At 58.5% G+C, this 99,520-nt stretch carries 90 protein-coding genes, 3 tRNA genes and 1 pseudogene; 63 read left to right on the top strand and 31 right to left on the bottom strand.

Going from position 1 to position 99,520, the window contains the following annotated elements:
- Positions 1–120, top strand: a pseudogene (locus QP934_RS05240) (IS30 family transposase); the annotation flags it as partial.
- A 315-nt stretch (positions 121–435) separates the two neighbouring features.
- Positions 436–912, top strand: a complete 477-nt coding sequence (locus tag QP934_RS05235; protein WP_419126973.1) for a molybdopterin-binding protein — start codon at positions 436–438, stop codon at positions 910–912.
- A 126-nt stretch (positions 913–1,038) separates the two neighbouring features.
- On the opposite strand, the gene mobA is transcribed toward QP934_RS05235, so the two are convergent.
- From mobA to QP934_RS05210, 5 genes are all read right to left on the bottom strand, one after another.
- A complete protein-coding gene (gene mobA / locus QP934_RS05230) occupies positions 1,039–1,626 on the bottom strand; it encodes a molybdenum cofactor guanylyltransferase (protein ID WP_419126972.1) in 588 nt (195 codons plus the stop codon).
- Positions 1,626–2,105: a cyclic pyranopterin monophosphate synthase MoaC gene (gene moaC, locus QP934_RS05225; protein ID WP_419126971.1), complete on the bottom strand. Its 480-nt coding sequence runs from the start codon at positions 2,103–2,105 to the stop codon at positions 1,626–1,628. Before moaC ends, mobA begins: the two co-directional genes overlap by 1 nt.
- Before the next feature lie 9 nt (positions 2,106–2,114).
- On the bottom strand, positions 2,115–3,314 hold the full coding sequence (locus QP934_RS05220) for a molybdopterin molybdotransferase MoeA (RefSeq protein WP_419126970.1): 1,200 nt from the start codon (positions 3,312–3,314) through the stop codon (positions 2,115–2,117).
- A 10-nt stretch (positions 3,315–3,324) separates the two neighbouring features.
- Positions 3,325–4,437, bottom strand: coding sequence for a GTP 3',8-cyclase MoaA (moaA, locus tag QP934_RS05215; protein ID WP_419126969.1), 1,113 nt, complete (start codon positions 4,435–4,437; stop codon positions 3,325–3,327).
- A gap of 66 nt (positions 4,438–4,503) precedes the next feature.
- Positions 4,504–6,285 (bottom strand): long-chain fatty-acid--CoA ligase, encoded by a 1,782-nt coding sequence (locus tag QP934_RS05210; RefSeq protein ID WP_269953380.1) that lies wholly within the window; start codon positions 6,283–6,285, stop codon positions 4,504–4,506.
- 355 nt (positions 6,286–6,640) lie between these two features.
- On the opposite strand from QP934_RS05210, the gene rho reads away from it, so the two are divergent.
- The 20 genes from rho to QP934_RS05110 all read left to right on the top strand — a co-directional run bounded on the left by rho (position 6,641) and on the right by QP934_RS05110 (position 23,664).
- The gene (rho, locus tag QP934_RS05205) at positions 6,641–8,470 is read left to right on the top strand and encodes a transcription termination factor Rho (protein WP_419126968.1); all 1,830 of its coding nucleotides are present in this window, start codon (positions 6,641–6,643) and stop codon (positions 8,468–8,470) included.
- On the top strand, positions 8,463–9,539 hold the full coding sequence (prfA, locus tag QP934_RS05200) for a peptide chain release factor 1 (protein ID WP_040425038.1): 1,077 nt from the start codon (positions 8,463–8,465) through the stop codon (positions 9,537–9,539). The genes rho and prfA overlap by 8 nt, the downstream gene beginning before the upstream one ends.
- Before the next feature lie 6 nt (positions 9,540–9,545).
- Entirely contained in the window at positions 9,546–10,382 is an 837-nt protein-coding gene (gene prmC, locus QP934_RS05195) for a peptide chain release factor N(5)-glutamine methyltransferase (RefSeq protein ID WP_419126967.1), read from the top strand.
- A 32-nt stretch (positions 10,383–10,414) separates the two neighbouring features.
- On the top strand, positions 10,415–11,083 hold the full coding sequence (locus tag QP934_RS05190) for an L-threonylcarbamoyladenylate synthase (RefSeq protein ID WP_419126966.1): 669 nt from the start codon (positions 10,415–10,417) through the stop codon (positions 11,081–11,083).
- Positions 11,084–11,095: 12 nt separating this feature from the next.
- On the top strand, positions 11,096–12,271 hold the full coding sequence (locus QP934_RS05185; protein ID WP_269953382.1) for an MraY family glycosyltransferase: 1,176 nt from the start codon (positions 11,096–11,098) through the stop codon (positions 12,269–12,271).
- Positions 12,272–12,344: 73 nt separating this feature from the next.
- The gene (locus QP934_RS05180; protein WP_269953440.1) at positions 12,345–12,722 is read left to right on the top strand and encodes a hypothetical protein; all 378 of its coding nucleotides are present in this window, start codon (positions 12,345–12,347) and stop codon (positions 12,720–12,722) included.
- Between the two features lie 458 nt (positions 12,723–13,180).
- Positions 13,181–13,993, top strand: coding sequence for a F0F1 ATP synthase subunit A (gene atpB / locus QP934_RS05175; RefSeq protein WP_049361382.1), 813 nt, complete (start codon positions 13,181–13,183; stop codon positions 13,991–13,993).
- A gap of 103 nt (positions 13,994–14,096) precedes the next feature.
- Positions 14,097–14,339: an ATP synthase F0 subunit C gene (locus tag QP934_RS05170; RefSeq protein ID WP_049361381.1), complete on the top strand. Its 243-nt coding sequence runs from the start codon at positions 14,097–14,099 to the stop codon at positions 14,337–14,339.
- A 44-nt stretch (positions 14,340–14,383) separates the two neighbouring features.
- Complete coding sequence (locus QP934_RS05165) at positions 14,384–14,956, top strand: F0F1 ATP synthase subunit B (RefSeq protein WP_049361380.1); 573 nt, start codon at positions 14,384–14,386, stop codon at positions 14,954–14,956.
- A 6-nt stretch (positions 14,957–14,962) separates the two neighbouring features.
- Positions 14,963–15,778, top strand: a complete 816-nt coding sequence (locus QP934_RS05160; RefSeq protein WP_337888522.1) for a F0F1 ATP synthase subunit delta — start codon at positions 14,963–14,965, stop codon at positions 15,776–15,778.
- 60 nt (positions 15,779–15,838) lie between these two features.
- Positions 15,839–17,479: a F0F1 ATP synthase subunit alpha gene (atpA, locus tag QP934_RS05155; RefSeq protein ID WP_023021750.1), complete on the top strand. Its 1,641-nt coding sequence runs from the start codon at positions 15,839–15,841 to the stop codon at positions 17,477–17,479.
- Positions 17,480–17,529: 50 nt separating this feature from the next.
- Positions 17,530–18,519, top strand: a complete 990-nt coding sequence (locus QP934_RS05150; RefSeq protein ID WP_419126965.1) for a F0F1 ATP synthase subunit gamma — start codon at positions 17,530–17,532, stop codon at positions 18,517–18,519.
- Positions 18,520–18,522: 3 nt separating this feature from the next.
- Positions 18,523–19,968, top strand: a complete 1,446-nt coding sequence (gene atpD, locus QP934_RS05145; RefSeq protein WP_005323378.1) for a F0F1 ATP synthase subunit beta — start codon at positions 18,523–18,525, stop codon at positions 19,966–19,968.
- 10 nt (positions 19,969–19,978) lie between these two features.
- On the top strand, positions 19,979–20,347 hold the full coding sequence (locus QP934_RS05140) for a F0F1 ATP synthase subunit epsilon (RefSeq protein WP_049378384.1): 369 nt from the start codon (positions 19,979–19,981) through the stop codon (positions 20,345–20,347).
- 185 nt (positions 20,348–20,532) lie between these two features.
- Positions 20,533–21,009: a DUF2550 domain-containing protein gene (locus QP934_RS05135; RefSeq protein ID WP_340419701.1), complete on the top strand. Its 477-nt coding sequence runs from the start codon at positions 20,533–20,535 to the stop codon at positions 21,007–21,009.
- A gap of 23 nt (positions 21,010–21,032) precedes the next feature.
- A complete protein-coding gene (gene nucS, locus QP934_RS05130) occupies positions 21,033–21,725 on the top strand; it encodes an endonuclease NucS (RefSeq protein ID WP_340419700.1) in 693 nt (230 codons plus the stop codon).
- Entirely contained in the window at positions 21,725–22,009 is a 285-nt protein-coding gene (locus QP934_RS05125; protein WP_419126964.1) for a hypothetical protein, read from the top strand. Before nucS ends, QP934_RS05125 begins: the two co-directional genes overlap by 1 nt.
- Before the next feature lie 10 nt (positions 22,010–22,019).
- Positions 22,020–22,328 (top strand): thiamine-binding protein, encoded by a 309-nt coding sequence (locus QP934_RS05120; protein WP_005323373.1) that lies wholly within the window; start codon positions 22,020–22,022, stop codon positions 22,326–22,328.
- Positions 22,329–23,255 (top strand): tetratricopeptide repeat protein, encoded by a 927-nt coding sequence (locus QP934_RS05115; protein ID WP_419126963.1) that lies wholly within the window; start codon positions 22,329–22,331, stop codon positions 23,253–23,255.
- Between the two features lie 16 nt (positions 23,256–23,271).
- Positions 23,272–23,664 carry a low molecular weight phosphatase family protein gene (locus QP934_RS05110; RefSeq protein WP_419126962.1) on the top strand — a complete coding sequence of 131 codons (393 nt, stop codon included), beginning with the start codon at positions 23,272–23,274 and terminating at the stop codon, positions 23,662–23,664.
- A gap of 4 nt (positions 23,665–23,668) precedes the next feature.
- Here the strand turns inward: QP934_RS05110 and glgB are convergent, their stop codons facing one another.
- Entirely contained in the window at positions 23,669–25,786 is a 2,118-nt protein-coding gene (gene glgB, locus QP934_RS05105; protein WP_419126961.1) for a 1,4-alpha-glucan branching protein GlgB, read from the bottom strand.
- Positions 25,787–25,830: 44 nt separating this feature from the next.
- Positions 25,831–27,840 carry a maltotransferase domain-containing protein gene (locus tag QP934_RS05100; RefSeq protein ID WP_284786675.1) on the bottom strand — a complete coding sequence of 670 codons (2,010 nt, stop codon included), beginning with the start codon at positions 27,838–27,840 and terminating at the stop codon, positions 25,831–25,833.
- Positions 27,841–27,898: 58 nt separating this feature from the next.
- On the opposite strand from QP934_RS05100, the gene QP934_RS05095 reads away from it, so the two are divergent.
- Genes QP934_RS05095 through QP934_RS05070 form a run of 6 tightly spaced genes read left to right on the top strand, consistent with a single transcriptional unit; the run spans position 27,899 to position 33,546 of the window.
- Complete coding sequence (locus QP934_RS05095; protein ID WP_419126960.1) at positions 27,899–28,720, top strand: ABC transporter ATP-binding protein; 822 nt, start codon at positions 27,899–27,901, stop codon at positions 28,718–28,720.
- Entirely contained in the window at positions 28,717–29,544 is an 828-nt protein-coding gene (locus QP934_RS05090) for an NUDIX hydrolase (RefSeq protein WP_419126959.1), read from the top strand. Before QP934_RS05095 ends, QP934_RS05090 begins: the two co-directional genes overlap by 4 nt.
- Positions 29,541–30,674, top strand: coding sequence for a THUMP-like domain-containing protein (locus QP934_RS05085; protein ID WP_419126958.1), 1,134 nt, complete (start codon positions 29,541–29,543; stop codon positions 30,672–30,674). Before QP934_RS05090 ends, QP934_RS05085 begins: the two co-directional genes overlap by 4 nt.
- Positions 30,675–30,698: 24 nt before the next feature.
- Positions 30,699–31,481: an electron transfer flavoprotein subunit beta/FixA family protein gene (locus tag QP934_RS05080; protein WP_337888529.1), complete on the top strand. Its 783-nt coding sequence runs from the start codon at positions 30,699–30,701 to the stop codon at positions 31,479–31,481.
- 8 nt (positions 31,482–31,489) lie between these two features.
- Positions 31,490–32,431, top strand: a complete 942-nt coding sequence (locus QP934_RS05075) for an electron transfer flavoprotein subunit alpha/FixB family protein (RefSeq protein WP_419126957.1) — start codon at positions 31,490–31,492, stop codon at positions 32,429–32,431.
- Entirely contained in the window at positions 32,431–33,546 is a 1,116-nt protein-coding gene (locus QP934_RS05070; RefSeq protein WP_284786680.1) for a cysteine desulfurase family protein, read from the top strand. The genes QP934_RS05075 and QP934_RS05070 overlap by 1 nt, the downstream gene beginning before the upstream one ends.
- Here the strand turns inward: QP934_RS05070 and QP934_RS05065 are convergent.
- Complete coding sequence (locus tag QP934_RS05065) at positions 33,543–34,739, bottom strand: HNH endonuclease signature motif containing protein (protein ID WP_419126956.1); 1,197 nt, start codon at positions 34,737–34,739, stop codon at positions 33,543–33,545. The genes QP934_RS05070 and QP934_RS05065 overlap by 4 nt on opposite strands.
- Positions 34,740–34,922: 183 nt before the next feature.
- Here QP934_RS05065 and QP934_RS05060 point away from each other — a divergent pair, with 183 nt between their 5' ends.
- Positions 34,923–36,083, top strand: a complete 1,161-nt coding sequence (locus QP934_RS05060) for a glycoside hydrolase family 25 protein (RefSeq protein WP_284786683.1) — start codon at positions 34,923–34,925, stop codon at positions 36,081–36,083.
- Here the strand turns inward: QP934_RS05060 and QP934_RS05055 are convergent.
- Positions 36,064–36,900: a spermidine synthase gene (locus tag QP934_RS05055; RefSeq protein WP_049378396.1), complete on the bottom strand. Its 837-nt coding sequence runs from the start codon at positions 36,898–36,900 to the stop codon at positions 36,064–36,066. The genes QP934_RS05060 and QP934_RS05055 overlap by 20 nt on opposite strands.
- Positions 36,901–36,994: 94 nt before the next feature.
- Between QP934_RS05055 and mnmA the strand changes: the two genes are divergently transcribed.
- Positions 36,995–38,080, top strand: coding sequence for a tRNA 2-thiouridine(34) synthase MnmA (mnmA, locus tag QP934_RS05050; protein WP_419126955.1), 1,086 nt, complete (start codon positions 36,995–36,997; stop codon positions 38,078–38,080).
- Here mnmA and QP934_RS05045 read toward each other — a convergent pair.
- Positions 38,073–38,441 (bottom strand): PH domain-containing protein, encoded by a 369-nt coding sequence (locus QP934_RS05045; RefSeq protein ID WP_086588761.1) that lies wholly within the window; start codon positions 38,439–38,441, stop codon positions 38,073–38,075. The genes mnmA and QP934_RS05045 overlap by 8 nt on opposite strands.
- A 77-nt stretch (positions 38,442–38,518) precedes the next feature.
- Between QP934_RS05045 and QP934_RS05040 the strand changes: the two genes are divergently transcribed.
- Entirely contained in the window at positions 38,519–39,433 is a 915-nt protein-coding gene (locus QP934_RS05040) for a methionine synthase (protein ID WP_337888533.1), read from the top strand.
- Here QP934_RS05040 and QP934_RS05035 read toward each other — a convergent pair.
- A complete protein-coding gene (locus tag QP934_RS05035; protein WP_299140437.1) occupies positions 39,430–40,551 on the bottom strand; it encodes an ATP-binding protein in 1,122 nt (373 codons plus the stop codon). The genes QP934_RS05040 and QP934_RS05035 overlap by 4 nt on opposite strands.
- A 69-nt stretch (positions 40,552–40,620) precedes the next feature.
- Entirely contained in the window at positions 40,621–41,292 is a 672-nt protein-coding gene (locus QP934_RS05030; RefSeq protein ID WP_337888534.1) for a 3'-5' exonuclease, read from the bottom strand.
- Positions 41,293–41,337: 45 nt separating this feature from the next.
- On the opposite strand from QP934_RS05030, the gene ligA reads away from it, so the two are divergent.
- Positions 41,338–43,407 (top strand): NAD-dependent DNA ligase LigA, encoded by a 2,070-nt coding sequence (gene ligA / locus QP934_RS05025; protein ID WP_419126954.1) that lies wholly within the window; start codon positions 41,338–41,340, stop codon positions 43,405–43,407.
- A 10-nt stretch (positions 43,408–43,417) separates the two neighbouring features.
- Here the strand turns inward: ligA and QP934_RS05020 are convergent, their stop codons facing one another.
- Positions 43,418–44,077 carry an amino acid-binding ACT domain protein gene (locus tag QP934_RS05020; RefSeq protein ID WP_049377149.1) on the bottom strand — a complete coding sequence of 220 codons (660 nt, stop codon included), beginning with the start codon at positions 44,075–44,077 and terminating at the stop codon, positions 43,418–43,420.
- A 204-nt stretch (positions 44,078–44,281) separates the two neighbouring features.
- Between QP934_RS05020 and gatC the strand changes: the two genes are divergently transcribed.
- The 3 genes from gatC to QP934_RS05005 all read left to right on the top strand — a co-directional run bounded on the left by gatC (position 44,282) and on the right by QP934_RS05005 (position 46,647).
- Positions 44,282–44,578 carry an Asp-tRNA(Asn)/Glu-tRNA(Gln) amidotransferase subunit GatC gene (gene gatC, locus QP934_RS05015; protein WP_005327681.1) on the top strand — a complete coding sequence of 99 codons (297 nt, stop codon included), beginning with the start codon at positions 44,282–44,284 and terminating at the stop codon, positions 44,576–44,578.
- Entirely contained in the window at positions 44,579–46,066 is a 1,488-nt protein-coding gene (gene gatA / locus QP934_RS05010; RefSeq protein ID WP_284786699.1) for an Asp-tRNA(Asn)/Glu-tRNA(Gln) amidotransferase subunit GatA, read from the top strand.
- 86 nt (positions 46,067–46,152) lie between these two features.
- Entirely contained in the window at positions 46,153–46,647 is a 495-nt protein-coding gene (locus tag QP934_RS05005) for an META domain-containing protein (RefSeq protein WP_284786701.1), read from the top strand.
- Positions 46,648–46,719: 72 nt separating this feature from the next.
- Here the strand turns inward: QP934_RS05005 and QP934_RS05000 are convergent, their stop codons facing one another.
- Entirely contained in the window at positions 46,720–47,043 is a 324-nt protein-coding gene (locus QP934_RS05000) for a hypothetical protein (protein ID WP_049377152.1), read from the bottom strand.
- 47 nt (positions 47,044–47,090) lie between these two features.
- Here QP934_RS05000 and QP934_RS04995 point away from each other — a divergent pair, with 47 nt between their 5' ends.
- The 3 genes from QP934_RS04995 to QP934_RS04985 all read left to right on the top strand — a co-directional run bounded on the left by QP934_RS04995 (position 47,091) and on the right by QP934_RS04985 (position 50,571).
- On the top strand, positions 47,091–48,467 hold the full coding sequence (locus QP934_RS04995; protein ID WP_284810501.1) for an MFS transporter: 1,377 nt from the start codon (positions 47,091–47,093) through the stop codon (positions 48,465–48,467).
- Positions 48,468–48,491: 24 nt separating this feature from the next.
- The gene (locus tag QP934_RS04990; RefSeq protein ID WP_049377154.1) at positions 48,492–49,523 is read left to right on the top strand and encodes an ATP-dependent 6-phosphofructokinase; all 1,032 of its coding nucleotides are present in this window, start codon (positions 48,492–48,494) and stop codon (positions 49,521–49,523) included.
- Positions 49,524–49,602: 79 nt separating this feature from the next.
- Entirely contained in the window at positions 49,603–50,571 is a 969-nt protein-coding gene (locus tag QP934_RS04985; RefSeq protein WP_419126976.1) for a bile acid:sodium symporter family protein, read from the top strand.
- 13 nt (positions 50,572–50,584) lie between these two features.
- On the opposite strand, the gene QP934_RS04980 is transcribed toward QP934_RS04985, so the two are convergent.
- A complete protein-coding gene (locus tag QP934_RS04980; RefSeq protein ID WP_284786704.1) occupies positions 50,585–51,370 on the bottom strand; it encodes a DUF4261 domain-containing protein in 786 nt (261 codons plus the stop codon).
- Between the two features lie 57 nt (positions 51,371–51,427).
- On the opposite strand from QP934_RS04980, the gene gatB reads away from it, so the two are divergent.
- The 4 genes from gatB to QP934_RS04960 all read left to right on the top strand — a co-directional run bounded on the left by gatB (position 51,428) and on the right by QP934_RS04960 (position 56,836).
- Positions 51,428–52,933 carry an Asp-tRNA(Asn)/Glu-tRNA(Gln) amidotransferase subunit GatB gene (gene gatB / locus QP934_RS04975; protein WP_284786705.1) on the top strand — a complete coding sequence of 502 codons (1,506 nt, stop codon included), beginning with the start codon at positions 51,428–51,430 and terminating at the stop codon, positions 52,931–52,933.
- 134 nt (positions 52,934–53,067) lie between these two features.
- Positions 53,068–54,120, top strand: coding sequence for an NAD(P)-dependent alcohol dehydrogenase (locus QP934_RS04970; RefSeq protein WP_419126953.1), 1,053 nt, complete (start codon positions 53,068–53,070; stop codon positions 54,118–54,120).
- A 201-nt stretch (positions 54,121–54,321) separates the two neighbouring features.
- Positions 54,322–55,749 (top strand): hypothetical protein, encoded by a 1,428-nt coding sequence (locus QP934_RS04965; protein WP_284786707.1) that lies wholly within the window; start codon positions 54,322–54,324, stop codon positions 55,747–55,749.
- Between the two features lie 16 nt (positions 55,750–55,765).
- Complete coding sequence (locus QP934_RS04960) at positions 55,766–56,836, top strand: aldo/keto reductase (RefSeq protein ID WP_284786710.1); 1,071 nt, start codon at positions 55,766–55,768, stop codon at positions 56,834–56,836.
- Positions 56,837–56,858: 22 nt separating this feature from the next.
- Here QP934_RS04960 and QP934_RS04955 read toward each other — a convergent pair whose 3' ends face one another.
- On the bottom strand, positions 56,859–57,551 hold the full coding sequence (locus QP934_RS04955; protein ID WP_284786711.1) for a LysE/ArgO family amino acid transporter: 693 nt from the start codon (positions 57,549–57,551) through the stop codon (positions 56,859–56,861).
- Between the two features lie 70 nt (positions 57,552–57,621).
- Between QP934_RS04955 and QP934_RS04950 the strand changes: the two genes are divergently transcribed.
- The 4 genes from QP934_RS04950 (at position 57,622) to QP934_RS04935 (ending at position 60,411) form a co-directional block, all read left to right on the top strand.
- A complete protein-coding gene (locus QP934_RS04950; RefSeq protein WP_284786713.1) occupies positions 57,622–58,494 on the top strand; it encodes a LysR family transcriptional regulator ArgP in 873 nt (290 codons plus the stop codon).
- 69 nt (positions 58,495–58,563) lie between these two features.
- Positions 58,564–59,514 (top strand): DoxX family protein, encoded by a 951-nt coding sequence (locus QP934_RS04945; RefSeq protein WP_337888538.1) that lies wholly within the window; start codon positions 58,564–58,566, stop codon positions 59,512–59,514.
- 83 nt (positions 59,515–59,597) lie between these two features.
- A complete protein-coding gene (locus QP934_RS04940) occupies positions 59,598–60,104 on the top strand; it encodes a hypothetical protein (RefSeq protein ID WP_284810494.1) in 507 nt (168 codons plus the stop codon).
- Positions 60,097–60,411, top strand: a complete 315-nt coding sequence (locus tag QP934_RS04935; RefSeq protein WP_419126952.1) for a transcriptional regulator — start codon at positions 60,097–60,099, stop codon at positions 60,409–60,411. Before QP934_RS04940 ends, QP934_RS04935 begins: the two co-directional genes overlap by 8 nt.
- Here the strand turns inward: QP934_RS04935 and QP934_RS04930 are convergent.
- From QP934_RS04930 to QP934_RS04920, 3 genes are all read right to left on the bottom strand, one after another.
- Positions 60,386–61,660: a glycosyltransferase family 87 protein gene (locus QP934_RS04930; RefSeq protein ID WP_284810492.1), complete on the bottom strand. Its 1,275-nt coding sequence runs from the start codon at positions 61,658–61,660 to the stop codon at positions 60,386–60,388. The two genes, QP934_RS04935 and QP934_RS04930, sit on opposite strands and share 26 nt — an antisense overlap.
- Positions 61,661–61,738: 78 nt before the next feature.
- The gene (gene ilvD / locus QP934_RS04925; RefSeq protein WP_340419672.1) at positions 61,739–63,592 is read right to left on the bottom strand and encodes a dihydroxy-acid dehydratase; all 1,854 of its coding nucleotides are present in this window, start codon (positions 63,590–63,592) and stop codon (positions 61,739–61,741) included.
- 51 nt (positions 63,593–63,643) lie between these two features.
- Positions 63,644–64,186, bottom strand: a complete 543-nt coding sequence (locus QP934_RS04920; protein WP_198492929.1) for a PH domain-containing protein — start codon at positions 64,184–64,186, stop codon at positions 63,644–63,646.
- 308 nt (positions 64,187–64,494) lie between these two features.
- On the opposite strand from QP934_RS04920, the gene QP934_RS04915 reads away from it, so the two are divergent.
- The 9 genes from QP934_RS04915 (at position 64,495) to QP934_RS04875 (ending at position 75,119) form a co-directional block, all read left to right on the top strand.
- Positions 64,495–66,345, top strand: a complete 1,851-nt coding sequence (locus QP934_RS04915; protein WP_419126951.1) for an acetolactate synthase large subunit — start codon at positions 64,495–64,497, stop codon at positions 66,343–66,345.
- Positions 66,346–66,347: 2 nt separating this feature from the next.
- Positions 66,348–66,866 carry an acetolactate synthase small subunit gene (gene ilvN / locus QP934_RS04910; protein ID WP_005327728.1) on the top strand — a complete coding sequence of 173 codons (519 nt, stop codon included), beginning with the start codon at positions 66,348–66,350 and terminating at the stop codon, positions 66,864–66,866.
- Positions 66,867–66,965: 99 nt separating this feature from the next.
- Positions 66,966–67,979, top strand: a complete 1,014-nt coding sequence (ilvC, locus tag QP934_RS04905) for a ketol-acid reductoisomerase (protein WP_419126950.1) — start codon at positions 66,966–66,968, stop codon at positions 67,977–67,979.
- 111 nt (positions 67,980–68,090) lie between these two features.
- Positions 68,091–69,881, top strand: coding sequence for a GmrSD restriction endonuclease domain-containing protein (locus QP934_RS04900; protein WP_340419670.1), 1,791 nt, complete (start codon positions 68,091–68,093; stop codon positions 69,879–69,881).
- Complete coding sequence (locus tag QP934_RS04895; protein WP_337888963.1) at positions 69,871–70,776, top strand: hypothetical protein; 906 nt, start codon at positions 69,871–69,873, stop codon at positions 70,774–70,776. Before QP934_RS04900 ends, QP934_RS04895 begins: the two co-directional genes overlap by 11 nt.
- 63 nt (positions 70,777–70,839) lie before the next feature.
- Positions 70,840–72,426 carry a phosphoglycerate dehydrogenase gene (gene serA / locus QP934_RS04890; protein WP_340419669.1) on the top strand — a complete coding sequence of 529 codons (1,587 nt, stop codon included), beginning with the start codon at positions 70,840–70,842 and terminating at the stop codon, positions 72,424–72,426.
- A gap of 117 nt (positions 72,427–72,543) precedes the next feature.
- The gene (locus QP934_RS04885) at positions 72,544–73,563 is read left to right on the top strand and encodes a 3-isopropylmalate dehydrogenase (protein ID WP_284791324.1); all 1,020 of its coding nucleotides are present in this window, start codon (positions 72,544–72,546) and stop codon (positions 73,561–73,563) included.
- Between the two features lie 178 nt (positions 73,564–73,741).
- Positions 73,742–74,551, top strand: a complete 810-nt coding sequence (locus QP934_RS04880; RefSeq protein WP_198492937.1) for a fumarylacetoacetate hydrolase family protein — start codon at positions 73,742–73,744, stop codon at positions 74,549–74,551.
- A gap of 46 nt (positions 74,552–74,597) precedes the next feature.
- Positions 74,598–75,119 carry a class I SAM-dependent methyltransferase gene (locus QP934_RS04875; RefSeq protein ID WP_419126975.1) on the top strand — a complete coding sequence of 174 codons (522 nt, stop codon included), beginning with the start codon at positions 74,598–74,600 and terminating at the stop codon, positions 75,117–75,119.
- Here the strand turns inward: QP934_RS04875 and QP934_RS04870 are convergent.
- Entirely contained in the window at positions 75,116–76,219 is a 1,104-nt protein-coding gene (locus QP934_RS04870) for an isochorismate synthase (protein ID WP_337888959.1), read from the bottom strand. The genes QP934_RS04875 and QP934_RS04870 overlap by 4 nt on opposite strands.
- Positions 76,220–76,319: 100 nt before the next feature.
- On the opposite strand from QP934_RS04870, the gene QP934_RS04865 reads away from it, so the two are divergent.
- Entirely contained in the window at positions 76,320–77,429 is a 1,110-nt protein-coding gene (locus tag QP934_RS04865) for an alpha/beta hydrolase family esterase (RefSeq protein WP_419126949.1), read from the top strand.
- 84 nt (positions 77,430–77,513) lie between these two features.
- Here QP934_RS04865 and QP934_RS04860 read toward each other — a convergent pair whose 3' ends face one another.
- The 7 genes from QP934_RS04860 to QP934_RS04830 are packed head-to-tail and all read right to left on the bottom strand — an operon-like array spanning position 77,514 to position 87,064.
- A complete protein-coding gene (locus tag QP934_RS04860; RefSeq protein WP_419126948.1) occupies positions 77,514–78,995 on the bottom strand; it encodes a choice-of-anchor M domain-containing protein in 1,482 nt (493 codons plus the stop codon).
- Positions 78,992–79,900 carry an anchored repeat-type ABC transporter permease subunit gene (locus QP934_RS04855; protein WP_419126947.1) on the bottom strand — a complete coding sequence of 303 codons (909 nt, stop codon included), beginning with the start codon at positions 79,898–79,900 and terminating at the stop codon, positions 78,992–78,994. Before QP934_RS04855 ends, QP934_RS04860 begins: the two co-directional genes overlap by 4 nt.
- Positions 79,897–80,625: an anchored repeat-type ABC transporter ATP-binding subunit gene (locus QP934_RS04850; RefSeq protein WP_419126946.1), complete on the bottom strand. Its 729-nt coding sequence runs from the start codon at positions 80,623–80,625 to the stop codon at positions 79,897–79,899. Before QP934_RS04850 ends, QP934_RS04855 begins: the two co-directional genes overlap by 4 nt.
- Complete coding sequence (locus QP934_RS04845) at positions 80,618–81,496, bottom strand: choice-of-anchor M domain-containing protein (RefSeq protein WP_419126945.1); 879 nt, start codon at positions 81,494–81,496, stop codon at positions 80,618–80,620. The genes QP934_RS04850 and QP934_RS04845 overlap by 8 nt, the downstream gene beginning before the upstream one ends.
- On the bottom strand, positions 81,489–82,997 hold the full coding sequence (locus tag QP934_RS04840) for an anchored repeat ABC transporter, substrate-binding protein (RefSeq protein WP_419126944.1): 1,509 nt from the start codon (positions 82,995–82,997) through the stop codon (positions 81,489–81,491). Before QP934_RS04840 ends, QP934_RS04845 begins: the two co-directional genes overlap by 8 nt.
- Positions 82,997–84,598 (bottom strand): choice-of-anchor M domain-containing protein, encoded by a 1,602-nt coding sequence (locus tag QP934_RS04835; protein WP_419126943.1) that lies wholly within the window; start codon positions 84,596–84,598, stop codon positions 82,997–82,999. The genes QP934_RS04840 and QP934_RS04835 overlap by 1 nt, the downstream gene beginning before the upstream one ends.
- 36 nt (positions 84,599–84,634) lie before the next feature.
- Positions 84,635–87,064 carry a choice-of-anchor M domain-containing protein gene (locus tag QP934_RS04830; RefSeq protein ID WP_419126942.1) on the bottom strand — a complete coding sequence of 810 codons (2,430 nt, stop codon included), beginning with the start codon at positions 87,062–87,064 and terminating at the stop codon, positions 84,635–84,637.
- A 232-nt stretch (positions 87,065–87,296) separates the two neighbouring features.
- Here QP934_RS04830 and gltX point away from each other — a divergent pair, with 232 nt between their 5' ends.
- The 4 genes from gltX to QP934_RS04810 all read left to right on the top strand — a co-directional run bounded on the left by gltX (position 87,297) and on the right by QP934_RS04810 (position 89,953).
- The gene (gene gltX / locus QP934_RS04825) at positions 87,297–88,790 is read left to right on the top strand and encodes a glutamate--tRNA ligase (protein ID WP_419126974.1); all 1,494 of its coding nucleotides are present in this window, start codon (positions 87,297–87,299) and stop codon (positions 88,788–88,790) included.
- A gap of 239 nt (positions 88,791–89,029) precedes the next feature.
- A tRNA-Gln gene (locus QP934_RS04820) sits at positions 89,030–89,101 on the top strand.
- A 39-nt stretch (positions 89,102–89,140) separates the two neighbouring features.
- A tRNA-Glu gene (locus tag QP934_RS04815) sits at positions 89,141–89,213 on the top strand.
- 664 nt (positions 89,214–89,877) lie between these two features.
- Positions 89,878–89,953, top strand: a tRNA-Glu gene (locus QP934_RS04810).
- Between the two features lie 426 nt (positions 89,954–90,379).
- On the opposite strand, the gene QP934_RS04805 is transcribed toward QP934_RS04810, so the two are convergent.
- The 4 genes from QP934_RS04805 to QP934_RS04790 all read right to left on the bottom strand — a co-directional run bounded on the left by QP934_RS04805 (position 90,380) and on the right by QP934_RS04790 (position 96,619).
- Positions 90,380–92,587, bottom strand: coding sequence for a YhgE/Pip family protein (locus QP934_RS04805; protein ID WP_419126941.1), 2,208 nt, complete (start codon positions 92,585–92,587; stop codon positions 90,380–90,382).
- A 3-nt stretch (positions 92,588–92,590) separates the two neighbouring features.
- A complete protein-coding gene (locus tag QP934_RS04800) occupies positions 92,591–95,242 on the bottom strand; it encodes a YhgE/Pip family protein (protein WP_419126940.1) in 2,652 nt (883 codons plus the stop codon).
- A 216-nt stretch (positions 95,243–95,458) separates the two neighbouring features.
- Complete coding sequence (locus tag QP934_RS04795) at positions 95,459–95,752, bottom strand: hypothetical protein (RefSeq protein WP_419126939.1); 294 nt, start codon at positions 95,750–95,752, stop codon at positions 95,459–95,461.
- Between the two features lie 183 nt (positions 95,753–95,935).
- Complete coding sequence (locus QP934_RS04790) at positions 95,936–96,619, bottom strand: IclR family transcriptional regulator (RefSeq protein WP_419126938.1); 684 nt, start codon at positions 96,617–96,619, stop codon at positions 95,936–95,938.
- Between the two features lie 52 nt (positions 96,620–96,671).
- Here QP934_RS04790 and leuC point away from each other — a divergent pair, with 52 nt between their 5' ends.
- From leuC to QP934_RS04775, 3 genes are all read left to right on the top strand, one after another.
- Positions 96,672–98,093 carry a 3-isopropylmalate dehydratase large subunit gene (gene leuC, locus QP934_RS04785; protein ID WP_419126937.1) on the top strand — a complete coding sequence of 474 codons (1,422 nt, stop codon included), beginning with the start codon at positions 96,672–96,674 and terminating at the stop codon, positions 98,091–98,093.
- Between the two features lie 21 nt (positions 98,094–98,114).
- The gene (gene leuD / locus QP934_RS04780) at positions 98,115–98,705 is read left to right on the top strand and encodes a 3-isopropylmalate dehydratase small subunit (RefSeq protein ID WP_225747031.1); all 591 of its coding nucleotides are present in this window, start codon (positions 98,115–98,117) and stop codon (positions 98,703–98,705) included.
- Positions 98,706–98,906: 201 nt separating this feature from the next.
- Entirely contained in the window at positions 98,907–99,428 is a 522-nt protein-coding gene (locus tag QP934_RS04775) for a hypothetical protein (protein WP_419126936.1), read from the top strand.
- The last annotated feature ends 92 nt before the right edge of the window (positions 99,429–99,520 follow it).

The raw sequence follows: 99,520 nt of genomic DNA, 5'->3' as shown, positions 1-99,520 counted from the left end.
CCCGAACATGTCGCGTGGGTGCAAAATGAGCTCAACGAAACACCCCGACAAATCCTCGGCGGCGCAACCCCACGTGAAATACTTAACGAACTATTCAAGCGTGGCGCATCCACCGCTTGATTCCGCCAGGCAATTTTGGAGTCCCAGTGCTCAGAATCTTCTGGATCCCAGCCCTGGATGACTTTGCCTGAGGTATCGAGAGTAGTCATGAGTTCCTCACAAGTCGTAGGTGTGTGACTCGTAATCTACCTGTGGCTAAGCTGTGGGGAGTAAAATAAACCGGAAAACGCCGTGCTTATTTAAGGCATATTGATGTTGCGTAATTCTGGTCCGAATTGTCATTGCAGGTTAGCCTGCCAAATAGTATTGGATTGCGTGCATGTCTAGGGTATGTGAAATCTGTCACCTTGAGATGGTGGGGAGAAGTAGACAGGTATGGAACGCACAAGCGTCAGCATAATTCTCAGTTCCGACCGCGTATTGTCCGGAGAAAAATCGGGCAAAGCGGGGGAACGGGCGCGAGAGATGTGTGAAGCGTATTCCGCTTCTGTACGGGCGGTTGAGATAGTTCCAGAAGGCGCAGAGCCTGTGGAATCCGCACTGAAGGAGGCTCTTCGCGCAGGCAACGACGTCATTGTCATCATTGGCGGCACGGGACTTGGCCGTACTAACTTCACCCCGGAAGTGACCCAGAAGTATATTTCGGCCCGTTTGTACGGTCTGGAGACGCAAGTACTTTTGCGCGGCCTGGAGTCATCCGCGAAGGCAGGGCTCTCGCGGGGAATTATCGGGATGACCCAACACGGGGGAGGCAGCCTTGTGGTCAATACCGCATCCTCAGTAGGGGCGGTTGAGGACGCCCTCGGGGTGGTTCTGCCTCTCTTGCCGGACATCTTCCGGTCTTGCCGATAGGTGTGGTTGATCCCGCCCTTCGCGCTCACCGGCGACCGTTCGTGGTCACATTTGGTGCCCACCGTGAGCGCGAAGGGCGGGGAGGCGGAGACTTCTCCCTTGGCGGTCACCGGCGGAAGTGGAGGACTAGCCGAGCGGCTGCCGGTGAGCGCGAAGGGCGGTGTGGGGAGTGAACGCAGGAAGCTCGCGCAGCTCCGAACGGGTGTCGTAGTCGCGTTCGGCGCCGGTGCCGGGAATCTCGATGAAGTTGGCGCCATGGATGAGGCGACGGACGGAGACGTTCCGAGCCGTAGGAAGGGAATCGAGCTGAGCTTGGAGCGCGGGAGCGCGCCAGAGGGAACACAGCGGCTGGAGGTAGCCGTCGGCGGCGCGGGTGAGTACGGCATCGGCCGTGGAGGAGACGAGGGCCGAGCGCAGACGGGGAAGCAGCTGCGGCGAATCGGGGGCATCCACGGCGAAGAGGGCGAGCTCGGAGCAGTGGGATAACGCCTGGGCGCCGGCCGCGATGCCGGCGACAGGACCACCGTAGAGCGGTGACTCGCACACCTGGGGCACGCCGAGGCGATGCGGGGAGACAGTTACGGTCGGGGTGCCGTAGGGAAGCTGGGCGAGCAGGCGGTCGATAAAGCGCGTGCCGTGGACAAAAAGGGAGGCCTTATCGGCGCCGCCCATGCGCCTGCCGTGACCGCCGGCGAGGATGACCGCGCCGAGCATTAGGACTCCGGGAGGGTGCGGGACCAGTCCCCGGAGCGGCCGCCGGATTTCGCCACGATTCCGCAGCGGCGGATATACGCGGAGCGGTCCACGCCCTTGACCATGTCGATGATGGCGAGCGCGGAAACGTTCACGGCCGTCAGAGCCTCCATTTCCACGCCGGTGCGGTCGGCGGTGCGGACGGTGGCGGAGATGGACACGTGGTCGTCGGCAAGCGTGAGCTCGACTGCGCAGCCGTGTACGCCGATGGTGTGTGCCAAAGGAAGTAGCTCGGGGACCTTCTTGGCGGCCGAAATGCCGGCGATGCGGGCAACGGCGAGGACATCGCCCTTGGGCACGGTGCCATCGCGCAAGGCGGTCATGACTTCCGGGGAACAGGCTACCTCGCCCTCAGCGGTGGCGGTGCGCACCGTGGGCTGCTTCTCGGTGACGTCGACCATGTAGGCGGCGCCGTCAGGGTTCAGGTGGGTAAATTCCATGGTTACTCCTTAATACAGATAAACGGTGATGTCCTCGCCCATGGCCGGCGGCTCGGAATCAATGAGGCAAAAGCCATTGGTGCCGGCCAGCGACACGATGCGGTGACTGCCGTGGGGCAGGTGCGAGGTGATGGCGGGCGCTGCCTGAAAGTCTACGGTGACGGGAACAATGGTCGGCCGTCCGCGGGAGGTGGGAAGGGGCGAATCCACCCGGGCGCGCAGGTTGACCCGCTGGCGTGGCGTGGGGTGTCCGGACAGTGCGGCGATAAGTGGCCGGGCATAGAGCTGGAAATCGACGAAGGCCGCTACGGGGTTGCCGGGCAAGCACAGCACCGGGGTGTCATTCCACAGGGAGTAGCCCTGCGGGGCACCCGGGCGCTGATCGACGTGTCCGAACCACGCGGAATCCGTGCGCCCGAGTACGGTGTGGACGACGTCGAAGGCGCCGGCGGATACTCCACCTGAAGTGATGATGAGGTCGTGGGAGGGGGCTAGCTCATCTAGCGCAGAGGCGAGGCCCGCAGGGGCATCACCCACGTGGACGTGTGCGTCTGCACCTGCAAGGGCAGCGAGCATCGGGCCATTGGAATCCGGTAGTTGGCCGGGGGCGAGCTGCGCGGGGGAAGAGACGAGTTCTTCGCCGGAAGAAATGACCGCGATGCGCGGGCGGCGGTAGGTCGAGACGGAATACACGCCGGCGGAGGTGAGCGCGGCAATGACGGCGGCATCGATAAGCGTGCCGACGGTGGCGACTGGCGCGCCGGGCTGGATGTCCTCGCCAGCGGGGCGGATATGCGACCTGGTGGGGGCCTCCGTGATGGTGACCTCGTCCGGAAGTGCTACCGGGCCGGCCGGGGTGGTGGTGTTTTCCACAGGAACGACGAGCATTCCTGCGGTATCGGCCACGGGGGCACCGGTCATGATGCGCACGGCGTGGCCGGTGGGTACATCGATGGGAGCCGCGCCGGCTGGTACATCGCCGGCGACGGGGAGGGTCCATGGCGCGGAGGAGGAAAGATCCGCGGCATGGACGAGGAAGCCATCCATCGCCGAATTGGCATGGGGCGGCACGGGGAAGCGCGCGGTGGCGTCGGCGGCGAGGACGCGGCCGATGAGGGAGGCGTCGACAGGCGCGGACTCGGCCGGTGGAGTCGAAGCCAGCGCGAGGACGGCATCGAGGTGCGCGGAGATGCTGCGGGGCGTGGACATAAGACTCAGGTTAGCCGCCAATGGCGGACATCGGACGGTCTGGTTGGAGGAAGCCCTCGTCATCAATGCCGTGACCGGGCTTTTTGGTCCACATTTCCCCGGCCCAAGCCTCCATGATCTCTGCATCGCTCGCGCCGGAGCGCAGCAGGTCCCGCAGCGGGGTTTCGGAATTGCCAAAGAGGCAATTGCGAATGGCGCCGTCGGTAGTAAGGCGGGTGCGGTCGCAATCGCCGCAGAAGGGGTGGGTGACCGAGGCAATGATGCCCAGCGTGCCGTGCGTGCCATCCGGAGCGCTGACCTCCCACAGGGCGGCGGGGGCGGAACCGCGTGGTTCGCGTGCCGGCGTCATGGAAAAGTGGGTGCGCAGTCGGGCGAGGATATCTTCGGCCGTGACCATGTCCTCGCGGCGCCACTGCTCGCGGGGCCCGAGCGGCATCTGCTCGATGAAGCGGAGCTGGGCGCTGTGGTGGACGGCATAGTCCGCCAGCGGAACGATGTCTTCTTCGTTGACCCCGGGCATGACCACGGCGTTGATCTTGATGGGGTGCAGGCCCGCGGCATCCGCGGCGGCGATGGCCTGCAACACGTGGTCGAGCCGGTCGCGGCGGGTGAGCGCGGCGTAGCGCTCGCGGTCGATGGTGTCGAGCGAGATATTGATGCGGTCGAGCCCGGCCGCGGCGAGGGCGCCGGCGCGCTTTTCTAGGCCAAGCCCGTTGGTGGTCAGCGCGGTGGAAGGGGCGCGACCCTGGTCGGTGCGCAGCTCCTTGGTCGCGGCAATAATCTTCTCCAGCGACTTGCGCAGCAGGGGCTCGCCGCCGGTAAACCGCACTTGGCGGATGCCCAGCTTGCCGACGCCTATGCGGATCAGCCGGATGGTTTCCTCGTCGTTCAAGGTTTGCTCTGTGGGCATCCACTCCAAACCTTCGGCCGGCATGCAATAGGTGCAACGCAGGTTGCAGCGATCCGTGAGGGAGACGCGCAGGTCACGGGCTTGGCGTCCATAGCGATCCAGCAGTGCGCGCGTGCCATCAGCGGCTGGTGCAGGTAGATCCGCCGGCGGTTTCGCTCGGCCTACGGTAGGCAGGGGCAAGGAAACCACGGGCTGCTGGGAGGAAGAGGTCATTGGTGCCAGTCTAAGAGAGGGGACGAGGTACACCAAGCTGCAACGGCGACTGACGCGAATTTATTCCTAGTTTTCCCGGCTTAAATCGGCGGCGCCGGTGACGTCGAGCCGCTGGGATTCACCCGGGCCCTTGAGCCGGATGATGTTGTACTCGCCCTCTGCCAGGTGGGCGCGCAAATCTTTCTTATCGAATTTGCCCACGGATGTCTTATCGATGGACTTCACAAAGGTCCAATACTCCGGCAGCATCCAGCTCGGCAGTTCCTTGCGCATGCTGGCGCGCAGGCGCTCCGCAGTCTCGATGGTGGGCGAGGCGCCCTCGGCCAATACGGTGACGGCGAGTGGGCGCTCGACCCATTGCTTATCGGGGTAGCCAATGACGGCGGCCTCGACGACAAGCTCGTCGGACATGATGAGGTTTTCTAGCTGCACGGAATAGATCCATTCGCCGCCGGAGCGAATGACATCGCGGGCGCGGTCCTCCACGGTAAGGAAGCCGTCCTTGGTAACAGAGCCGACGTCGCCAGTGCGCAGCCAGCCATCGGCGGTGAACTTATCCTCCGCGGCCTCGACTTGCTTGCCGCGGAATTCGGAGGCGATTTCGCCCGGCTCAGCGGTGGGCGAGTGGTAGTAGGAACCGGTGACCAGGTTACCGCGCACCTGCAGCTCGCCGGCATTGCGGTCGGTGCGAGCGACGACTTGCCCGTCGTTGACCACGCGGTATTCCAGTGAGGCGGGGATGCGGCCTTGGGATACGCGGTAGGCCCAGCGGGTATCGCCGGAGGCGCCCTGGGGCGGGCGGGCAACGCTGCCTACGGTGGAGGTTTCCACCATGCCCCACACGTGGACCACATCGACGCCGTAGCGCTCCTCCCACATCTTGATCAGCGTTGGCGGGACGGGGGAGCCGCCGGCGTAGATCTCGGTGAGCGTCATGCGCTCTGGTGGATGGTGCATGTAGTGGACAAAGAGCTGAATCCAGATGGTGGGCACGCCGTGTGCCACGCGCGGAGAAGTAGCGGCGATGGCTTTGGCTAGGGTGGGGGCGGACACATCGGCGTCGGGAAGCACCAGCGGGGTGCCCGTCATGAAACAGGTGAAGGGAACGCCCCAGCTGAGCACGTGGCAGATAGGAATGCAGCACAGGAAGGTCTCGCCGTGGGTAATGCACAGCGAGTCTGAGGAACGCAGCTGCATGGCCTCTAAATAGAGAGACCGGTGTGAATACAGCACTCCCTTGGGCGCGCCCGTGGTGCCCGTGGAATAGCACAACGCCGCGGCCGTGCGCTCATCTAGTTCGGGCCAGTCATAGACGGTAGAGCGGCCGTCGATAAGCGCCTCATAGGAATACACCTCAACCCCGCGGGGGAAAAGGTGAGCAAACTGCTGCGCTGGTTGGGCGCCGGTGATGATGACGCTTCCCACGGAGTCGGTGCCCACGAGCACCTTGCCCAGCTGCTGCGCCAAGCGGGGATCGCACACGATGGCGGAGATTTCCGCATGGTTAATAATGTGGCGGATCTGGTCATTCATCAGCTGCTTATTCAGCGGGGCAAAAATCGCGCCCTTGCAGGCGGTGCCGAACATTACCTCCAAGTGCTCGGCGCAATTCCACATAAAGCTGCCCACGCGCTCATCGCTGGTGATACCCAATTCATCGTGAATGGCGTGGGCGAACGCGGCGGCGCGGGCAGCGATATCGCGGAAGGTAACTTCCTCGGCCGGATCGAATTCTGAGCCGGTGCCCTCACCGTGCCAGGTGGTAACCGTGGTGTCCCCGTGTACCGAGGCACCGTATTCCAAAATGCGGGTCAGGGAGAGGGGGATATCCATCATCGTGGAAAGCATGCCTCTACTGTAGCGGTGTCATGGTGCGGGCGTTGCTCCCTATGCGTTATACTTGTTCGCGACTGGTAGGAAACCGGAAAGTTTTAGCTCCCCTTTCCTATGCATTCGGGCCCAGAGAAGTATTTTTGCCCGCAGTCGTTTCTTGATTTCTTCCGGTTCGTGCACTCGCTGTGCGAAGTCTCCACAAGGACACGGAAGAGGCCTCATACTTATTGCCCGGCAGGACGCGCATGCGCCTTGGCACGAGGGCGAGAAGTCCTAGAAAAATACACATTGGCTTCCAGTGCAACGCCGCGAGCATAGGCTGCGGCGGCTCCCGCATAATCGGACCTGGTCAAGCAACGAAAGGATATCCGTGAGCGAAACGGACAACACCGCAGCACAGGATCTTGCATCCCTGAAGCTGCCGGAATTGCGCAAAATGGCCGCAGAGCGCGGCCTACGTGGTGTCTCTGCCCTGCGCAAGGGGGATCTCATCACCGCCATCAAAACCGGAAAGGTTCCGCCTAAGGCCAAGGCCAAGGTGGAAAAGGCCGTTCAGGTAGAAAAGGCGGAGAAAGCAGATAAGCCGCGCAAAAAGGCGCAGGAAGATGCGCCGCAGAGGGCGGAAAAGCAGGAAGAATCCGGCGAGAAGCAGGATAACCGCCAGCAGAGCTCTGGCGAGGAGCAGCGCTATGAGTCGCGCTCCCAGGCCCGCCGCGCTCGCCGCAACCGCGCCCGCCGCCAAGAGCGTCAGGAGCGCCAAGAACAGCAAGAGCGCGAGGAGCGCAACCGCAACGAGGAGCAGGGCGGCGCTAAGGATAACCGCGACAATAACTCCCAGGATGGCTCCGATAATCAGGGCGAGAAGAATGACCGCGGCGATAATAAGCAGCGCGGCAACCGCCACGAGGACAACAATAACCACGAGCGCGGCAATCGCCGTGGGCGCCGCAACCGCCGCAACCGCCGCGGCCGCGGAAATAACAATGACAATAATGGCGGCAATGATTTGCAGGTCCGCGAGGGCGATGAGCTGCAGGCTGTCGGCGGCATCTTGGACGTCGTAGACAATAATGTCGCTTTCCTGCGCACCACGGGCTACCGCGCCGCGGCTTCCGACGTCTTTGTGAACAACGGCATCGTCCGCCGCCTAGGCCTGCGCTCTGGTGACGCCATTACCGGTCAGGTCAAGGTTTCCGGCCCGACGCATACGCACGGCAATGGCCGCAACCGCCGCAAGTACAACCAGCTGGTACAGGTCGATACCGTCAACGGCATTGATCCGGAAGGCGCAAAGCAGCGCCCGCACTTTAATAAGCTGACCCCGCTGTACCCGAATAAGCGCCTGCGTTTGGAAACGGATCCGAAGATCCTCACCACCCGCGTCATTGACCTCATCATGCCGATTGGTAAGGGCCAGCGCGCGCTTATCGTCTCCCCGCCAAAGGCCGGCAAGACGACGATTCTGCAGAATATCGCCAACGCGATTTCTACCAATAATCCGGAGTGCTACCTCATGGTCGTCCTCGTAGACGAGCGCCCTGAGGAAGTTACGGACATGCAGCGCTCCGTCAACGGTGAGGTTATTGCCTCCACCTTTGACCGCCCGCCATCAGAGCACACCTCCGTAGCGGAGCTGGCTATCGAGCGCGCCAAGCGCCTGGTGGAGCAGGGCAAGGACGTCGTGGTCCTGCTGGATTCCATTACCCGCCTCGGCCGCGCTTATAACAATTCCTCCCCGGCTTCTGGCCGCATTCTCTCCGGCGGTGTGGACTCCAATGCGCTCTACCCGCCAAAGCGTTTCCTGGGTGCCGCCCGCAATATCGAAGAGGGTGGTTCGCTGACGATTATCGCCACCGCCATGGTGGAGACCGGCTCTACCGGCGATACCGTCATCTTCGAGGAATTCAAGGGCACAGGCAACGCCGAGCTGAAGCTGGACCGTGGCATCTCTGAGCGCCGCGTCTTCCCGGCCGTGGACGTCAATCCGTCCGGCACCCGTAAGGACGAGCTGCTGCTCGTTCCAGAGGAGGCACGCATTATGACCAAGCTGCGTCGCATCCTCTCCGCCCTGGATTCCCACCAGGCCATTGACCTGCTCATTAAGCAGCTGAAGAAGACCCGCTCCAATGGCGAGTTCTTGATGCAGGTGGCCTCCTCGGCCCCGATGGCTGCGGATAAGGATGAAGAAGATTATGTCTAATCAGGTTTCGCTCGTTGATGACATCGTGTCCGAGTACCAGGGCATTGAGATGCAGATGGCCGATCCGGAAGTAGCCGGCGACCAGAAGCAATTCCGCAAGCTTTCCAAGCGCTACGCGGAGCTGCGCCCCATCATCATGGTCAATGATGAGCTGACCCAGGCGCGCGAGGATCTCGCTGATGCCAAGGAGATGGCCTATGAGGACCATGACTTTCAGGAGGAAGCGGACCGCCTAGAAAAGTCCGTGGAGAGCTTGGAAGAAAAGCTCGCTGACCTGCTCGCGCCGCGCGATGAGCAGGATTCCGAGGACATCATTATGGAAATCAAGGCCGGCGCGGGCGGCGAAGAAGCGGCCCTCTTTGCCGGCGACTTGGCCCGCATGTACGAGCGTTATGCGGACAAGACGGGCTTTAACTGGGAGGTCTTGGGCCTCAATGAGTCCGATTTGGGCGGTGTGAAGGATATGACCATTTCCTTCCGCTCCAAGTCCCCGTCGCGCGATGGTGCATGGTCCGTATTCAAGTTTGAGGGCGGCGTGCACCGCGTGCAGCGCGTTCCGGTTACCGAGTCCCAGGGTCGCATTCAGACCTCTGCCGCCGGCGTGCTGGTCTACCCGGAGCCGGAAGAGGTCGAGTCCGTCAATATCGATGACAAGGATATTCGCGTCGACGTCTACCGTTCTTCCGGTAAGGGCGGTCAGGGCGTGAACACCACCGACTCCGCGGTGCGTATTACCCACCTGCCTACTGGGCTTATCGTGACCTGCCAGAAGGAGCGTTCCCAGATTCAGAATAAGGCGCGTGCGCTGCAGGTTCTGCAGGCCCGTCTGGATCAAATGGAGCGCGAGGCGCGTGAGGCTGAGGCCGGCGAGCAGCGCGCCTCTCAGGTGCGCACCATGGACCGTTCCGAGCGCATCCGTACCTATAACTGGCCGGAAAACCGCATCACGGATCACCGCATTGGTTACAAGGCCAATAACTTGGACTCCGTGTTGAACGGTGACATGAATGACCTTATTAAGGCTCTGCAGGACCAAGAGCGCGCTGAGCGCCTCGAGGCCGAAGGGTAAACCAGCGTGGATAACACGTATGGACGGGCGCTGCGCCGCGGGGTGCAGCGCCTTCGTGCTGCCGGGGTGGCCAGCCCCGAATGGGATGCACGCACCATGGCCGCGCACCTAATCCACTGCGGCCACATGGATATCCCGCTCGATCAGTCTCCTATGCCCGGCTTCGACGTGGCCTTTGATGCACTGCTGCGCCGCCGAGAGGCCCGCGAGCCTTTGCAGTACGTACTAGGCAGCGCCTGGTTCGGACCGCTGGAGCTCAAGGTGGGCCCGGGCGTGTTTATCCCGCGGCCGGAAACAGAGGTTATGGCGGACTGGGCGGTGCGCAATGCCGAAGGCCCGCGGCTGGTTGATTTGTGCACCGGCACGGGCGCGTTGGCGCTCTACCTCCACCACTATCTGCCTGACGCGCAGGTGAAGGCAGTGGAGCTTGCCGACGCCGCCTTGGCCTACACTCAAGCCAATACCCATAACACCGGGGTAGAGGTTATCCAGGCCGACGCCACTGCCGGCGACACCTTGGCGGACTGGAATGGGACCGTGGACCTTCTCGTGACCAACCCGCCCTACGTGCCGGAGACCCCGGATCTTGAACCGGAGGTATATCACGACCCGCATAACGCGGTTTTTGCCGGAGCGGATGGGATGGGGGTCATTACCGGCCTTATCCCGACCATTGCGCGCCTTGTGCGCCCGGGCGGCAAGCTAGCTATCGAACATGACGACTCCGCGAGCGAGGCCGTACAAGCCGCATTGGCCAAACACGGCGGCTTTGAACAGATCGCCGCGCTGCAAGACCTGACAGGAACGCCCCGCTTTGTCACTGCGGTGCGCGGGGTAGACTAGGACACCATTGAGGGCAAGAAGGGGAAAAGATTATGCAAGGAAAGATTTTTAACTGCGCCGATGATGCCGAGCGTGAAGAGGGCATGAACATTGCGGTCAAGGCTGCGCAATCCGGTCGCCTTGTGGTCATGCCCACCGATACGCTCTATGGCCTCGGCTGCGATGCCTTTGATAACGATGCCGTAGCCAACCTCTTGGCCACCAAACAGCGTGGCCCAGATATGCCGGTGCCAGTATTGGTGGGTTCCTGGGATACCGTTCGCGGTCTGGTTGCTTCCTATACCGATACCGCGCGTGACTTGGTGGAGGCCTTCTGGCCTGGTGGTCTGTCCATTGTCGTTCCGCAAGCACCGTCCCTGCCGTGGAACCTCGGCGATACCCGCGGCACCGTGATGCTGCGCATGCCGTTGCACCCCATTGCCATCGAGCTGCTGCGCGAGGTTGGCCCCATGGCTGTCTCCTCTGCCAATATCTCTGGTCACCAGCCGCCGACCACGGCGCTTATGGCCAAGCAGCAGCTTGGTAAAGCCGTGACGGTTTACTTGGATGGGGGAGAGACGGCCGTTGGCAAGCCGTCGACCATCATGGATCTCTCTGGTGAGCGCCCGTACCTGCTACGCGAAGGAGCGCTCTCGGCCGAGGAAATCGGCGAGGTTATCGGCGTCGACGCGCAGACCCTGCGTACCCGCCCACAGGCTTAAGGGGGAATTCGCGTGAGCGGCAGTGGTGTCCCGCTGCGCGAGCTGGCCCTCGTCATCCTCGTCGCAGCAGCATTTACGTATCTCACCACCGGTGTGGTGCGCTCCTTTTTGGTGCGCACCGGCCGCGTGGCGGAGATTCGGCTGCGCGACGCCCACACACAGCCCACCCCGCGCATGGGTGGGGTGGCCATGTTTACTGGCTTCGTGGCGGCGATATTCCTCGCAGCCCAGCTTCCAGCCTTGACTCGGGGCTTTATGCCCGTTACTCCGGAGATGAATGCGGTGCTGTGGGCGGCCCTGGCGCTCGTGCTTGTCGGAGTGGTTGATGACTTGGTGGAACTGAGCGCGATAGTGAAGCTTTTTGGCCAGCTCTTTGCGGCCACCTTGATGAGCGGGCTGGGCCTTACCTGGACGCTGCTTTTCATCCCTTTTGGCGGCGGTACCACGGTAGTCCTCGACCAATTGCAAAGCACCCTGCTTACCGCATTTTTTACCGTTTTGCTCATCAATGCCATTAACTTTGTTGACGGCCTCGATGGCCTAGCGGCAGGCCTTGGCATGATTGCGGGCGGGGCAATTCTGGTGTTTTCTTTGACGGTTCTCCACGACCAAGGCGGTGCAGTCTCGGCCTACCCACCGGCCATCATCAGCGCTGCCCTAGTGGGAATGTGCGCTGGATTCTTGCCGCATAACTTCGAACCGTCTCGCATCTTCATGGGCGATTCTGGCTCGATGCTTATTGGACTCTTGCTCGCTGCGGCCTCGACTTCCGCGTCTGGCAAGATCAACATGTCGCTTTATGGCACGGTGGACATTGTCGCCTTGATGTCGCCCATCATTGTGGTGGTCGCAGCAGTGTTTATTCCAGTCCTGGACCTTGTCTGGGCGGTGATTCGCCGCCTGTCTCAAGGGCGCTCGCCGTTTGCTGCAGATAAGGCGCACATCCATCACCGCCTACTCTCGCTCGGCCATACCCACCGCCGGACTGTGCTGGTCCTTTACCTGTGGGTCTCCGCCGTGGCCTTCGGCGCGGTGTCCTTTTCCATCGTGCCCGCGCCGGTGGCCATCGGCGTCACCATCGTTGCCTTGGTCCTTGCGTTTGCGGCGACCCTGGTACCTTTGCGGCAAGGAAAGATTGGCCCCGCTGTTCGGGAGACTGTCGTGGTGAAGGAATCCGAGCCCACGTGAGGTAGGGTGTGTAGCCGTGAGTGAAGCACAAGCGACTACGCAACCCTCGGAATTTGATGACCACCGCCGTCCTATGCAAAGAGCGGTCAAGCTGGGTGGTCTTGCCCTGCTGGTTATCACGGTGGTCTCCTTAGCCGTCTGGGGCGGTATCAGTGGTCTCCCCGGTATTTGGGGAGTCCTAGTCGGTGCCGCTATCGGTGGCGGCTTCGTCTTATTTACCGCCTTGTCGGTCTTGCTGACTGCCAATACCACTCCCGCCAACACCATGGCCGTGGTGCTGGGCGGTTGGTTGCTCAAGGTCATCGTCTTGGTCATGGTGCTTCTCGTAATCCGAGATATGGATTTCTATGACAACGTGGCGCTGTTCGTGACCGTGATGCTGGCCCTTTTTGCCACTTTGGGCACGGAGGTATGGGCCGTCGTCACCTCGCGGGTCACCTACGTCTCGTAGCAGGCAAGTGGCCTTTGTACGGGCCCACCGCTTTTCCTTAAGGAAAGGCGGTGGGCCCTTTTGCGCTGTGTGCATGCAATCGTTTCTGTTGGGGTTACCCCCGTCAAGGTGGGGAAATACGCCAGTGTGATGAACTCCACGTAGCAGGATTTAGGCAGAATGTGGCCTTTTTGTTGTGAATTTGTGGCGGAATTGAGCCTGCAGCGGCGAAACTAGGGCCGTTAGTGGCCCCCCACGTGCGAAAACTCTTGATCTAACTGATACGCTTTTCTTCGGGTTACCGCGGGCTAGCGCAAAAGCTGGCTTTCGCAGCGGTGAATCCCTGTCTTATGCACGCTGATGTGCGACGGAGTCCGTGTGTGAGGCAGAGAGTTTGAGACGTCCATCGCACCACACGGCCTTCGACAAGCTGTGTGGCCCGAACACGGGAGAGAACGCTGAGCGTTACAACATTGGCCATGAAGGGTAGCTTCCATGCACCCGAACTGGACCCAGAATTTTTCCCGGGGCACGTAACCGATGATGGCGGAGTCGTTGACCTCTGGTTGAGCGATTTTGCCAACGGTTGGTTCGCTTTGGATCGCATCATGCTCGTTCGCCTTCTGATGGCGGCCGTGCTGGTGCTCCTATTTGTTGTCGCCTTCAGGAACCCCAAGCTGGTTCCTAAAGGAATTCAAAACGTAGGCGAGCATGCGATTGACTTCGTGCGAGTTCAGATCGCAGAAGACATCTTGGGCAAGAAGGAAGGACGTCGCTTCCTTCCACTTTTGGCCTCTATCTTCTTTGCAGTTTTGTTCTGGAACCTCACAACTATTGTGCCGGGTCTGAACATTTCTCCGAACGCCCGTATCGGTATGCCAATCGTCTTGGCAGCTGTTGCGTATATCGCCATGATTTACGCCGGCGCTAAGCGCTACGGCTTTGGCAAGTTCATCAAGTCCTCGGTGGTTATTCCTAACCTGCCGCCGGCCTTGCACATTCTTGTCGTGCCGATTGAGGCATTCTCTACGTTTGTTATGCGCCCAGTCACCCTGGCTCTTCGTCTTATGGCGAACTTCCTGGCTGGCCACCTCATTTTGGTCCTGTTGTACTCGGCTACGAACTTCTTCTTCTTCCAGTTCAACGCCTGGACCGCAGTGGGTGGCTTGACCCTGGTCGCAGCGGTTCTGTTCACGCTTTACGAGCTTATCGTCATCTTCCTGCAGGCATACATCTTTGCCCTGCTGACGGCGGTATACATCGAATTGTCGTTGCATGCAGATTCGCACTAACAACAACGCGAACCTCGCGGTTAACTAAATACCCCAAAATCAAACCAACACCGCCCCGCAGGACACTCCCGCGGGATATACATTGAAAGGGAACGACTTTCACATGAACGAGATCATCCTGGCTCAGGACGCAGCAACCACCTCCTTCGACGGCCTTCAGTCCCTCGGCTACGGCCTGGCCACCATCGGCCCGGGCCTGGGCATCGGCATCCTCGTTGGCAAGACCGTTGAAGGCATGGCACGCCAGCCTGAGATGGCCGGCCAGCTGCGTACCACCATGTTCCTGGGTATCGCCTTCGTTGAGGCACTTGCCCTCATCGGCCTCGTTGCAGGCTTCCTGTTCTAAAGAACGCTTTACACAAGTAAATCGAACTTTAAGAACGGAGACCCATGAACAACGTCATTTACTACCTTGCAGCAGAAGGAAGTGAGCACCTGCCGCTGGAGAGCGGCAACTCCATCCTCCTGCCCAAGATGTACGACTTAGTCTGGTCAATCATTCCGTTCGCCATCATCTTGCTGATTTTCGCGAAGTTCGTTCTTCCGAAGTACAGCCAGATGCTGCAGGAGCGTGAAGACCGGATCGAGGGCGGCTTGAAGCGTGCCAAGGCCCAGCAGGCCGAGGCTAAGGCTGCTCTGGAAAAGTACAATGCTCAGCTGGCCGATGCCCGTGCAGAGGCAGCCGAGATCCGCGAGCAGGCGCGCGAGCGCGGTAAGCAGATTGAGGCCGAGGCTAAGACCAACGCGGAAGAAGAGTCCCGCCGCATCGTCGCCAATGGCGAGAAGCAGCTGGAGGCTTCCCGCTCGCAGGTTGTTACTGAGCTGCGTTCCGAAATGGGCCAGAACTCCATCAACCTGGCGGAGAAGATTCTGGGCGGCGAGCTTTCCGACGCCTCTAAGAAGTCCTCCACCATTGATGGCTTCTTGTCCGAGCTCGACTCTGTGGCACCGGCCGGAAAGTAGGCAACTATGAAGGCAGCTAGCCGCGAAGCACTCGCAACCTCACAAACTCGCTTGGATGAGATCCTGGGAGGCGACAACAATGTCGCGACCGCCGCGCAGGCGGGCCTGGATATCTTCGAGGTTGTCGATGTCTTGGATGCAGACCGTGAATTGCGCGTCGTATTTACCGATATCGCCGCCCCGAGCGAGGCACGCAAGTCCCTGGCTGAGACCCTGTTTGGCTCCAAGATTTCCGATGGCGCATTGCGCATCATCCAGGAAGCTGCGGCCGCACAGTGGTCCACCCCGAAGGACTTTGTCAAGGGCTTGGTGTCCCTGGGCCGCCGCGCATTGCTGCGTGGTGCTGAGGCGCAGGGTCAGCTGGGCCAGGTAGAAGACGAGCTCTTCCGCCTGTCCCAGATCCTTGACCGTGAGGGCGAGCTCACCCAGCTGCTTTCCGACCGAACTGCTGATTCCGCCCGCAAGCGCGGATTGCTGGCAAACGTGCTCTACGGCAAGGTCACGATGTTTACTGAGGCCCTTGTGCTTCAGGCCATCTCCCGCCCAGAGCAGAACCCGATCGATGACGTAGCCGCACTGGCTGATTCTGCAGCTGACCTGCAGGACCGCACCATTGCGCGCGTTACCGCAGCGGGTGAACTAAACGAAGGCCAGCAAGCAGTACTCGCTGAGAAGCTGGGCAAAATTTATGGTCGTGCGATGTCCATTCACTCTGAGGTTGACACCAGCCTCCTCGGTGGCATGCGCATCCGCGTCGGCGATGAAGTCATTGATGGCTCCACGGCAGGCAAGATTGCCCGCCTGCGTGCCCAGATGGCGTAGCCGAAACGACAGAAACGATTTAAGTAAGTGCTGGAAGATACTACCGAGAGCAGGAAGAACATGGCGGAGCTGACGATCTCCTCCGACGAGATCCGTAGTGCGATTGCGAACTACACCTCGAGCTACTCCGCGGAGGCCTCCCGTGAGGAGGTCGGCGTGGTCATTTCGGCAGCTGACGGTATTGCGCAGGTTTCTGGCCTGCCGTCCGTTATGGCGAATGAGCTGCTCGAGTTCCCAGGCGGCGTGATTGGCGTCGCACAGAACCTTGACACTAACTCCATCGGTGTCGTGGTCCTGGGCAACTTCGAGTCCCTCAAGGAGGGCGACGAGGTTAAGAGGACCGGCGAGGTTCTCTCCATCCCAGTGGGCGAGGAATTCCTCGGCCGCGTAATTAACCCATTGGGTCAGCCGATCGATGGCATGGGCCCAATCAACGCTGAAGAGGAGCGCGTCCTCGAGCTGCAAGCACCATCCGTGCTGCAGCGCCAGCCGGTTGAAGAGCCAATGCAGACCGGCATCAAGGCTATCGACGCAATGACCCCGATCGGCCGCGGCCAGCGCCAGCTGGTCATCGGTGACCGTAAGACCGGTAAGACCGCGGTCTGCATCGATACCATTTTGAACCAGAAGGCTAACTGGGAGTCCGGCGACAAGGACAAGCAGGTACGCTGCATCTACGTCGCTATCGGCCAGAAGGGCTCGACCATCGCTGGCGTGCGCCGCACCCTTGAGGAGCACGGTGCACTGGATTACACCACCATCGTGGCCGCACCGGCTTCCGATTCCGCCGGCTTCAAGTGGCTAGCACCGTTCTCCGGTGCAGCGCTGGGGCAGCACTGGATGTACCAGGGCAACCACGTCCTGGTAATCTACGATGACTTGACCAAGCAGGCTGAGGCCTACCGTGCCATTTCCTTGCTGCTGCGCCGTCCGCCGGGACGCGAGGCATACCCAGGCGATGTGTTCTACCTGCACTCCCGCCTGCTGGAGCGTGCTGCAAAGCTTTCCGACGACATGGGTGCCGGCTCCATGACCGCCCTGCCGATCATCGAGACTAAGGCAAACGACGTCGGCGCCTTCATTCCGACCAACGTCATTTCCATTACTGACGGCCAGGTCTTCTTGGAGTCCGACCTGTTCAACCAGGGCGTTCGCCCGGCTATTAACGTCGGTGTTTCCGTCTCCCGTGTCGGTGGCGCTGCACAGACCAAGGGCATGAAGAAGGTCGCCGGTAACCTGCGTCTGGACCTGGCTTCCTACCGTGACCTGCAGGCCTTCGCGGCATTCGCATCTGACCTTGATGCTGCCTCCAAGGCTCAGTTGGAGCGCGGTTCCCGTCTGGTCGAGCTGCTGAAGCAGTCGGAGTCCTCCCCGCAGCCGGTGGAGTACCAGATGGTGTCCATCTACCTCGCCGAGGCTGGCATCTTCGACGTCGTTCCCGTTGAAGATGTCCGCCGCTTCGAGGACGAGGTGCACGAGTACCTCAATGCCAATACCCCAGAGGTCTTTGAGCAGATTTCCGGCGGCAAGCCGCTGACCGATGAGTCCAAGGACGCATTGGTTGCGGCAGCTAAGGACTTCCAGCCGACCTTCCGCACCTCCGAGGGCCACAACCTAGGCTCCGAGGCGCCGGTAGAGCCGTTGGATGAAAGCGACGTAAAGAACACCGAGCTCAACGTCTCCCGCAAGACGGCTAAGTAGAGTTCAGAACTCAAAACTAACCGTCTAGATTAAAGAAGGGAGGAGAAACGATGGCTAATCTTCGCGAACTACGTGACCGCATCCGGTCCGTCAATTCGACTAAGAAGATCACCAAGGCCCAGGAGCTCATTGCTACCTCGCGCATTACCAAGGCGCAGGCTAGGGTAGAGGCCTCACAGCCGTACGCGGCTGAGATGACCAGCATGATGAACAAGCTGGCTGCGGCTTCTACGTTGGAGCATGACATGCTGCGTGAGCGTGAAGACGGAAACGTCGCCGCCATCCTCGTGGTCACTTCTGACCGCGGTATGTGCGGTGGCTACAACAACAACGTCTTCAAGAAGGCGGCACAGCTGCAAGCTCTCCTGGAAAGCAAGGGCTACGAGGTAGTTCGCTACGTTACCGGTAATAAGGGCATCGGCCACTACAAGTTCCGCGAGGATGAGGTAGTTGGCAGCTGGGGCGGTTTCTCTCAGGATCCTACCTGGGAGACCACCCACGATGTGCGCCGTCACTTGATTGATGGCTTTATCGCTGGTTCTCATGGCACTACCAAGGGCCGCGACGGCCTGCATGCGCAGGGTGAGGGCGCCGGTGTACGTGGCTTTGACCAGGTACACGTTGTCTACACCGAGTTTGAGTCCATGCTGACCCAGACTGCGCGTGCTCAGCAGCTGTTGCCAGTTCAGCCGGTTATTCAGGATGAGGAGTATCACCTCGGTGAATCCGCTCTGACTGACTCCGAGTCTGCGGACGATATCGCCGCAGGATTCGAGTTTGAGCCAGACGCAGATACGCTGATGGAAGTGCTGCTTCCGCAGTACGTCTCGCGTATCCTGTTTGCTATGTTCTTGGAAGCTTCTGCTTCCGAGTCCGCTGCACGCCGTACAGCTATGAAGTCTGCTACTGACAACGCAACCGAGATGGTCGAGGACCTCTCTCGCGTGGCTAACCAGGCCCGTCAGGCACAGATTACCCAGGAAATTTCAGAGATCGTCGGTGGCGCTGGCGCGCTATCTGACAGCGCAGAAAGTGACTAGATTATGACTACAGCTCTGCAAGAGCAGAATGCACAGTCTTCGGCAGTCGCCGGTCGTGTCGTGCGCGTCATCGGTCCGGTTGTGGACGTGGAATTCCCACGTGAGGCACTGCCGGCCCTGTACAACGCACTGCACGTCGACATTAAGCTCGAAGCTGTTGCAAAGACCGTCACCCTCGAGGTCGCTCAGCACCTCGGTGACAACCTTGTCCGTACCGTGTCCATGGCACCGACCGACGGCCTCGTCCGCGGTGCCGAGGTTATCGACTCCGGAAAGCCAATTTCCGTGCCGGTCGGCGACGTCGTCAAGGGCCACGTCTTCAACGCCCTCGGTGACTGCCTCGACGAGCCGGGTCTCGGCCGCGATGGTGAGCAGTGGGGCATCCACCGCGAGCCGCCAGCGTTCGACCAGCTCGAGGGTAAGACCGAGATTCTGGAGACCGGCATTAAGGTCATTGACTTGCTGACCCCGTACGTTAAGGGCGGCAAGATTGGCCTCTTCGGCGGCGCAGGTGTGGGTAAGACCGTTCTCATTCAGGAGATGATTACCCGTATCGCCCGTGAGTTCTCTGGTACCTCCGTCTTCGCCGGCGTCGGCGAGCGTACCCGTGAGGGCACCGACCTCTTCCTGGAGATGGAAGAGATGGGCGTGCTGCAAGATACCGCACTTGTCTTCGGCCAGATGGATGAGCCGCCAGGAGTCCGTATGCGCGTGGCTCTGTCCGGCTTGACCATGGCGGAGTACTTCCGCGATGTGCAGAACCAGGACGTGCTGCTGTTCATCGACAACATCTTCCGTTTCACCCAGGCCGGCTCTGAGGTTTCGACCCTGCTGGGTCGTATGCCTTCCGCTGTGGGCTACCAGCCAACCCTGGCTGATGAGATGGGTGTCCTGCAGGAGCGCATTACCTCGACCAAGGGCCGTTCCATTACGTCCCTGCAGGCCGTTTACGTTCCTGCCGATGACTACACCGACCCGGCTCCGGCAACGACGTTCGCTCACTTGGACGCCACCACCGAGCTGGACCGTGCTATTGCTTCCAAGGGTATTTACCCAGCAGTGAACCCGCTGACCTCTACCTCTCGTATCCTTGAGCCGGGTATCGTTGGCGAGAAGCACTACGAGGTTGCACAGCGCGTCATCGGTATTCTGCAGAAGAACAAGGAACTCCAGGACATCATCGCCATCCTTGGTATGGACGAGCTGTCCGAGGAGGATAAGGTCACCGTTCAGCGTGCCCGCCGTATCGAGCGTTTCTTGGGCCAGAACTTCTTCGTCGCACAGAAGTTCACCGGCCTGCCGGGCTCTTACGTGCCGCTGTCTGAGACCATCGATGCCTTCGAGCGCATCTGCGATGGCGAGTTTGACCACTACCCAGAGCAGGCTTTCAACGGCTTGGGTGGCTTGGACGACGTCAAGGCTGCATACGAGAAGTTGAACGAGAAGTAGGGAGAGGCACATGGCTGACATCACCGCCGAATTGGTTTCCGTCGAGCGCCTGCTGTGGTCTGGACAGGCCTCCATGGTCACGGCTGAGACCACCGAGGGTGAGATCGGCGTGCTTCCCGGTCACGAGCCAATGATCGGTCAACTGATCGATAATGGCGTGGTGACCATCCACCCAGTGGACGGCGAGCGCCGCGTCGCCGCCGTGCAGGGTGGTTTCCTCTCCGTTACCCAGGACAAGATTACCGTCCTCGCTGATTGGGCCATCTGGTCCGATGAGGTGGATGAGGAGAAGGCTCAGAAGGATGTCGCTTCTGAGCACGAGCTCACCAAGTCCCGTGGCGAGGCCGCACAGCGTGCAGTTCGCCGCGCCAAGGCTTAATACCTTGGATTGGTAGGAGAGGGCAGCAATAGCCGCCCTTCCTGCTCTCTTAAGGCGCATCGGTTTATAGCCGGTGCGCCTTCTTCGTTTTTTCTTTGCCTTTTCTTATTGGCGTGTAGGCCCTTCAAAGAGCTACAATCCAAAGAATCAGTTTCTCCACAGAGCGAGGATGGCGTGAAAGGCCCATGAATTCAACGGTGGTTGCAGTGCTTCTGTGGGCCCTTGCAGTGGCCCTGCTGCTAGTTATTTTTCTGGCTGCGCTTCGCTTTTTCACTGTGCGATCGCGCGGTACTTCAGTCCTCCTGCGCCGAGTTCCGGCTAAGAATTCCCTTTCCTGGCGCCATGGTTCGTTGCGCTATGAAGGCGAATTTGTGGAGTATTTCAAGCTCCGTTCTGTCTCTCCGCGCTGTGATCTGCGCATCAACCGCCTCGACATCGAAGTAATGAGCACCCGCCCGCTTGATGATGACGAGGCTTCTTTTATGTCCGCTGCCACCGAGGTCGTTCACTTTCGGGCCAAGGGAAAAGAATATGAGTTGGCGTCCGACGCGCACGGCATCATGGCCTTCGGGGCGTGGGTAGAGGCTGCTCCATCAAAGCGCCAGCAGCGCTTTGACTTCCGGGAATTGCGCGAGCGTGCTACCCGTCAATCCAAGCGATAACTCCACCCGCTAGGGTAGAGAACATGCGTTTAGTAATCGCCCGATGCTCAGTAGATTACGTGGGCCGCTTGGATGCCCACCTGCCGATGGCAGACCGCCTGCTCATCGTCAAAGCGGACGGTTCCGTGTCCGTACATGCCGACGACCGCGCTTATAAGCCGCTTAACTGGATGACACCCCCGTGCACCCTGAAGGAGTCAGCGATTGAGGACCTCGACGGGGAAGACACCGGCGACGTTTTGTGGCTGGTGGAAAACCCGAAGGGCGAGCAGTTGCGTATCACCATTGCTGAGATTCATGAAGAAATCTCCTATGAGATGGGCGAGGATCCAGGCCTAGTCAAGGATGGCGTCGAAGCTCACTTACAAGAGCTCTTGGCGGACCAGATTGATACCTTGGGCGAGCGCTACACTTTGGTGCGCCGCGAATATCCCACGGCCATCGGTCCTGTGGATATTATGGCTAAGGATGAGAACAATAATAACGTCGCCATCGAGGTAAAGCGCCGCGGTGGCATTGATGGCGTAGAACAGCTGACACGGTATCTAGAGCTGCTTAACCGCGATGAGCTTCTCGCCCCTGTGTCCGGTGTATTTGCGGCCCAAGAAATCAAGCCGCAAGCTCGTACCTTGGCTGAGGACCGCGGCATTCGGTGCGTCGTACTGGATTACCAAGAGCTGCGTGGGCTTGAGTCTAATGAATTGCGGCTGTTCTAATGCCACGGCGGAATAGGCGTAAACCCCTAGAAGTTCGATCCCTGCCTAAGGACGGCTCAACCTTCCTGGGCTCGCAAACGGTCGAGGGGCCAAGCTGGACGCACGGCGAACTTTACGTCATGCGGCATATCGGTTCTGCTCGCGCTCAGAAGTACTACTCGTGCCCTGGCTGTAACCAGAACATTCCGCCCGGGGTGGCGCACATCGTCGCCTGGCCGCGGGACGTGGGCCGCCAGGGCGACGATCGCCGGCATTGGCACCGCCACTGCTGGGAGCGCAGGTAGACTAGCGGGCATGATTGTTGCATTTTCTGTAGCCCCTGCGGTGGTCAATAATGACTCCCAAGAAATGGCCGATGCCGTGTCCGAGGCTGTGCGCGTGGTCCGCGAATCCGGCCTGCCCAACGAGACTAATGCCATGTTCACCTTGCTAGAAGGCGAATGGGACGAGGTCTTTGACACGATTAAAAAGGCCACTGATGCAGTGCGTGCGGTTTCCCCACGCACTTCTTTGGTGGTTAAGGCCGATATTCGCGAAGGCGTAACTAATCAGCTAACGGACAAAGTAGATGCGGTTAACCGCCGCCTTGCAAAGGAGGACTAGATGACTTCACCAAATAATGCTTATGTAGGAGGAGCGCTCGACCTCAGCCAGGTCAAGGCGCGAGCCGAGGCCCGGCAGAAGGCGCAGGAATCGCCGCAGACAAGTGCCGGCGGCGTCCAGCCCTTCTTCACGGTGACCGAGGCCAATTTCGATCAAGATGTGGTTCGCCGGTCTACGGAAGTTCCGGTCGTGGTCCTCATCGGTACTGCTCGCTCTACCCAGTCGGAGCAGTTGAAGACTGACCTTGCGGATTTGGCCGCGCAAGGAAACTTGAGCTTCTTGGTTGCTTACGTGGATGCGGATGCTACTCCGCAGGTTGCGCAGGCCTTTGGTGTTAAGAATCTGCCGACAGTCGTGGCCCTGGGTGCTGGGCAGCCACTGACGAACTTTGAGGGTGCGCAACCCAAAGACGCCCTAAAGCAATGGGTCGATACCTTGGTGCAAAATGTTGGACCACAGCTGAAAGGCCTGCAAGGTAATGAGGCATCGGAACAGCCACAAGAGGAAGAAGAGGATCCGCGTCTTCAGGAAGCAGAAAGCTTCTTGGACGCCGGCGACTTTGATGGCGCTCTCAAAGTCTACAACTCCATCTTGGAATCCGAGCCCGATAATGTGCAGATCAAACAGGCGCGCGACACCACCGTATTGCTCCAGCGCCTCGATCCTGCCAACCAGACCGAGGACCCGATCGCGGCCGCGGAAGGGGATAAAGGGGACGTCGATAAGCAAATGCGAGCTGCCGACGCCGAAGTGGTTGCCGGCGCCCCAGAAAAGGCCTTTGATCGCCTCATCGAGACGATGAAGACAACGGCCGGCGATGAGAAGTCCCGCCTACGCGAGCGCCTGTTGGAGCTCTTTGGCCTTTTTGAGGGCAATGACCCGCGCGTGCTCGACGCCCGCACCAAGCTGGCAAGCGCCCTGTACTAGATGAAGGAACGAAAGCATGACCTCAGTGTTGTTCCTGTGTAATACAAATCGCGGAAAGTCGCAGATGGCTGCGGCGCTAGCCGCCAAGCATGCGCCTGAATGGGATATTTACTCGGCTGGGGTGCAAACTACCCCGGAGCATACCCAGCAGGGCATCAATCAAGAAGCCAAAGCTTCCCTCGCGAAGGTGGGCGCAGAAATGTCTGGTACCCCTGCTCTAGTGGATCCCCACCTGGCTGCCGCTGTCGACCACGTCATCGTAGTAGGTGATGCGAAATATGAGGGGCCAGCGCAGCGGTGGGACATCGAGGATCGTTCGCTGCGTGGTTTGGAGGGTGAAGAGCGCATGGACGCGTTGCGCGATGACATAGATGCTCGCGTAGCTGAGTTCGTGCGCGCCCAGCGATAACTCTCTATCCTTCCAGCACGTACCACTGCACGGAATTGGCCGGCAGATGCAGCGTCGTGGAGTTGTTCTCCACGCGGATGCGCTGGGGAAGTGGGTTCCCAGCGCCTTCGTAGACGGCGTCATCGGTGTTGAGCACCATCTGCCATTCGCCGTCCTGTGGAACCCAGAGGCCGTAGTTGGGAATGGAAGAACCCGAAAGGTTGCATACGGCGAGCAGAGCAGAGCCGTCTGCACCGTAGCGGACATAGCCTAGGACGTTATTGGTCGAGTCATCTGCCTTGACCCATTGGAAGCCATCCTGGTTGAAATCCTGGCTCCACAGTGCTGGGGTATCGCGGTAGACGAGGTTGATATCCCTTACGAGGCGCTTGATGCCCTGGTGCCATTCGCTACCCCAACCGTCGAGATTGCTCCAGTCCACGGAATACCCCTCGGCCCACTCGGTGGTTTGGCCAAATTCCTGGCCCATGAAGAGCAGGTTCTTGCCGGGGTGGGAGAACATGTAGCCATAGAGGGCGCGGAGGCCGGCGGCCTTATTCCAGTCGTCGCCAGGCATGCGCTCCCACAGCGAGCCTTTGCCGTGCACAACTTCGTCGTGGCTAAACGGCAACACGTAGCGCTCAGAATAGGCATAGACCATAGAGAAGGTGAGCTCGCCGTGGTGATAGGAACGGTGAATGGGCTCGTGCTTGAAGTACTCCAAGGTGTCATTCATCCAGCCCATATTCCATTTCAGGGAAAAGCCTAGGCCGTTTTCAGAGGTGGGGGCGGTAACGCCCGGCCAGGAAGTGGATTCCTCGGCAATGGTGAGTACGCCTGGATGCGTGCGGTTGAGGGTGGCGTTGGTTTCCTGCAGGAATTGCACGGCCTCCAGGTTCTCGCGGCCGCCATATTGGTTGGGCAGCCACTCATCGCGGGAGTAATCGAGGTAAAGCATGGAAGCCACGGCGTCTACGCGCAGGCCGTCGATGTGGAATTCTTCGGCCCAGTATAGGGCGTTGGCTACGAGGAAATTGCGGACCTCATTGCGGCCGAAGTCAAAGACATAGGTGCCCCAATCGGCCTGCTCGCCGCGGCGGGGATCGGGGTGCTCGTAGAGAGCCTGGCCGTCAAAGCGACCCAGCGCCCAATCATCCTTGGGGAAGTGTGCTGGCACCCAGTCCACGATGACGCCGATGCCATTCTCGTGCAGGGCATTGACCAGCTCTCGGAATTCATCCGGCGAGCCCCAACGCGCAGACGGCGAGTAGTAGCCAGAGACTTGGTATCCCCAGGACCCGCCGAAAGGATGCTCGGCCACGGGCAAGAGCTCGACGTGGGTGAAACCGTGCTCCTTAAGGTATGGGATGAGATCCTCGCGCAAGCGGTTGTAGTTGGCGCCGATCTTCCACGAGCCGACGTGCACCTCATAGATGCTCATGGGCACATCGAGGTTGCCGGTACGCTTGTCCATCCAGGCGGAATCGGACCAGGCGAAGCTGGTGGAATCCACGATAGAGTCCGTCTCCGGCGGGCAGGCGGTGCGCTTGGCTAGGGGATCGGCCTTGTCCTTGCGGCCCTCGTGGCTAAAGATGGCGAACTTATAGTGCTCGCCAGCACCGATACCGGGAACAAAGACCTCCCACACGCCGGTAGAGCCGAGTGAACGCATCGGATAGTGGGTTGGGTTCCAGCCACAGAAATCGCCTACTACGGCAACGCCCTGGGCATTGGGCGCCCACACGGCAAAGGAGACGCCGGAAACGGTACCCATTTCGGTGTCATAAGAATGCAGGTTGGCGCCGAGGACATCCCAGAGGCGCTCGTGGCGGCCTTCCCCAATCAGGTGCAGATCCAGCGAGCCCACCGTGGGAAGGAAGTGATAGCCGTCTGCCACGGTGCGGGTAGGTGCTTCTGGATAGGAGATTTCTAAGCGGTAATCGCAGTTATCGCCAATTTCTGCCTCCCAGATGTCGTCGCCGACCAATTCCATGGACACGGATTGTGCGGGGGTATGAAGCTGTATCGCGGTGGCACCAGGCTGGCGGGTGCGGACGGTACCTTCATGCCAGCCGTAGAAACCGTGCGGGTCATGGTGGCGGCAGTCATTGAGGCGGGCGAGGTCAGCGGCCGGGATAGTCATACAATCAGAGTACCTAGTTCGAGTGCGGTCCGGTGGGCGATTATTTACGGGCGGTAGTCGGTGACCTCGCGCCAGGTGAGCTGTTCCTGGAGGGCGTGGTCGGCAGGGGGAAGGACGAAGACATGGGCGACGTCGCGAAGCGGCTCTAAGCGTACAAAGTTGCGCTCGGACCAGTGGTAGGCAGAGCCGGTAATCGTGTCCTGGACGGTATAGGACTCGCCAGGGTGGCGGCCGATAGCCTGCATATCTACCGTGACGGTGGCTTCCTGTGCATTGCGCGGATCCAGGTTGACCACAACGAGGACTACATTGCCGGAGGCTGGATCCGCCTTCGAATAGGCAATGATGGCCTCATTGTCGGTGTCATGGAACCGCAGGGTGCGCAGTTGCTGCAATGCAGGATTATCGCGGCGAATCTGGTTGAGCAGCCGGATATAGGACTCGAGGGAATCTCCTGACGCAGCCGCCGCCGCAAAATCGCGCGGGCGCAGTTCGTACTTCTCAGAGTCGAGATATTCCTCGGAGCCTGGAGCTACCGGGGTGTGCTCGTAGAGTTCAAAGCCGGAGTACACGCCCCATAGAGGCGACATGGTGGCGGCTAGGACAGCGCGAATGGCGAACATGGCACGCCCGCCGGTCTGCAGGGACTCGTGCAGGATATCCGGAGTATTAACAAAGAGGTTGGGGCGGCAGATATCTGCTTGGTCGACGTGCATCCGGCCAAACTGGGTGAGTTCTTGTTTAGAGGTCTGCCAGGTGAAGTAGGTATAGGACTGGGAGAAACCCGCCTTCGCTAGACCGAAGAGACGAGGCGCGCGGGTAAAGGCCTCCGCCAAGAAGATGACATCCGGATGGGTGGCATGTACGCGGGTAATCAGCCAGTTCCAAAAGTTTGCCGGCTTGGTGTGCGGGTTATCCACACGGAATGTACTCACACCGGCTTCCACCCAAATCATCAAGGACTCATAGATCTCGTGGTAGATGGCTTCAGGAGCGTTATCGAAGTTAAGCGGATAAATATCCTGATACTTCTTCGGCGGGTTCTCGGCGTAGGCGATGGAGCCATCCGGAAGAACGGTGAAAAATTCTGGGTGGCTGCTAGCCCATGGATGATCGGGCGATGCCTGAAGCGCGAAATCAAGCGCTACCTCCAGGCCGAGTTCCTGGGCGCGGGAGACGAGTTTTTGGAAATCCTCCATCGTGCCCAGGTCCGGATGGGTGGTGGAGTGGTCCTGGATGGCCCAGGGGCTTCCCACATCGCCGGGCTCGGCCACGACCGAATTATTCTTTCCCTTGCGGTGTACCTTGCCGATGGGATGGATGGGCGGAAAGTACACCGTATCGAAGCCCATATCGGCCACCCGCTCCAGTGCCTTGGCAGTGGTGTCAAAAGTGCCGTGAACTGGATTTCCCTCTTTATCCCAGCCTCCCGTGGAGCGGGGAAAAAGCTCATACCACGAGTTGTAGAGTGCGGCCCGGCGCTCCACATAGACCTCGTGGATTGCGCCCTCCACCAGCAGGTCGCGCAGGGGATGCGAGTGCAGGATGCCTGCTACTTCCTCCGAGAGCGCTACCTGCACGCGCTTATCGACGTCCAAGGACTCATCCTCCAAGTCCCGAGCGGCCGCAAAGAGCGGTTCCACCACATCCGACGGGGTTTGCAGAGCCGCGCGAGAAAACAACTCTGCGCCATGCTGCAGGTCATTGGCCAGCTCAGCAGCGGATTGCCCAGCCGCCATCTTCTTGGTTACAGCGTTCTTCCACGTGGCGATGGGATCGGACCAGGCATCGACGCGGAAGTACCAGGTGCCTTGGGTGCCCGGGGTAAATACGCCGTGTACGCGATCCTGGTCATCGGGATCAACTTGCATGGTGACGGAGGAGGTAGCCGCGGTCCGTGCCGCCCACGCAGACAGGGTTGCCGAGACCGCATCGTGGCCCTCGCGCCAGACGAGGGCGGTGACAGGAATTACCTCGCCTACAACGGCTTTGGAGGCTACAGAACCGGCGGAGATAAGCGGGCGGACATCGTCAATACCAAGGCGAGTAGTCATGCCCATAAGACTAATGCAGCTGTGTCAATTTCACCGGGCAAAGAACAAATCAGTCACAATGGAAGGCGTGAACGACGTAACTCCCACTGATCAAGATTGGCTCGTAGATTTTCGCGGTGTCGAGCTGCGCCGCGGCGGCAAGACCCTCGTCGGACCCGTGGACTGGCAAGTAGAGCTCGATGAGCGCTGGGTCATTATTGGCCCCAATGGCGCGGGCAAGACCTCGCTGGTGCGCATGGCCGCGGCCGAAGAGTTCCCCTCGAAAGGCACCGCCTTTTTGATGGGGGAGCAAATCGGCAAAACCGACATGCGCGATCTGCGTGCACTTATAGGCATCTCTTCCGCGGCGGTGCAATCGCGCATCCCGGACACTGAGCGAGTAGACGATCTAGTTGTCTCCGCAGGTTACGCTGTGCTGGGCCGCTGGCGGGAAGAATACCAGGACATGGATTTCTCCCGCGCGGATGACATTTTGGCCCAAGTTGGAGCCACCCACCTCAAAGAGCGCGCCTGGGGAACCCTGTCTGAGGGAGAAAAGAAGCGCGTCGTCCTCGCTCGCGCACTCATGTCTAACCCGGAGTTACTCATCCTCGATGAGCCGTCCGCAGGAATGGACCTGGGAGGCCGCGAAGACCTCGTGGGATACCTTGGCAATCTAGCCATGGACCCCGATGCCCCAGCGATAGTCATGATCACCCACCACGTGGAGGAGATCCCCTATGGCTTCACCCACGCCATGCTATTGGATGAGGGTAAGGTTGTGGCAAAAGGACTGATTAATTCCGTCCTCACCTCCGAAAATCTGACTCGCGCTTTCCACCAGCCCATTCAGGTGGACCGCATTGGACAGCGATACTTCGCCCGCCGAGCTTCTCTATGACCAATCCTCTTCATGACCGTCTCGATGCCATTGACGCTAGCGATACCACCGGCTTCCACGGTGGGCGCCTGGCGGCAACCGTCCTGCTCCTGCGGGACGGCGCTGACGGTCTTGAAGTGTGGGTACAAGAGCGCGTCCACACCATGCACAACTACCCGGGACATTCAGTATTTCCGGGCGGCGGTGTAGACCCACGTGACTTTCCGCCGCGTTCCTGGGACTCAGGCGAGCTGTGGGCCGGAAAGTCTGTCATCTCTATGGCGCGCCGGATGGGGGTGACCAAGTACAAGGCCCACGCCCTTGTTTTCGCCGCTGCCCGCGAGCTCTTCGAAGAGGCCGGCACCCTTTTCGCCATCCGCGAGGACGGCATTGTCTCCAATGCGCGGCGCTATCACAAAGAGCGAAAACTACTAGAAAACCACACCATTTCCTTTACCGAATTCCTCAGCAATAACGGAATGCGCGTCGACGCCGATATGCTCCTTCCTTGGGCGCGCTGGGTAGGAAAGGGGAAAAGTCATTGGTTCGACACCTTCTTCTTCGTTGGGGTGTTGCCCTCCGGCCAAGAACCCGATGGGGATACCGATGAAGCAGACGATGCCGGATGGTTCTCCCCGCAGCTCATCCTGGACGGCTGGCGCGCCGGGCTGGTGCGCCTTGTCATCCCCACGTGGGCACAGATGCAAAGGCTGAGCAAGTATTCCTCCGTACAAGAGGTCATAGAAGACGCGTCCTTTTCGGACCTGCGCCCCGTCATTGGGGATCCACGCGAAGATCCCCGTTACCGCGAATTCTTTTCCACCACCCCTTTAGACCGAATATGAGTTATACCCCCGCAGAAGTCGACTTCCTTGCCGAACATCAAGAGGAAATAGCACACCTCGACCTCACCTTAACCAAGGCTTCTCGGCTCAAAGACGCCGAAATCCTCAAAGCTAAGTTCGGTGAGTATGGCCGCGCGGTCATGGAGTTGGTAACCGCCCGCAGTTCCGGAAAGCTCCCGCACGATTGGCTTATGGACGCAGACTCTGCCCAGCAAGCAACCCCCATCGAAGTGGCGGCGTATCGGACGAAATTCCTTGCCGAGCAGGGGGTGCGCAGAGTCCACGACGTCACCTGTTCCATCGGCACCGAAGGCTATAACTCTCCGCTCGACTACATTGGCTCAGACCTGGATGAATCACGGGTAAGAATGGCGAGACATAACCTCTCTTCCGCCAAGATTTTCCGTGCGGATGCGCTGACGACTACTACCACTGCCGATGTTCTCTTTGCGGACCCGGCCCGCCGTGCCGGTGGCAGGCGAATCACGCGGCCGGAGGATTTGGTGCCACCGCTCCCGGAGGTCGTCGATAAGCATCGCGACAAGGAACTGGCCATCAAGTGCGCTCCTGGCGTTGGTTTTAGCGAGTGGGACGGCCTCGTCACCGTCGCGAGCGTCGATGGCGGGGTAAAAGAAGCCTGCCTTTATACCCCAGGCCTTGGCAGCGGCCGAAGAGCGGTAATGATTCGAGGAAACAAGCTGGATGTCCTCGACGACCACGCAGACAACCTACCCGATGCTGGAGACATTGGCAGTTACCTCATCGACCCGGATGGGGCCATCGTTCGAGCGGGATTGGTCCAGCACTACGCGGCCAGGGAAGGGCTGCATCAAATCGATCCGCGCATCGCATACCTGACAGGAGAGAGGATTCCGGAGGGGACTTCGGGATTTCCATTCATAGAAAAAGTACCCCTAAAGAGATTAAAATCCGTACTTAAATCCTATGACGCAGGAAGCTTAGAAATCCTTGTACGCGGGGTAGAAGTGGACCCTGACCAGCTGCGGAAGAAGATGAAGCTGAAGGGGACGAGGCCTTTTGCGGTCATCATTACGCGAATTGGCTCACAGGGAATCGCCTTGCTGTGTCAACCCCGAGTATCATCGTCCGAGGATAATTACGCAACATAAATATATCGGAAAGGTGAGTGCCCAATGCCAACTATCGTGGCTCTGGTCAAACACGTGCCGGATACGTGGTCTACCAAGTCTTTGAACGATGACCACACCCTGGATCGCACCTCCGTGGATAACGTCATTGATGAGGTTAATGAGTACTCCGTGGAACAAGCTCTGCGACTGCGCGACAATAACCCCGATGCGGGCTACAAAGTCGTAGCGCTGACGATGGGGCCGGCCCAGGCCGACGAGGCACTGCGTAAGGCTTTGGCTATGGGCGCCGACGATGCCGTGCTCGTCTCCGATGATTCCTTGGCCGGAGCGGACGCGCTATCGACTGCTTGGACCCTCAATGCTGCGCTCAATCAGCTTGACGACGTCCAGCTGATCACCGCCGGCACCGAAGCTTCCGACGCCTCCACCGGCCTGCTTGCCGGCCTGCTCGCCGAATACCGCCAGCTGCCGGCCCTTACCGGCCTGCACAAGGTAGAGCTAGCTGACGGCATCCTGCAGGGCACCCGTGATGATGCGCGCGGCACCTGGGAACTCGAGGCGCCGCTGCCAGCGATCGTTACGGTGAACGATAAGAGCGACAAGCCACGATTCCCCAACTTCAAGGGTCTTATGGCAGCTAAGAAGGCGGAAATCACCACCTTCACCCTGGCTGATCTGGGCATCGAGGCCATCGCGCCGACAACCTCCGTGTCGGCCGCTGAGAAGCGCCCACCGCGCACCGCCGGCGAAGTTATTTCGGAGCCCAACCCGCAAGATGCAGCGAAGAAGATCGCTGACTTCCTGTCCGCAAAGAACTTGATTTAGGAGTAGATATGTCGCACGTTTACGTACTAGTTGAGCACGACGCGGACAACCTCCTTCCCGTTACCGGCGAGCTGATTACGGCCGCGCGGGAATTGGGTACGGTGTCCGCAGTGGTCGTCGGCAAGCAGGCCGATAAGTTCGATGCCGACCTTGCCGCCCTCGGTGCCGCACAGGTGGTTCAGGCAACGGCCGAGGATTATGAACAGCGTTTCCTTACCCCGGAGGTTGATGCCCTGCATGTGCTGGGCGCTGCGAACCCAGCGCCCATTGTGCTGGCCGCAACTCCGGCCAATAACGAGATTGCCGGCCGACTTGCGGCTCGCCTCGCCTCTGGCGCACTGGTCAATGTTAGTGGCATCGCCGCCGATGGCTCCGCCCAGATGAGCATTTTCGGTGGTTCCTATGAGACCACCTCTACCGCCGCTGGGCAGTGCCCGATCTACACCCTTCGACCGGGCGCGGTTGAGGCTGCACCACAGCAGGTGGAGGCGCAGCCGGCGCCGATGCCGTTGCCGGCCGCCACGGGCAAAGACGTCAAGGTAACTTCCTTTACCCCGGCACAGAAGTCCGCACGACCAGAAATTACCGAGGCCAAGGCAGTTGTCGCCGGCGGCCGTGGCGTGGGCGACGAGTTCGGCGCCGTTGTCGAGCCGCTTGCCGATGCCCTCGGTGCCGCAGTCGGCGCCACCCGCGACGCCGTCGATGAAGGCTTTTATGACGCCGCCTATCAGATTGGCCAGACCGGTGTTACCGTCTCGCCCGACCTCTACATCGGTTTGGGTATCTCTGGCGCTATCCAGCACACCTCTGGCATGCAGACTTCCGGCACCATTGTGGTGGTCAACCAAGACCAAGATGAGCCGTTCTTCCAGATCGCTGATCTCGGCGTCGTTGGCGACCTGCATGAAATCGCACCTGCCCTGACCGAGGAACTGAAGGCGCGCCAGTAATGCCGCACTACTTTGACTATGCCGCTACACAGCCGATGCGCCAGAGCGCGATTGACGCGTGGGTGGCGGCGGCCGGCTCCCTCAACTCCGGCGCGCAGTATGGTTCTGGCCGCAAGGCTCGGTCCGTGCTGGATGATGCCCGTGAAAAGGTGGCTTCCCTCCTCGGCTGCGAGCCCATCGAAGTCATCTTTACCTCCTCTGGCACCGAGGCGGACAATATCGCCATTCAGGGTCTCTACGCGGCTGGGCAAACAAACCGCATTATTTCTACCGATATTGAGCACCCAGCCGTGCGCGATACCGTCTCTAAGCTGGAGACAACCGGAGCAGCTGTCGATATCCTTCCCGTCGACCGTTCCGGGCACATTGCAGATCTATCGGCCCTAGACACGCTTGCCGACGTCGCTACCTGCATGTGGGCCAACAACGAAACCGGCGCCATTCAGCCCATCGAAGAGATAGCCACACGTGCGAATGCGACAGGCACACCCGTGCACGTGGATGCGGTGCAGGCCGTGGGCAAAGTTCCCATCAATTTTTCTGATCTAGGGATCACCAGCCTCGCCGCCAGCGCCCACAAGTTCGGCGGCCCCCGCGGCATCGGTCTGCTTTTGGCCAAGCGCACTCCTGCGCCCCAGCCGATTGCCTACGGCGGTGGCCAAGAACGGGGCATCCGCCCTGGCACCGTGGACGTGGCGGGCGCTTCCGGTCTAGCTGCGGCGTTGGAGGAATCCGTCTCTGAAATCACCGCCCAGGGTGAGCGAATTGCTGCTCTCCGCAATAAGCTGCGCGACGGAATTCTCGCCACCATCGACGACGTAGTGGTCAACTCTGCCGAGCCGTGCTTGCCTTCCCACCTGCACGTCTCATTTCCCGGTGCTGATGGCGATAGCCTCATCATGCTGCTGGATTCCTTGCAGATCGAGGCCTCTACCGGCAGTGCTTGCAGTGCTGGCGTAAACCGCATGTCTCATGTCCTCGAGGCAATGGGCGTAAGTGAGGCGGAAGGAATCGGTTCCCTGCGTTTTACTCTCGGCAGGCTTACTTCGGAAGAAGATGTTGACTACGTCTTGGCTCATCTTCCGAAGGTTATTTCACGAGCCCGTTCCGTCTAGCTATCATTCCTTTCTTTCGCCGCAGCTCGCCGGGCGGCGATAGCTTGGCCGACCGTAAGCGCCCAGTTCTTGTTCTTGGGCGCTAGCGGTCCTTGAGGCTCATCATATTCCCAGCGGCCATCGTCAAAGAGCCATACTATGTCTCCAGTATGCGGATCCATGATGTAGAAGGCACCACCATCGGTTTTGATGTTGTGGTGATGCTGGCAGAGTGATGCCAAGTTGCTCCCCGCCGTTTTCCCTCCCTGTGCATGGTCAATCCGGTGGTCCTTTTGGCAGTTCTCTGCGGGGCGATTACAACCTGGCCAGCGGCACACGCCATCGCGGCCTTCCACGTAGGCGCCAACGAGCGGGGGAGTAACGTAGCTTTCGCTCTCCATCCTTTTTGCAAGGTCCATATCCCGCGTTTGGGTGGGACGCAGACTGTCAGCGGTCTCAGGGCTTACCCATCCGAATCCCCGGATAAATGCGGGAGCAGCCTCCTGGTCGTGGGCTCGGTACATATGAAGAACCACTTTTGCCCGCGACTCAATTTCGCCCAGAATTAGCTTGGCTAGGGCTTCAGCTTTCGTGAGGTTATGCTCTTCGGCTGCCTTACTAACGTGTTCATCGATGGCTAGCATGGTAGGTTCATCGAATTCCACTGCTAGCCCGGCCTTCCCGCCGAAACTGTGGTAGGTGAAATAGGAGTTGTTCCCTGCATCAGGCTCTTTATCTTCATTGGGGTGTGGGTCCTCCACAGCGATGAGGCCATTTAGTTTTCGCCGCAAATTGGTATTCGAAGGCAGTACCTGGCCGGGCTTCGTGGGGGTCAGGTAACGCGCAAGCTCTTGGTCTATCCGCTCGAGAATTTCGGTCGGGATGTCGCCCAGCTTGCTAAGCACGGCGTCGATAGTAATAAGACGAGAGAAATCCAGGAAGTAATAGGTTTCCTGGAGCGCCTTTGTCAGTGGTAGCTCTGCGAGTCGATAAAGGGCCATTGTTATGTCTCGCGTGCGCCGCTCGCTTAAGCCCGTGCGGGTGGAAAGTGTGTGGCAAGATATGTCGAAATCTTCTTCTAGGTCTGGCTTCACCTCATTCCAGAATAGATAATCTTGTTTTCTGGTTTCTGTGGCTTTAACTGCAAGCGGATCGTTGGGGTCATTGACTATGTAGTAGGCGTCCAAGATGAAATCCCCCGATTTGTAGAACATGTGTACTTAACTCCATGGTGAATATTTTAAGGCGTGCCCTGCCCCTTTGCAAGGGGGTGTGGGCAAAGGTATGTTCTAAAGGGATGTATTCCAAGAGGGGGTGAAATGGAGGTAAAGAAAATTATTTCAAGTGGCGCGTGTTAAAGATGTGACACGAGTGAAGGCGTTGCTAGACTCACGCGCATGACATCAAAGAAGGCACTCCGAAAGAGTATTACTGCGGTGGTCACCGTGGCTGCACTAGCCGTAAGTGGTACCGCCGTCGCCCAGGCGGTGAGCCTCGGTGCACCTAAGGGCATTGACGTTGCAGCGCACCAGCATCCGGGCGGCACGCCCATCGATTGGTCAAAGGTGCGTACCGACGGTCAGTCCTTTGCATTCGTGAAGGCTACCGAGGGCGGTGATTGGGTAAACCCCCACTATGTAGAGGATATTCAGGCGGCTAATGCTGCTGGACTCAAGACTGGTGCATACCACTACGCACGTCCGGCTGGCGACGCCAAGATTCAGGCGGCCAATTTTGCCGCGCAGATCGCCCTAGCCCCGGATCAGACATTGCCTCCTGCACTTGATATCGAGGTGGCGGAAGGAAAGTCTGCGGCACAGCTGGAGCAATGGATTGAAGAATTTACTAACGAGCTCAAGCGTCTTACCGGTCGCACGCCCATGATCTACACCTACAAGTACTTCTGGATGGGCCAGATGAATAACTCCCAGAAGTTCTCGGATATGCCACTGTGGCTCGCGGCATACCAGGATCAAGCGCCTGATGCCGTAGGCGGTTGGAACAAGCTATCCTTCTGGCAGCGTTCTGGCTCCGGCAAGGTGGCAGGCATTCCTACCGACGTCGACATGAACCTGTTTAATGGTTCCAAGCAGCAACTGCAGTCCTTCAGCGACGGCAACTACGTAGACGTGGGCGGCGCGCTCGAGCAGCTGGTTGTGAGCGATGGGCTTGATTTAAGCTCCGATAGTACGCCGCTCATCGGTGCTATTTTGGCCTTGGCGGCGGGGCTGATTGCGATTCCGCAGCTTGCCGACGCCGCCGAAAAGTCCGGCCTCGATCCCCAAGCGGCGGAGGGCTTGGCCGGCTTCGTAAAGACCCTGCAAGACAAGGACGCCCTTCCAGTGGAGGACCTGGGCGATATGGCCAAGGGTAACTTCTCCGTCAGCGACCTAGCTATCCTGCTGGACAATGCCGGTCACGTGAACAACGTTAAGTCAGGCAACGTCTCCGAGTCGGAGGTATCGGAAGCTAAGAATGCCGCCAAGAACGCCGGCGCTGACGTACCCGATTTTGACGCGGGACAAGTAGCTACGCTGCTTAATCGCGTACTGCAGTAGCACCAGTAAAAAACGCGCGGGTCCAGGCCTCGTCTTTATAATGGGCGGGCACGGCCCCGCCTAAGAGTGCCTTTGCCAACTGGGCGGCTTCGACGGAGCCCTCGGCTGGCATTTCTGTATCCGAGGCCACCAGGATGATGTTCCCGTAGCGCCGACCCTTGAGCATCGGTGGGTCCGCGATGACGGCGAGGTGGTCAAAAACTCGATCGAGGCCCGCCAGCTCGCTCTTTGCCAGCTGTAGATCGGAATGGTCGCCGCAATTGGCTACGTAGAGGCCCCCCGGCGCCAGCGACTGCTTTGCAGCCTGAAAGAACTCCACGGTGGTGAGGTTGGCTGGTGTCTTGTCGCCAGCAAAGACATCGCGGATGATGATGTCGCGGCTGGACGGAAGGAACCCCTCGGTTTCTGTGCGGGCCTCGCCGGCACGGATTTTGACGGTGGGGGAACGGGGGACGTCGAAAAGCGTACGCACCAACTCGCCCAACTTGGCGTCGAGTTCGACCACCGTGTGGCGGCTGCCCGGAAGCTTGCTGGCAAAATAGCGCGGAAGGGAGCATCCCGCGCCGCCTAGGTGGGTCACGCGGAGCTTATTCGCTGGCCGAGTATTGAGGTGCTCAACCGCCGCCGCAATCCAGCGCATGTACTCAAACTCCAGCTCCTCCGGCTCACCGAGCACAATGTGGCTGCTCGGCACGCCATTAACGTTGAGAATATAGGCGCGGTCGCGAAACTCATCCGGCACAACCTCGGCTGTGCCGGTAGAAATATCGTAGGTGCCGGTAATTCCCGGATCGGTGGAAGCTCGCTTTCTACCCATGTCACACAAGCTTAGGGAATGGATTCGATTTAAACCGCGTTGGGGCTAGGGAGTAGACTTTCGGGCCTGTAGTCAAGGTGAAATGGGGAGCACAATGCGAGTATTGGTTGCCATGTCCGGCGGCGTGGATTCATCGGTTGCCGCCGCCCGTGCAGTAGAAGCCGGCCACGAGGTAATTGGCGTTCACCTCGCGCTGCACAAAGACGCGCAGCAGACCAGGGAGAAAGCTCGCGGTTGCTGCTCGTTGGAGGATTCGGCCGACGCCCGCCGCATCTGCGATAAGCTGGGCATTCCCTTTTATGTGTGGGACTTTTCGGAGGAATTCAAAGAAGAGGTCATTACGGACTTCGTGGATTCCTACGCCCGCGGCGAGACCCCCAATCCCTGCCTTCGCTGCAACGAGAAGATTAAGTTCCGAGCGCTGCTGCAAAAGGGCATGGCGCTTGGCTTCGATGCGGTTGCGACGGGCCACTATGCCACTATCGACGAAGACGGCTATATGCGCCGCTCCTTGGACGAGAATAAGGACCAGTCTTATGTGCTCGGCGTGATTTCGGCCGAGGAGTTGGAGCACTGCTTTTTCCCCATCGGCGATACTCCCAAGCCGCAAATCCGCGAAGAGGCTGCCGCGCATGGCTTTTCCACCGCGAAGAAGCCGGATTCTTATGATATCTGCTTTATTCCAGACGGCAATACGCAGGCCTTTTTGGGTGCCCGCATTGGGCTGCGCCCTGGCATGATCGTGGATCAAGAGGGCACGGAGCTCAAGGAGCACGATGGCGCGTGGAACTACACCATCGGCCAACGCAAGGGCCTGGACATCAAGGCGCCGGCTGCCGACGGCCGCCCCCGCTACGTCACCGATATTGATGCTGCTACCGGCACGGTTACCGTCGGCGCCCGCGAGGACTTGGCCGTAACCTCGATTCAGGCCGATCGCCTGAAGTACCTCCACCCAGGCATGGATGGGGATTTCGAGTGCGAGGTTCAGGTGCGCGCACACGGCTCCGTGGTGCCATGTACCGCCCACGTTGACCGCGAGACGGACGAAATGCACCTCGAACTCAAGGAGCCGCTATCTGGTGTCGCCCGCGGCCAAGCGGCGGTGCTGTACTTGCCTTCGCCGGATGAGCTGGGAGACATCGTCATCGGCTCCGGCACCATCTGCGGAACTAATTAAGCACGCAGTTGGCAATGAGCCGATCTAGCGCTCGGACATCGATATTGGGGCCAATGTTGATTTTGAATTCGCCAGCCCTAGTCCACAGCTGCAGCTCCGCATTGAAGTCAAGGAGCTTTCCCGCGTTTTCCGTGGACCACATATTGATGGAGGAATAGGGCAGGGAGTACATCTCTACCTTTTTGCCTGTAAGGCCTTGCGCGTCGCGGATGATGAGGCGCCTATTGGTAAATACGGCGGCATCGCGGACTGTCTTGAAAGCGCAGACGGGATATTCCTGTTCGGCCAAAACAGTGGAAATGTCTTGGGGAATTTCGCACTCGTTGTAGAAGGTCCAGCCGGAGTATTTTTCCACGCCCATAGTAAGGTTCCTTTCGAAGTGATACGTCGCGTATCGGATAGATAATTCTGAGAAATAATACTAGCGCCGAGGTGAATATGGACGCTTTTGGCTTAGGCCCTATGCCGGGATACTCCATGAGTGAGGCGGCAGACATCGTGATGGGTGAGACGGGTGGTCTCCCGCACCTTCCGCAGTTGCCGGACCGCGGGATTTATGCTGGGGCCATTGGACGAACGGCGGGCTTGTTGGAAGCAGTCTCCATTGACCGCGGACCGCGCTCGTGGGTGCTCAGTGATCGGCCGCAGCTAATCTCGCACCGGATTGTTGACCAGATGAGCCGCGACCTGGACGAGATTCAGGAGGTGTGGGGCGAGTCAGTTCCCCGTATCAAGGTCCAAGCGGTAGGCCCGTGGAGTTTGGCGGCCGCTGTGGAGCTAGGAAACGGGCACCGCGCGATTACTGATTTGGGTGCTTTCCGGGACCTGTGTGGTGCACTATTGGCCGGAATTCAGGAGCACAAGGCACAGGTGGCACAGCGTTTTGGGGCAGAGGTTCTTGTGCAGCTGGACGAGCCCCTGCTTGCCGACGTCCTTTCGGGCACCCTTCCAGGCACCACCGATTTCGATACGATTAGGGCTGTTCCCGCAGACCAGGTCAATGCGACACTGGCGGAGTTTGGTGCGGACTACCTTCGTCTTCGCAAACCCATATGGGAAGTAGCGGCGAAGACGGTGCTGCTCGATTTTGCTGGTCTAGCCTCGCCCGAGCATCTCGATGGCTTGGGGCAGTGGATTGATGGCGGCGCTCGCGTCGGATTGGGCGTGGCAGGGCAAGATGCTCGCACGGAGGCTATTTCTATTGCACAGCACTTCGACCGCATGGGTCTGTCGCGGGAGCGAATTCCAGAACAGGTTGATATCTTCCCGTGGCCGGTGGAAAAGGCCGCGCCCAGCTATTCTTTTGCCGCTGAGGTGGCGGGCATCCTCATTCGCGACGCCGGCGATCTTTAATCGACGCGCCCGCGGCTATCCGTGGTGGTGAAGTATTCGCCCATATAGGGAATGACATAGCGCAGCTTGCCGTGTGCGGTGGGTTCGATGAGGTCGGCGTCGATAAGCCGCTGGCGGGTGGCCGACAAGGAGCGCACGGTGCGGTCCATGTGGCCCGCGATGTCTGCGATGGTGGCGATGCCATCGACTTCGACTGCGGCCATCGCTTCTAGGAACTCCCGCTGTGCCGGCGGCAGGGCTAGCGTCGCAGGTTGGTGCACCTGCGCGCCCATGATCGATATTGCATCTGGGGCGATAGAGGCGATTGTCTGCTGGGAAATGCCGCCTTCTTGGTTGCGGCGACTGCGCTCCCATGCCAGTGAGCCGACCAATTGCACGAGGTAAGGGTAGCCGCGGGTGAGCGCGGCGGCGTCCGTAATCGCTTCGTGGCTAAACTCCAGCCCCGACCCCGAGGCCGTATGTTCGAGCGCCTGCTCCGCATTGGCCGGCGACAAGGGGCCGAGCACGAATTTCTGGGCCCGGCGCAGGAAGGTTACCCCGGGCAGGTCCAGCAAGTGGTTGACCCCCTGCGGCAGGCCAGCGGCCACCAAGGCGATATCGATTTCATCGCGCACCAAGTCTTGGTAGGCCACGGCGATGGTGGTGAGGTCTTCGACGTCGGCGTCTTGAACCTCGTCGATGGTGAGGAGGATGCCGGTGCCTTTCAGCTCGGAGGAAAGCTCGCGTAGGCGAGTATTCAACGTGGGGGTGAAGCGGTCTTCCTTCTGGTGGTCGAAGCCAATCGATCCTACGCCGCCGATGCCGATGCGGCTGACCTTCTTCTTATCGCTGGGCGACAGCCGCTCGAGAAGCCTCGGAATCGTGGTGTTGACCAGTTCCTCCACCATGGTGGAGCGCCCAGAGGCGCGTAGCGTTACCCAACCGCGCGCTTCAGCAATGTCTTCCAACTCGTTGATGAGGACCGTTTTGCCGATGCCCCTAGCGCCGCTTAGCACCATGGAACGGGAGGCATTGCCGGCCGAACCATCGAGGGCAGTGCGGAAACTATCGAGCACGACGCCGCGGCCGACCCAGAACAGGGGAGGGGCGCCGAATGTCGGGCGGAATGGGTTGTCCATGCGGCTAGTGTAACCCGTTTTGTCGGAGATTTGGGAGACTTTCGGCTCGAAGTGGAGATTTGGGAGACTTTAACTGATGAGTGGCCACGCCGTCGAGACATCCGAGGCATCGCGGCCCTTTCCCTCTAGGTACTTCTTAAAGGCGACACGGTCCTCGTACCACTTGACGGCCTGGAACTCCATGAGCTCGTTTTCATCCATCTGTGCCAGGTTGGGGTAGTGCTGGCGTACCTGTTTCCAAGCCACGCGGGCGGCGGCGAGGGCGTCGGCAGTAGCTTCGTGGGCGTTGCCCAACTCGACGCCGTAATGTTCGCACACTGCGCCAAGGGTGCGTTTTCCTTTTCGCCACTTATCGCTGACGCGGTCGATCACATAGGGGTCATAGACCGGGCCGGTTACCGTAAAATCTCCGGTCAGACTGCGCAATACGGTGAGATCAAATGCTGCGTTGTAGACGATCAGCGTCAGGCCATCCTCCCATGCAGCCTTGATTGCCTCGACCGTATCTTTGAGCACAACTTCGTGGGGGCGGCCCTCTGCGCGGGCCTTTTCCGTGGTGATTCCGTGGACATTGGTCGCTTCCTGCGGAATTTCGATTCCGGGATCGGCTAGGTGCTCAATTTTTTGCACATCGCGGCCGTCAATGCGGACCAGGGCAGAGGTAACAATGCGGGCTTGTTTAGGGTTGGCCGAGGTGGTCTCAAGGTCGAAGGCGAGCATGCGGGAGGCGTCGAAATTCATGATTCATACCTTAGTAGCTAGCCCCGACACGAGGGATAGCTACACTTGTGCAACGTGACTAATCCAGTTGATCTGCACCGTGAATGGAACGACCTTGCGCAGGAAGTGCGCCGCCACCGCAATCTGTACTACAACGGTGAGCCGGCTATTCCCGACGCCGACTTTGATGCACTTTTTCAGCGCCTTCTTGCGCTAGAAGAAGAGCACCCAGAGCTTGCCGTGCCTGATTCGCCCACCCAGCAGGTAGGCGCCGCTCCGAGCGGCGGCGAAGATATTGAGCACCTTGAGCGCATGATGAGCTTGGACAATGTTTTTAGCGCTGGCGAGATGCAGGATTGGTTGGATAGAACTCCGGCACAAACTTATCTCACTGAGCTGAAGATTGATGGTTTGTCTATCGATTTGGTTTATCGTGATGGGCGCTTGACCACCGCTGCGACTCGTGGCGACGGCACGGTGGGCGAGGAGATCACTGCCAATGCACGCGTAATCGAGGATATTCCGCACGAGCTGACGGGGACTGATGAATACCCAGTTCCGGAGCTTATCGAGATCCGTGGCGAGGTATACATGCGCCCCGAGGACTTCGAGGAGATCAATGAGGAACGCGTGGCTGATGGCAAGGATAAATTTGCTAATCCGCGCAATGCCGCGGCCGGTGGACTTCGCATGAAGGATCCCGCCGAGGTGAAAAAACGCCGCCTGAAAATGGTGTGCCACGGCTTGGGTGCGCGCGAGGGATTCTCGCCCAGCTCACAGCACGATGCCTATAAGGCGATTGCGGCTTGGGGGCTACCCGTTTCCCCGTATACCAAGCAGGTGCACTCGGCCAAAGAGGTTCAGGAAGAGGTGGCGCATTGGGCAGAACACCGCCACGACGCCATCTTTGAAATGGACGGACTCGTGGTCAAGGTGGATGATTTGGCTTCGCAGCGCGCACTTGGTTCGACTTCCCGCGCGCCGCGCTGGGCCATTGCCTATAAGTATCCGCCGGAAGAAGTGACCACGAAACTCAAGAATATTGAGGTGGGGGTAGGGCGTACCGGGCGAGTGACGCCCTTCGCCATTATGGAGCCGGTCTTTGTCTCCGGTTCCACGGTGTCCATGGCAACCCTGCACAACCAATCCGAGGTCAAGCGCAAGGGCGTGCTCATCGGGGATACCGTCATTATCCGCAAGGCGGGCGAAATTATTCCGGAGGTCCTTGGGCCGGTGCGCGAGCAGCGCGATGGTAGCGAGTATGAGTGGACCTTCCCAGAGAACTGTCCCGCGTGTGGTACGAAATTGGCCCCGCAGAAGGACGGCGACGCCGATTGGCGTTGCCCCAATACACAGTCCTGTCCGGCGCAGCTCTCGGCACGCCTGGAGTATCTGGCTTCCCGCAAGGCGTTGGATATTGAGGCTTTGGGCGAGAAGGGTGCGATGGATCTGATCGACAACGACATTCTCGTTGATGAGTCGGAGCTTTTTGAGCTCACCGCGGAAAAGCTATTGGCCTCAGATGTCTATACCGCAAAGAAGGACACCAAAGACAAGCGCTCTAAGAAGGAGGGCAATGTCAAGGTCAATACGGCAGGCCAGAACTTGCTAAACAACCTAGAGGAGGTAAAGGGACGCGACTTCTGGCGCGTCTTGGTCTCGCTGTCCATACGTCACGTGGGCCCGATTGCGGCTCGGGCGCTTGCTTCCCGCTATGGATCCATGGACAAGCTGCGCGCTGCGAAGACGGAGGAGCTTGCAGAGATCGATGGCGTCGGCATGACCATCGCGCAATCCTTCCACGATTGGTTCGAGGTGGATTGGCACCGCACGATTGTGGACAAATGGGCTGCTGCGGGCGTGGCCATGGAGGTAGCGGCCGAGGATCACAAGGAGCAGACCCTCCAGGGCTTGACCATTGTGGTTACCGGCAGCTTGGAGAACTTCACCAGGGATTCCGCGAAAGAAGCTATTGTCTCGCGCGGCGGCAAGGCCACCGGTTCGGTGTCGAAGAAAACCTCGTACCTAGTTGCCGGCGAAAAGGCTGGCTCGAAGGAGGATAAGGCTCGCGAGCTGGACATCCCAATTCTCAACGAGGCGCAATTCCAGCAACTACTCGAAACCGGCGAAGTCTAATTCGCTTCAGTTACTTCAGGAAGCTGCCCAAGATAGTGCCGATGTGGCCCAAGTGCTCGACCTCGGAGGCGAGGTAGTCAGGACCGCCGGTTCGTCCCATGGCGATGACCAATCCGGTATCGCCGAGTGGGGCGGCGGCGAGTGCGGAGTCAAGCAGGGACCAGCTTTCTGGCACCCACTCGTCGCGCTCGGGATGGAGGACGCGGGCGCTTTCGACCTCAATGTCGTGAGGAACGGTGCCGTCATCTTCCGGGGCGGCGTTGGAGGAGGCCAGGCGGCGGATAGGCTCGTTATTATCAATGACGATGCACCAGGTGGAGGTGAGTGCCTTCGGGATGGCCGCGACGACCTCTTCCATGGCCGCAGTGACATTGGTGGCATTGGCTACACGCGCGAGCAGCTCAATCTGGCCGCGGCGGTCTACTCGGCCGCTAAACGGGCGGATGGAGTCAATTTCCACGCCGTCGACGGAGGAGGCGGCGGTGATGAGGACATCGGCCATGGCGCCTTGGGGCAGCTCGATGACAATGTCATCCATAACGGTGCCGTCGGGGAAGTTTTCTACGATATCGACCGATTGGATATTGCCGTCGACGAGTCCAAAGGCGTCGGCAAGCTGGCCCAGGCTGCCAGGGGCATCGGGGAGCAGTACACGGATCAAAAAGGACAAGGTCTCGCACGCTTTCGGTAGTTTGTAGTCCCAGACATGATACGTGCGTCACAATGCGGGCTTCAAGCAACGCAAATTTGGGGTGACGCGGCAGCCGTCGCGGTAGGTGCAGTACCATGGGTCGTTAGCAATTCACATAGTACATGCATCGTGTGAATATTTTTCACCCGCATGTCGATTATGCAGATAAAGGATGGAGTTCGCGTGTCTGAGATTTCGCGTGATGAGGTAGCCCACCTCGCCAAGCTTTCCCGCCTGGCCCTCAGTGAGGAAGAGCTAGCCCAGTTTGCAACGCAGATTGATGAAATTGTTGATTCCGTTTCCGCGGTAGGAAACGTGGATACCGAGGGTGTGGAGCCGATGAGCCACCCGCACTCCGTGGACGCCCCGATGCGCGAGGACGTTATTGTGCGCACCCTTACTGCAGAACAGGCTTTGGATCAGGCGCCGGCCGTAGAAGATGAGCGCTTCGTCGTGCCACAGATTTTGGGAGGAGAATAAATGTCTAACCTGACCGTTCCTGCGGAGGGCTTGACCTCACTGACCGCCGCCGAGTTGGCGGAAAAGATTCACTCCCGCGAAATTACCTCCCGCGAGGTTACTCAGGCCTTCCTGGATCGCATCGCAGAGACCAATGAGGAGCTTAATTCCTTCCTGCACGTGGGGGCGGAAGAAGCCCTCGCGGCTGCCGACGCCGTGGATAAGGCCCTCGATGCCGGCGAAGAGCCGGCTTCTGGTCTGGCAGGCGTGCCCCTGGCGCTGAAAGATTTGCTCGTTACCACCGATGCGCCGACCACCGCAGCCTCCAAGATGCTGGAAGGCTACGTTTCTCCCTACGATGCCACCGTGACCAAGCGTCTGCGCGAGGCCGGAATTCCCATCCTGGGCAAGACCAACCTGGACGAGTTTGCCATGGGTTCTTCTAATGAGAACTCTGCCTTTGGTCCGGCTCATAACCCTTATGACACCGAGCGCACCCCGGGCGGCTCGGGCGGCGGTACCGCAGCTGCACTCGCTTCCGGCCAAGCGCCACTCGGCATTGGTACCGATACCGGTGGCTCCATCCGCCAGCCAGCCGCGCTGACCAATACTGTGGGTGTTAAGCCAACCTACGGCACCGTGTCCCGCTATGGCCTTATTGCTGCCGCATCTTCCCTGGATCAGGCCGGCCCGTGTGGCCGTACCGTCCTCGACACCGCGCTCCTGCACGAGGTCATTGCTGGCCACGATGCCTTCGATGCGACCTCCGTGGATAAGCCGGTAGCACCGGTTGTCGCCGCCGCACGCGAAGGTGCCAAGGGTGACCTTTCTGGTGTCAAGGTCGGTCTTATTAAGCAGTTTGAGCGCGATGGCTGGCAGGAAGGCGTGATGGAGAACTACCACGCCGCCGTTGAGCAGTTGCGCGAGCAGGGTGCCGATATTGTTGAGGTTGATTGCCCGCATTTCGATGACGCCTTGGCAGCGTACTACCTGATTATGCCGTGCGAGGTCTCGTCCAACCTGGCACGTTTCGATGGTATGCGCTATGGCCTGCGTGCGGGCGATGACGGCTCCCACTCCGCCGAGCAGGTCATGTCCCAGTCCCGTGCAGAAGGCTTTGGCCCTGAGGTCAAGCGCCGCATCATGCTGGGTACTTATGCGCTGTCCGTGGGCTACTACGATGCCTACTATCTGCAGGCGCAGCGCGTGCGTACCCTCATTGCGCAGGACTTCGCTCGTGCCTTCGAGCAGGTTGACGTGCTCGTTTCCCCGACCACCCCGACCACGGCATTCAAGCTGGGGGAGAAGGCCGAGGATCCGATGGCAATGTATAACTTCGATCTGTGCACCCTGCCGCTAAATCTAGCCGGCCTGTGTGGCATGTCTGTGCCCTCCGGTACGGCGAGCGATACCAACCTGCCGACTGGCCTGCAGATCATGGCGCCGGCATTCGCGGATGACCGCCTCTACAAGGTGGGCGCTGCCTATGAGGCTGGCCGCGATAAGTAAATCGTCGCCTGTGGAGTCCCTAACGATTCCATAAAGGTTTCTTTGCTCCCGTTGAATTTATATTCGGCGGGGGTAAATTATTAGGTATGCATTTCAAAAAGACCGCACTATTTTCGCTGACCGCCGCTGCGCTGATGGGCGCTGGAGCTGCCAACGCTGCGCAGGTGCCCTCCGTTGATCCCGGGTTCAGCATGACCGCGCCGACCAACTCTGGGCTTATTGCCCCGCTGCCGAAGGGCGCGGAGAAGCTGGAGCCCCAGATCGAGGGCCAGACGATCACTGGAACTCTCCACTCCGTTAAGGAAGAAGGCAAGCTTAGTGTTGAGTTTGCCAAGGACCACTCCTTGGTGATGAATGATGGCTGCAATATCTACACCACTACCTACGAGGTGGCTAAGGACGGCACCATCAGCGTGGGCGAGTTCAACTCCACCCTTGCGGCTTGCGATGAGCACACCCAGCAGCTTTCCGACGCCCTGCTGGGCCTCTTTGAGTCCAAGCCTTCTTTCTTCAACCTTCCCGGCGGCACCGTAGCCTTGGGCAGCAAGGAAGCTGCGGCCGAGTTTACTGTTGACAAGTAAAAACTCGTAGCACACTAAAACTTAAAATGCGCACCATGTCTTCGGCCATGGTGCGCATTTTTGTGTGGGGGACTATTTGGCGTCGGAAAGCGCATAAGCCGCGCCCGCCGAAGCCGCGGTCACGCTAAGGACGGCTGGCCAAGCGCCAATCTTCTTAGCCAACGGGTGGGAGGCGCCGAATGCACCCACGTAGAGTGCGCACAGGCCGGCAGTGGTAACCGGGGTGGTTTTCTTGGCCCAAGAGCGACCCGCCCAGACACCGGCAGCGGCGAGGATTACGCCGCCCAGCGGGCGAATTCCGGTCTCGCGGGCGGTGACCCAGCCACCGATAAGGCCGAGGGTAACAGTGGTGGCGGTAGAAACGTCTTGGGGCTTTTTAATATCGATCATGGACATGTGACCAGTCTAGGTCGACATTTCTCGGCCCGCTAGACTCTAAGGCCATGACTGTGGAGACGCATCTGCCGCCCGAGCGCCAAGCATGGCGCGCCATGTTTGCATTGTCCCTCGGATTCTTTGTGTCCCTGCTGGACCAATCCATGGTGGCGGTGGCGCTGCCTGATCTGCAACGTGAGCTGAACGCAGGCGTAAACCACACCATGTGGGTATCCGCGGCCTATTTGCTGGCTGTGGTGGTGCCGCTGCTCTTTGCCGGCCGCTTGGGCGATGTTTTAGGCCAGCGCCGGATGTTCTGTTTGGGCGTGGGCGTTTTCGGGCTGGGTGCGGTGGCGTGTGCCGTGGCGCCCACTGTGGAAGTACTCATTGCGGCGCGTGCCGTGCAAGGCATGGGTGCGTCCCTCCAGATGCCACAGACCATGTCCGTTATCAATCGCATCTTCGCGCGTGAGCGGCGTGGGCGCGCACTGGGCGTATGGGGTGTGATCGGCTCTGTAGCAGCACTTGCCGGTCCACTCGCCGGCGGGTTCCTTGTGGGGCACTTTGGGTGGCAAGCCGCCTTTTGGGCACACGTTCCCTTCGTGGTCCTAGCCATTGTCTTCGCGCTGCTGTGGGTGCCTGAGTTACCCACGACCGCGCAGTCTATCGATGCGCCCTCGGCCATCGTTTCGCTCATCGCCTTGGCAGCAATCGTCTTTGGCATTCAGCAGGGCCCGGTGCTTGGCTGGGGTTGGACCATCTGGTTGATCCTGCTCGCTGGAGTTGCCGCTAGCGTCTGGTTTATTCGATTGCAGGCAACCGCCCAGGCCCGCGGGTCGAGTCCGCTGGTGCCGCTGGCGCTATTTAGTGACCGTAATTACCTGGCGGGCTCGGTAGGCATCATCGCAATGGGGTTTATGGCTGCTGCGGTGATGCTCCCCATCATGCTGTGGCTGCAGACCATGCAGGGAGTGCCTGCAGACGAAGCCGGCATCATCGTGGCTCCTATGGCGCTGGTGTCTCTCCTGATATCTCCGCTGGCTGGAATCATGGCGGATCGCGTCAATCCACGGATTCTTGGGGTAATGGGATTTTCTATCCTTATCTTCTCGCTCCTTGCGGCATGGTGGGTCATGCAGGTCGACGCCCTTCCGTGGGTACTCGGGCTGCCTATTGCCGGCCTAGGTGTGGGGCAGTCGTTCATTTGGGGTTCCAACGCAGCCACCACCTTGCGCGATATCTCACCGGAACTTATGGGCGCTGCCTCCGGTGTGTACAACACCTCCCGCCAGGTGGGATCCGTGGTGGGAGTTGCCCTGGTATCCGCAGTTATGCAAACGGGTAGCCCAGAGGCGGCAATTATTAATTCGCTGCTCGTCATCGTGGCTGCGCTGGTGGTGGGCCTGGTTTCTGCCCTAGGTTTTAGGGACACTCTGCAGGCCTAAAAATCGCGCGCTAGATTGGTAGGTATGCGTCTAGGTGTTTTAACGTCCGGCGGCGATTGCCCCGGCCTCAATGCTGTAATCCGTGCGGTAGTGCGTACCGCGTCCAATGAATTTGGAGATACCGTTGTAGGTTATGAAGACGGCTGGGTGGGCCTGATGGAAGACCGCCGCCGCGATCTTTATGACGATGCGGAAATCGACCGTATTCTGTTGCGTGGCGGCACCATCCTGGGCACCGGTCGCCTGCATCCGGATAAGTTCAAGGCCGGCCTTGACCAGATTAAGTCCAACATGGCGGATGCCGGGGTAGATGCTCTAGTCGCCATCGGTGGTGAAGGTACCCTCAAGGGTGCAAAGTGGCTTTCTGATAACGGCGTGCCGATAGTGGGCGTGCCGAAGACCATTGATAATGACGTCAATGCCACCGACTACACGTTTGGTTTCGATACTGCGGTTTCTGTGGCCACCGATGCTATCGACCGTCTGCACACCACCGCGGAGTCCCATAATCGCATCCTGATCGTGGAGGTTATGGGCCGCCACGTGGGATGGATTGCCCTGCATGCGGGCATGGCCGGCGGTGCGCACTACACCGTGGTACCGGAAGAGCCCTTCGACATCGCGGAGATTACGAAGGCGATGGAACGCCGCTTCCAGATGGGTGAGAAGTACGGCATTATCTGCGTGGCAGAAGGCGCCCTCCCGAAGGAAGGGACGATGGACTTCGAGGCTGGCGGCGTCGATCAGTTCGGTCACCAGACCTTTAACGGCATCGGCCAGGTAATCGGCGATGAAATCAAGGCACGCACCGGGTATGACGTGCGTACGACCGTGCTGGGGCATATCCAGCGCGGCGGCACGCCGACGGCCTATGACCGCGTCCTTGCAACTCGTTACGGTGTACATGCAGCCCGTGCTATTCACGAGGGCAAATCCGGCATGTGTGTTGCCCTGCATGGTGAAAATATTGACCTAGTTCCACTCGAAGATGCCGTGGGCCAATTGAAGACGGTACCGGAATCGCGTTACCGCAACGCCCAGGCGCTCTTTGGCTAAAGGCATTCCGTGTTCCGAATATTAAGATAGCGCTCCCACTGGGTGGGAGCGTATTCTTTTGTTCATGAGTATCGATAGCATGACAGATAATCGGGTAGAGGTGCCCTCTGCGCCCTCCGCAGCACAAGACCGTCAAGCGCTCATTGCAGCGCTAGGCTTTCCCGTGCTCGTGATTATCGGTGGCGTGGTGGGATACCTCGCGCCAGAAACCGCAGCTTCCTTCGCCCCCCAGGTCACCCCGCTGCTGGGGATTGTCATGTTCGGTATGGGCCTAACCCTCAAGCCGGTGGATTTTGCTTTGGTGGCACGCCGTCCGCTGCCCGTTTTCATTGGAGTGGTAGCGCAGTTCGTTATCATGCCGCTGGTGGCGCTGCTGGTAGTCGCGGTGATGGATCTTCCCGATGCTGTAGCTGCCGGCGTTATCCTTGTAGGATGCGCGCCCGGCGGTACGAGTTCCAATGTGGTGTCTTATCTTGCGCGCGGTGATGTGGCTCTGTCGGTAACCATGACGTCCATTTCCACCCTGTTGGCGCCGGTCCTTACCCCATTGTTGACCTTGTGGCTGGCAGGGGAGTACATGCCGGTCTCCGCTTCAGCCATGGCGGGGTCCATTGTCAAGGTGGTTCTCATTCCCGTCGTTGCCGGCATCCTTATCGGCATGCTGGTTCCGCGCCTGGTGGCAAAGATTAACGCGGCATTGCCGTGGATCTCGGTTGCGGCCATTTCGGCCATCGTGTGCATCGTGGTCGGCGGCGCGCACGACACCATCGCTACGGCGGGTGCGCTGGTCTTTGCGGCCGTAGTTGCCCATAATGCCTGTGGCTATCTGCTGGGCTACATTGCAGGAGCGGTCACCAAGCAGCCGATCTCCGCGCGGCGCACCATGGCCGTCGAGGTGGGCATGCAAAACTCCGGCTTGGCCACCTCCCTGGCATCGACCTATATGAACCCATTGGCCGCCCTACCAGGTGCCGTCTTTTCAGTGTGGCACAACCTCTCTGGTGCGGTGCTTGCAGCCATCTGCCGCTATTCGGATTCCCGGAAGTAGGGCGGAAGAACTGCTAAAAAATAATCGTGACCGCAGGGTAGGACTCGTCTACATACCAGGGCTCTTTTTGCACGGTGAGTGGGGGCTGGCCTTGCTCGAAAGATAGGGTGTCGCCGTCTTTGACGGTGGCGCCTTGCAGAACATGGTCTGCGATATTGGCCAGCTTGTAATAGAGATCGGTGGGATCCATGGATTCGGTGGCCGCCTGGACTTCCGGGTGTCCGGCTTGGACCAGCCCAACGGTATAACCCAAGATTTTGTTTTCTTTTTGGGTAAGCCACACCGGAGCGATGTGCATTGGTGCAAGGTTATCCCGAACGGCCTCGAGGAAAGTATTCGGCGCGATAGAAACGTTGCCGCGCGGGTTATGGACTATCAGGCAGTCGGGGTGCTCGGCTACCACCGCAGTGGCCTTGGAGAGTAGCTCAAGGTGATCGCGGCGGGCCTCGCGGAATTGCTTCGCGCGATCAAGTTCGGTCTCACGGGGAAGCACGGACACGAGGATTTGTGCGGTGGCGGAATCGAGGCCGCGGGCATCCGCGCTCAAAATGGGGTGGAGGCCATAGCTATCGCGGGTGGGAGGGGTATCGACGGCTTGGTAGTGCAATAAAAATGAATCATTAAGCTCAACCATGATGCTTCCTGGATTCTTACCCGGTGTGATTTCTCCCAGGCGGTCGCCAAAAGTGGTGGTCAGGCGCTCGCTTACCTCCTCAGGGGTAGGGGCAGTGCGGAAGACTGCGATGTTGATCAATGGGGCATCGATAAGGGTGGCATCAACGCTATGTGGTGTAGTCATAATATTCAGCTTAGGGGCGTGAGCGCGCGGGCGCATGGACGTATTAAGATGGCACGCATGACTGCTGCGATGTATGACCTGATGGACTTCGATGAGGTCCTAGAAAAGTTCGAACCGGTAATGGGCATGGAAGTCCACGTAGAGCTGGATACGGAAACCAAGATGTTTTCTACCTCTCCTACGAACTTCAACGCAGCGCCTAATTCCAACGTTGACCCGGTATCCCTGGGCCTTCCCGGTGCGCTGCCGGTAGTTAACTCCAAGGGTGTGGAGGGTGCCATCAAGATTGGGCTTGCCCTTAATTGCTCCATTGCGGAGTCCTCACGCTTTGCCCGCAAAAATTACTTTTACCCGGACCAGCCGAAGAATTACCAGATTTCCCAGTACGACGAGCCGATTGCCTATGACGGCTACCTGGACGTTGTGCTGGAGGACGGCACCGAGTGGCGCGTAGAAATCGAGCGTGCCCATATGGAGGAAGACACCGGCAAGTTGACCCACCTCGGTGGTACGGACGGTCGTATTCACGGCGCCACGGCGTCCCTGGTGGATTGTAACCGTGCGGGTATTCCTCTCATTGAGATTGTTACCAAGCCGATCATTGGCGCCGGTGAGCGCGCGCCCGAGGTGGCTAAGGCCTACGTTTCCGCCCTGCGCGAGCTCGTTGCAGCCTTGGGCGTTTCCGACGCCCGCATGGACCAAGGCTCTATGCGTGTGGATTCCAACCTATCCCTGCGCCCGGTGGGCCAGGAAGAGTTTGGTACCCGTACCGAAACCAAGAACATTAACTCCCTGCGTTCCGTGGAGCAGGCGGTTCGCTTCGAGATGCAGCGCCAGGCGCAGGTGCTCGAAGATGGCGGCACTATTGACCAGGAAACCCGCCACTATCAAGAGGCCGATGGCACCACCTCCAAGGGTCGTCCGAAGGAAACCGCGGAAGACTACCGTTACTTCAATGATCCGGACCTGCCGCCGGTCATCGCCCCGCGCGAGTGGGTAGAAGAGCTGCGTCAGACCCTTCCGGAGCTGCCATGGGTTCGCCGTGCGCGCATCCAGGAAGAGTGGGGTATCAAAGATGAGGAGATGCGCGACCTGGTTAATGCCGGTGCCCTCGACCTCATCGTGGATACCGTCGAGGCCGGTGCGAAGCCAGACGAGGCACGCTCCTGGTGGGTTTCCTACCTAGCCGGCAAGGCCAACGAGCAGGATACCGATCTTGCTGGTTTGTCCATTACTCCGCAGCACGTGGCGCGCGTTATCGCGCTCGTCAACGAAGGCAAGCTGACCACCAAGCTCGCGCGCAAGGCCGTCGATGGTGTGTTGGCGGGCGAGGGTGACGTCGACGAAGTCGTCGAAAAGCGTGGTTTGGAGGTCGTGCGCGATGACGGCGCCATCGAGAAGGCCGTAGATGACGCGCTGGCCGCCAACCCGGACATTGTGGAAAAGTACCGTGCCGGCAATAAGAAGGTCACCGGTGCCATCGTGGGTGCGGTCATGAAGGCCACGCAGGGCAAGGCCGATCCAGGCCAAGTCAATAAGCTTATCGCAGAGAAGCTGAACTAAGACCCCCAAAGAACCAGCCGCGCTTTCCCTCCTCAACGAGAGGGGCGTGGCTGTTTTTAGTTTTCCTCCCCTGCCGGAAATGGTGATTACTTTCGTTAGGCGAGGTCAGTGGGGTTACGCGTAGGGTCGTGGGCATGACAATTAAGAGCAAAGTATTGCAAAAGGAAAGCCCTGAAGCGCCATTCAAAATCGTAGAAATCGAGCGCCGCGATCCGCGCGAAGACGATGTGGTCATTGATATCAAGGCTGCAGGTATTTGTCACTCCGATATTCACACCATCCGTAACGAGTGGGGTCAGGCGCACTTCCCCCTGACAGTGGGCCATGAGATCGCCGGCGTTGTGGAAGCTGTGGGTGATAAGGTCACCAAGTTCAAAGTGGGCGACCGCGTGGGCGTGGGCTGCCTAGTGAACTCCTGTGGCGAGTGCGAACAGTGCCGCAACGGCCAAGAGCAGAACTGCCTGAATGGCAACGTGGGCACCTATAACTCCGAAGACGTAGACGGGACCATTACTCAAGGCGGCTATGCCCAGAAGGTAGTAGTCAACGAAGACTTCGTGTGCACCATTCCAGAGGGTATTGACTTTGACGTCGCAGCCCCGCTGCTGTGCGCCGGAATCACCACCTATTCGCCGCTGGCTCGCTGGCAGGTTAAAGAAGGCGACAAGGTTGCCGTAGTAGGCCTAGGCGGCTTGGGCCACATGGGTGTGCAGATCGCTGCGGCAAAGGGCGCGGAAGTAACCGTGATTTCCCGCTCCCTGCGCAAGGAAAAGGAAGCCTATGAGCTGGGTGCAAAGCATATTCTGGCCACCGGTGAAGAGGAAGACTTCTTTGCCAACCACCGCGGCGAATTCGACGTCATCTTGTCCACCATATCTGTCCGGTACTCCCTCGATGACTATCTGCAGCTACTGAAGCCGCGCGGCATCATGTCCGTTGTCGGACTTCCGCCGGAGGAGCTGGGGATCCATATGAGCAGCCTCGTCGGCGGCGGCAAGGTGCTTACAGGTAATAATATCGGCGGCATTGCAGAGACCCAGGAGATGCTGGACTTCTGTGCCGAGCACGGTATCGGCGCCGTTATTGAAAAGATCGGCGTCAACGATGTTGATGACGCCTATGAGCGCGTGGTGCAAGGCGATGTAAAGTTCCGCTTCGTGATTGATACCGCGACCTTTGACGACTAAAGCGTTAGGTTGAATTCGCGGAACGTCAGAATGTGATTTAGCACAACATCGGTATGCGCCAGTAGGTGTTTAACGGGTCACTTACGTACCATTCCTTAAGGAACGCATATCGGTGTTGTGTAGCCCACGTGCTGGGGAGTGGGGGACAGGGGCCGCGCGCACCAGTATGCGAAAGATATTCGCTACAAAAGTTAGGCAACCGTGTCTTCTAAAAACATTATCGCCATTGCCATGTCCTTCGTGGGCTTGTTGGTCGGCGCCGGCTTTGCCACGGGCCAAGAGGTGGTGCAGTACTTCACCGCCTTTGGTTCTTGGGGCATTCCTGGCCTCATCATCGCCGCACTCGTCATGACCCTTGCCGGTACCGTGTTCTTGCAGTTGGGCAGCTACTTCCACGCTTCTGAACACAACACCGTTTTCCGCAATGTCACCCACCCGATCGTCTCCAAGTTGCTGGACATCGCGGTCATCATCACCCTCTTTGCTATTGGCTTTGTGATGTTGGCCGGCGCGGGTTCCAATATGGAGCAGCAGTTTGGCTGGAAGACGTGGATCGGCTCCACACTCATGCTGGTCTTGGTGCTTGTCGTGGGCATGCTCGACGTGGACAAGGTATCCAAGGTTATCGGTGCTGTAACACCGACCATCATCATTGCGGTCATTGGTGTAGCCATCTACACCGGCCTTAATATGCCGGATGACATCGGCGCCGCTATGGACGCCTCCAGTCAAATCGATACTCCGATTGGGAATTGGCTGATTTCCGCACTGAACTACAACGGCCTTGCCCTGATGCTTGCTGTGTCCATGTCCCTGGTTATCGGTGGCGATAATATTAGTCCGCGCGAGGCCGGCTGGGGCGGCGTTGTAGGCGGCGTCATCTACTCCATCATGATGGGCCTTGCCGGATTCTCCTTGTTGATGAACTCGGATAAGGCGCAAGGCTCCGATATTCCGATGCTGTCTTTGGTCGATGACGTCAATCCAACGTTGGGTGCGGTTATGGCGGTCATCATTTACTTGATGATCTTCAATACCGCCATCGGCATGTTCTACGCGCTGGGCAAGCGCCTATCTGCCGGTCATGAGAAGCGCTTCCCGGTTATCTTCGTTATCGGCTGCTTGGCTGGTTTCGCCGTTTCCTTCGCCGGCTTCAAGACCCTGATGAACTACATCTACCCCGTCATCGGTTACATGGGCATTCTGATGGTGGCCATCCTGGTCTTTGCTTGGTTCCGCAGCCAGTCGCAGATCCAGGATGAGGCCGTGCGCCGTGAGCGCGTACGTGCCCTCATGCACCTGAAGCTGCACCCGGACAAGGCATATGATGCTGAGCGCTATGACGATGAAATTGGCCAGCACATCGAGGACTCCAATATGGATAACGAGGCCCTCTACGATGAGCTGGTGGAGGAAGTCGCCGAAGAGCTCGATAGTGACGATGACGTGGACTTTGACAAAAAGGATTACGCAGAAAAGCGCCACGACTACTCCTATTACACCGAACGCGACGCGGTAGAAACCGACCGTACGCCGGAAGAAATTGAAAAGTGGGTCGAAGAAACCGGCGCATCCGGCGACCCGGAAGAAGATGAGGATCTGCCACAGGCTGACAATTCCAAGAATTAAGCGGACAATGGGTGCCATGAGCATCTATGCACCCGCATCTGACCGTTATGATTCGATGGAGTACCGCCGAGTAGGCAACTCTGGGCTGAAGCTGCCGGCCATTTCCCTTGGCCTATGGCAGAACTTCGGCGACGATCGTCCCCTGGCCACGCAGCGCGAAATCCTGCGCGCGGCGTATGACCGGGGGATTACTCATTTCGATTTGGCCAATAACTACGGCCCTGAACCAGGTGCCGCGGAGGAAAACTTCGGCCGCATCTTCACCCGCGATTTCCGCCCCTTCCGCGATGAAATGATCATTTCTTCCAAGGCGGGTTGGGTAATGAATGATTCACCCTACGGTTTCGGCGGCTCTCGCAAATACCTGGTGAGCTCCTTGGACGCTTCCTTGAAGCGCATGGGCTTGGACTACGTGGACATCTTCTACCATCACCGTCCGGACCCGGACACTCCGCTGGAAGAGACTCTTTATGCGCTGCGCGATATCGTGGCTTCCGGCAAGGCCCTCTATGTGGGCATTTCCTCCTATGGGCCGGAGCTTACCGCGGAGGCCATGGAGTTTATGGAAGATGAAGGCTGCCCGCTGCTGATTCATCAGCCCAGTTATTCCATTCTGAACCGCTGGATTGAGCGCCCGGGCGAGGATGGCGAGTCCCTTCTTGATGTCACGGCGCGCAGTGGGTTGGGTGTCATCGGCTTTGGTCCACTAGCACAGGGCATGCTGACGGATCGCTATATCGATGGCATCCCCGCAGATTCGCGCGCGGCGAAGAATAAGACCTTGGAAAAGGATTGGCTCAATGAGGAAAACCTTTCCATGATCCGCTCGCTCAACGATATTGCAGGCAAGCGTGGTCAGTCTCTGGCGCAGATGGCTATCTCGTGGGTGCTGCGTGATCAGGGGGATCGCACGCTTACCTCGGCGCTGTTGGGTGCTTCTTCGGTGGAGCAGCTTGAGCACAACTTGGGCGCGCTGGACAAGCTTGACTTCAGCGCAGACGAGCTTGCTGCTATTGATGACGCCGCCCATGACGCCGGAATCAACCGGTGGGCCGAGGCCACTGCTTCGCGCGTTCGCGGCGACTAGGCCGCTCCCGAGCCCCGGCCCCCTAGAGCAGGAGCAACTTGAGCGTTAGGCCAATCATGATGACGCCGATGCCGAAGTTGATCCAACGCCACACTGTGGGCCGGGACAGCACGTGGGAAAAGCGCGCGGCACCGAAGCCGATAAAGGGGAACCAGGTGAAGCTGGCACAGATTGCACCCACGGCGAAAAGCCAGCGCCCCGATTCGCCATATTGATTAGCAATGCTGCCGAGCATGACCACTACGTCCACGTAGGCGCCTGGGTTAAGCCACGTTAAGGCCAGGGCGGTCAATAGCGGCTTAACCCACGAGGGGGAGCGCTTGATCTCGACGCGAGTTGTGGTCTTGGTCGTGCTGCGTGACTGAGAGCCATCGAAGGAAGCGACTTCCTGCGGTACTTTCGGCTGTGTGGATTCCACCTCGATGGCCTCGCCTCTGGTCTTGAGCACATCGCGGAAGCAGGTAAAGGTGAAATACGCTAGGTAAGCGGCGCCAACATATTTCAGAACCTGCAGGGCGTTGGGGAATTTTTCTACCAAGTAGCCCACGCCGGCCGTGCCGGCGGTAATCAGGAGGACGTCGGAAAGCGCGCAGACAGCAATGATGAGGCCAATGTGGTCGCGGCGGATGCCGTACTTGAGCAGCATGGCATTTTGCGGGCCAACGGCCACGATGAGCGATAATCCCAGGAAGAAACCAGCAAGCACGATGGACATGCCTTCCAGTGTGAATTCTCGGCCTGAATTAGTCCAGTTAATGAATCTACAGTTGGTTTAGAATAGCTTCATGAACCCGGTGCACTTAGAAACATTGCTCGCCATCGTGGACGAAGGCAGCTTCGATGTCGCCGCTGCTGTACTCGGCATATCGCCGTCTGCGGTAAGCCAACGAATTAAGGCCCTAGAATCGAGCACCGGTCGCGTGCTCCTTCGCCGTGCTACCCCGGTAACCGCCACGGAAGCGGGGGAGATCCTGGTTCAATCCGCACGCCGCATGGCGTTGGTGCAAGCGGAGACGGATGCCCGCCTAGGCCACCGCTTGGCCCGGGTTCCGCTCTCTGTCGCGGTGAACTCGGATTCTCTAGCGACATGGTTTCGTAGGGTGCTTAGCGATACCGCGCGGCAGGGTGATGTCGCCCTGCGCATCCGGATTGAGGATGAGGCCCGCACCTTAGCCATGCTGCGACGCGGCGATGTGCTTGGCGCGGTAACGAGGGAAGCCACGCCGGTCTCGGGCTGTGAGTCTAGCTTTTTGGGTACGATGCGGTACTTCCCAGTCGCGGCACCACATATTGCAGAAAGCTTCCATAGCGGCCGCCTGACCTGGGAAACTATGCCCCTTGTAGGCTATGGTCCCAACGATCAAGTACTGGATGATGCGATGCGCGAGCGCTTCATTGATTCGGCCGTGGTGCGTGCCCGGGTATCACAGATTCCCTCTTCCGAGGGCTACCTCGAGGCCGTTCGCGTTGGCCTGGGGTGGGGATTGCTGCCCCAGGCCCAAGCTCTGCCCCTATTGGCGGCAAAAGAGCTGGTGCTTCTCGACGACTCCCCGCTCGATATTGACCTTTACTGGCAGCGTTGGCGCTTGGAGTCAGAGGTTTTGAGCGAACTTACGCGTTCGGTAATCGAGGCTGCGGGCGATCTAGTGGCGACGTAGTACGCATGCTCGCGCGGCGCGCCGTGGTGGGTACCACAAAAGTGCAGGCACGTCCCCTAAGTTGGAGCTATGAGCGATAAGCAGCAACCGGATAAAGCCACCCCGTTTGATGAGGATATGGACGTCCCTACCTACAACGCGAAGCCCGCTAGTAAGGATTCTGTCTCCGGCCAGGGAAAGTCGAAGCCTGGCCTCTTCGAGCGTGCCGGCCGCGCTGAGCCGCAGGAGATCAAGCCTTCCCAGGCGCAGCAGGATCACCCGGAAACCGAGGTACTGTCCTACTCCAGTGCGAATGAGGCCGCGCGTCGGGACAGTGGCGCCGGCGAGGAGACCGTAGCCTTCGCGCAACCGGAGTCCACCACGCCGGCCAGCGTAGAGCAGGAGACGGCACTTGCTACTGCCGACGCCCCTGCGGAAAACACCCTCAGCACTGAAACCGCAGAGGAGCGTGAGGCACGCCTACAGGCGGAACAAGAAGAAAAGGAAGGCTATCAACGCTATGGTCGCCGCGGCACCATCGATTTTGGCCTGCTATTCATTCGCATCGCACTGAGTGCCTACCTGATCATTGCCGGTGCAAAAACCTTTTTCGAGCTCGGTGATAGTCAGGGCTTGTCCGGTCTAGAGGGCGACTTTGCTAACTATGCCTGGGATACCGCACTGTCCATTGCGGTGCCGACCATGCAGCTTATCGCTGCTGTGTTCTTGCTGCTCGGCCTCATTACGCCGCTGGCGGCCATGATTGGCCTGGTAGTGACCGGCTTTACCGCCGTCCACGAGCTAGCCCAGACCGATGCCGGCCTAGACGTCTTTAGCTGGCCAGAATCCGTATGGCTTTCCTTGGTCCTCTTTGTCATCGCAGTGGGCCTGCAGTTTACTGGCCCAGGCTTTATCTCCCTAGACTTCAAGCGTTCGTGGGCACGCCGCCCACTGGGTACCTCGTGGATCTTTGTGCTCATCGGCGTAGCCATTCTCGTAGCACTGTGGTTCTTCGGCGCAGGAGTTAATCCGCTGAATTAGGTCTTGATAGATAGTCCGTCGCAATAGCGACGGATTTTCTTTTACTCTTGCTTTCCGGGGTGGAAAGTATGATACTTTCTAAAGTGGAAAACAACGAAAGGTTGAAGGCGAAAGGAACGACGATCATGGACGAGAGCGTGCACGAGGCACTGGCCTTCAATGAAGAAGTGGAGAAGGAACAAAGCGACAGACGGCGGACTGCGCTTAATGCCTTGTTTGCTGCAGCGCTGGCAGTACTTTGGTTTATCTTGATCCAATGGGGCAATGGCATGCCGTGGTGGTTGTCCCTTGGTTTAGTGGTGGTCTGCGTGGGAGTAGCTCTCTGGGTTGGCGCTCAGAAGCGCGACGTGCGCGCAGGTTATAGGCAAGATCCTTTCGCCCAGCCGCAGCCGGATAAGAAATACTACTTCGGAATCATTCTGATTTTTGTCCCTACGTTTTTCCAGACCTTTTTCGAAGGACACATGGTAATTGCGGCCGTAGCATCCACGCTGTGGGGACTCGCTGTCTTCTGGGTTTTTAACTCCGGTGCGATGGATCTGTCCACGCGAGACCACGAGAGTAATAAGCAGGCAAGCGACGATGAGTGAGCTTGATCCGGTAATCCACCCGCTTAATCGGTTTAAGATTTGTGCGGTGCTCAATGCGGCTGGCGCAGTGGAAGGCGCCATCAACAAAGAGATGCGCTTTGCAGCGATTCGGGACAAAGTGAATCTATCCGATGCCACGCTGTCTAAGCAGCTAAGCGCACTGGAAAAAGAGGGTTATATCAGCCGTTTTCGTGAGTATGGATCCTCGCGCGGCAAGGACACGGTATGGGTGATGCTCACGGCCAAAGGCAAGGCCGCATTCGATTCGCACCTTGCAGCGCTTAAGACGTTAGCAGGGCAGGAGTAGCGGTATTCGCGTTCCGGTTATTGTGCTGGGAGGCATAGAAAGCGGCTGCGAAAAGCGCGACGGTCAGTATGGTTAGCCACACAAAGTCATCCACCCAGAACTTCTGGTAGCGCTCCATGGCGTGGACATCGACTTGATCGCCCCACCACCATTTGGGAGGGACGGTTAGCAGCATGGCTGCCCAGGCGATAAGGACGGTCAAGAGGCTGCCCGCAGCCCCTCCAGACGGCAGCCAGGACCAAGCGCGGTAGACGAAGACCGGGATAATGAGCGTGAGCCAGACCCAGTGGTGCGACCAGGAAACAGGGGAGATGAGGAGGAGGGTGAGAGCGGTGACCAATTGGGCGTCGACAAGCAAGTGCTTCTCGCACAGTCGCTTGATAAGCCACGCAGCAAAGGCAATAACTACTAGGGAAGCTGCGAGCCACGCAAGGTTGATCGTCAGTCCATTGGCGTCCATGGCTTCCGTAGAGGAATACATGCGCTGAATGGCGCCCTTGATGGAACTATTGGACTGGTAGTCGGTTGCGACGCCGAAGTCGCCGCCAGAGCCCATATCGAGCAATTTTGAGCTGAAGAACTCTACGAATGCGTCCCAGCGGAAGGCTGCGGCGAGGAGGGTGGCAGCGACTGCGGAAAGGAAAGCCGTGGCAATCTGCTTCCATTCCTTGCGCACGAGGAAGTAGAGTAGCATCGCCAGTGGGGTAATTTTGATAGCGGCGGCCAAACCAATCAAGACGCCCTGCGGCAGTAAGCGCTTGCGCGGAACGAGGTCGAGGATAACGAGTGTCATGACCACGATATTGATCTGTGCAAAACCATTGTTGAGGTCAACCGGTTCGAAGCGCAAGGCAATGGCCCAAGTAATGGCGGTAACGGGCAGGAGGAACTCCGGCTTCTTTAGCACCGCCTTGAAGACAAAGTAGAGGCAGACAAGCAGGAGTAGATCGGAAAGGACGACCATAATGTCGCCCGCCATATCGTGGTCAATGCCGTCAAAGGCCGTGATCGGAACCATGACGAGCGCGCCAAAGGGCGGATAAATGAAGGGAAGTTCGACATCGCCGGCCAGCATGGGCTCGCTATAGACGGAGCGATGCTCAAGGAAGGCCTTGACGCCTTCGCGGTAGATCACCATATCGATGGGGAAGTCCGTGATGCGGGTGTCCTGAACAACCTTTCGGGCGCCACAGAGGAGCCCCAGCAGAGCTAAGGCATAACGGAAAAATGGGGTGCGCGCGAGTTTCATCGCAGTACACTTTATGCGATCTGCAGGTAAACGGGCGTGCACCCCACCGAGGCACAGCAATTTAGCAGCTATCTCCTGCTAATTCACATAACCGTCGACCACGCGTACCGCGCCGCGGTCGGCAGAGGTTGCCATGGCCGCATACGCGCGCAGCGCCTTGGTGATCGGTCGGTTGCGGCTCACTGGAGTCCAGGGGTGCTCGCGCAGTTCTTGGGCAGCGCGGCGGCGCTCCAGCACGTCCTCGTCCACATCCAGGGTGAGTTGGCGCTCGTGGATGTCGATGGTGATGGTGTCGCCATTTTCGATGAGCCCGATTAGGCCCTGGTGGGCCGCCTCGGGGGAAATGTGGCCGATGGAAAGGCCGGAGGTGCCGCCGGAAAAGCGGCCGTCGGTAATCAAGGCGCATGCCTTGCCCAACCCGGCGCCCTTGAGGAAAGAGGTTGGGTGGAGCATCTCCTGCATGCCAGGGCCGCCGGACGGGCCTTCATAGCGAATGACCACCACGTCGCCCGGTTGAACTTCCTTGTTCAGGATTATCGATACGGCCTCTTCCTGGGATTCGACCACACGAGCAGGTCCAGAGAAGGTCCACAGCTCTTCATCGACGCCCGCTGCCTTCACGATGGCACCGTCTGGAGCCAGGTTTCCGCGCAGGACAACGAGGCCGCCGTCGGAAGAAAAGGCATGATCGGCGTCATGAATGCAGCCATTAGCGGCGTCAGTATCGAGCTCGTCCCAGCGGTTGGATTGGGAAAATGGTTCGGTGGTGCGCACGCCGCCGGGGGCGGCGAGATAAAGCTCACGGGCCTCATCGGTGGCGTGCGGGTTGCGGATATCCCAATCATCGAGCCACTGCTCGGCGTTATCGTACAGCGCCGTATGCACCTTCAAGTTCAGGTGCCCGGCGCGGCGAAGTTCTCCCAAGATGGCGGGGATGCCGCCGGCGCGGTGGACATCCTCAATGTGGTAGGTGCCATTGGGCGCGACCTTGGACAAGCAGGGCACGCGGTAGGAGATGTCATTAATGTCATCGAGGGTGAAATCCACCTCGCCTTCCTGTGCGGCTGCAAGCGTGTGCAGGATGGTGTTGGTGGATCCGCCCATGGCCATGTCTAGCGCCATGGCGTTGGTGAAGGCTTCCTTGGTGGCGATATTGCGGGGGAGAACGGATTTGTCCTCCTCGCCGTAATAGCGGCGGCACATATCGACGATGGTGGAGCCGGCCTTTTCAAATAGGCTGCGGCGAGCCGTGTGGGTGGCCAGGGTGGTGCCGTTGCCGGGCAGCGCCAGGCCGAGTGCCTCGGTCAGGCAGTTCATGGAATTGGCGGTAAACATGCCAGAACAGGAGCCGCAGGTGGGACAGGCGGATTCCTCCACCTGGGTCAAGCCTTCATCAGATACCGCGTCATTGGCGGAGGCGGTGATAGCGGTGATGAGGTCAGTGGGGGCGTGGGCTACGCCATCAACCACCACGGCTTTGCCGGCCTCCATCGGTCCGCCCGAGACGAAAATGGTGGGAATGTTTAGCCGTAGCGCCGCATTGAGCATGCCCGGGGTGATTTTGTCGCAGTTGGAGATGCATACTAGGGCGTCGGCAGTGTGGGCATTGGCCATGTACTCGATGGAATCGGAGATGATTTCGCGCGAAGGCAGCGAGTAGAGCATGCCGCTGTGCCCCATAGCGATGCCATCATCGACAGCGATGGTATTGAATTCCTTCGGTACGCCGCCGGCCTCGCGTACGGCGTCGGCGACGATATCGCCAACGTTTTTAAGGTGTACGTGGCCGGGGACGAATTGGGTATAGGAGTTGGCAATGGCGACGATTGGTTTGCCAAAGTCATTTTCCTTGGTGCCGGTGGCCCGCCAGAGGGCGCGGGCTCCAGAGGCTTGGCGGCCGACGGTAGTTACTTTTGAACGCAGCGGGAACATGGTTTTCAGTCACCATTCCTTCAAGGATGTGGGGGAGTGTAGGCGGCGTATTTAGTTTTCGGCCGAAGGCTTGAGCTCGGGGTGGCGCTCGAGGTAGTCCTCATACTCTTCTTTGCTGAGGAGGACTTGTTGGCCGTCACGGTGGACAATTACCACCTTGTCATCTGCCGCTTCACGGCCCTGGGTAAGGGCGTCAGGGATGCGGCCGCGGGAGGCCTCCGAAAGTCGCGGGAGCGAATTAAAGGTAACGCCGGGCAGGCTGTGCTCCGCGCCGGCTTTGGTGCGGGCGAAGGCGCGGGCGCGTTGGAAGCCGATTCCGGCGAAATCGTCCCATGCGATCTGGATATTTTTCCGGAATGCGTAAGAGATAGCGATTCCAGATTCGGAGACTTTGGTGCGGGATTTTATGACCCACCACAATCCGAGGATGGGGATTATGAACAGCCATGCGAGGTATTTGGGGGCCCATCCGATGCTCAGCAGAGCAATGGCGGACAGGATGAGGATGCCCAAGATGTGGTCGCGGGATGGCTTGAAAACCTCTGCCTGGGTGGTGGACTGACGAGGTTTGTTGTCCTTAGGTGGTGGAGTCATAGTGTGCAAGCCTAATTCACTAAGGCCGGCAAGGGCGAACCTATTTTTCAGGCGTGTCCCACCAGGTGGGAATCGGATCCCAAAAGGGGGTAATTACCACGAGTGTAATACCTATCAAGGTATAGTCATGCCCATGATCATTATTCGACTTCAGGTAGTACCAACGCGGTGGTGACCGCGACGCCTCATGACGTCGACGCATTTCGCCCCCGCAGACAGAAAAGCCCGCGGGAGCTTCGTTCATATCTGGAGCCGGTGCCAATGATGATCAGGACCAGTAATAGACCATTCCAAGGAGCACATTAACCGTGGTTACGACAACTTCGCCCACGCCCGCTTCGGTGGCTGCAGCCTCACGCGCCCACGCTCCGGAGCGGATGAGTGGTGCCCACGCCATTGTCCGCACTCTCGAAGACTTGGGAACCGATCTCGTCTTCGGCATTCCAGGCGGTGCCGTGCTTCCTCTATACGATGCCTTGCACACCTCGACCAAGCTGCGCCATGTGCTCACCCGCCATGAACAGGGTGCCGGCCACGCCGCCGAAGGCTATGCCCAAGCTTCCGGCAAGGTAGGCGTATGCATTGCCACCTCTGGGCCGGGTGCGACCAACTTGGTGACAGCGCTTGCCGACGCCAACCTGGACTCCGTTCCCATCGTTGCCATCACCGGCCAGGTGGGTAGCAACCTCTTGGGAACCGATGCCTTCCAAGAGGCCGATATTCGCGGCGTGACGATGCCGATTACCAAGCACAACTACATCGTGACGGAACCGAGCCAGATTCCAGCTGCCATTGCAGCCGCATTCCATTTGGCTTCTACGGGCCGTCCGGGGCCGGTCTTAGTGGATATCCCGAAGGACGTGCAAAACGGTGAATTGGAATATTCCTTCCCGGCTACGTTTGATCTGCCTGGATATAAACCGACGACCAAGCCACACTCTCGCCAGATCGCGCAAGCGGTTGAGCTCATTGCACAGGCAGAAAAGCCGGTCATCTATGCCGGCGGCGGTATCATCAAGGCCGAGGCAGCCAAGGAGCTGCGCGAGTTTGCGGAATTTTCCGGAATCCCTGTCGTGACTACGCTCATGGCCTTGGGGGCCTTCCCGGAATCTCATCCGCTCCACATGGGCATGCCGGGCATGCATGGCACCGTCCCTGCAGTTGCGGCCATGCAGCGAGCTGACCTGTTGATTACTATCGGCGCGCGATTTGATGATCGAGTAACCGGTGATACCTCCACTTTTGCCCCTGAGGCCCAGGTAATTCATGCTGATATTGACCCGGCTGAAATTTCGAAAATTCGCGACGTTGCCGTGCCAATCGTGGGTGATGCCCGCAACGTGTTGGCAGGTCTTTTAAAGGAGTACCGCAAGAACTCCGCGGTGAAATCTCCGGAAGTAGGCCCATGGCGGGATTACCTCGATGGGCTCAAGGAACGGTTTCCCCGTGGCTATGATCCCACTCCGGATGGGCAGCTCAATCCCCAATTTGTGTTGGAAAAGCTGAGTGAAACCGTAGGTCCTGAGGCTATCTACTGTGCCGGTGTGGGACAGCACCAGATGTGGTCGGCACAGTTCATTGATTTTGAGCATCCACGCTCTTGGATCAACTCCGGCGGTGCCGGAACCATGGGCTATGCCGTGCCGGCGGCCCTCGGCGCCAAGGCAGCATGCCCGGATAAAGAAGTGTGGGCGATTGACGGTGACGGTTGCTTCCAAATGACCAACCAGGAGCTCACCACCGCGGCATTGGAGGGCTTTCCGTTTAAGGTTGCCGTCATTAATAACGGCAACCTCGGCATGGTCCGTCAGTGGCAGACACTGTTCTTTAATGAGAATTACTCCAATACCAAGCTGCGAGAACGAGATGCCTATACCCCAGACTTCGTCCGCTTGGCAGAGGCGCTGGGATGCGAGGCTATCCGAGTCACCTGTCAGGAAGAAGTAGTGCCGGCCATTGAACGGGCCCGCGCAATCAATGACCGCCCAGTGGTCCTTGACTTCATCGTTGGTGAGGATGCCCAGGTCTGGCCAATGATTGGCGGTGGGGCGTCCAACGAAGAAATTCAATATGCCCGTGGCTTGCGCCCGCTGTTTGATGACAATGAATCGGCAGCAGAAGCTCCTGCCGATATCGACGAGACTATCCAGGAGGTATAGGCATGGCACCCAGTGACGTTTCCCGGCATACTCTGTCGGTCCTGGTAGAAGACGTCGAAGGGATCCTGTCCCGTGTGACCGGCATGTTTTCCCGGCGTGGGTACAGCATCATTTCGCTGGTTTCTGCCCAAACGGAAAATCCAGGGATTAACCGGCTGACCATCGTGGTCGATGCGTCCGAAAGGATTATGGAGCAGGTAACCAAGCAGCTCAACAAGATTGTGCCGGTCATCAAGGTGGTGGAGCTCGAGGCGGATTCGACCGTGGCGCGTGCCCTGATGCTGGTCAAGGTGGCTGCGAATAACGCCAACCGGCCGCAGGTGGTCGATGCCGTTAATATCTTCCGTGCCCGCGTGGTAGACGTGGCACAAGAATCCGTGGTGGTAGAGGCTACCGGTACTCCTGGAAAGCTAGCGGCGCTTCTCGACGTCCTGGAGCCATTCGGTGTGCTCGAGCTGGTGCAGTCTGGTGACGTGGCCTTGGGGCGTGGCCCCAAGGCGATGGCACCCCCGCGAAATTAAATCCCACTATGTGGTCACTGCGTCTCGCGCAGTGGTATAGTGCTAGGTGGGACGTTAACTCATTGAACTTACAATCACTACAGAATTGAGGACTACGACATGGCTATTGAAACCTTCTACGACGATGATGCGGATCTGTCTATCATTCAGGGTCGCAAGGTAGCCGTTATTGGTTACGGCTCCCAGGGGCATGCACACTCGCAGAACCTGCGCGATTCCGGCGTCGAGGTTGTTATTGGTCTGCGTGAAGGTTCCAAGTCGGCGGCCAAGGCCGAGGAAGCAGGCTTTGCGGTCAAGACCGTTGCAGAAGCTGCCAAGTGGGCAGACGTAATTATGCTGCTGGCACCAGATACCTCTCAGAAGCAGATCTTTGAAGATGAAATTGCCCCTAACTTGGAAGACGGCAATGCGCTGCTGTTTGGGCACGGCTTGAATATCCACTTTAAGCTGATTGAACCGCAAGCCAATGTCACCGTTGGCATGGTTGCACCTAAGGGGCCTGGCCATCTGGTTCGCCGCCAGTTCGTTGATGGCAAGGGCGTTCCGTGCCTCATCGCTACCGAACAGGACCCTAAGGGCGAAGGCCACGATCTGACCCTGTCTTATGCAGCAGCCATCGGTGGTGCGCGTGCTGGCGTTATCCCGACGACCTTCGAAGCAGAGACGGTCACTGACCTCTTTGGCGAGCAGGCTGTTCTGTGCGGTGGCGTAGAGTTCCTGATTTGCACCGGCTTCGAGGTTCTGACGGAGGCTGGATACGAGCCAGAAATGGCCTACTTTGAGGTGCTGCACGAGATGAAGCTCATCGTGGACCTGATGTTTGAGGGCGGCATCGCCAACATGAACTACTCGGTGTCTGATACCGCCGAGTTTGGCGGCTACATTTCTGGCCCTCGCGTTATTGATGCTGATGCCAAGCAGCGCATGAAGGATATCTTGTCCGATATCCAAGACGGCACCTTCACCAAGCGCCTGCTGGCCAATATTGAGGGCGGCAACAAGGAGCTGGAGAGTCTGCGTGAGGAATTTGCACAGCACGAAATTGAAAAGACCGGCACCAAGTTGCGCGATTTGATGAGCTGGGTCAAGAACCCGCTGGATGCTACTGCCTAGGAATAAAGGCGGTGTCTGTAGCGCACACCCACGGTGGACAGGCATGTTTACCGTGGGTTTTGCTTTATTTGTTTCAGGTAAAACTTCAGTGCGGGGAGTAGGATGAGGGCCATGGGTTTTACGACGCCAAGCTATGATCTCAAAGACCTCTTTGCACGAATTGATCGCGGGGATATCCAGTTACCTGACTTCCAGCGCAGTTATGCCTGGGATGAAGATCGTATCCGTTCTCTCATTGTTTCCGTGCTGCGCGGCTATCCCATTGGCGCGCTCATGGCTCTTGATACCCGAAACGAAAAGATGCGCTTTCGTCCCCGTGCCCTAGCCGGCGCACCTGAAACCGGCGTCGACCCCGGCTTGCTCCTTTTGGACGGGCAGCAGCGCCTGACCACCCTGTATCACTGCTTCAACGGCGAGGGCTTTGTAGACACCACTGACTTCCGCAAGAAGAAGATTCACCGCCGCTTCTTTATCGATATTCGCGCGGCCGTTCGCGGAGATCTAATGCCGGATGATGCCATCTTTGCGGTTAATCAAGACGGTAAGATTCGCTCGCACTTTGCACCAGCAATTGAGGGCGATGTCCTAACGCGCGAAGATGCACTAGAGAATATGTGCATTCCCGTGGCTTCTTTGCTCAGTGAAGACGGCGTCGGCATGCTTTTTGAGCTTGCGGCGACCAAGCAGGAATACAGCGCGGAACTGGCTGCCTTTAATAATCGCATCATTCGACCATTGTCCGGCTATGACCTGCCAATGATTCGACTTTCCCGCGAAACGGAGCGAGCTGGGATCGGCTCGATTTTTGCCCAAGCGAACTCGGCTGGCCTGCAGATGGACGTATTCGATCTGCTAACTGCCGTCTTTGCCTCTGAGGACCCCAGCTTCCACTTGGCCGCTGATTGGCACGAAGTGGAAAAGGACCTGCGGAAGTCTCCAGCCTTGGACGGAATTGGCCGCACCGAGTTTCTCTCCGCAGTATCGCTTCTGGTCTCCGGTGAAAAGGGCTGTGCCGGTGGCCAGCGCGAAGATATTTTGAAATTGTCATTGGCGGAGTACAAGTCGGCAGCCAACGATCTGCGCATCACCTTCCGCGAGGTATCAGAGTTCTTGGCGCAGCGCTGCATCCTCAGCATGGATCAGGTTCCGTTTAATGAGCAGATTGTTCCCCTGGCAGTCATTATCGCCCGCTTGGCCAAGCGCGGGGGAGCGCTTTCTACCGAGCAGTCCTGGAACCGCATCAACCAATGGTTCTGGTGTGGCGTCTTTGGTGAGCTCTACGGTTCTTCTGCGGTGCAGCTGCGCGCAGCTCGCGACGTGGATGAGGTCACCGAATGGGTAGCCGGTGCAACGGATGAGGCGCCGAAGACCGTTACCGATGCCACCTTCCGTGAGTCCCGTCTGCTTTCCGTAGATGGCAAAGATGGCGTATGGCACGGACTCTATGCCCTCCTCATGGCGCGCGGCGCGAAGGACTGGCGCACCGGAAAAGCCTTTACCCGGCATACCTTTGAAGAGCTCAAGCCAGGCTTTTTCCCTGTGTTCCCGCTCAATTGGTGCAAGCGTCACGGCGTTGATCCCGTCTTGGCTGAGTCGGTGATGAACTACACCCCGATGGGGAAACGAACCGAGGTAGTGCTCGACGGTTTCGCCCCCAACCGCTACCTTCCCCGCGTTCAGTCCAAGTCCATCATGGAAGATGCGCAATTTGATGAGGTGCTAGCATCCCACGAAATGAACCTGGACTATCTGCGCGCATCCCAGCCGCGTGAATTCCTTGCAGACCGCCGTCACCGGTTCTTGGACATCGTGGAATATGCTTTAGGTAAACCCGTTATCCGCGATGTGGATGAAGCAAACCTGTGTGGTGGAGAGGAAGGTCCGCAAGCTTTTGATCGCTAAATCTGTGCGCTTGGCCGCTACAGTGCTTGTTGCTTCCCTAGCGCTAGCAGCCTGTGGCACTCCGGTCACAGAATCCAAGCTGGTCAGGCGCGGTCTGTCCGATTTGGATGAGTCCGAAATCGATCTCAGCAAGGCCAAGGCGGAAAACCAAAACCGTCTTATTGACCCGAAATTTGATGGCAAGTTGGTCATTGTTAATGACCCCATTGGAATTGAAGCCAGCCGCCTATTTTTTGAAGATTCGGATTCGCTGGTCCTCTTTTCCCCGGATGATGAATCTATTCTTCGTGCAGCAACCTTGGCGGTAAACCAGCATTTGCCGGCGGTGCAGTATGACGATGCTAGGCGTTTGGAAATCCATAAGCTGCTCACGGACTTGGGGGTAAGTCGCCTGGTGGTAGTCGGTGACGTGCCGTGGACGGAAACCTCTGGTGAATTCAGCGTGATCAAGGATCCAGGAACGCATAGGGCACTAGGGGAGTTCACGGCATTCCAGTATGGTTCCAAGGTGGTAGCCTCGCCGGAGCAGATGGTAAAGGATATTGCACGGCTGGATAAGACTCCCCATATGGAGCTGCGTCCTGCCTGGGTGCCGTATGAAGGCGAACTTGATGCTGGCGAGGAAAAGAATCAGCCCATCCCAGCACAGTCCCGCAGGGACGGCCAGATGGCGCCAAATATCGTTGCCACTAAGGATAGCCCCATCGCAAACGTCATTACTGCGGCAGCCTACGGTGGAAGAGTTTTGGTCATGCCGACTGCCGATCCGCTAGCGGATAAGCACAGCATGGCTGCTGTAGCGGGCCTGGAGGACGGCGCCTTAGTAGCCTTGGGGCCGGAATTCGGTCGAGTGAAAGAATTTAAGGCAAAAATCAAGCAGGGTACTCCTGACTGAACTACACTTCCTTGACACGCGGACAACCCGCGTGCACCGCATTTCACTTAAGCGAAGGAAGATATGTCGAAGCCGGTAGTCCTTATTGCCGATAAATTAGCCCAGTCCACGGTTACGGCCTTGGGGGACTCTGTTGAGGTCCGTTGGGTGGATGGGCCGAATCGCGCCGAGCTCCTTGCCGCGGTTCCGGAAGCCGAGGCTTTGCTGGTGCGCTCTGCCACAACCGTTGATGCAGAGGTATTGGAAGCGGCCACAAAGCTCAAAATTGTGGGCCGGGCCGGAGTAGGACTGGACAATGTCGATATTCCGGCAGCCACAGACAAGGGCATCATGGTGGTCAATGCGCCAACATCGAATATTCACTCTGCGTGTGAACAGGCCATCGCCCTGCTCTTAGCGACGGCGCGCCAGGTACCAGCGGCCGACCGGTCCCTGCGCGAAGGGGAGTGGAAGCGCTCTTCTTTCAAGGGCGTAGAGGTCTACGGAAAGACCATCGGCATTGTTGGCTTTGGGCACATTGGCCAGCTTTTTGCCCAGCGTATGAAATCCTTTGAGACGACCATTATCGCGCACGATCCCTATGCCAACCCAGCTCGCGCGGCAGCGTTGGGCGTGGAATTAGTTGAGCTAGAAGAGCTGATGTCGCGTTCCGATTTCGTGACCATTCACCTACCAAAGACTCCGGAGACGGCCGGAATGTTTGATAGGGAACTTTTGGCCAAGGCGAAGCCAGGACAGATTCTCATTAACGCAGCGCGAGGAGGTTTGGTAGATGAAGCGGCTCTGGCTGAGTCTATCGAGTCGGGACCTCATCGAGGTGCGGGCTTTGACGTTTATGCCACGGAACCGTGCACTGATTCTCCGCTCTTTAAGCTGCCGCAGGTCACCGTGTCCCCGCACCTAGGCGCCTCCACTGTAGAGGCCCAGGACCGTGCGGGAACCGATGTAGCGGAGTCTGTCTTGAAGGCGCTTGAAGGAGAGTTTGTGCCGGATGCGGTCAACGTCTCCGGCGGGGCAGTAAGAGAAGAGGTTGCTGGTTGGTTGGACCTCGCCCGCAAGCTAGGACTTACTGCTGGCCGCCTTTTGGGTCAGGCCCCCGTTGCCGTCGAGGTGGAGGCCTGTGGCGAGTTGTCTACCGAAGACGTGGAGGTGCTAGGACTTTCTGCCGTCCGAGGTCTGTTCAGCGGCGTGACTTCGGAGCCGGTGACCTTTGTCAATGCAATGCAGATCGCGAATAGTCGTGGGGTAGAGGTGGAGGTTTCTACTAATGCGGAGTCCAAGGGGCACCGCTCTTCCCTGCAGGTGAAGGTTATTGGTGCCGATGGCGAGATCTCCTCGCTCACCGGCGCACTTATCGGCATCGATGGAACCGAAAAGTTCATTCGCATCAACGGCCGCGGCGTAGATATGCGTGCTACCGGCCGCAACCTCTTCTTCCGCTATGCGGATGCCCCAGGTGCATTGGGAACGGTAGGCACCAAGTTGGGCGCTGCGGGAATTAACATCGTGGCGGCCGCTCTTACGCACGGTAAACAGGAATCTGATGCTGTGTTAATTCTGCGCGTGGAAGCCGAGGTGCCAGAGCATCTCATCGCCGAAATTAATGCGGCCTTGGGGGCTGAATGCGAACAGCTGAACATGGAAGCATAAGGCTGCAGCCTGTAACAGAATCTCAACCCGCGTGGTGCTAGGTAAATTCCTGCGCTACGCGGGTTTGTTTTGATAAGGTACTTCCATATCCACTCTGTGAGAAAGGAATCTTACATAATGAAACTTGCGGTGATTGGCGGCGACGGAATTGGACCAGAAGTGACGGCCGAAGCGCTCAAGGTGCTGCGAGCCGTTCGCTCCGATATAGAGACTACCGAGTATGACCTCGGTGCGCGGCGTTATCTGCGCAATGGGGAGCTTCTCACGGACGCTGATTTGAAGAGCCTGCGCGAGCACGATGCGATCCTTTTGGGAGCGATCGGCGCCCCAGGTGAGGTGCCACCAGGCGTGCTGGAGCGGGGGCTGTTGCTTAAGATGCGGTTTGCGCTGGATCATCACGTGAACCTTCGCCCCTCCAGGCTTTATCCCACCGCTTCCTCGCCGCTGGCTGAACCGGGCGATATCGATTTCGTTGTGGTGCGCGAAGGTACCGAGGGTTTGTACTGTGGAAACGGCGGTACCTTGCGAGAGGGAACTGAGCACGAGGTGGCCAGCGAGGTATCGCAAAATACTCGTTTCGGCGTCGAGCGTGTAGTGCGCGATGCGTTTGCGCGGGCAGCGCAGCGCCGTAAGCATCTGACCTTGGTGCACAAAACAAATGTCTTGGTCAATGCTGGTGGATTGTGGCAGCGCACCGTTAATGAAGTCGCCGCCGAGTTTCCAGAGGTTCGGGTGGATTATCAGCATATTGATGCTGCAACAATTTATATGGTGACAGATCCGGCGCGCTATGACGTTATTGTCACCGATAACCTTTTTGGAGACATTCTGACCGATTTGGCGGGCGCGGTAACTGGCGGTATTGGCCTTGCTGCCTCCGGAAACATCGATGCCTCTGGCACGAATCCTTCCATGTTCGAGCCGGTGCACGGTTCTGCGCCAGATATTGCGGGTAAGGGGATTGCAGACCCAACGGCGGCAATCCTATCCGTCGCTATGCTTCTTCGTCACCTGGGTGATGAGTCTAATGCGCAGCGGATTGAGGATGTGGTGGCACAGGATGTTGCGCACCGCGATGCCGAACCAATAAAGACCGTTGAAGTCGGTGACCGGATCGCCAAGCTTCTCGTCACATAGAGGTGGGCCTCTTATGTCAGGCGCTTGCCGACGTCTCAGGCACCCAGCGTTTCCTAGCGTAGCCCGCAGTGGGGCCAGCGATGGCATTTAAAGGGTAAAGGAAATTTACTCAAATTAACTAATTAACACCATATCCTTTGCACACATGTGAAGGTGGCTATTGAGTAGGATTACCGCTATGCGTTTAGGACGAATTGCACACCCAGAAGGAATCTGTTTCGCGATTATCGATGGGCCAAAAGACGCCCCAATGGAAGAGCTAGTGGCAAAGGAAATTGCCGGCACGCCCTTCACCCCACCGGAGCCGACCGGCCGCGAGTGGAAACTTAACGAGGTTCGCCTGTTGGCGCCGACCCTTCCCACCAAGGTGGTAGCGCTTGGCCGCAACTATGCGGACCACGTTGCTGAGGTTTTCAAAAAGTCTGCTGATAGCCTGCCTCCCACTATTTTTATCAAGCCCTCTACCGCGGTCATTGGCCCGGATGCCGCGATCAAGATCCCGGACTACGCCACCAACGTAGAGTTTGAGGGCGAGCTAGCCGTGGTCATTTCTAAGCCGTCGAAAAACATCAAGGCCGAGAACTGGAAAGACCACGTGTTGGGATACACTATCTGTAACGACGTTTCCTCCCGCGACCTGCAGTTCAAAGACGGTCAATGGGCTCGTGCCAAGGGCATTGACACCTTCTGCCCGCTCGGCCCGTGGATCGAAACTGATCTGGATAGCTTGAATCTGGACGATCAGAAGATTAATGCCTATCTGACGCACGAGGGTTCTCGCGAGCAAAAGCAGGATTCCAATACGGACCAGATGATCGTGAAGATGGGCGGAATTTTGGAGGAGATCTCCGCCGCCTACACCTTGCTGCCCGGCGATGTCATCACCACCGGGTCCCCGGCCGGCACCGCCCCTATGGTTCCAGGAGACACCATCGAAATCGAGATCCCAGGCCTCGGCACCCTGCGCAATTCCATCCACCGTGCATAACCCAAGCCACCAAGAACACCGCGCCTTCGTACCCACCTCCGAGGAAATGGAGGAACGCTACCAGAGTACTGAGCGGCTGTGGTCGGGCAATCCCAATGAGACCCTTGTCGATTATGCTGCGAAGCTGACCCCTGGCACGGCCCTTGATATCGGGTGTGGAGAAGGCGCGGATGCGCTCTGGCTAAAGAACCACGGCTGGGAGGTGTTGGGCATTGATTTCGCTCCGACTGCTGTGGCGCGCACCAACGCCCACGGCGTCGCAGCGCGGGTCACAACGTTTAATGACTTTAGCCATGAGCCCTTTGACTTGGTCAGCGTCCATTATGGTGGGGTACGCGCCACGCTAAAAGAGGTGGAAAAGCTAGAGCGATTGGTGGCTCCAGGCGGAACACTGCTCTTTGTCCATCACGATATGGAGTCGGCAGAGGTAGCGATGCCGGAATGGTTAGCGGAAAACCTGCGCGAGCTGGAGACGGTCGAGCTAACTCGTCGTGAGCGTCACCTGACGGAAGGCGCGGGTGCGCACCACCAAAGCGATGTCGTGCTCGTCGCTAAGCGTGCAGCCTAGAGGCTGAGCGCCTTCAAAATGGTGCGCAGTTTAGCGGTGGTTTCTTCCAACTCCGCTTGGGCATCAGAATCGCCTACGATGCCTCCACCGGCCCAGGCGCGCGCCGATAGCCCATCGCCGGCCACTTCTGCGCAGCGGATGGCTACCATGTACTCGCCGTCGCCGGAGCTATCGCACCAGCCGACCGCTCCGGCATAGAATCCACGGTCCGTTTCTGCAGTCTCAATGAGGGCTTGGGCGGCCTCTGCAGGGGTGCCACAGATGGCTGGTGTGGGGTGTGCTGCCAGGGCAAGCTCAAGAGCGGTCAAGTCTTTATCCTTGAGCGTCCCGGAAATTGGCGTACCAAGGTGCCACATCTCATTGGTGCTAATAAGTTGCGGGGTGTCCGGAATGTCTAGCCGCTCGCACAGTGGGCTGAGTGCCCGGCGTAAGTGGTCGACTACAAAAGCGTGCTCGTGGAGATCCTTGGAGGAGTGCAAGAGGTCTTGTCCTGCGAGGTGATCCTCAGCCGCCGAGGCGCGGCGCGGGGAGGAACCCGCTAGGGGAAAGGCCGACACTGTCGAGCCTTGACGCTTGACCAAAACCTCTGGGGAAGAACCAACCAGCATCGCGCCCGGCCGGCCAGCGGGGGAGAGATCAGCAATGAATCCGTCACGGTTGGCGGAGAGATCGATAAGGCGCGCCGCTACGAGGCGCGGATCGATAGCTTCTGGGAATTCGATGTCTACAGCGCGGGCCAGAACTACCTTTTCTAGTTTGGAGGTTTCGATCGTGCCGATGGCTGCCTCCACGCGGCGAAGGTGCTCCTCAGGCTCCGGATCGAAGCCAACCACGCGGGAGCTTAAACTTTGGTTGCGATAATAGGCGTGCGGCTCCAAAGGGCCCTCTTCGCGGATGATGGCCTCCGGCACCGTTAGCGCGGCGGGTGTGTCAGAGTCGAAAGGAATCGCACCGACGACCATGTCAACATCCTTGCTGCGAAGGGCGGAAATTGCCGCGTCGGTGTCATTGAAAGTGTGGCGCGCACCTTGGGTACGGACAGACCCCGTTGCTCGCGAGAGTAAAAAATCGGGGGCGGTGCTTGGTCTGTCTTCGTGCATGGGGATCTAGCTTAGTGCCTTGGGCTTTTCTTACAGAATTGAGTGTGCACTGGGCGTGTAAACAGTGAATTAAGTGAATGATGTGGTTAATTTTAACCTTGTGGCTAATGTTAGTAAGTTTCTTCACTATTCCCTGTACCTGATCCTTGTTGGTGTGCTGGCTAGCGGGGCGTTGCTGAGCGCTTCTCCTGCCCTCGCTCAAGAAGCGCCTGCTCCTGCACCGGCTCCAGCGCCAGCTCCGGCACCCGAAAACGCGAAGCCGGTTATTCCGCAGCCAGATGGATCCCACCTTGTTCCAGAAGGCGCTAAAGAATCTACCCCGGCGCCAGCAGGAAAAGGTAGCGGAGAAGACAACCCAGCACCTGCGCCTGAGGGATCATCTCTTCCCGAGCCAGCTCCGCGGCCAGCGATGGTAGATGCCAGCATCAATCCGAACCCGCCGTTTAAGCCGGGTTCCATACAATCGCTCAATATGGAGCATGAGGGAAAGACCCGCAGGTATCTATTGCGTATTCCCAATAACTATTCGCCGGATAAGGCTGCGCCTGTTCTCTTCGGCTTCGGTGGGTGGGGAGATTCCCCGGAGAACTACTCCAGCTACGCACGCATGCAGACCACTGAGGCCAATAACGAGGCCATCATCGTCTACCCGGAGGGGGTTGAGCGCGCTTGGGAGGCAGCGCCCTATGCCAAGACCCGCGATGGTGAGGACATCCGCTTCATCAAGCGCATTCTTGACTCTGTGGACAAGGACTACCACGTTGATCGAAACCGCGTATACGCCATGGGCATGTCCAACGGCGGCGGCTTTACCTCTGTGCTGGGCTGCCACGCCCAAGATACCTTCGCCGCTGTAGCCATGGTCTCGGGTGCATTTTATAACCCGGTCGAGGTCAACTGTGCAGATGCGCCGATGAATACCCTCATCATGCATGGTGTCAATGACAAGATGATGACCTATGAAGGCGGTGACCGGCACGAGGCTGGTTACTTGCCAGTGCGCACCGTGCTTGGCGGCTACCTGAAGCGCAATCGATGCGATATGACCTTCCAAGCTACTCCGGAGGCTGGCGGTTCCGAACGCCTGAGCTTCAACGGCTGCCAGAAGGATGTACAACTGGTCAAGGTGCCACAGGACCACACCTGGTTCTGGCAGCCAGATACTCCACGGGTGGTCTGGGACTTCCTCTCGTCCAAGGCCAGGGTATAAAACAGCGGCGCTTAGCCACGGATAAGGCCCAGTGGAGAGATCCTCTGGGCCTAGTTTCATTGTTGGCTGCTCAAGAGCCCTGCGCTAGTCGACGCGCGGCAGGTGGGTCGTAGCATCATCGGCAGGCTGCTGGGTTGGGGCCTTCTTCTTGCGGAAGAACTGGACATAGACCAACAGGCCGATGCCGAGCACCAGTGCGAATGCGCCTAGTCCGGCTAAAAGGCCCGCCCAGAAGCTGCTTTTTGCCAGGGTAGCGGTATACGCAGCGGCATTAGTCAGTACATTCTCAGAGTCCCTGCCTTCCGCAGCACCGGCATCCGGAACCTGCTGTGCACTAGCGGAGCCCGCAGCCTTGCCCTTAGTACGCTTAGTAGACTTTGCGTCCCGGGAGCCGGTGGACTTTTTGGCCGTCGAGTGGGAAGAACTGCTGGTGGAAGCAGAACGGTGCGAGCTTGTGCCAGTGGCCGCGCTTTTTCCGGTTTTCGCAGTGGAGGCAGAATCATTCACACGGCTAGCAGAGTGGTGGGTCGTAGCCCCAGAACCAGAACCGGACTTTCGCGGAGTACCAGAGGCTTGAGCTGAGCCCGTGGAGGGTGTGTTATGCGGCGCTCTAACCTTCCCAGCGTCTTTTGCCGTGGTGCGGGAGGCCTGCTTGCGCTTGCCCGCGCTATCCTCCCCAGAGTCCTTGTCTCCTTGTTGCGGCTTACCACCTTCTAGAAATTTCTGACCCTCCTGCAGGGTCTTTTCGAGCTCTTTGTCCAAGCCAGCGATGGCTTTGTCTACGTCTTTAACGTCTTTTTCAAGTTGCTTGGGGCGGCTATTTGAGTTGCCTTCGTTGCCGGTAGCAGCGTCAGCATCGGTATAGTCCACGCCGCACAGTTCTGTCGCCGTGGCCTGCTCGCCGACGAGGAAACCGGCATGGAGGTGGTGCCGGGAGCCGTCGGGAAGCTCAAAGGTAAAGCTCACCGCGTAGGTTCCAGGCTCGGTAAAGACAAAGGCCGGGTGGGAATGGGAGTTGCCGGGGTAGTCCCAGGCAGAGCCATCGGCAGTATCCATAAGTACCTTGGGGCCACCAAGCTCCATCTGGTAGGCCACGATACGGCCATCTTCGGGGCCCTGTGCGATAGCCATGCTCAAAGTAGCGGTGTCTCCGGCGGCGAGGAGATCCTGAGATAGCTCTTGGGTATTAAAACCTAGCCAGGGGGCGTTGGGATCTTGCGTTTGCGGCAGTACCCAGCCTTCATCGGGCAGGGAACTATCGCTGAGCTCGGAAAGCGGCTGCTTAAGGTCATCAGATACCTCAATGGCAAAGGACTCAGAGTCATGCTCGATACCCTTATCATCGTCTTTGACCTTGAAGCTGAGATCGCCGGAATCGCCGCTGAGCGCCATGTCCTGGTGTCCCTTGGTGATGAGGTCGAAGTCGCTGGAAGTGCATGCTTCAGTGGATTCTTCTGCATATGCGGTGGCGGGCTCGAAGAGTTCTACCCCCGCTCCCGGAAGGGCGCTGAGGCTTATCAGTCCCGCGGTGCCGAGGGCCACCGCGGTGCGGCAGACAGGTTTCATGAGGAGACGGATTCCTTTCGTGGGGTGGGGTGTGGGGCGTCGGAAAGCGAGGCACCTGCGTGCTTGCGGGCGCCGAGAAGTGGATGGATGGCCCATACAACCAAGAAAATGGCGGTGAGGGTGAGCACGATGGTGGCGCCGGCCGGAAGATCAATGGCCCATGCCAGGTAGATGCCGATGAAGCTGGACAGCGCGCCGATGAGGGCGGAAAGCCACATCATGGTCGTTAGATTTGTGCTAAGCAGGCGTGCCGTCGCGGCCGGAGTGATGAGCAGCGCGAGGACCAAGATATTGCCGATGGTGCTCACGGAAATGACCACTGCGGCCGTGACACACAGGTACAAAATGATGTCCAAAACAAAGACAGGCAAGCCCATTGCGCGGGCAGTTTCCCGGTCCAAGCACGTGGCGTTGAGCTGGGGTCCAAAGGCTATAACGATGGCGACAACTACGGCGCATACGCAGCCCGCGACGATAATATCGGTGCGGGAAACGCCGGTGAGTGAGCCGAAGAGGAAGCTTGTCAGCGAGGCACTATAACCATCGGTGCGCGAGATTATCACCATGCCCAAAGCGAAAGCAGCGGCGAAGAAGATACCGATGATGGAATCTGCTCGCACGTGGCGGCGCTGCGAAAAGGCGGCGATGAGCAAGGCCACAACTGCACCGGCGACTGCGCCACCCACGAGCACCGAGGCTTGCAGGGCGAAGGCTATGGCTAGGCCCGGGAATACGGCGTGGGAGACGGCGTCGCCAATAAAAGCCATGCCGCGCAGCACGACATAACAGCCGATGACGCCGCATACGATGGCCGCAAGCAAGGAGATGCCTACCGCGCGGGCGAGAAAGTCAAGGTGGGGATTGACCAGGTCGCGCAGGAAATCGAGGAAGGAAATTTCTATCATGCGGTGACTCCAATGGCAGAAAGCAACGGAGAACTGGCGCGTACCCCAAAGGTTCGCGTCCACGGCTCGATCTGGTTGAGAAGCAACGAGGCGGAATCATCGGCTACCACGGTGCCGTTAAAGAGAATGAGGCGGTGACAAGAATGTGCGGCTTCCGAAAGGTTATGAGTGGACATAATGATGGATGTGCCGCGCTGAGAAAGCTCTTCAAAAAGCTCGAGGAGCGATTCGGTATTGGGCGCATCTAGTCCGGTAAAGGGCTCATCGAGCAACAGCACGTGTGGTTGTGTGGCGAGTGCCCGGGCGATGAGCACGCGCTGGCGTTGACCACCGGAGAGTTCTTCGATGGGGCGGGTAGAAAATTCTTCCATGTTCACCAAACGAAACGCCTCTGTTGCTGCGGCATGATCCTTAGCGCGCGGTCGCTTCAGCCAGCCGATAAGGCCGGTACGGCCGCTGAGCACGGTGCGATAGACATTGATGGGAAAGCCCCATTCCACCTCGTGGCGCTGGGGAACATACCCCACGGTGCCGGAGATGCTCCGAGTTCCGGAGGAAGGGATAAGCCCTAAAATGGCGCGCATGAGGGTGGTCTTCCCAGCACCATTGGGCCCGAGGAGCCCGATGAATTCACCGGGGTGGACCTCTAGATTGGCAGCGGTAATAACGCTGCGGTGCGAGAGCGAGACGTTTAGATCAGCAACGGAAATGAGCGGTTTAGCCACGGCTACCGCCCCGCTTGGCTGAACGCAGGGCGAGCCCTAGGGCCAGCAGTAGCACTACGGCGCCAACGCCGGCGAGGACAAAAACCCAGGTGGGAATAGACGAGCCTGCGGTCTGAGCGTTGTCTGGATTCCAGGTAGTGTCTTGGGCCGCTTGGACGTCGGCATCATCGCCCACGGCGAAAGTGAGTACGCCATCGGTGCTGAAATCGGCGCCGTCCTTGGTCTTGCCCTTCACCCTGATGCCTACCTGATGGGTGCCTGGCTCCGTAAACGTCCAGTTGGCGTGGGTGTGGGTATTGAGGTCTACCCAGAAGTCCTCGTCGCTCTTCTGCGCGGTGGACCACAAGAGCTGTGGCGCTTCAAAACCGCCGTTTTGTAAGAAGAGGGAGAAATCGCCCGGGCCGGAGTGGCCGAGGAATTCCATGGTGACGCCGCGGTCGGCGGCGTCGACAAGGGAGGGCGCCTGGGTATTCCAGCCCAGCCAGGGAACGCCGACTTGCTCGGTTTGGGGAACCACCCAGACCTTATCACCGGACTCAGCTCCAACGAAGCCAAGGTCATCCGTATCGGGAAGGGCTTGCTGTGCTTTATCGCCCACGGAAAACACGAGGTCGTCCAAGTGACGCCAGACTGGCTTATCGCCGGCATCATCGCGGGCCATAAGCTCAGAATCCGTGCCATCAAGCAAGGCACCAACGTCTACGTGACCGGTGTCGATGACCTTTTCTTCGCCCTGGGGAGCAACGTGTTCATCGGCACCGACCACCTGGGCGAGGTCGCCCGCCCAAGCAGTGCTGGTAGAAAGTGCCAGACCTGCAGTAAGGACGCAGGCGGCGGTGCGGGTGGCGGTACGAGTAGCGAATTTAAGCATTTTTATCTCCATGGGTGGGGTTGGGGTTCAGGCAACGCTGCAGGGAATCAGCGTTAAATTTCATAAGGTCGATGTAGGAGCTGACGGTGTCATCGAACGTGTCGCCGTAGATGGGGCACAGCTCAACACCTTGCTCCCCGGCAGCTTGAGTGAGGGTATCGGCGCTTGCCTGCTGCACGGGTTCGACGAAGACGGCGGGCAGGTGGAGGTTTTCCAATGTGCGGCGCAAGGCGATGACTTCTCGCGGGGAGGGCTCGATGGCCGGATTGGGGGTGACAAAGCCCGCCACAGAAATGTCATATCCTTGTTCCAGGTAGGCGTAGCCATGGTGGGTGGTCACAAGGTGCCGGTTTTCTTGAGGAATGGAAGAAATGGCGTGCTCTACGTAGGAATCCGTATCCCGCAGGCGCTTGGTGTAGGCCTCCGCTCGTTGGCGGTAGGACGCCCCGTGGGAAGGATCTGCCTGCGCCAATTCCTCAGCAATAACATCGACGTAGGCGATGGCATTGTCCACGTTGTGCCACAGGTGAGGGTCCACCTCGCCGTGAATGTGCTTTCCTAGTACGGCCTGCGGCAGGAGGTAGGTATCCTCGCCTGGCGTGCCCAGGAAGCGGTAGGCCGGATCCGGCGGGATGGGCTGCAGAACCGAAGACGGGATAGAAACCGCAGTAGTGGTGGGGTCAAAGCGCCTGTCTTGGTCGCGCAGATCAATGCGCCCTTGGGTCAAGTCGCCTTCAATATCCAGGTGTCCGGAATCTATCACTTGCATGCCGTTAGGCGGGTTTACTCCCACGGCCACAGTGAGGTGTTGGACGTCGGTGCCCTCTGCTTGGAACCCGAGGTCGTAGATTCCCGGCTGGGAAAATCCCCAAGACACGTGCGTGTGGGCGTTGGCCGGCAAGGTCACTGAGTCTTTTCCATCGATGCCATCGGCCGAGTTAAAAAGGACCTCCGGGGTGCCGAAGGTAGAGACCACATAGGCCGCGACGTTACCTGGCCCATCGGCAGAGACCATGCGGAAGTCCACTCCGGAAGAGCGCTGCTGTGCGCCGCTGATGCGCAGTCCCAGCCAAATTGCCTCGAGCGAGACATCTTCTACCAGCGGCACCAGAGTGGCACCGCGGGTGGAGGCAGCATCAGCGACTTCCACCACGGGGGCATCGGTGGATTCGTGCAGCGTATCGATGAGAGACTGTGGCTCCAGCAAGTAGCCATTGCTCAGCGCCAAATCGGCATTGGCAACATCGCGCACCGTGCGCAGCGTTGGCTCAAAGGTATGCGGATCTTTTCCGCTGGGGATAAGGCTTTGTACCCGGGCATCTTCTCCCGCGACGTTGCGCGCAAGATCCGCGAGGATCGGGGTGGTGGCCACCACGGCGAATTTTTCTCCGCTTCCGGTATCCAACGCAGCCGAAGTGGCACAACCAGTGGCCAGCAGGCAGGAGCCCAGCAGCGCGCCTATGGTCCGAAGCCTGCGTCTATGGGAAAGCGCACGCGTCATTAGTCCGCTGCCTTAGCTACAGCTAGACGGGCAATGCCTAGGCCGAGGAAGAGCATGCCCAAGCCCAACGCTCCGATGCCGAAGGGAACAATAGGAGTCCCCGTATTGGCTAAAGAACCGCCCTTGCTGTGTGCCTGCCCGGACTGGCCAGTGTTTGATCCGGTACTTGCGGTAGAGCCACCAGCGCTTGCCGACGCCCCACCTGCCGCAGCACCATGCCCGCAGTCGCCGCCCTCCGGATTGACCGCAGCGCCCAAGTCGAAGTGCCCGTTGTCAAAGGCTTCAGCCGGCTTGTCGCCGCCGACCACGAAGTGAAGTGTCGCTTCACCGGCAACTCGCTTGCCCTCATTGGTCTTGGCCACCTGGCGGATGGTGACGTCATAGGTGCCCTGCGCACCAAAGACCCAGTTGGGGTGCACGTGCGTATTGGGCGCAATCGAATAGGTACCCTCCGCCGCATCTGCATTGCCGCGGAACCACTCATCGCCCACGATCTTTCCCAATCCACCCTGGGAGTAGACCATCATCGGGCCGGGTCCCTTGAAGCCTGCTAACTCCCAAGTGACGTCGCCAGGGATATTCTCGCGCATGGTCGGACTTTGGGTATTAGCGCCGAGCCACGGCACACCATCGACCTGGGTAGAACCAATCATCCACGCCTGACCAGCTGGCACTGGACCTACCTCTTGCGGCAGATCGACGCTGGATTTATCGGAGAGATAAAAGGTAGCGCCTTCAGCATCGCGCCACTGGGAGGGGGAGACCGTATCGTCCTTGATTTGCGGCGTCATGCCCGGGGTGCACTCTTCGTCCCCGGAGGCGCCGGACTTATCGGCAGCTGCAGCGCCGCCCTTGTCTGCTGACCGTTGGGCGCTCGAGGCTTCTTGGTCATTGCTAACCTCGCCCGTGTCAGTCGATCGATCCACTGTGGACGCATCGCCGCCATCGCCCACTTCCCAGGTGTAGGTCACAGCATTGCTGGTTTCGCCGTTGGAATGGGCTCGCACCGTCATGGTGTAGGTGCCGGCCTCACTAAAGGCCCAGTTGACGTGCCGGTGGGCTGGATTGGGTTGGTTGATGACCTCAACGCTGGTGAGCTCCATTGAACCGGAATCTGTAACCGTCTTGACATCGCCAAAGCCGCTGGTTTCAAAAACATACACTGAACCAGGTCCAGAGACTTCGGCGAATTCTAGGTCAACGTTGTCAAAGCCACCATCGCGTGCAGGCTGGGTATCCCAGCCCGGCCAAATGATGCGCTGATCTTGCGTCTGCGGCAGGAAGTAGGTCGGCCGGCCTATCTCCGGTACGGCCTCGGTGGCATCCGACCAGGCATCCTCGACAACCTTGAGCACCACATCATCGCCGGAGCGTGGAACGCCCGATCCAGTGATGTCTTCCTTCATTGACAGATGTAGCTGACCATCTGGGGCCGTGACATAGAAGGCGTCTACATGCCCAGAGTCGAAGACCTCATCAAAGGCAAGTGCCGCGGCGGGGGAGAAGAAGGCCAATGCTGTGGCAAAGACGGCGGCAAATACCTGAATAAATCGGCGCCGCAGCGGGACGCGCCGGGAGGCAAAAGATGGTGAATAGTGCATTGTGGTTTCCCGTCTATTTGGTGGGGTAGAAGAGGCTTAGAAGTTGAGGCCGAAGCGCTTGCGGATGAGGTCCTCGTTATCTCGGAAAAAGTTATAAAAGGCCTTGAAAATCACCACGAGGACCGCTGGTAGGACCAGACTCCACGGGCTAAACGAGGACCCTGTGGGCTCTTCTGGCCGGCCGGGGTGGGCTGGTGTGTCCGGGTTATCAGGCGCGGACGGTTGCGTGGAAGGCTCCTGGGAAGGCTTATCTGTTGGACTTTCGCTGGGCTCTCCGCTCCCGGTCGTGCCCGGCGCGCGGAAAGAACAGGAATCCAATGTCTTATCGCCTACGGCAAAGGTGAGGGTTTGGGGCGCGGACTTTAGCTCCTTGCCGTCCGTGCCCGTGGCCGTATAAGTAGCCTCAAAGGTGTACAAGCCAGGCTTGGAAAAGGCCCAGTGCGTATGGGTATGGGCCGGAAAGTTGGTTTCGATGGTGTAGTCCTTAGCCGCAGAATTGGCGAGGACCGAAAAACCTCTGCCATGGGTGCCATCGATAAATGCGCCCCATTCGGCACCGTCCGGTGTGGAGGTGGGCTTCAAGTTGAGGTTGACGGCATTGTCCTTGGTTGAGGAATAATCCAGGTCCTGGGTGTTATAGCCGGGCCAAATGATGTTTTGATCCTGGGTTTGTGGCAAGTGATAGAAGCGCTCACCAGGCTTTCCTAGGAAATCGAACTCCTTGCCTGCGAGCTTCTTATTGCGCGGGGTGAGTGCATTATCGTGTACGCCGAGCACCACGTCATCGAGTTTGCGGTCAACAGATTTCTTGTCCACCTGTGCCGTGTCATCGCGCAGAACCGTTGCAAAGCCTCCCTCGGCAGGCTGGGCCTTGATGTCTACATGACCACGGTCTAGTAGGTACTTCTCGCTGCATTGTGCATTGCCGGCTTGCGGTTCTTCGGTGCCGGGCTGCGGCGCGGAAGACGGAGTGTCTTCCTTGCCTGGGGTAGCCTCCGGTTCTTCATTGGAAGTGGAGAACTTCCCACTGACTTCATAGTTTTCACCAAAAGCAAAAGACTCCGTAATAACGCTGCTAGCGTGTCCGGCCTTAACAGTGGAATGGGGGAAGAGGTTAACCTTGGCAAAATAGCCTTCGAAGTACTCGCCCTCATCAAAGGCGACCTCGCCGTGGCCGTTAGTAATAGGGGTTTCCAGATCCACGGTGGGGTATTTAGCCCCCTTCGTGTCATAGAGCCCGCCGGTGAGAAGGCCGTTGAAGTTTTTATCGTCAGTATCCACCACAATCTTGGTGCCCCCATTGCCCTGCTTGCGCATGCGGATGGTGTAGCCGAGCTCCTTTAGCTCGGTTTCCTCGGTGGGGGCAAGCTGGCGCGGCTGGGAGGTTTCCTGCCACGTATCAGCGGCGGCAGAAGAATCGGTGTGGCTGGATTTGCCGGGTTGGAAGTCAAGGGGCTGGGATATCCAGTGTGGGGAATCGCCCTCAGGGGTAAAGACGGCCTGTATCTGGGACGAGTCGGGGCCCATATATTCGTCCCACTGAGCATGCCCGTCCTTAACGGGAAGGTCGGTGAGGAAGTAGCCGTCGATAAGCAGAGTGAGGGTGCCTTGTGCCTTGTTCTTGGCGTCGAAGGAAATGGTGGTGAGCTTGTTGTCACCGTCTTTTTCGGGATTGGACTTAGGGGCCATGCGCAGGCTGTAGCCAGCAGCAGCGGCGTTGCCGGCCGCAGACTGTGCGAAGCGTTCCTTGAGGCTCGGCGTTTTTTCCTCTTTGGGCTTTTGCCCGCCAACTTGGATGGTGGTGGTCTGTGGCTCATTGGCTATGAGCTGGCCGTCCTTTCCGCGCGCACTGGTGCGGTAGGTCAGGCGGTATCGTCCTGGCTTGGTAAACAGAGTGGAGTTGTGCGTATGTGTGCCGGCAACAATGTAGGCAGAGTGCGGCGAATCCAGGAAGGAACCGAGCATGCGGTGCAGCTGGGTGCCTGCCTCATCATCTTTATTGGTAAAAAGCTCCACCTCGCCGGGGCCATCGACGCTGAGCAAGTCAAGGAAGGCTACGCCGTCACGGAATTTGTCCGTGGGCAGCGAAGCATCTGCGCCAAAGCCCAGCCAAATGGGCGAAGTATTACCGGATACCTGGTGCGGCGCTGTGTAATAAGTCGTGCCAGGGGCCCCAATGTAGTCTTGGGTCCCGTTTGCCGGAAGCGTATAGAGATACTGGTTGCTGTTATCCGTAGCGCTGTAGCCCTTGCCCACCCAGGCAACAGTGTCTGCAATCGGGGGCTCTTGACCACCAAACTCGGACTTTAGGACGAAATCGTTGTTCTCCCAGAAAGACTTGGGGGAGTCAACGTGGGTATTGGTAGCGATGTGCTTGCCATCATCGGGGCCTGCGACAGCCGTGGCGGGAGTGATAAGTGCCAAAGTGCTCAGCGTGGCAAGGAAACGGATGCGTGGGGAAGCCACAGTTGGGAAGGCCTTTCTACAGTTCTCACAAGTTCACCAGAAACTATAGAAAATGATTCTCATAACCTGTTAGCCGTAATGGAAGTCAGTTTCATTGACCTGTGGTTTTGTAGTGAAACTCGTTTCCAATTACCCCAATTTGCGTGTAGGAATAGACTGCAAACCGCTAGGCGCCGGGCAGGTTTTAAGGGCGCTTGGGCTGGTGCGGACTGGAATCGGCGGCTCCACTACGATGGTTGGCATGACTGAAGTACGCGTTAGATTCTGTCCATCCCCAACCGGCACACCGCACGTAGGCATGGTGCGCACCGCACTATTCAACTGGGCCTATGCTCGCCATACCGGCGGCAAGCTGGTATTTCGCATCGAGGACACCGATGCCGCCCGTGACTCTGAAGAGTCCTACCAGGCCATCATTGATTCCCTGACCTGGCTTGGGCTGGGCTGGGATGAAGGCATCGATGTCGGTGGCCCACACGAGCCTTACCGTCAGTCCCAGCGCATGGACATCTACAAGGAAGTTTTGGACAAACTCATCGACGGTGGCTTTGTCTACCCGGCATATTCCACTGCCCAAGAGGTAGAGGAGCGCCACAAGGCGGCCGGCCGTGACCCGAAGCTGGGCTATGACAACTTTGACCGCGATCTCACCCAGGAGCAGATCGATGCTTTTGAGGCCGAAGGTCGCAAGCCTGTCTGGCGCCTGCGCATGCCGGAGCAGGACTGGACCTGGACTGATCTGGTGCGCGGGGAAATGACCTTCAAATCTGAAACCCAGCCAGATTATGTGGTGGCTCGCTCCAATGGTGCGCCGCTCTATACCCTGGTTAACCCGGTTGATGACGCCCTGATGCGTATCACCCACGTGTTGCGTGGTGAGGACCTGCTTTCTTCTACTCCGCGTCAGCTCGCGCTTTACGACGCCCTTAAGAAGATTGGCGTTGCCGAGTTCACCCCAGAGTTTGGCCACCTACCCTTCGTGATGGGCGAGGGCAATAAGAAGCTGTCTAAGCGCGACCCGCAGTCCAACCTGTTTAACCACCGCGATAACGGCATCATCCCGGAGGGCATGCTCAACTACCTGTCCCTGTTGGGCTGGTCCCTGTCCGCGGACCAGGACATCTTCAGCATGGATGACTTGGTAGAAAACTTCGACGTCCACGACGTGCTGGGTAATCCCGCACGCTTTGACCAGAAGAAGCTCGAGGCCATCAACGCGGATCACATCCGCCAGCTAGACCCAGAAGAGTTTGCCTTCCGTCTGCGTAACTACTTGACCGAATACACGGATTTCCCGGCTGACTATGACGGTGAGAAGTTCGCCTTCGCCGCAGATCTTGTACAAACCCGCATCAAGACTCTGTCTGATGCCTATGGTCTCATGAGCTTTTTAGTGACCCCGGATGCCGACCTAAAGCTCGATGAGAAGGCGGCGAAGAAGAACCTCAAGGAAGAGGCCATTCAGCCTCTCGAGGTGGGCATTGAGACCCTCGAGGGCATTGCGGAGTGGAAGACCGAGAATATTGAGGCGGCACTATCCAAGGCCCTTATTGAAGACCTTGAGTTGAAGCCTCGTAAGGCTTACGGTGCTCTGCGCGTAGCTATTTCCGGCGCCCAGGTTTCCCCGCCGCTCTTTGAGTCCATGGAGCTGCTGGGTAAGGAGTCCACCCTGGCCCGCCTTCGTGCGGCCCGTGAAGTGACTCCCTACGTGCCGGCGACGCAGTAGGAGGAGTGCCTCCCGTAAGGCGGCGATAGATATCTAATCCCGCCCTTCGATGTGGCGAATGACAGCTGAACTACAGCGCTGTCATTCGCCGCTTTTTTATTGACCATTCTACTGGCCTGAAAATGGCGTGTGCGCTGGCGATTTGGCAGTTTACGCGTTGATCATTATAGTTATTACACGTTGCAGCGAGCAGGGGAGCACAGCCGGAAGGCAGTAAGCTTCCAACGCAAGTTAGCAAATGGCCTATGGTGTAATTGGCAACACAGCGGTTTCTGGTACCGCCATTCTAGGTTCGAGTCCTGGTAGGCCAGCAGTGAAAATGCTTTAAACGGCAGGCTCACTAGTTCTATGCCCCGTTCGTCTAGCGGCCTAGGACGCCGGCCTCTCACGCCGGTAACACGGGTTCAAATCCCGTACGGGGTACAAAGACCTCCAACCTAAAGGTTGGAGGATTTTTCATATCCGGGGCAATGTCTTTTTCTGTCTTTTTCTAGCGAGAGTCTGGGGTGCGACAACGGCGCAAGTAAAACTGGTTATAACCTACCCCCAGACCATTGGACTCGTCCGTGCAGTTAGCCGCGTCCTGCCAATGGAACCAGGGTTAAGACCACCGCGAAGTTGCGCAAAACCCTTCCTGTCCTGCACGTGCAGGCATAGACTGCAAGTACAGCAGAAAACAAACAGAAAGGAGAGCGGGTGACAGAAAGCGAAACGCACCACAGCCAAGGCGCACAGCCCGAAAGCACAGCTAGGTAGTAACGCTATAATCCACAACTTCCTTCCCACCAACGTTTGCATGAAGTATAGGAGCCTGCAGCATATGCACTTCGACGCACAGCGCCATCCCGAGTCCTACTAGCACAGCGTTCTCGGCCACGGACTATCCACAGATTGCTTGCGGAATAACCACTGATTCGATCCGCACCTCGGCCACGAAGAACCCTCACTGCAGTACCGGACTCGGGAATTTTTGCGTTTTCCTTCGCCTGCCCTCAAAACCCTCCTTGACCGCGCGATTTGTGCTGAATTAACCCATCGTTTACTCTTAACAAGTCCGCAACGCACAGTGTGCGATTGCTGCGAACGCGCCCCGTTCGTCTAGCGGCCTAGGACGCCGGCCTCTCACGCCGGTAACACGGGTTCAAATCCCGTACGGGGTACCAACGGAAAGCTGCGAGCCACATGGTCCGCAGCTTTTTCTTTCCCTTAGACCTGTCCGGTCTAGCGGCATGTAGGGCAGGCCTCGATGTCCAAGGGCTAACCGTCCTGCCCGCGGCACGGTATATAGGAGCTGAGGTAAAGAGCGGGGGCACAGATTCCCGTAGCGGTCCTTCAGTAGGGACTCAAGTGGGCTGTAAGTGGTTACGTGCCCGATAGCTGTGTTCGATGGAATCCCTTAAGAAGGAGCTAGACCTAGCGTTAAAGGGTATCCGAGTCCTTCCTAGCGGATGCATATTCGGCTTTTCCAGCCCCTTCTAGGTCTTTCGGGCACTAGCGTGGGACCCGACCATGAAAAAGCCCACCAAACCGTGAAAAGGGCTTGGTGGGCGGTGTAGGAAGGGCGGGAGGGGAGACGTCGGCAAGCGTGGCTACGCCATAACCTTCGTCTTTTTAATCGCTTTCTGCAGGCGCTTGTGATAGGCATCCATGGCGCGGCGGAGAACGAGGCCGACGATGAGTGCAGGGATGGTAAATAGCAGTAGCATGCCCAACTCGCGCCATATATCGCCGTGATAGGTGCCCGCAATGGCGCTGCGGAAAGCATCAATGGCGTACGTTGCTGGCAGCCACGGGCTCACGTTCTGGAACCATTCAGGCAGCAAAGGCAGCGGATATGCGCCGCCGGAGCCCGAGACTTGTATCACGAGCAACAACACCGCCAAGGCCTTGCCGGCACTATCGAGTGTGATGACAAGTGCATAGATGATCAACATAAACACCAGTGAGACTATCCATGCGGCAAACATGAGCATGAATGGGTGAGCAGGCTCGATCTGGACGAAGAAGATGAGGCTGAGAACCACCAAGGTGGCCTGCGCGAGGCCGACCAGGCCGAGTGTGGCAAAGCGGCCGAAGAACGCTTGACCACGGGTGAATTCGCTCTCGTCGTACTTCCCGTTCTCGTCCTTGCGCAAGTATTTACGCTCGGCGTTGGTATGCACCAGCACGCATGCCAGAAGGGCGCCTACCCATAGCGACAAGGTGAGGTAGAACGGCGTCATACCCACGCCAAAGGCAGCGACAGGGTAGACCGGCTGGCGGTCAACAGCTACGGGAGCGGCGATGCGAGAGGCAAGCAGTTCTGGATCGTTGCCGACGATATCCGCCAGCTTGGCCAAATCGCCGCCACGGCGCACCTCGTCGATCTTGCGGCCCATGTCCGCAAAACGGCCGCTTTGCTCCCGCAGGGTGCCGGCAAGGCCGGCAGTGGTATCGCGGGCGCGCGCCAGGCTTTGCTGTGGCGACTCGTCATTCTCGGAAACCGAGGAGCGAATGCCTGCGATGTCCTGCTTGATAGCATCAATATCGTCCGCGACAACCGAGACGCTCTGGTTGAGCTGATCTAGCTGCGGTTTGAGGTTCTCGTTATAGGAATTGCGTGCCTTTTCAGCAGCCTGCTTGGCATTGGCGATGGCATCCTTGGTGCGCTGCCGGGAGTCTTGGGACGTGCCACGGCCTTGCTCAAGGTCATCGGCGGTAGATACGAGCGAATCATGCAGAGCGTTGCTCTGGGCAATGGAGGCATCAATCTGGCCCATCATCGCCTTATATCCACCCGCGACCGCGGCAGGTAGGGCTACTTTATCGGCTTGGTCCTTGATGGAAGTGCGAACTTCCTCAAAGGCCTGAGTTTGCTCATCCACCCGTTCAGCAGCGGTGCGGTAGGTCTGCGCCGTTTGTGCGCTGGTGTTGCTTGCATTATTGAGCAACTCATCGACCTGGGCAGAGAGTGCATCGTAGCTTTGCGTTGTAGCCGCCAAGGAAGCGTCGAGCGAACCAGCCGAGTCATTGAGGGTAGAGCGCAGAACGTCGATGGGGTTTTCGCCTTGGTCATTGTTGGTCTCCGTAGCCTGGCGTCCAGCCTCGGCGAGAATATTGTCCGCAGCCTGCGTAAGAGGCAGGGTGGAGTCGACCAGATTGCTTAGTGCACCTACGGTGCCAGCCGCAGCATCAAGGCGGGTGCTGACGTTATTGACGCGATTGTGCAGGTTATTGAGTGCAGTCTGGGTATCGTCTTCATTGAGGTATTTATCAAAATTCGAGACGACGCCAAGGCCGACATTGGATACCACGCGGGTGAAGGACTCGTCGATTTTCTGGATGACGCCGTCCGCACTCTTTTGCGTGATGGTGGTAGACAGCGCATTCTTCTTCTCATTTGTATAGAGGTTGAGCTTGCTTGGTTCGGTTCCTTCTACATAGAACGTGAGAAGGTCCGTGCTGAAGTCTTTGGGAAGGACAATGCCGGCATAGTATTCGCCGGACTTTGTTCCTTCGACTGCATCGGCGCTATCAGTAATGACCCAATCGATATCGTGATTGCGGCTGAGCTGCGAGAGCACCTCATCGCCCAGATTAAGCTTCAGGGAGGCGAGGTCGCTTTCGTGGCCTTCATCCTCGCTAGCCACAGCAATCTTGAGCTGGTTGGTATTAGCAAAAGGATCCCAGCTAGCCAGCACGTTGAAGGAAGTGAAAAGCAACGGGATGATGGCAAGGCCAAAAATGATGACCGCGGTCATTACATTGGTGCGAATGGCGTGGAGGTCATCGCGGAGGATGGTCAGAGTGTTTTTCATGACTTACTCGCCTCCCTTTCCGGAGTCATCACCATCAACGGCGGGCATTTCCTTGGTCTCGCTGGTATTAGAAGGTGTGGATTCTTCGTCTAAGTCCTCTAGGAGGTAGCGATTTGGGTGTTCCTGTTGGTGCACGAGGTGCTCCTGGATTTCCTCATCGCTGAGATCCGCCAGGCGGTTATCGTGCGCGATGCTCTGCTTGACGTACTCAAGGGAGCAGATAACACCCACCGCAATGAGTGTAACCAGGCAGGCCAAGCCGAAGATGATGGCCTTTTCTTCAGGATTAATGCGTGAGTAGATGCCTAAAGCGACGACTAACGCTAGGCCTACCGCGACGGTAATCTTCATCAGCTGGGAGTAATTCCTGCGCGCCATGCTCCATTTATCTTCCAAGCTTTGTTGGTACGCCTCGCGGTCATTCAAGGCATAGAGGAGGTCGGTAAAGCGGTACCGGCTGCCGACCAGATGGACCTGCTCATTGATAACGAGACCGCCCTTATGCAGTTCGTCGTTGACCAGCATGTTGACGTTGGACAGGCCGCGGCGCAGCACAGTACCGATGAGGTAAGCGATCGCGGCCATGCCGATGAGCGCGGCAAGGTCGCGTGCATAGTGGTTGCCGTAGAAACCACCAACGGTCTCGCGCATGGCATCGATGCCATAGGTAAAGGGCAGGAATGGGTGTACGGCGCGGAAGAAGTCCGGCGTCATTTCAATGGGGTAGATGCCGGATGCGCCCGGAATCTGGATGAAGGCGATGACCACCGCGATGCCGCGGCCTACGTGTCCAAACGTAGAAATCAAACTATAGGTAATGCTCAGGTAGCACAGGCCTACGATGACTGCGGTAGCGACGTAGGCCAATGCATTGGCATGTTCAACTCCAATGGCCAGGTTGCCGATGGAGACGATGAGTGCCTGTGCGATGGCAAAGAAGGAAAGCAAAAGGAAGCGGGCAAGGTAAGCCTTGGTAATGGTGAGGTTCTTCCGGCCCTGCGGGTCTACCTCCGCGCGGAAGATGATGAGCAGCATGAACGCGCCGATCCACAGAGTGAGGTTGATAAAGAGCGAGGACATGCCGGAACCGTAGTGCTTTACAGGGAATACGGCGTGGCTTTCCATCTCTGCAGGGGAGGCAAGGAAGGAAGACACCTCATCGGTGTTCAGCCCCTTGACAGACTGCAGGATGGAATTGTTATTGGCGGTATTGCTCAGCGCAATCACATCGCTGCGGGAGGCGCGAAGCCCCTCCTCAATACCGTCGAGGTCCACAGAAAAGCGCTCAACTACTTGCTGGGCCTGGCTTAGCTGCTCGTCGACGCCGCCCAAGAGCCCATCGGTTTGCCCTACCAGTGCCTGCTGGCTTTCGAGTGAGGCGGAAAGTTTGCCGGTGGTAGCGGTGACGTCGGAAAGCGCAGCATTGAGCTTGGGCAGGCCTTCGGCCACATTATCGCGCAGCGCGTGGGAATCATCGCGCGTTTGGGCGGCCATCTTTTCCAACATGCCCGTGGTCTTATTGAGCGAATCGATGGTGTCGTTCGTATCGCCGTTGAGAGTATCTAAGTCACCGAGAACGGCCTTATTCTGGTCATTGCGTTCGCGGAGGTCTCCTACCTGATCCTTAATCTGTTGGGAAACCTGTGGGGGCAGGGCCGGTGAAGACGCAAGCTTTTCAAGCTGATCGATAGCCCGGTCAGCTTCACCGACGATTCCTGCCGCGCCCGCAGAGGCGGCACCGACGCGATTGAGCGCGCCGCGCAATTTGCCGGAGACCGAGCCTACGGTGGCATTGGCGGAGGCGGTTCCATCTGCCATCGCGGTCGTGCCTTCTACATAGGCGGCGGTGGCATCATCGGAGAAAGAAGTAACTTCCCGCTGGACCTCTGCAGTAATGGAGTTAAGTTGATCCAGGGCGGTCTGGGCATCATCGATGGTCTTTTGCACCGTGCCCAAAGAATCACGGGCTTGCGCGATGGTAGGGCGCGCGTCTTCGATGGTGGAATGCACGTCAGCAAGCTGGCTGCGGGAGTTGGCTACCGTATCTGCAGTCTCTGAAAAAGAATCCGCGGTCTTGCTTGCGGTACTGTTAATCTTCTGGCTCAAATCGCCACCGGAGTTCTTTAGCTCGGTGGCCACCGAATCCGCTACCTGCTCATTAAAGGTAGAGCTAATGGTGGTGTCTAGGGTCGAAGCGCCAGTATCAGTAATCTTTGGTGCAATGGCGTTCAGCTTTTCATTGACGTGATATTCCAGCGTGGGCTGAGAATAGGTACCTTTAAAAAGGCTAACGAAATCGGCCGAGAAGTCCTCGGGGACGATCACCGAGGCGAAGACGTCACCCTTCTTAACGGCGTCTTCGGCTTCCTGGCGGTCCATGAACTGCCAGCCCAGCTTGTCATTGTCATGCAGCTTGTCAATCATCTGCCCGCCGACGTCTAAGTGGCCGGTCATCTCCGAGGATGCGCCTTTGTCCTCATTAACTACGGCGACTTTGAGGTGTTCTGTGTTTCCGTATGGATCCCAGAAACCGGAGATGTTTACCCAGGAATACAGGGCTGGGGTGATCATCAAACCAATGAGGATCACCCAGACCTGCGGGGTCCGCCACAAGCGGACAAAATCTTGGAGAAAAATCTTCCAACTAGTAATCACTCGAAGAACCGTAGCACCCAACCGGAAAGAACTAATAGTCTGACTGTCAGTTTTAACAGAAATGAGAGAGCGCGTCCTGTCGAACTTGCAGATATGTTTCTGGTGTGAATTTCGGGAATGAGTTCAGGAGTAGGGGTGGGCATAGAAAGGCCGCCTAGGCTCATAGTTCAAGGGGCCTAGGCGGCAAGCGATTTGGGGCTAGGCCCCGATAGGCGCTTAGTGCTCGTCGTAGTGATCGCCGTGGGCGGCGTGGCGGTGACCGTCATGCAGGTAGTCCACGTGGTCGCCGTGCGGGATCGCTACGTGGCCGCAGCCTTCACCATGGGTGTGGTTGGCGTGCGCCTCGGCTTCAACGTGCTCGGTGGTCTCGCACTCATCCCAGTGGCCATCATGCTCACGGTGAATGTGGCCCTCGTGGAGATAGTCGGTGTGGTCACCGTGCGGGAAGGAAGCGTGGCCGCAATCGGCGCCATGGGTGTGGGTGTGGTCTTCGTGGGTGGTGTGGGTCATGATGCCTGATCCTCTCTGGTAGGGGACGTTCCCCGTTGTTTTCAGTGTGTTTTCATTAAAGTGTATTTTCATTTGAGTTTCAATAGGTGTGGGCGCGTTTCTCTAATTTTCTGGTTTGGGAAATAAAAGGGCCCGCCTCCTTGGGGCTAGGTGGAGGCGGGCGTCGTAAAGCTGGGGAGGGCCTTAGAGGAGATTGCTCAATTCGCGTGCGGCGGAAGTGAGAATGTCGGCGTATTTCTGGGCCGGGGAAGGTCGGAAGCGCTCGGCAGATCCGGAAATCGACAACACTGCGAGGAAGGTTCCGGAACTATCGAAAACCGGCGCTGAGATGGACGCTAAGCCGGCTTCGCGTTCCTCAATAGATTCGGAATAGCCTTGGTTTCGGGCCGCCTCAATGTCTTCTTGGGTAAACGAGGCGTCTTCGGTATTGATGTCTACATATGCGGCAATGATGCGTGCGGCAGAGCCGGAGCTAAGTGGTAGCTGGCGCCCGACTGGCACGACGTTGTGGAGGCCGGATTCCGGCTCCCTGGAGGCGATGCAGGTGCGGGTATTTCCGGTGACCTCATAGAGCTGGATGGATTCTCCGGTATGCTCGCGCAGTTTCTCTATGATTGGCCCGGCTGCCTCGAGGAGGTGATCGCGGTTGCCGGGAAGGGCTGGGCCGGCCTTCCACTTTCCATCGGGGGTGCGAACGAGAATGCGGTGTGCTTCGAGTGCGGTGGCCAATCGGTGTGCTGTCGCCCGAGGTAGCCCCGTGGTTTCGCATAATTCATTGAGGGTGGAGGGGTGGTTGGCGGCGGCCATCATTATGGCCATTGCTCGATCCAACACCTTAATTCCGGAAACTGCGCTATACTCTCCCATACAATGAAATCTACGTCCCAACTTATGAGATTTCAAGTGTGGAGAGATGTTTATGAACCAGAAGCTGACATTGGCAGAAAAAGTGTGGCGAGATCACGTCGTCCAACACGGCGACGCTGGGGCACCAGACCTCATCTTTATTGACTTTCAGCTATTACATGAAGTTACCAGTCCGCAGGCATTTGATGGCTTGCGGCTGGCCGGCCGCACGTTGCGTTACCCTGAGCTGCACTTGGCCACCGAGGACCATAACGTTCCCACGCAAGGCATCAAGTCCGGCAACCTCTTGGAAATCAAGGATGAGGTTTCACGCACCCAGGTATCGACCCTGCGCAAGAATTGCGAGGAATTTGGAGTGCGCTTGCACTCTATGGGTGATGCCCAGCAGGGCATTGTGCACACAGTTGGCCCGCAGCTGGGAATCACCCAGCCGGGTATGACAATCGTGTGTGGCGACTCGCATACCTCCACGCACGGCGCCTTTGGTTCTATCGCCATGGGTATTGGCACCTCTGAGGTAGAACACGTCATGGCTACGCAGACGCTTTCTTTAAAGCCATTCAAAACCATGGCTATTGAGGTGACTGGCGAGCTGCAAGAGGGGGTATCTGCCAAGGACCTCATCTTGGCCATTATCGCGAAAATCGGTACCGGTGGCGGGCAGGGCCACATCATTGAATATCGCGGTGAGGCCATCCGCAAGATGTCCATGGAAGCGCGCATGACCATCTGCAATATGTCTATTGAGGCAGGAGCCCGCGCTGGCATGGTCGCTCCCGATGAGACGACCTTCGAGTATGTCAAGGGCCGCGAGTTCGCTTCCACAGGAGCAGACTGGGATGCTGCAGTTGGGTATTGGAAGACACTTCCCACGGACGAAGGCGCAGAATTCGATACTGTCGTGGAAATTGATGGCTCCTCGCTGACCCCATTTGTTACGTGGGGAACTAATCCTGGACAGGGCCTTCCGTTAGGGGAGAAGGTCCCAGATCCGGAAGATTGTGGTGATGATAATGAAAAGGCCACTGTGGAAAAGGCTTTGCAGTATATGGACCTGCAGCCAGGTACTCCGCTGCGCGATATCAAGATCGACACCGTCTTCGTTGGTTCCTGTACCAATGCCCGCATCGAAGACCTGCGCGCTGCGGCCGACGTGGTCAAGGGGCGCACCATCGCTGCCAATACGCGGATGATGGTCGTGCCGTCCTCCGCCGTGGTCAAGGCCCAAGCGGAGAAGGAGGGCCTCGACGAAGTCTTCCGACAGTTCGGCGCGGAGTGGCGTACCGCCGGCTGCTCGATGTGCTTGGGTATGAACCCGGATCAATTGGCTCCGGGTGAGCGATCCGCCTCCACTTCCAACCGCAACTTCGAGGGGCGTCAAGGCCCTGGTGGGCGCACGCACCTTGTCTCCCCGCAGGTGGCTGCCGCGACTGCCGTGACCGGTTACCTGTCTAGCCCGGCAGATCTGGATTAAGCGCTTAGAAAGGCATTGACGATGGAGAAATTTATTACGCATACGGGAACGGGCGTGCCCCTGCGCGCTTCCAACGTGGATACTGACCAGATCATCCCCGCGCGCTATTTGAAGTCGGTCAAGCGTACCGGCTTTTCAGATGGCCTATTTTCAAACTGGCGCTCTGATGACAACTTTGTACTCAACCAGGCGCAATTCAAGGATGGCTCGGTGCTTTTCGCGGGCAGTGATTTTGGCACCGGCTCCTCCCGTGAGCACGCAGTGTGGGCGTTGAGCGAATACGGCTTCCGCGCCGTGTTTTCTTCCCGCTTTGCTGATATTTTCCGCGGCAACGCTGGAAAGTCCGGACTGCTTACTGGATTGATGGAGCAAGAAGATATTGAGCTCATCTGGAAACAGCTGGAAGCAGGAGAAACCCAGGTCACCGTGGACCTGGAGGCTCGAACAGTCACAGTGGGTGAAAATACCTACCGCTTCGATATTGATGACTACACCCGTTGGCGGTTGATGGAAGGGCTGGATGATATCGGCATTACGCTCCGCAACGAGGATGCAATCGCTACGTACGAATCGCGTCGCCCCAGCTTTAAGCCTGCTGTTCACGCCCAATAGCAGAAGAAGCGATGGCGATCGGCGGGTCCAGCAGTGCCCCTACAGTCCTGCTACGCGAAGGGGCCGTAGGGGCGCTGTGCGCTCACACGTGAACTTCAAACTTCCGCCTTGGGGTAAAAGAGGGGTACAACTCGGTAACGTATAGGTAACAATTGCTTGCTCGAGTTTCCCGCACCAATGTATGCCCCTAGCTTTAAATTTATGAGCAATCCCTATTCGAATAATGATTCCTTTAATTCAAGAAACAACGGTGCAGAGTATCCCGGAGCTGGCAATGAGTCTGCATCTCGTGGGCACGACGCGAATAGCCAGTCTGGCTACGGACAACAGCACTTTGGTCAACAGCAATTCGGCCAGGAACAATATGGACAGCAGCAATACGGCCAGCCTGGATACGCCGGAAGCCCGTATCCGGGAGACGATTCCCTGTTTGGCCGGGATGTAGATGCCATTCAGGTAATCGGTGATAGCTTCCGCTACTTCGGCCGCAATTGGGCGCAGTGGATTTTCGGTCCACTGGTGCAGATGGTAGTTGTCTTCATTCTCTATTTGCTGTTGGTCGCCGTCCTAGCAGGCAGCGGTACATCCATTGACGCCCTAGCCAATAGTGGCTCGGGTTCCGATGCCGCGCTTACCGGTGGGCTCATTGCGGTAATGGTCCTAGCGTTTATCGCTATGTTCCTCGTGCTGAAGCGTCCTGGGTTTAGTTCCTACCTCAGCTAAGGAAGGATTGAACTATGCCTAGAAAGTATTCCGTCGAGTTCAAGGAGAAGGCGGTCCATCAGATCATCGAAATGGTCCGCCTGGAGTCTTGC

Origin of the sequence: Corynebacterium sp. MSK122 (assembly GCF_030229435.2) — a bacterium.
GTDB classification, from domain to species: domain Bacteria; phylum Actinomycetota; class Actinomycetes; order Mycobacteriales; family Mycobacteriaceae; genus Corynebacterium; species Corynebacterium marquesiae.
The sequence above is the reverse complement of the archived record's forward strand: the minus strand, read 5'-3'. Positions and strand labels throughout refer to the sequence as shown.

What these genes read in the sequence shown, in the direction of transcription:
- QP934_RS05235 (WP_419126973.1), top strand. Translation starts at nt 436, where the DNA reads ATGGAACGCACAAGCGTCAGCATAATTCTCAGTTCCGACCGCGTATTG.
- mobA (WP_419126972.1), bottom strand. Translation starts at nt 1,626, where the DNA reads ATGCTCGGCGCGGTCATCCTCGCCGGCGGTCACGGCAGGCGCATGGGC.
- moaC (WP_419126971.1), bottom strand. Translation starts at nt 2,105, where the DNA reads ATGGAATTTACCCACCTGAACCCTGACGGCGCCGCCTACATGGTCGAC.
- QP934_RS05220 (WP_419126970.1), bottom strand. Translation starts at nt 3,314, where the DNA reads ATGTCCACGCCCCGCAGCATCTCCGCGCACCTCGATGCCGTCCTCGCG.
- moaA (WP_419126969.1), bottom strand. Translation starts at nt 4,437, where the DNA reads ATGACCTCTTCCTCCCAGCAGCCCGTGGTTTCCTTGCCCCTGCCTACC.
- QP934_RS05210 (WP_269953380.1), bottom strand. Translation starts at nt 6,285, where the DNA reads ATGCTTTCCACGATGATGGATATCCCCCTCTCCCTGACCCGCATTTTG.
- prfA (WP_040425038.1), top strand. Translation starts at nt 8,463, where the DNA reads ATGTCTAATCAGGTTTCGCTCGTTGATGACATCGTGTCCGAGTACCAG.
- QP934_RS05190 (WP_419126966.1), top strand. Translation starts at nt 10,415, where the DNA reads ATGCAAGGAAAGATTTTTAACTGCGCCGATGATGCCGAGCGTGAAGAG.
- QP934_RS05180 (WP_269953440.1), top strand. Translation starts at nt 12,345, where the DNA reads ATGCAAAGAGCGGTCAAGCTGGGTGGTCTTGCCCTGCTGGTTATCACG.
- atpB (WP_049361382.1), top strand. Translation starts at nt 13,181, where the DNA reads ATGAAGGGTAGCTTCCATGCACCCGAACTGGACCCAGAATTTTTCCCG.
- QP934_RS05170 (WP_049361381.1), top strand. Translation starts at nt 14,097, where the DNA reads ATGAACGAGATCATCCTGGCTCAGGACGCAGCAACCACCTCCTTCGAC.
- QP934_RS05165 (WP_049361380.1), top strand. Translation starts at nt 14,384, where the DNA reads ATGAACAACGTCATTTACTACCTTGCAGCAGAAGGAAGTGAGCACCTG.
- QP934_RS05160 (WP_337888522.1), top strand. Translation starts at nt 14,963, where the DNA reads ATGAAGGCAGCTAGCCGCGAAGCACTCGCAACCTCACAAACTCGCTTG.
- atpA (WP_023021750.1), top strand. Translation starts at nt 15,839, where the DNA reads ATGGCGGAGCTGACGATCTCCTCCGACGAGATCCGTAGTGCGATTGCG.
- QP934_RS05150 (WP_419126965.1), top strand. Translation starts at nt 17,530, where the DNA reads ATGGCTAATCTTCGCGAACTACGTGACCGCATCCGGTCCGTCAATTCG.
- atpD (WP_005323378.1), top strand. Translation starts at nt 18,523, where the DNA reads ATGACTACAGCTCTGCAAGAGCAGAATGCACAGTCTTCGGCAGTCGCC.
- QP934_RS05140 (WP_049378384.1), top strand. Translation starts at nt 19,979, where the DNA reads ATGGCTGACATCACCGCCGAATTGGTTTCCGTCGAGCGCCTGCTGTGG.
- QP934_RS05135 (WP_340419701.1), top strand. Translation starts at nt 20,533, where the DNA reads ATGAATTCAACGGTGGTTGCAGTGCTTCTGTGGGCCCTTGCAGTGGCC.
- nucS (WP_340419700.1), top strand. Translation starts at nt 21,033, where the DNA reads ATGCGTTTAGTAATCGCCCGATGCTCAGTAGATTACGTGGGCCGCTTG.
- QP934_RS05125 (WP_419126964.1), top strand. Translation starts at nt 21,725, where the DNA reads ATGCCACGGCGGAATAGGCGTAAACCCCTAGAAGTTCGATCCCTGCCT.
- QP934_RS05120 (WP_005323373.1), top strand. Translation starts at nt 22,020, where the DNA reads ATGATTGTTGCATTTTCTGTAGCCCCTGCGGTGGTCAATAATGACTCC.
- QP934_RS05115 (WP_419126963.1), top strand. Translation starts at nt 22,329, where the DNA reads ATGACTTCACCAAATAATGCTTATGTAGGAGGAGCGCTCGACCTCAGC.
- QP934_RS05110 (WP_419126962.1), top strand. Translation starts at nt 23,272, where the DNA reads ATGACCTCAGTGTTGTTCCTGTGTAATACAAATCGCGGAAAGTCGCAG.
- glgB (WP_419126961.1), bottom strand. Translation starts at nt 25,786, where the DNA reads ATGACTATCCCGGCCGCTGACCTCGCCCGCCTCAATGACTGCCGCCAC.
- QP934_RS05100 (WP_284786675.1), bottom strand. Translation starts at nt 27,840, where the DNA reads ATGACTACTCGCCTTGGTATTGACGATGTCCGCCCGCTTATCTCCGCC.
- QP934_RS05095 (WP_419126960.1), top strand. Translation starts at nt 27,899, where the DNA reads ATGGAAGGCGTGAACGACGTAACTCCCACTGATCAAGATTGGCTCGTA.
- QP934_RS05090 (WP_419126959.1), top strand. Translation starts at nt 28,717, where the DNA reads ATGACCAATCCTCTTCATGACCGTCTCGATGCCATTGACGCTAGCGAT.
- QP934_RS05085 (WP_419126958.1), top strand. Translation starts at nt 29,541, where the DNA reads ATGAGTTATACCCCCGCAGAAGTCGACTTCCTTGCCGAACATCAAGAG.
- QP934_RS05080 (WP_337888529.1), top strand. Translation starts at nt 30,699, where the DNA reads ATGCCAACTATCGTGGCTCTGGTCAAACACGTGCCGGATACGTGGTCT.
- QP934_RS05075 (WP_419126957.1), top strand. Translation starts at nt 31,490, where the DNA reads ATGTCGCACGTTTACGTACTAGTTGAGCACGACGCGGACAACCTCCTT.
- QP934_RS05070 (WP_284786680.1), top strand. Translation starts at nt 32,431, where the DNA reads ATGCCGCACTACTTTGACTATGCCGCTACACAGCCGATGCGCCAGAGC.
- QP934_RS05065 (WP_419126956.1), bottom strand. Translation starts at nt 34,739, where the DNA reads ATGTTCTACAAATCGGGGGATTTCATCTTGGACGCCTACTACATAGTC.
- QP934_RS05060 (WP_284786683.1), top strand. Translation starts at nt 34,923, where the DNA reads ATGACATCAAAGAAGGCACTCCGAAAGAGTATTACTGCGGTGGTCACC.
- QP934_RS05055 (WP_049378396.1), bottom strand. Translation starts at nt 36,900, where the DNA reads ATGGGTAGAAAGCGAGCTTCCACCGATCCGGGAATTACCGGCACCTAC.
- mnmA (WP_419126955.1), top strand. Translation starts at nt 36,995, where the DNA reads ATGCGAGTATTGGTTGCCATGTCCGGCGGCGTGGATTCATCGGTTGCC.
- QP934_RS05045 (WP_086588761.1), bottom strand. Translation starts at nt 38,441, where the DNA reads ATGGGCGTGGAAAAATACTCCGGCTGGACCTTCTACAACGAGTGCGAA.
- QP934_RS05040 (WP_337888533.1), top strand. Translation starts at nt 38,519, where the DNA reads ATGGACGCTTTTGGCTTAGGCCCTATGCCGGGATACTCCATGAGTGAG.
- QP934_RS05035 (WP_299140437.1), bottom strand. Translation starts at nt 40,551, where the DNA reads ATGGACAACCCATTCCGCCCGACATTCGGCGCCCCTCCCCTGTTCTGG.
- QP934_RS05030 (WP_337888534.1), bottom strand. Translation starts at nt 41,292, where the DNA reads ATGAATTTCGACGCCTCCCGCATGCTCGCCTTCGACCTTGAGACCACC.
- gatA (WP_284786699.1), top strand. Translation starts at nt 44,579, where the DNA reads ATGTCTAACCTGACCGTTCCTGCGGAGGGCTTGACCTCACTGACCGCC.
- QP934_RS05005 (WP_284786701.1), top strand. Translation starts at nt 46,153, where the DNA reads ATGCATTTCAAAAAGACCGCACTATTTTCGCTGACCGCCGCTGCGCTG.
- QP934_RS05000 (WP_049377152.1), bottom strand. Translation starts at nt 47,043, where the DNA reads ATGTCCATGATCGATATTAAAAAGCCCCAAGACGTTTCTACCGCCACC.
- QP934_RS04995 (WP_284810501.1), top strand. Translation starts at nt 47,091, where the DNA reads ATGACTGTGGAGACGCATCTGCCGCCCGAGCGCCAAGCATGGCGCGCC.
- QP934_RS04990 (WP_049377154.1), top strand. Translation starts at nt 48,492, where the DNA reads ATGCGTCTAGGTGTTTTAACGTCCGGCGGCGATTGCCCCGGCCTCAAT.
- QP934_RS04985 (WP_419126976.1), top strand. Translation starts at nt 49,603, where the DNA reads ATGACAGATAATCGGGTAGAGGTGCCCTCTGCGCCCTCCGCAGCACAA.
- QP934_RS04980 (WP_284786704.1), bottom strand. Translation starts at nt 51,370, where the DNA reads ATGACTACACCACATAGCGTTGATGCCACCCTTATCGATGCCCCATTG.
- gatB (WP_284786705.1), top strand. Translation starts at nt 51,428, where the DNA reads ATGACTGCTGCGATGTATGACCTGATGGACTTCGATGAGGTCCTAGAA.
- QP934_RS04970 (WP_419126953.1), top strand. Translation starts at nt 53,068, where the DNA reads ATGACAATTAAGAGCAAAGTATTGCAAAAGGAAAGCCCTGAAGCGCCA.
- QP934_RS04960 (WP_284786710.1), top strand. Translation starts at nt 55,766, where the DNA reads ATGAGCATCTATGCACCCGCATCTGACCGTTATGATTCGATGGAGTAC.
- QP934_RS04955 (WP_284786711.1), bottom strand. Translation starts at nt 57,551, where the DNA reads ATGTCCATCGTGCTTGCTGGTTTCTTCCTGGGATTATCGCTCATCGTG.
- QP934_RS04950 (WP_284786713.1), top strand. Translation starts at nt 57,622, where the DNA reads ATGAACCCGGTGCACTTAGAAACATTGCTCGCCATCGTGGACGAAGGC.
- QP934_RS04945 (WP_337888538.1), top strand. Translation starts at nt 58,564, where the DNA reads ATGAGCGATAAGCAGCAACCGGATAAAGCCACCCCGTTTGATGAGGAT.
- QP934_RS04935 (WP_419126952.1), top strand. Translation starts at nt 60,097, where the DNA reads ATGAGTGAGCTTGATCCGGTAATCCACCCGCTTAATCGGTTTAAGATT.
- QP934_RS04930 (WP_284810492.1), bottom strand. Translation starts at nt 61,660, where the DNA reads ATGAAACTCGCGCGCACCCCATTTTTCCGTTATGCCTTAGCTCTGCTG.
- ilvD (WP_340419672.1), bottom strand. Translation starts at nt 63,592, where the DNA reads ATGTTCCCGCTGCGTTCAAAAGTAACTACCGTCGGCCGCCAAGCCTCT.
- QP934_RS04920 (WP_198492929.1), bottom strand. Translation starts at nt 64,186, where the DNA reads ATGACTCCACCACCTAAGGACAACAAACCTCGTCAGTCCACCACCCAG.
- ilvN (WP_005327728.1), top strand. Translation starts at nt 66,348, where the DNA reads ATGGCACCCAGTGACGTTTCCCGGCATACTCTGTCGGTCCTGGTAGAA.
- ilvC (WP_419126950.1), top strand. Translation starts at nt 66,966, where the DNA reads ATGGCTATTGAAACCTTCTACGACGATGATGCGGATCTGTCTATCATT.
- QP934_RS04900 (WP_340419670.1), top strand. Translation starts at nt 68,091, where the DNA reads ATGGGTTTTACGACGCCAAGCTATGATCTCAAAGACCTCTTTGCACGA.
- serA (WP_340419669.1), top strand. Translation starts at nt 70,840, where the DNA reads ATGTCGAAGCCGGTAGTCCTTATTGCCGATAAATTAGCCCAGTCCACG.
- QP934_RS04885 (WP_284791324.1), top strand. Translation starts at nt 72,544, where the DNA reads ATGAAACTTGCGGTGATTGGCGGCGACGGAATTGGACCAGAAGTGACG.
- QP934_RS04880 (WP_198492937.1), top strand. Translation starts at nt 73,742, where the DNA reads ATGCGTTTAGGACGAATTGCACACCCAGAAGGAATCTGTTTCGCGATT.
- QP934_RS04875 (WP_419126975.1), top strand. Translation starts at nt 74,598, where the DNA reads ATGGAGGAACGCTACCAGAGTACTGAGCGGCTGTGGTCGGGCAATCCC.
- QP934_RS04870 (WP_337888959.1), bottom strand. Translation starts at nt 76,219, where the DNA reads ATGCACGAAGACAGACCAAGCACCGCCCCCGATTTTTTACTCTCGCGA.
- QP934_RS04860 (WP_419126948.1), bottom strand. Translation starts at nt 78,995, where the DNA reads ATGAAACCTGTCTGCCGCACCGCGGTGGCCCTCGGCACCGCGGGACTG.
- QP934_RS04855 (WP_419126947.1), bottom strand. Translation starts at nt 79,900, where the DNA reads ATGATAGAAATTTCCTTCCTCGATTTCCTGCGCGACCTGGTCAATCCC.
- QP934_RS04845 (WP_419126945.1), bottom strand. Translation starts at nt 81,496, where the DNA reads ATGCTTAAATTCGCTACTCGTACCGCCACCCGCACCGCCGCCTGCGTC.
- QP934_RS04840 (WP_419126944.1), bottom strand. Translation starts at nt 82,997, where the DNA reads ATGACGCGTGCGCTTTCCCATAGACGCAGGCTTCGGACCATAGGCGCG.
- QP934_RS04835 (WP_419126943.1), bottom strand. Translation starts at nt 84,598, where the DNA reads ATGCACTATTCACCATCTTTTGCCTCCCGGCGCGTCCCGCTGCGGCGC.
- gltX (WP_419126974.1), top strand. Translation starts at nt 87,297, where the DNA reads ATGGTTGGCATGACTGAAGTACGCGTTAGATTCTGTCCATCCCCAACC.
- QP934_RS04805 (WP_419126941.1), bottom strand. Translation starts at nt 92,587, where the DNA reads ATGAAAAACACTCTGACCATCCTCCGCGATGACCTCCACGCCATTCGC.
- QP934_RS04795 (WP_419126939.1), bottom strand. Translation starts at nt 95,752, where the DNA reads ATGACCCACACCACCCACGAAGACCACACCCACACCCATGGCGCCGAT.
- QP934_RS04790 (WP_419126938.1), bottom strand. Translation starts at nt 96,619, where the DNA reads ATGGGAGAGTATAGCGCAGTTTCCGGAATTAAGGTGTTGGATCGAGCA.
- leuC (WP_419126937.1), top strand. Translation starts at nt 96,672, where the DNA reads ATGAACCAGAAGCTGACATTGGCAGAAAAAGTGTGGCGAGATCACGTC.
- leuD (WP_225747031.1), top strand. Translation starts at nt 98,115, where the DNA reads ATGGAGAAATTTATTACGCATACGGGAACGGGCGTGCCCCTGCGCGCT.
- QP934_RS04775 (WP_419126936.1), top strand. Translation starts at nt 98,907, where the DNA reads ATGAGCAATCCCTATTCGAATAATGATTCCTTTAATTCAAGAAACAAC.